A 114,198-nucleotide genomic window follows, 5' to 3' on the forward strand; every position below is an offset into this window, starting at 1 on the left:
GCAGCGCCGGCAGATGACCACCATCTTCGGCGAGAATATCCACAACATCGCCATCGAAGGCAACTTCGACGACTGCCAGGAAATGGTCAAGGCCAGCTTCGCCGACCAGGGCTTCCTCAAGGGCACCCGCCTGGTGGCGGTGAACTCGATCAACTGGGCGCGGATCATGGCCCAGATCGTCTACTACTTCCACGCGGCCCTGCAGCTGGGCGGCCCGGCGCGTTCGGTGGCGTTCTCGGTGCCGACCGGCAACTTCGGCGATATCTTCGCCGGTTACCTGGCCCGCAACATGGGCCTGCCGATCAACCAGTTGATCGTCGCCACCAACCGCAACGACATCCTGCACCGCTTCATGAGCGGCAACCAGTACGTCAAGGAAACCCTGCACGCGACCCTGTCGCCGTCGATGGACATCATGGTCTCGTCGAACTTCGAGCGCCTGCTGTTCGACCTGCACGGTCGCAACGGTGCCGCGCTGGCCGGGCTGATGGACTCCTTCAAGCAGGGTGGCGGTTTCAGCGTTGAACAGGAGCGCTGGACCGAAGCGCGCAAGCTGTTCGACTCCCTGGCCGTGGACGACGCCCAGACCTGCGAGACCATCGCCGAAGTCTTCGCCCAGACTGGCGAAGTGCTCGACCCGCACACCGCGATCGGCGTCAAGGCCGCCCGTGAGTGCCGTCGCAGCCTGGACATCCCGATGGTGGTGCTGGGCACCGCGCACCCGGTGAAATTCCCAGAAGCGGTGGAACAGGCCGGGATCGGCAAGGCCCTGGAATTGCCGGCGCACCTGTCCGATCTGTTCGAGCGCGAAGAGCGTTGCACCGTCCTGGCCAACGACCTGAAGGCCGTCCAGGCCTTCGTCAGCCAGCACGGCAATCGCGGCAAACCGCTCTGATCGACTGACATCGATCGTCAACAAGGCCCGTCTCTGACGGGCTTTGTCTTTTTATACAGGTTGTTTATCGCGGCGCGTCTTCCAAGGACAGAACTTAAGGCCAGAGCTCAAGGACAGAGCATCTAGAATAGGGCGGCGACGCGTCGAGGATCACCCACAGGATGCTTATGTTGCTGCGCCCGGTTTTGTGCACATTGATGGTTTTGGCGACGCTGGCCCTGGCCCCGTGCCTGATGGCGGCGCAGAACCTGCCCTTCAAGCTGGTGCCGGCCTTCGTCGAACTGGAGCCGCTCACCCTGGCCCCGGTCGAACGGCAATGGCTGGCGGGCCGTGGCACCTTGAAGGTGGGCATTTCGATCGATGACTACCAGCCGATCGACATCACGCGCGACCGCAATCGTTACCAGGGCATCAGCGCCGACTACCTGAGCCTGGTCGGCGAACGCCTGGGCATGCCCATGGAGGTGTTGGGGTTCTCCGAGCGCGAGCAAGCGGTCGAGGCGCTGCGCAATGGCACGATCGACATCCTCACCAGCGCCAACGGTTACGAGCGCGGGGTTGCCGGGCTGCACTTTTCCAGCGACTACATGCCCGACCGGGCGGTGGTGGTCGTACGCCGGGACGAGGCCCAGATCCCCGAGGACCTGGCCGGCAAGAAAGTGGTGCTGCTGGAAGGCTATGCGGACGCGAAGGTCGCCCACGCGGCTTATCCCCACAGCCAGATCATTCTCTCGCCCAATCTGTACAGCGGCCTGGAAGCGCTGAATCAGGGGGATGTCGATGCCTTTATCGGCAATGAAGTGATCGTCCGTGCCTACAAGGCGCTGCGTCCTTACCTGGGGTTGCAGGTCCGCACCGGCAGCCGGCTGCCGCCGATCGGCTTTGCCTTCGCCACACGCCAGAGCGACCCGTTGTTGAGCCGCCTGATCGAGCGAGCGCTGGAGAGCATCGACGATTCCACGGACCGGGAAATCCTGGCCCGCTGGACCACCGGGCTGGGCGCCAGCACCGGCGACGAGCGGATCAAGTTGAGCAAGGCGGAGCGTGCCTGGCTGCTTGAACATCAGCATGTGGTGGTGGCTTCCCAGCAGTACCCACCCTACGTGTTCAAGGACAAGGACGGCCAGTGGACCGGGCTGAACATCGACCTGCTCAACCGCATTTCGAGAATGACCGGCCTGCAGTTCATCCAGGAGGAAAGCTTTTCCACGACCCATACCCTGGACCTGCTGCTCAAGGGCCGGGCCCAGATGAACACCACCTTGTCGGCCAATGACGAGCGCTGCGGCTTCCTCGACTTCACCCACCCCTTTGGCGGTTCGGCCTGGGTGTTCGTGGTCCGCGCCGAGGACATCCAGCTCAACACCTTCAGCCAGTTGGCGGGCCGGGTGCTGGCGCTGCCGGCCAAGCATGCGCTGGAGGGCTACGTCCGGCAGAACTACCCGAAGGTCCGCCTGCGTTCGGTCGCTACCTACCAGGAGGCGCGGGCCCTGGTGGCCAATGGCGAGGCCGACGCGACCATCCAGAATGAAGTCGAGGTGCAGGGGTATCCGGCGAACGGGCTGCGCATCGGCCGCAGCGTCGAAGGCAAGTGGTCGGCCGACGAGTTGTCGGTGCGCCGGGACCAGCCCGAGCTGCTGAGCATTCTGAACAAGGCCCTGGAAGCCTTCCCGGTGGCCGAACTCAGTGCCATCCGCCTGAAGTGGCTGGGGGTGACGCCGGTGCCGGTACCCATGTGGCAGCGGGTGCCGGTGTGGATCTACTGGGTCACCTTCACCGCCATCCTGTTCGGCCTGCTGTCCCTGGCCTGGAACACCCGGCTCAAGGGGCAGATCCGCCAGCGCCTGCAAGCCGAGCAACGCCTCAACGACCAGGTGGCGTTCAAGCGCGCCTTGCTCGACGGTATCCCCAACCCGATCTTCGTCCGCGACCTGGCCGGGCGCCTGATCACCTGCAACAAAAGCTACGAAACCCAGACCGGCATGCGCCTGGAACAGATCAAGGGGCTGTGCCTGACCGAGCTGGATGTCTTGCCCGAGGCCACGGCCCGGCAGTTGCACCGCGAGTTCCTGGAGCAGCTGGAGTCCCAGGAGTCGGTGTTCGTCGACCGTCAGATCGAGTCCAGAAGGGGCCCGGTGCATGTCTATCAATGGACGGTGCCGTTCTACAGCGCCCAGGGTGAATTGCAGGGGTTGCTGGGGGGCTGGATCGATATCACCGAGCGCAAGCGCCTGGAGGAAGAGCTGCTGCAAGCGCGTCGCGCGGCGGATCAGGCGAACTACGCCAAGAGCGCCTTTCTCTCGACCATGAGCCACGAGATACGCACGCCGATGAACGCGATCATCGGTTTGCTGGAACTGGAAAAGGAACAGGCGCGCCTGCGCGGCATGCCGTTTTCCGATGCGCTGCGCGTGGCCTACCAATCGGCACAGGAGCTGGTCGGCCTGATGGGCGACAACCTCGATCTGGCCAAGATCGAGGCCGGGCACATGCAGCTGGCGCCGCAGACCGTGGCCCTGCGAGGCTTCTTCGAAGACATACAGCAATTGTTCGAGGTCACCGCGCGCAACAAGGGGCTGCACCTGACGCTGGCCTTCGACAAGGCGGCGGACGGCTTCTACTGGCTCGACCCGCTGCGCCTGCGCCAGGTGCTGCACAACCTGCTGAGCAATGCCCTGAAGTTCACCCAGGCCGGTGAGGTGCGGGTGTCCGTGGAGCGCCAGGCCGATGAACATGGCGCCGACCGTTTGTGCATCAGCGTGGCCGACACTGGGTCGGGCATCAGCCCCGAGAAGCAGGCGAGCCTGTTCGATCCGTTCATCCAGGCCCATCTGCAGACGACGCCGGAGCAGGGCGGCACCGGCCTAGGCCTGAGTATCTGCAAGCAACTGGTGGAGCTGATGGGCGGGCGCATTCTGCTGCAAAGCCAACCTGGCGCGGGAACCACCGTGACCCTTGAGCTTTACCCGGAACAGGTGGTCGAGGATTTCAGCCAGTCGCCCCAGGTGACCCGCGAGCGCCCGCAGAGCCGTCGCATGTCGGTGCTGGTGGTCGACGACGTACGCGCCAATCGCATGGTGCTCAGCCAGCAACTGATGTTCCTCGGGCACAAGGTGGTGGCGCTCGACAGCGCCGAGGCGGCGCTGGCGCGCTGGCAGGGCGAGGCGTTCGACCTGGTGATGACCGACTGCCACATGCCGGGCATGAGCGGTTATCAGCTGAGCGAAGCGATACGGCAGATCGAGGCCCGGGAAGGGCGTGACGCCTGCCCGCTGATCGGTTGCACGGCCAATGCCTTCGAGGATGAGCAGCAGCGCTGCGAGCAGGCCGGCATGGATGAACTGCTGGTCAAGCCGGTGACCCTGGACCGGCTGGCGCAGATGCTTGCGCGCTTCTTGCCGCCGCCGTCCTTCGACATCCAGACCCTGCGCACCATGACCCAGGCCGACGAGCCGATCCTGCAACGCATGCTGCGCGAGCTGTGGAGCAACCTGGGGCAGGAGCAGGCGGCCCTGGAATCGGCGGTGCTGGAGCAGGACTGGGCGCGTATCGGCGCGTCCACGCACCGCCTCAAAGGGGTGTGCTGCCTGATCGATGCGCTGCCGCTGGCCCAGGTCTGCATCGACCTGGAGGCCGTTGCCCGGGCCCGCTCGACGGCGGTGCTGGCGGAGCACTGGCTGCGCCTGAAGGAGGCCATCGGCTGCTTGCGCAGCGATATCGAGCCGCATCTGGGTAGCGATTAAGACTTGTCTTATGGGGCGGCCTGCCCGCTGCGATTAACGTACCGGCCCGCTGCGGATTCTCGCCGCTCTCGCCGTATCGGAGGTCGTTCCATGCACAGGTTGAAAGTGCTCGTTCTTGAAGACAATTCGTTCCAGTTGATGGCCCTGCACCAGATGCTCAACGCCAATGGCGTGTTCAACGTGTTGAATGCCGAAAGCGTTGCCGCCGCCCGGCAATCCCTGGACAGCAAGGGGCCGGTGGATATCGCCATCTGCGATCTGTACCTGGAGCAGGCCGATGGCCTGGAGCTGATTCGTTACCTGGCAGAGCAGCAACGGGCGAGGGCGCTGATCATTCTCAGCGACGCGCAAGCGGATGTCCGCGAAGGCGCCGCGGCCATGGCCCGGCAGCAGGGCCTGAATGTGCTGGGCTGCCTGCCCAAGCCGGCCTCGGTCACCCTGCTCAATGAACTGCTGGGCCTGTACCAGCAATGCTTCGAGCCTGGGCCGCAAGACTTGTCGCTGGCCCAGGTGCGCGAAACCCTGGCCCTGGATGTGTTCCAGCCGGAGGTGCCGACCGCCGAGGAAGGGCAGGCGGCGGTACTGCGCCATGGGGTCGCGCACTTCCAGCCGGTGGTCAGCCAGGACGGCGAGGTCCTGGGCGTCGAGGCGCTGGCGCGCTGGCAGCACCCGGAACACGGCTTGATGCTGCCTGCCGAGTTCCTGCCAGTGATCGAATTCGCCGGCCTGGAGGAAGCCTTCACCTGGCTCATGCTGGAGCAGGCCCTGCAATTGTCGGCCGGGGTGCGCCTGGTCATGGGCCGTTCGCTGGCGATCTCGGTGAATATCCCGGTGGGCATGCTGGAACTGCCGAACTTCGCGCGCCAGCTGGAAACCCTGCTACGGCGTTTTGAAGTGCCGGCACGCCTGCTGACCCTGGAAATCGTCGAGACCACCGAACTGGAAACCGATATCGCCCATGTGGAGGCCCTGCTGCGCCTGCGCATGATCGGCTGCAAGCTGTCGATTGGCGACTTCGGCACCGGCGGTACCAGCCTGCAGCGCCTGTTGGAATTGCCGTTCACCGAGCTGAAGATCCCGCCGGCCTTCGTCTGCGGGCTGGCTGGCGATGAGCGCAAGGCGGCCGTGGTGGCCGGCGCCATGAGCATGGCCCGGCGCATGTCGCTGGGCGTGGTGCTGGCGGGTATCGAGAGCGCCGCCGACTATCAGGCGGCCAAGAAGCTGGGGCAGGCGCGCCTGCAAGGCTGTTTCATCGCCGAGCCCATGAGCGCCGTCGCCGTGCGCCAGTGGATCGCCCGGCGCTTGCATGACGACCTCGACGAACAGGCCGGCTGAGCCGGGGCTCAGGCGAGCCCGTGTTCCTGCACGTAGATGTACAGCGCCGCGGCGCTGGACAGGCCGAGCTTGCGCATGGCGCTGACCTTCTGGGTGCTGACGGTCTTTTTGCTGCGGCTGAGCTTGGCGGCGATTTCCCCGACCGTCAGCCCGGCCGCCAGCAGGCGGATGACCTCGAGCTCGCGGGGCGACAGCTGTTCCCCGGACAACAAGCGATCCGGCCCGACCTCGCCCGCCAGGCTGAGAAGTTGCTGGATGGCCTGGGCGACAAACACCTTGTCGCGGCGCACATGGCTGATCGCCGCCGGCAGCTCGTCGGCCAGGCTGGCCTTGCTCAGCAGCCCCGAGACGCCCAGGTCGAGAATCGAACGGAACAGCCCGGCATTGTTGAGCATGGTCACCACCACGATCGGCAGCTGGGGATGATGCCGGCGCAATTGCTCGATCAGGCGCAGGCCATCGTTCTGCTGTTCGCCCGGCATCATGAAGTCGGTGACCAGTACGTCGCAGGGACAGCTTTGCAGCAGTTCGCCGAGGGCGGTCGGGGAGCTGGCTTCGCCGACGATCTCCAGGTGGTCGTCGCGCTCCAGGACGGCCCGCAGACCGATGAGGAAAATCGGGTGATCGTCGGCCAGGACGATCCGCAGTTTTTTATTGGACGTTTGATTCAAGACTCGCTCCGGTGAGAAGGCAGCATTTCGGACAGGCCCTGCAACCGGGCACCGCCATCGCTGCGCCGCCGGGCTTTGCCAACCGCTCGAGGAGAGGGCCCCCATGGCCACACCCCCACCTGCCAGAAAGACCTGCGCCAGGCCTGAAAATCCGCCTCGGGAGCAGGTCGCGATGCCGGTTCGGATCGACCCTCGGCGCTATTCCTGCCAACAGGCGGTATTGCGCTACAAGAAGGTCGAGGCGCTGATCGATCAGCCGGCTCCGTCGCGTTCGTTTCTGGTTTGAGTGCCGATTCTAGTCTGATCCGGGCTGTTTTTTATCTGTCATGTTTTGCGGGCATGCTGGATCGACTCAGGTCGGCAACCGCCAGCGGTTGCGAACTTTCTTCTCTGGGCGATGGTCACTTGAATGCCAGAAAGCTACCGGCATTGGTGTATTCGAGCCTTAATTCCAGCTATTGAGTGGTGATCGAGATGGAAAGTATCAGCCTATTGTTGGGTGAAGCTTTGAGCCCGTATCAGGTAACTCTGACCCCGCGCGCGCAGGGGGAATGCCTGGTGACCCTGAAGAATGCCTTGGGGGCCATCGTGGTCGAGCGCGAGTTCAGCCAGGCCCAGTTGACCGACAAGCGCCAGTTGACCGATGTCGTCGACGGTCTGCATCGCGACGTATTGATCGCCGAAGGCCGTCTGGAACCCTGTGTCATCGCGGCCTTGCGCAATGTGGCCCGGGAGAAGGCGTTCGACAGCGCACGCTGACTGGAATTTTCGGGAACCTTCGCAGCAAGCCATCAGTCAGACCCTTGGCAACAGGATCGAGCATTGTGCTCCGGTGCTTGTCGCCTGTTGCGCGGGTCTGGTTTCAGGCCACGTTTAACCCCGAGTCGTCTCCCCACTGCTCGGGGTTTCTTTTTGCCCGGATTTTTTATCGCTGCGGCGTGTCGCGGAAAAACGCCAGGGCATCGCTGCGGTATTGCTCGCGCTGCGACGGTTCCAGCCACTGGGCATAAAGCTCCAGCAAGGTGTGCGGGCGCAGTTCGAGCAGCGCCCGGTTGATGTGCTCCACCGCCTGCCGGCCCTGCGCTGTGTTCGAGCAGCCGACGTTCACTGACTGGTATCTGGGCATGCCCTGGATCGGGTAGAACTCCAGCTCATCGGGATCGATCCCTTGCTGTTGCGCCTGGAAACGGATTTCTGTCTGGTAACCGATCAAGGCTTTCAGGCGCCCGTGGCGTTGCATCTGCAGCAGGTTGCCGATGGCGCTGTTGCCGTAGTGGGCCATCAGCGCGCCGAGCGGAGCCTGTTGGAGCAGGCTGTCGATCGGTTCGCCATAACTGCGCTCGGCCACCACGCCCACATTGTGCAGGGGGCTGACCAGCAGTGCGCCCAGGTCGATCTGGCCGTCATGGATAAACGGCAGCAGGTCGGGACGGTCCTGGCGCCGTACCGCCAGGCCGTTGCTGAACATGCGAAAAGTGGTGATGGAAAACGCCAGCCATTGCGCCCGCTGCGGGGTGAACAGCAGCGCCGGATCGCAGACGAAGGGCAGTTCCCGGAGCATCTGCATGGCCCGGGCGCGGTTGACGTGCACGAACTGATGGTCGTACTCCGGCAGGCTGGCCATCAGCGCGGGCAGGGCCTGATCGATCACGCCCAGGCCTTTTTGCGGACCTTCGAAAATCGTCATCGGCGGCAGGTCGCGCAACACCCAGATCAGCGTGTCCCGGGCCTGGCTGGCCGGTGACCAGGCGCCGAGCGCCAGCAGCATCGACAACAGGCGTATGCCACGAATCATTCGCCTGCTACGGCATGGGGTCATCAGGCTGCTGATCCTTGTCGGTAAAAGGCATTGCTTTTCAAACTAGATCGCGCCGTTGTCACGCAGGCTTTTGATCTGCTGCTCGTCGTAGCCCAGGGCGCCCAGTACCTGGGCATTGTGTTCGCCGAGCGCGGGGCCGACCCATTCGGACGAGCCCGGGGTGTCCGAGAGTTTCGGCACGATGCCGGGCATCTTGAATGCCTTGCCGTCCGGCAGCTTGGCCTGGAGGAACATTTCCCGGGCGAGAAACTGCGGATCGCTGAACATGTCCTCGGCGCTGAAGATGCGGCTGGCAGGGACTTGTGCCTGGTTCAGCAATTCGAGCACGCGCTCCAGCGGCAGCGAGTTGACCCAGCGATCGATGACCCCGTACAGCTCGTCGCGCCGGCTGTCGCGGCCGTCGTTGCTGGCCAGGGCCGGGGCGTTGGCCAGGTCGTCGCGGCCGATCAGCAGCATGAAGCGCTTGAAGATCGCATCGCCGTTGGCGCCGATCTGCACATGCTTGCCATCGGCGCTGGTATGAATGGAGGAGGGCGTGATGCCGGGCATGATGTTGCCGGTGCGTTCGCGGATGAAGCCGAAGACATCGAACTCCGGGACCATGCTTTCCATCATGGCGAAGATCGCTTCGTACAACGCCACGTCCACCACCTGGCCCTGGCCGCCGTTGACCTCACGGTGCCGCAGGGCCATCAGCGCGCCGATCACGCCCCACAGGGCGGCAATCGAGTCGCCGATGGAAATGCCGGTGCGCACCGGCGGGCGGTCCTCGAAACCGGTGATGTAGCGCAGCCCGCCCATGGACTCGCCGACCGCGCCGAAACCGGGCTGGTCCTTCATCGGCCCGGTCTGGCCGAAGCCGGACAAGCGCACCATCACCAGCTTGGGATTGAGCGCATGCAGGGTGTCCCAGCCCAGGCCGAGCTTTTCCAGGACCCCGGGGCGAAAGTTCTCGATCAGGATGTCGGCCTCGGCCAACAGCTTCTTCAGCACCTCCAGGCCGTCCGGGTGCTTGAGGTTCAGGGTCAGGGACTTTTTGTTGCGCCCCTGGACGAACCACCACAAGGACGTGCCTTCATACAGCTTGCGCCACTTGCGCAGCGGGTCGCCGCCGTCCGGCGATTCGACCTTGATCACCTCGGCGCCGAATTCGGCGCAGATGCGCGAGGCGAACGGGCCGGCGATCAGGGTGCCGAGTTCGACGACTTTCAGGCCGGCAAGGGGTTTGGCGGTAAGCGGCATGGAAGATCCTTGTAGGACAAAGATTGGACGGTAGAGCCTTTTAACATAGCCCGGCGCTCCCTCGCCAAAGGATGATGGTGCGCGATTCGTGGATTGGCGCGTGCATCGGTTAGACTTGCCGCCTTTCCTCGTATCAAGAAGTCCCGTCCATGGCCCAGCCGTCTACCACCTACAAGTTTGAATTGAACCTGACTGACCTCGATCGCGGGGTGTACGAAAGCGTCAAGCAAACCATCGCCCGCCATCCGTCGGAAACCGAAGAGCGCATGACCGTGCGTCTGCTGGCCTACGCCCTTTGGTACAACGAACACCTGTCGTTCGGTCGTGGCCTGTCGGAAGTGGATGAGCCGGCCCTGTGGGAAAAAAGCCTGGACGACCGCGTGCTGCACTGGATCGAAGTCGGCCAGCCGGACGCCGAGCGCCTGACCTGGTGTTCGCGTCGTACCGAGCGCACCAGCTTGCTGGCCTACGGCAGCCTGCGTGTGTGGCAGACCCGCGTAGTGGACGCGGTGAAGAACCTGAAGAACCTCAATATCGCCGGCGTGCCCCAGGACGTCCTGGAAGTCCTGGCCAAGGACATGCCGCGCGTTATCAAGTGGGACGTGATGATCAGCGAAGGCACGATCTTCGTCACCGACGATCGCGGCCAGCACGAAGTCCAGCTGGAATGGTTGTTGGGCGAACGCTGAGTTCGCCACGCCGCGTTGTTTCGCCGTATCCCCCGTATCGAAGAGAAGCTTCTGTCACCCCATGCGTATCGAACCTCGTGAGTTGCCCGCCACCCTGCCGTTTCTCGGTGATCTGCCGCCGTTGCTGACCCGCCTGTACGCCGCCCGTGGCGTGCAGTCCGAGGCCGAGCTGGACAAGAGCCTGGCGCGGCTGATCCCGTTCCAGCAGCTCAAGGGCATCGAGGCGGCAGTCGACTTGCTGGTGACGGCGCTGGAGCAGCGCGAACGCATCCTGATCGTCGGCGACTTCGACGCCGACGGCGCTACCGCCAGTACCGTGGGGCTGCTCGGCCTGCGCCTGCTGGGCGCGGCCCATGTCGATTACCTGGTGCCGAACCGTTTCGAATATGGCTACGGCCTGACCCCGGAAATCGTCGCGGTGGCCCTGGAGCGCAAGCCGCAGTTGCTGATCACCGTGGACAACGGCATCTCCAGTGTCGAGGGCGTGGCGGCGGCCAAGGCGGCCGGGCTGAAAGTGCTGGTCACCGACCACCACTTGCCGGGCCACGAGTTGCCGGCGGCCGACGCTATCGTCAACCCGAACCAGCCCGGCTGCGAGTTCCCGAGCAAGGCGCTGGCCGGGGTCGGGGTGATCTTCTATGTGCTGATGGCGCTGCGCACCCGCCTGCGCAGCCTTGGCTGGTACGAAGCCAAGCCGCAACCGAATATCGGCGAGCTGTTGGATCTGGTGGCGCTGGGCAGCGTGGCCGACGTGGTGCCGCTGGACGCCAACAACCGCATCCTGGTGCACCAGGGGCTGGAGCGGATTCGCGCCGGGCGCGCGCGGCCGGGGATCAAGGCGATCCTCGAAGTGGCCAAGCGCGAGGCGTCGCGCATCACCTCCACCGACCTGGGCTTCATCCTTGGCCCACGGTTGAATGCCGCCGGCCGCCTGGACGATATGAGCCTGGGCATCGAATGCCTGCTCAGCCATGACATGGCCCTGGCGCGGGAAATGGCCAGCCAGCTGGACGAGTTGAACCAGGACCGCAAATCCATCGAGCAGGGCATGCAGCGCGAAGCCCTGGCCCAGCTCAAGGACTTGCCGGTGGAATCAATGCCGTTCGGCCTGTGTCTGTTCGAGCCCGACTGGCACCAGGGAGTGATCGGGATTCTCGCTTCGCGGCTGAAGGAGCGTTACCACCGGCCGACCATCGCCTTTGCCGACGCCGGCGAAGGCATGCTCAAGGGGTCGGCGCGTTCGGTGCCGGGCTTTCATATCCGCGACGCCCTGGACGCGGTGGCGGCCAAACATCCGGACCTGATCAGCAAGTTCGGCGGTCACGCCATGGCCGCCGGCCTGTCGCTGCCGGAGCAGAATTTCCCGGCCTTCGCCGAGGCCTTCGATGCCGAGGTGCGCCGCCAGCTGCGCGAGGAAGACCTGACCGGGCGCCTGCTGTCGGACGGCACCCTGGCGGTGGAAGAGTTCCACCTCGAACTGGCCCGTGCCCTGCGCCATGCCGGGCCCTGGGGCCAGCACTTTCCCGAGCCGCTGTTCCATGGCGTGTTCCAACTGGTGGAGCAGCGCGTCGTCGGCGAGCGCCACCTCAAGGTGGTGCTGCGCAGCGAATGCGGTTCGGTGAAACTCGACGGCATCGCCTTCGGCATCGACCGCGATATCTGGCCGAACCCGACCATCCGCTGGGTGGAGCTGGCCTACAAGCTGGACCTCAACGAGTTCCGCGGCCAGGAAACGGTGCAACTGATGATCGCCCATATCGAACCGCGCTGACCCGCGCGGACGCTTTCGCGGGCAAGCCTCGCTCCTACGAACGGTGGGCGCTGCTTCTGTAGGAGCCAGGCTTGCCGGCGAAGAGGACGCTGCGGTGTACCAGGCCGGGCACTGACAAAGTGCATCGGAACCCTGCTGGTCGCGCTGTTGTCGACTAGGCTCTAAACACTGCTTGATTGGCCTTGTGACGTTTTGTCCTTTTTCTCCCGCGGGGGCGGGCGCTGTTCCTTTCCAGTCACTCGTCGACTTTTCAAACAGAACCCTGGAGCCTGACCACTGATCGAGAGGTGCCCCATGAGTCTGCTGCTTGAGCCCTATACCCTTCGTCAATTGACCTTACTCAACCGCATCGCGGTATCGCCCATGTGCCAGTACTCCAGCGTAGATGGACTGGCCAATGACTGGCACCTGGTGCACCTCGGCAGTCGTGCCGTGGGCGGCGCCGGACTGATTTTCACCGAGGCCACGGCGGTCACCGCCGACGGGCGCATCACCGCCCAGGACCTCGGCCTGTGGAACGACGAACAGATTGCACCCTTGCAACGCATCACCCGGTTCATCACCGCCCAGGGCGCGGTTGCCGGCATCCAGCTGGCCCACGCCGGACGCAAGGCCAGCACCCATCGGCCCTGGCTGGGCAAGCACGGCAGCGTCAAGCCCGAGGAGGGCGGCTGGGTCCCGGTTGGCCCTTCGCCGATTGCCTTCGACCCGCAACACACGCCGCCGACCCAGCTCGACGAAGGGCAGATCGCCGCGATCGTCCAGGCCTTCGTCGATTCGGCCAAACGCGCCCTGGTCGCCGGTTTCAAGGTGGTCGAAGTGCATGCCGCCCATGGCTACCTGCTGCATCAATTCCTCTCGCCCCTGAGCAATCAGCGTCGCGACCAGTACGGTGGCTCCTTCGATAACCGCATTCGCCTGGTCCTGCAGGTGTGTGAGGCGGTGCGGGCGGTCTGGCCGGAAGAGTTGCCGCTGTTCGTCCGGGTGTCGGCCACCGACTGGGTGGAGGACGGCTGGAATCCGGACGAAACCGTCGAGCTGGCATGCCGCCTGAAAGCATTGGGTGTGGACCTGATCGATGTCTCGTCGGGCGGCACCGCGGTCAATGCCGAAATCCCCACCGGCCCGGGCTACCAGACCCGCTTCGCCGAACGGGTGCGCAAGGAGTCGGGGATCGCCACCGGCACCGTGGGCATGATCACCGAGCCGGCCCAGGCCGAGCATATTCTGCGCACCTGCCAGGCCGACATCATCTTCCTCGCCCGGGAGCTGCTGCGCGACCCGTACTGGCCGCTGCACGCCGACGACGACCTGAGCGGGCACAAGGCGATCTGGCCGGCGCAGTACCAGCGCGCGACCCATCGCGACCAGCCGATTCACGAGTCGGATCTGCGCGAGTGAGCTGCGCGGAGGCATAAAAAACCGGCCTGTGAGGGCCGGTTTTTTGTGCTGGCGGGCAACCTGTAGCCGCTGCCGCAGGCTGCGATCGACCGGGAACCGGTCGCAAATCGGGCGACGCGGATCGACTGAAGAGCCTGGGTCCGCTGCGCGGCCCATCGCAGCCTGCGGCAGCGGCTACAGATAGTGCTGCATCAGCTGTACTTGCGCTTGTCCGGTGCCGGCGGGAAGTACTGGTACAGCCAGGTTTCGCTCAGGGTGCGATCGTTGCTGCGGATGAACAGCCGCAGCTCCACCGGATCGACGCTGTCGTTGGTCGGGTACCAGTCGAAGAGCACGCGATAACCCTGGATCTCGTCCAGCTTCAGCACGTGGAAATCCTTGACCTGACCGTTCGACGCAGTGACCACGGGCTCGATGCCGGTGCCCTCCGGCAGCCGCTCCAGCCCGCCGCCGTTGAAGTCCACGGCGAAGCGCCGGGCCCAGACCGGCGGATAATGCTCGCCCGGCGCCCAGCCCTCGACGAAGCCGCCCATGCCCGAACGGGTGGCGTTGACCCGCGCCAGCGGCGTGCCCACCGGTGGCAGGGCGCTCCAGTACAGCTTGTAGCCGTAGTTCAGCGAATCCCCGGCGGCCAGCGGTGTTTTCGGGGTCCAGAAGGCCACGATATTGTCCAGGGTCTCGCCGGTGGTGGGGATCTCCAGCAGGTCGACCGAGCCTTCGCCCCAGGCGGTGGTCGGCTCGACCCACAGGCTCGGGCGCCGGCTGTACCAGTCCACGGTGTCCTGGTAGTTGGCGAACTCGTGGTCGGTCTGCACCAGGCCGAAACCCTTCGGGTCCTTGTCGGCGAAGGCGTTGAACTGCAGGGTCGCCGGGTTGTTCAGCGGACGGCAGATCCACTCGCCGTTGCCGCGCCACATGGCCAGGCGGTCCGAGTCGTGGATCTGCGGATGGATGGTGTCGCACATGCGCCGCTCATGGGTGCCGCAGCTGAACATGCTGGTCATCGGCGCGATGCCCAGTTGTTCGATGGCGGTGCGGGCGTTGACGTGCGCATCGACGTCCATCACCACGCGCTCGGCCTGGCAGTCGATGTCGAAGCGGTAGGCGCCGGTGGCGCTGGGCGAATCGAGCAGGGCATAGACCACGAAACGGGTGCTGTCCTTGTCCGGGGTCTCGAACCAGAACTGGGTGAAGTCGGGGAATTCTTCGCGCTTCTTGGCGTAGGTGTCGATCGCCAGGCCGCGGGCCGAGAGGCCGTACTGGCCGGTCTTGTCCACCGCGCGGAAATAACTGGCGCCGAGGAAGGACACCACATCGTGCCTGTCCAGCTCCGGGGCCTTGAACAGCTTGAAGCCGGCAAAACCCAGGTCGCCCTTGAGCTGCGGGGTGTCGACGCTGGTGTTCTGGTAGTTGAACAGCGACGGGCGGAAATGCACTTCCCGCGCCTGCCGGGTCTTGGCGTCGACGCTGTGCATGCGCACCGGCTGCTTGAAGCCCATGCCGACGTGGAAGAACTGCACGTCCAGCTGGCCGTTCAGCTCCTTCCACAGCGAGTGGTTGCCGTCGTACCGGATCGCGTTGAAGTTCTGCGGGGTCATGGTCGCCAGGGTCGGTGGCAGCACCTGCTTGGTGTCCACGTAGGGCTTGCCGGCCAACTGCTTGGCCCGGGCCTTGAGAATCTCGAAATCGAAGGCTTGCGCTTCGCCGTCGGCGGCGCCCGCCCAGGCCCGGGTGGCCAGCAGACCCGTGGCCGACAGGCCGGTGTAGGCGGCCAGCGCCATGGATGCTTTCAGAAGATGCCTGCGATGCATAAGTGAACCTTGTCAGGAGATCCCGAGCCTTTCCTGGCTGCGCTGGATTGGAAATGGAGGTTCGGTCATGCCTTCGGCCAAACACAACGGACTTTTAACAGCTGCCGGATAGAATAATCGGTTCGCCCGAGGCAAAAAATGCCCCGCGTGTATCGATACGTAAAACCACGGATGGCTTCAGGAAAACCAAGATGCTCAATGAACGCCCTTTGACCCCGCAAGACATCCCGCTGTTCAAACTGATTGACCGTGCAGAGCTGATCGAGGCGTTCTACCGCCTGCAGGACGGGCAACTGCTGGGTTATCCCCAGCGCGAGGTGGTGACCGGCTGGCCGCCCGGCGAAGCCGAGCATGACGCGCAGGTCTTGCAGGCGTGTGAACAGCGCGGCGGCTGGCTGTACGGGGTGTTCGACGAGCACCGGCTGGTGGCCGCCGCGGTGGTCGATTGCCTGGTGATCCACAACGCCGGCCTGCAGCTGCGGCAGTTGAAGTTCCTGCATGTCAGCCAGGCGTATCGCGGGCGCGGCCTGGGCCAGCGCTTGTTCGGCCTGGCCGCCGAGCAGGCACGGCGCATGGGCGGCGAGGGGCTGTATGTCTCGGCCACGCCGTCGCGCAATACCGTGGATTTCTATCGCCGCCTGGGCTGCGAGCTGTTACATGCGCCGGATCCGTGGTTGTTACGACTTGAACCGGAGGATATCCATCTGTGTTTGCGCTTTTCGTAGCCATTACCGAGAGATGTGGTTGGTGACGGAAGGCTTTATGGGACACAAATTAGCAGCGCTTTCAGTGCTTCTTAATTCAGTGCTTGAATAATATATGGCTCACAGAGTTTATGCTTGGATTAAGTTGGTGGTTTTAATGTGCCCGGTATTTTATACCGGGCATATATTGTCTGTGTTTTTATATGGTTTTTCTTATTCTTTTGCTTTGAGTTACCCATTTGATGAAGCGCTCTTGAAGTATCGCTAGTCGCCCTTTGTGACTTTGCAAATCGTTAGTGCTGCGATTTAAGTTGTCATACTCAACGAGTCGTCTGTCTAGGCCTTGGTCATTCCCGTGGTCTCTATTTTGGCTTCTCGCCTCTTCGAAACTTACTAAGAATTCACGTACTAAGTGGTAGTCTGTTTCTGGTAAATTTCTTATGAACCAGTAATAGACTGGCAGTATGCCTCCGTTCGCTAATAGCTTGTCTTTAGGAAGAAATATTTGTGACATGTCGTCAAGAACCTGAAATATACGACGCATTGATAGTTCGAGGGTGGCCTTTCCACGTTTTGCTGCATCTTTTGCAAATTCATCTAACGTTTTTTTCTTTGTTTCTACTAGGTCTTCACTGAATTCAAATATTAGTAGCTTTGCTGCTGCGTTTAAATCGGCGCCGCGTTTTACCGAAAAAGCAATGTTTGTGCTGAAAAAATCATGTTTAGTTATTTCTCGTATGACCTCAGGTGCCTTACCGACCATTGCATTACGAACTTCTGCGCCGGTGAGGGATTTGCTTCTATTTAGACGTACAAAAAGTTCATTGATCGGTGCGTCGGTGTTGGCGTATACACCGACTATCGTCAGCGGATAGGTCTCGAATATCTCGGCTATTTCTTGGTGGTTGTTTACTAGATCCTTATAGCCCAGTCCACCTAGTTTTAAGGAGGGATCTGCTAGGTAGACGAAGTCATCGTTTAGCGTGACTGTACCATCGAAGAAGTCGAATATGGCTTCAAATCGCTGTTTTCCATCAATGATTGCGTAAGGAAGCCTAATGCTATTTAGAGGAGAGTCGCTCCATGTATAGTCGGCCATATAGAGTTTTGGTACGTCGTATCCATTTAATATTGAATCAATCAAGTATGCTTTGTCGGTGTCAGACCAAAGTCGTCCTCGTCGTTGATAAGGCGGATCCATGTCAATTTTTCGGCGTCGACTTTTCCACCAAGTTAAAGGCTTTGGCTCTAATAATTGAACTTTGAACTGTGCTTTATGATCACGCATTTGTTTATACCTCGAATCCAAAATTTCTACGCATTTCAGCAGCAAGCCCATCTAAGTCTGGGTAAATTACTGACTCCGTTATGCCGTAGGAGAGAATCGACTTTCTCAATGCAGGGAGTAAAGATTTCTCTAATACTATTTTTTGTAAACAGTTGTTAGGGAAGTTCGATTGTTCGTATGCATCGTCCATTGATGATAGGTTTTGGCCGAATATAGTGAAAACACCTCGTTGGGCAACAATTCTTGGACTGTTGTGTGCTCCATATAATGCTACGGCATGGTTGTTCATGCCATTAAATGAAGGTGCTGGTTGATAACCTTTTATTTCAGGATCTTTTGTAACAAGAATTCCGCCATCAAAGCTCTGATGGTTTAGGGCGTGTTGGTTCCATTGGACCGGTTGTAATATCCATACAGCGGCATCTTCAGAAAATTTTAATGTGTCATTCTTGTGTACTGTGAAAGGGGCGGACATTACTGCAAAGTAGAAAGCTATGAATGGGTTTTCGCTCCAGTCCAGTAAACGTGTAGGAACTCTGTAGTGCTGCATGAAAAAGAGGGCGTCCCAGTCGTCAACAATGGATTTGTCAGAAAATGGGATGCTGCGTTGTCGGAAACGAATCATTGTGTCCCGTTCAAGTATTGCTATTTCTTGAGCAGTTTTCTTTTTCGTATGTCTATAGAGTCCAGGCAGTAATTTGTGTGATTTTTTTCCTACGCCTCTGAACCAAAGTGGATTGCCATCAGTGTTTAGTGCTTCAACTAGTTGTACGTATTCAGTGAATGTGTGTGGGAATAGCTCCGGGACACTTGGCATTAATGGTTCGCTCCTTGAGGTTTGAGTTTGATCTGGCAGTTTTTATTCTTGATGGGTCTTCATTTTTTAGACGCTTTATGTGTGTTTTGTTAAGTTTTTAAGAGTGCTAAAAATATTGTATTTTTTTCGTTTTGTAAAATGTTTTTTAAGGTGTTGTCTGAAATGTCATGCTAGGGAGTGTGCGTAATTCTGTGTTGACGAATTTTTGTTGTTTTTTGTTTTGCTGATTTTAATTTAGAGGATTAATAAGTTTTAATTTTGTGATTTTTGATAGTTTGTCCGTTCGTGAGCTTGATGGGCGTTTCAGGTAGGGGTTGTTTAGTTGTATGGTGTTGTTGGTGGGTTGATTGTTAAAAAAGAAAACTTTATCTTGATGGTGAAATTAAGCTTTGTGTTGTCATATTTATGTATGGTTTAGGGGGCAGGAGGTGAGGGGGGGAAGGTTATTTTATTTAAATAATGGATGATGTTGTGGCTTGTTTTTAAGCCCTCAGGGGAGGTCTTCATTACGTTCCTTGAATATGTATTCCGATTATCGTCGGCAAGCCCCACTTCTAAAAGTTAGGAGTGGGGCATTTTCTAGAATATTTTTTATTAATGCTTGAACATCACATGGCGCACGACGCTGTAGTCCTCCAGCCCGTACAGGGACATGTCCTTGCCGTAGCCGGAGAGCTTCTGCCCGCCGTGGGGCATTTCGCTGACCAGCATGAAGTGGGTATTGACCCAGGTGCAGCCGTATTGCAGGCGCGCCGAGAGGCGGTGGGCGCGGCCGACATCGGCGGTCCATACCGAGGACGCCAGGCCGTACTCCGAGTCGTTGGCCCAGCCTAGGACCTGGGCCTCGTCAGCGAAGCGGGTGACCGAGACCACCGGCCCGAACACTTCGCGGCGGACGATTTCGTCGTCTTGCCGGGCGTCGGCCAGCACCGTCGGTTCGAAGAAGAAGCCGTTGCCGTCCACCGCCTTGCCGCCGGTGACCAGGCGGATATGCGGCTGGGCGATGGCGCGCTCGACGAACCCGGCCACGCGGTCGCGGTGCTGGGCGCTGATCAGTGGGCCCAGTTCGGTATCCGGGTCGCCCTGCAGGCCGTATTTGATGCTGGCGACCGCCGCGCCGAGCTTCTCGACGAAGCGCTCATAGATACCCTCCTGGGCATAGATGCGGCAGGCAGCGGTGCAATCCTGGCCGGCGTTGTAGAAACCGAAGGTGCGGATGCCTTCCACGGCGGCGTCGATGTCGGCGTCGTCGAAGATGATCACCGGTGCCTTGCCGCCCAGTTCCATGTGCAGGCGTTTGACGCTGTCGGCGGTGCTGGAAATGATGTTCGAGCCGGTGGCGATGGAGCCGGTGAGCGACACCATGCGCACCTTCGGATGGGTCACCAGCGGTTGGCCCACGGTGGCGCCGCGGCCGAAGACCAGGTTGAGCACGCCAGCGGGAAAGATCGCCGCCGCCAGTTCGGCCAGGCGCAGGGCGGTCAGCGGGGTCTGCTCCGAGGGCTTGAGCACCACGGTGTTACCGGCGGCCAGGGCCGGGGCGATTTTCCAAGCGACCATCATCAGCGGGTAGTTCCACGGCGCGATGGAGGCGATCACTCCCACCGGGTCGCGACGGATCATCGAGGTGTGCCCCGGCAGGTATTCGCCGCCGGCCGAACCGCTGAGGCAACGGCTGGCGCCGGCGAAGAAACGGAACACGTCGGCAATCGCCGGGATCTCGTCGTTCAAGGCCGCGCTCAGCGGCTTGCCGCAGTTGTCCGACTCCAGCCGGGCCAGCTCCTCGCCATGGGCTTCGATGCTGTCGGCCAGCTTGAGCAACAGCAGCGAACGTTCTTTCGGCACGGTTTGCGACCAGCTCTCGAAGGCGCTGTCGGCGGCACGCACCGCGGCATCGACCTGGGCTTCGCTGGCCTCGTTGATTTCCACCAGCACCTTGCCCAGCGCAGGGTTGAATACCGCCTGGGCAGGGCCTTCGCCGCTGACCAGTTGGCCGTTGATCAAGAGTTTGGTTTGCATGGTCATGTCCTCTTCGAATCTATTGTTTTTCTATGGAAACGAGCCTCCGTAGGAGCGAGGCTTGCCCGCGAATTCGTGGTGTCTGCCAACGTCAATGTTGAAGGTGACGGCCTCTTCGTGGGCAAGCCTCGCTCCTACAGACCCGGGTTCCAAACCGGTTTTATTTGCCGCCGCTGCCCGCGACGCTTTCGCCGCCGCGGGTCAGGTAATAGGCGCCGAGGATCGGCAGCATGGTCACCAGCATCACCAGCATGGCGACGACGTTGGTCACCGGTACGTCCCGCGGCCGGCTGAGCTGGTTGAGCAGCCACAGCGGCAGGGTGCGTTCATGGCCGGCGGTGAAGGTGGTGACGATGATTTCGTCGAACGACAGGGCGAACGCCAGCATGCCGCCGGCCAGCAACGCCGAGCCGAGGTTCGGCAAGATGATGTAGCGGAAGGTCTGCCAGCCGTCGGCGCCCAGGTCCATCGAGGCTTCGATCAGGCTGTGGGAGGTACGGCGCAGGCGGGCGATCACGTTGTTGTAGACAATCACCACGCAGAAGGTCGCGTGGCCGACGATGATGGTGAACATCCCCGGTTCGATCCCCAATGTCTTGAAGGTCGCCAGCAGGGCGATGCCGGTGATGATCCCGGGCAGGGCGATGGGCAGGATCAGCATCAGCGAAATCCCCTGTTTGCCGAAGAAGTCCCGCCGGTACAACGCCGCCGAGGCCAGGGTGCCGAGGACCATGGCGATCAGGGTGGCGATGGCGGCGATCTGCAACGACAGCTTGATGGCCTCGAGTACGTCGGGGCGGGCGAAGGCCACGCTGAACCACTTCAGGGTGAAGCCCTGGGGCGGAAAGCTGAAGGCTGCGTCTTCGGTATTGAAGGCGTAGAGGAAGATGATCAGGATCGGGAAATGCAGGAACAGCAGCCCGCCCCACGCGGCAAGGCGCAGGCCCAACGAGGCTGGTTCTCCGTGCTTGGCTGAGTCAGAGCGCATCGAAGGCCCCCAGGCGTTTGACGATGGACAGGTAAATGGCGATCAGCACGATCGGCACCAGGGTGAAGGCGGCGGCCATCGGCATGTTGCCGATCGCCCCTTGCTGGGCGTAGACCATGCTGCCGACGAAGTAGCCGGGCGGGCCCACCAGCTGCGGCACGATAAAGTCGCCCAGGGTCAGGGAGAAGGTGAAGATCGAGCCGGCGGCGATGCCCGGCACCGACAGCGGCAGGATCACCTGCATGAAGGTCTGGCGCGGCTTGGCGCCGAGGTCGGCGGAGGCTTGCAGCAAGGACGGCGGCAGGCGTTCCAGGGAGGCCTGGATCGGCAGGATCATGAACGGCAGCCAGATGTAGACGAACACCATGAAGCGCCCCAGGTGTGAGGTTGACAGGGTGCTGCCGCCGACCCCGGGAATCCCGAGGATGAACTGCAGCAGCGGCTCCAGCCCCAGGTGCTGGACGAACCACTGGGCCACGCCGCCCTTGGCCAGCAGCAGGGTCCAGGCGTAGGCCTTGACGATGTAGCTGGCCCACATCGGCAGCATCACCGCGATGTAGAAGAACGCCTTGGTCTTGCCGCTGGTGTAGCGCGCCATGTAGTAGGCGATGGGGAAGGCGACCACGGCGCTGGCGAGCGATACGGCGATGGCCATGCTCAGGGTGCGCAGGATGATGTCGAAGTTCGACGGCTGGAACAGCGCGGCGAAATTGGCCAGGGTCAGGTCCGGGGTGACCGCCATGGTGAAGTCGTCGAAGGTGTAGAAGCCCTGCCAGAGCAGGATCAGCAAGGAGCCCAGGTAAATCGCGCCGAACCAGAGCAGCGGCGGTACCAGCAGCAGCGCCAGGTACAGGTTCGGCCGTCGGTACAGCAGGTTGGAAAAGCGCCGCAGCGGCGAGCCGCCGGGGCTTTGGGAAGTGATCGCCAGGGTGTTCATGTCACACCCCGCTCGCCAGGGTATCGGCCAGCGGGATCATCGCTGCGCGGGCCCAGCGCGCGCTGAGGCGTTGCCCGGTCTGGTGCTGGGCGCCGCTGTCCAGCCATTGGTCGTTGGCCCGGCTGATGCTGAGGGTCTGGCCGTTGTCCAGTTGCAGCTCGTAGCGGGTGGCGCTGCCCTGGTACTGGATATCGTGCAGCAGGCCGCTGACTTCAATCTCGTGGCTGGGCAGCGGGCCTTCGGCGAAACGCACATGTTCCGGGCGGATCGAGAAGGGCCGCTGGCTGCCGCTCAGGCGTTCGGCCAGCTCGCCGCGAATCACGTTGGAGGTGCCGACGAACTCGGCGACGAAGGTGGTGGCCGGTTTCATGTACAGGTTGCGCGGGCTGTCGACCTGCTCGATGCGGCCCTTGTTGAACACCGCCACGCGGTCGGACATCGACAGGGCTTCGGTCTGGTCGTGGGTGACGAAGATGAAGGTGATGCCGAGCTGGCGCTGCAGCTTCTTCAGTTCGCCTTGCATCTGTTCGCGCAGTTTCAGGTCCAGCGCCCCCAGGGGTTCGTCCAGCAGCAGGACCCGCGGCCGATTGACCAGCGCCCGGGCCAGGGCCACGCGCTGGCGCTGGCCGCCGGACAGCTGCACCGGCTTGCGCTCGCCGTAGCCTTGCAGGGCGACCATGGCCAGGGCCTCTTCGGCGCGCTTGAGGCGTTCGGCCTTGGCGACGCCTTTGACTTTCAGGCCGTAGGCCACGTTGTCGCGCACGTTCATATGGGGAAACAGCGCGTAATCCTGGAACACGGTGTTGACGTCGCGCTGATAGGGCGGCAACCCGGTGGCTTCGGCCCCGTGGATGTGGATCGAGCCGGCGCTCGGCTGTTCGAAACCGGCGATCAGGCGCAGGCAGGTGGTCTTGCCCGAGCCGGAAGGGCCGAGCATGGAAAAGAACTCGCCGTCCTGGATATCGATGGACACCCGGTCAACGGCCTTCACCTCGCCAAACTGCCGGGAAACGTTGGTGAACTGGACTGCAAGCGTCATGGTGCGGTGCTCCGGGAAAGCGCGGAATCAGGTTTGGCGAAGAGCGCAGGAACCTGTAGCCGCTGCCGAAGGCTGCGATCGACCCCGAAGGGGGCGCAGGATCTTGAGATCGCTGAAGGCCTTCGGCCTTATCGCAGCCTGCGGCAGCGGCTACAGGGAACTCACCTGCCGCCCATGATTGCGATGTAATCCTGGGTCCAGCGGCTGTACGGCACGAACTTGCCGCCCTCGGCCTGCGGGGTTTTCCAGAAGGCGATCTTGTCGAACTGGTCGAAGCCGTTGGTCTTGCAGCCCTCGGCGCCCAGCAGTTGGCTTTCCTGGCAGGCCGCCGGCACGGCTGGCAGCGAGCCGAACCAGGCAGCGACATCGCCCTGGACCTTCGGCGTGAGCGACCAGTCCATCCACTTGTAGGCACAGTTGGGATGCTTGGCCTCGCTGTGCAGCATGGTGGTGTCGGCCCAGCCGGTGGCCCCTTCCTTGGGAATGGTCGAGGCGATTGGCTGTTTCTCGTTGATCAGGCCGTTGACCTGATACGGCCAGGAGCTGGCGGCGACCACGCCTTCGTTCTTGAAGTCGCTCATCTGTACCGTGGTGTCGTGCCAGTAGCGGTGGATCAGCGGTTGCTGGGCGCGCAGCAGGTCGAGCACCGCCTTGTACTGGGCCTCGGTCAGTTCGTAGGGATTCTGGATCCCCAGTTCCGGTTTCGTGCTCTTGAGGTACAACGCGGCATCGGCGATGTAGATCGGCCCGTCATAGGCCTGCACGCGGCCCTTGTTGGGCTTGCCGTCCGGCAGGTTCTGCGCATCGAACAGCACGCTCCAGCTGGTCGGTGCCTGCTTGAAGACGGTGGTGTTGTACATCAGCACGTTCGGGCCCCACTGGTAGGGCGTGCCGTAGGTCTGCTTGTCGACCACGTACCAGGGCGCGTCCTTGAGGCGCGGGTCGAGGTTTTTCCAGTTGGGAATCAGCGCGGTGTTGATCGGCTGCACGCGCTTGCCGACGATCAGCCGCAGGGAGGCGTCGCCGGACGCGGTGACCAGGTCGTAGCCGCCCTTGGCCATCAGGCTGACCATCTCGTCGGAGGTGCCCGCGGTCTTGACGTTGACCTTGCAACCGGTCTCCTTCTCAAAGCCGGTGACCCAGTCGTAGTTCTTGTCGCTCTCGCCACGTTCGATGTAGCCGGGCCAGGCCACGATATCCAGCTGGCCTTCGCCGGCACCGACGGCCTTGAGCGGTTCGGCGGCCTGGAGGCTGGCGCTGGCCAGCAGGGCGGTGGTGATTGCACTGAGCAGTGCGGTCTTGTGCACGAACATGGGGAAACCCTCTTCTTCAAATTATGGTCGGGGCAGTTGTGAACGTGGTGGAGCGCGCCCTAAGGGCTTGTTATTAGCTTAGTGCCGTTATTCCAGGTCATTGCCGTGGCGGGCCATGATGTGCCGCACCACGCTGTAGTCCTGCAGCGAATCGCTGGACAGGTCCTTGCCGTAACCGGAGCGTTTCAAGCCGCCGTGGGGCATTTCGCTGGCCAGCATGAAATGGCTGTTGATCCAGGTGCAGCCATATTGCAGGCGGGCCGCCACCTGCATGGCCTTGTCCAGGTTCTGGGTCCAGACCGATGAGGCCAGGCCGTATTCCGAGTCGTTGGCCCAGTCCACTGCCTGCGCCAGCTCGTCGAAACGGGTGACGGTGACCACCGGGCCGAACACTTCGCGCTGGACGATTTCATCCTGCTGCCGACAGCCGGCCAGCAGGGTCGGCTGGTAATAGAAGCCGGCGCCCGAATGCACCGCCGCGCCGGTCACCCGTTCGATATGCGGTTGGCCCAGGGCGCGTTCGACGAAGCTGGCCACGCGGTCGCGCTGGCGAGTGCTGATCAGCGGGCCGATCTCGTTGTCGGTATCGCGCTTGCCGGCGAACCGCAGGCTGCTCACGGCGGCGCCCAGTTCGGCCACCAGACGGTCATGGATCCCGCCCTGGGCATAGATCCGGCAGGCCGCGGTGCAGTCCTGCCCGGCGTTGTAATAGCCGTAGTTGCGCACACCCTCGACCACGGCCTGCAGGTCGGCGTCGTTGCAGACGATCACCGGGGCCTTGCCGCCCAGTTCCAGGTGCGTGCGTTTCAGGGTTTTCGAGGCGGCCTGGAGGATCTTCTGCCCGGTGACGATATCGCCGGTCAGCGACACCATGCGTACCTTGGGGTGGCTGACCAGGTGGCTGCCCACGCCTTCGCCACCGCCGCAGACAATGTTCAGCACGCCGCGCGGCAGCAGTTCGGCCAGGGTCGGCGCCAGGGCCAGGATCGACAGCGGGGTATGCTCCGACGGCTTGAACACCAGGGTATTGCCGGCGGCCAGGGCCGGAGCGATCTTCCAGGCGGCCATCATGATCGGGTAGTTCCACGGCGCGATCGACGCCACCACGCCGATAGGGTCGCGCCGCACCATGCTGGTGTAGCCCGGCAGGTACTCGCCGGCGAGCTGGCCGGTCTGGCAGCGCACGGCGCCGGCAAAAAAACGGAACACGTCGACGGTGGCGCCCAGATCGTCCTGGCGCGCCAGGTGCAGCGGCTTGCCGCAGTTCAGCGATTCCAGGCGGGCCAGGTGGTCGGCCTGCTTTTCCACGGCATCGGCAATCGCCAGGAGGATGTTCGAGCGTTGCTGGGGCGTGGTGCGCGACCAGTCGGTAAAGGCGCGGTGGGCGGCGAGGATCGCGCCTTCCACCTGTTCGCTGCTGGCCTCGGCGATCCGGGTCAGCACTTCGCCGGTGGCCGGGTTGAGGATAGGTTCGACAAGCCCCTGGCCGGCGACCAATTCGCCATCGATCAACAAAGCGGTGGACAACGGAGTCTGCGCGCCAGCCATTTTCCGGGTTCTCTTTTCTTGTATGGCCATGGTGCTCTCCAGTGACGGAGGCCCGGCCCTCTCTGGACGGATGATCAGAGACTAGTGGCGGGGCCGGTACTCGACAAATACCAAATACTGAATGCAGCGTTCGATTAAATAGATGGCTTGCGCCCGCCGTGGGGCTGTTCACGAGCCACGGTCAGGAACGGGTCGACCGGCGCCGGGCGCGCCGTGCCCCGGCGCCATGCCAGGCCGACATCGAGGGTCTGGCTGAGGTCGGCGATGGGCCGGGCCTCGATGATGTCGCCCTCCAGCGACCAGGGGCGATAGGTCATGTCCGGCTGGATCGACACCCCAAGCCCGGCCGCCACCAGGCTGCGCACCGCTTCCGTGGAGGCGGTGCGCAAGGTGATGCGCGGTTGCAGGCCGGCGCCGGACCACAGGCGCTGGGCATTGCGGTCCATTTCATCGACGTTGAGCTGGATCAGCGGCTCGCGAGCGACATCCGCCAGGCTGATGCTGTCGTGTTCCAGCAGCGGGTGCTGGGCGGGCAGCCACAGGCGGTGGGGGGAGTGGGTCAGCACTTCGGTCTGCAGGGCGTGGCGGTCCTCGAGATTGGAGAGGATCAACACCCCGACGTCGATTTCGCCGCTGACCAGCAAGTGCTCGATGTAGGGGCGCTCATCCTCCATCACGCGGATTTCCACATTGGGGTAGGCGCGCTGGAAACGCGTGAGCAAGTCCGCCAGGTAGTAACCGGCGACCAGGCTGGTCACGCCGACGATCAACTGGCCGGCCACCTGGTCGGTGCTCTGTTGCAGGCTGCGCTTGGCATTGTCGACCGTGGCCAGGATCAGGTGCGCCTGGCGCAGGAACTGGTGGCCCTGGTGAGTCAGGGTCATGCCCTTGGCGTGGCGGTTGAACAGGCTGACGCCGATTTCCTGTTCGAGCTGCTGGATCGCCAGGGTCAGGGTCGACTGGGAAATGAACACCGCCTGGGCGGCGGACGAGATCGAGCCGGTCTCGGCCACGGCGATGAAGTGACGGATCTGGCGCAAGGTCATCATGGGCAATCACCGGTCAAGCGATTTTATCGATTTTTTCGAGTGTATATCTTTTTAATCGAAGGGCTGCCCAGGCATACGACCGAGCCTGGCGAAGCAACATCTGGAAGCACACTCGAGCCCAGGATCGGGGCACTTCGATCTAGGCTGGTGGCCTTATTGATTCGATCAACTCAAGTTGCTGGAGGTTTGGATGAACACCCGTGGATTGCTCGATCAACTGCTCAAGTCTGGCCAGGACCTGTTGCAGAACAAGACCGGGGCGCAGCAGAACAAGACATCCGCTGCCGACAAGGGCGCGCTGGGCGGGTTGCTCGGTGGCGGTTCGGGCGGGCTCGGCAGCCTGTTGTCCGGCGCTGGCGGCGGGGCGTTGGCGGCCGGCGCCATGGGCCTGCTGCTGGGCAATAAAAAAGCCCGCAAATTCGGCGGCAAGGCGTTGACCTATGGCGGTCTGGCGGCGTTGGGCGTGATCGCCTACAAGGCCTACGGCAACTGGCAGGCGCAGCAGGCCGGCGCGCCGAAAAGCGAGCCGCAGACCCTCGACCGCCTGCCCGCGCAACAGGTCGAACAACACAGCCAGGCGATCCTCAAGGCGCTGGTGGCCGCGGCCAAGGCCGATGGTCATATCGACGAGCGCGAGCGCGCCCTGATCGAAGGTGAGTTCACCCGGCTGGACAACGATCAGGAGCTGCAGCACTGGCTGCACGCCGAACTCAACAAACCCCTGGACCCGGCGGATGTGGCGCGTGCCGCCGGCAGCCCGGAAATGGCCGCCGAAATGTACGTCGCCAGCGTGATGCTGGTGGACGAGGAAAACTTCATGGAAAAGGCCTATCTGGATGAGTTGGCGCGTCAACTCAAGCTGGAGCCGGGGTTGAAACTCGAACTGGAAAAACAGGTGCGCCAGGCCAATCTTTGACGCCAGTCGGGCGTGCGCTGGAGAAAGCTTCGCACGCCCTCTTTGATGGCAGAAATGCCCTCTGCTTATGCCGGATCATCACTGGCGGCGCTCGAGTCATCTGGCGGAAAGTAGCCCTCCAGAGCGGACCCTGCCTTTCGCTCTGAGTGAGACGTGGTGCGCAATACGCTGATAAATGATGGCACGCCCTCGGCTATACTCCCCACCATTTGAATGGCCCCGAGGACTGACTGTGAAGAACTGGACGTTGCGCCAACGCATTTTGGCGAGCTTTGCGGTGATTATCACCATCATGCTGCTGATGGTCATAGCCTCGTACTCCCGTTTGTTGAAGATCGAGGCCGGCGAAGACCGCATGCGCTCCGATGCCATTCCCGGGGTCTATTTCAGTTCGATGGTCCGCGGCGCCTGGGTCGACAGCTACCTGCACACCCAGGAAATCATCGGCTTGAAGGAAGGCCAGGGCATCAGTTCCCAGGATGCGGCGGACTTCAAGAACTTCGAGCAGCGCCTGCAGCAACACCTGAGCAGCTATAAAAACACCATCACCACCCGCCAGGACCAGAGCGAATTCGAGGCGTTCGAGAAACAGCACCAGGAATTCATCAAGATCCAGGCCGCCGTCCTCGACCTGCATGTGCAAAACAAGGAAGACGAGGCGGTGCGCCTGTTCAATGAACAGCTGACCCCGACCTGGGTGGCTGGCCGGATAAAGCTCAACGACATCATCGACGAGAACAAAGGAGTCGCCGATTCGGCCGCCTCGCAGATCGACGATGCGGTGGCCGCGGCCAAAGTCACCATGGGCGTTTCCCTGCTGGTGGCGGTGCTGGCGGCGGGCCTGTGCGGCCTGTTGCTGATGCGCGCGATCATGGCGCCGATGAACCGTATCGTGAAAATCCTCGACGTCATGCGCACGGGCGATCTGACCAGCCGCCTGAACCTGGAGCGCAAGGACGAATTCGGCGCCGTGGAAACCGGCTTCAACGACATGATGACCGAGCTCAACTCCCTGGTGTCCCAGGCGCAGCGCTCCTCGGTCCAGGTCACCACCTCGGTCACCGAGATCGCCGCCACCTCCAAGCAGCAACAGGCGACCGCCACCGAGACCGCGGCGACCACCACCGAGATCGGCGCTACTTCCCGAGAGATCGCCGCGACTTCCCGGGACTTGGTGCGCACCATGACCGAAGTCTCCACCGCCGCCGACCAGGCGTCGGTGCTGGCCGGTTCCGGCCAGCAAGGCCTGGCGCGCATGGAAGAAACCATGCATTCGGTGATGGGCGCGGCCGACCTGGTCAACGCCAAGCTGGCGATCCTCAATGAGAAGGCCGGCAACATCAACCAGGTGGTGGTGACCATCGTCAAGGTCGCCGACCAGACCAACCTGCTGTCGCTCAACGCCGCGATCGAAGCCGAGAAAGCCGGCGAGTACGGGCGCGGCTTTTCCGTGGTGGCCACTGAAGTGCGGCGCCTGGCGGACCAGACCGCGGTCGCCACCTACGATATCGAGCAAATGGTCCGGGAGATCCAGTCGGCGGTATCGGCCGGGGTCATGGGCATGGACAAGTTCTCCGAAGAAGTGCGCCGCGGCATGGCCGAGGTGCAGCAGGTCGGCGAGCAGTTGTCGCAGATCATCCATCAGGTCCAGGCCCTGGCGCCGCGGGTGTTGATGGTCAACGAGGGTATGCAGGCCCAGGCCACCGGTGCCGAGCAGATCAACCACGCCCTGGTGCAACTGGGCGATGCCAGCAGCCAGACCGTCGAGTCGCTGCGCCAGGCCAGTTTCGCCATCGATGAACTGAGCCAGGTGGCGGTGGGGCTGCGCAGCGGCGTCTCGCGTTTCAAAGTCTGATGAACGAGCTCGCAGCGAAAGGCGGCGCAGGGACGGCGACGAAAGACGCGCTGTTCCTGGTGTTCCGCATCGGTACCGAACGTTACGCCTTGCAGGCCATCGAGGTGGTCGAGGTATTGCCGCGCCTGCAACTCAAGCCGATTCCCCGGGCGCCGTCCTGGGTGGCCGGGGTCTTCGCCCATCGCGGCGCGGTGGTGCCGGTGCTCGACCTGAGTGCCCTGACCTTTGGCGAGCCGGCGCAGGAGCGCACCAGCACCCGCCTGGTGCTGGTGCATTACCGCCCGCAGACGGCACAGCCCGCGCAGTTGCTGGGGCTGATCCTCGAGCAGGCCACTGACACCCTGCGTTGCAACCCGCAGGACTTCAAGGCCTACGGCCTGGATAACCGCAATGCGCCGTACCTGGGCCCGGTCTACGAAGACGCCCAGGGCCTGCTGCAATGGGTGCGTGTCGACGATCTGTTGGATGCCGAGGTGCGTGCGCTGCTGTTTCCCTCGCCGCCGCTGGATCCGGCGTTGCTCGGGGAGTCGTCATGAGCAGCGACCAGCGATTTTTCGATTTTCTCAAGGAGCGCATCGGCCTCGATGTGGCCTCGGTGGGCCCGGCGATCATCGAGCGCGCGGTGCGCCAGCGCAGCATCGCCCAGCAGGCGCCCAGCGCCGACCATTACTGGCAGACCCTGCAAGGCTCGCGGGATGAACAACAGGCCCTGATCGAAGCGGTGATCGTTCCGGAAACCTGGTTTTTCCGTTACCCGGAATCCTTTGCGACCCTGGCCAAACTCGCGCGCTCGCGGCTTGCCGAACTCAAGGGCATGCGCGCCTTGCGCATCCTCAGCCTGCCGTGTTCCACCGGCGAGGAGCCGTACTCGATTGCCATGGCCCTGTTCGATGCCGGGCTGGCCCCTCATCAGTTCAAGGTCGAAGGGTTCGATGTCAGCCCGCTATCGGTCGAGCGGGCCAGGCAGGCGGTGTATGGCAAGAACTCCTTTCGCGGCCAGCACAGCGATTTTCGCGAACGGCATTTCACCGCCGAAGATGAGCGCTACAGCCTCAGCGAGCGGGTGCGCGAGCAGGTGCGCCTGCAGGTCGGCAATCTGCTGGACCCGACCTTGCTGGCCAATGAGCCGCCCTACGATTTTGTCTTCTGTCGCAACCTGCTGATCTATTTCGATCAGCCGACCCAGCGTCAGGTGTTCGAAGTGCTCAAGCGCCTGACGCATGTCGACGGCGTGCTGTTCATCGGCCCGGCCGAAGGCAGCCTGTTGGGCCGCCTGGGTATGCGCTCGATCGGCATTGCCCAGTCCTTTGCCTTCAGCCGGCATAACGAACCCGAGCCCACGCCGGCACCGGCCTTCGTGCCGAGCGCATTGCCGGCGCGCCAGCCGGTGCGCGGCATCGCGCCGCCCGTGCGCAGCCGGCCGTTTTCCAGTGTGGTGGCGAGCCAGCGCCCCGCGCCGACCAGGCCGGCCAGCGATGCCACGACGTTGCTGGCGAGCATCGCGGCCCTGGCCAACGAAGGCAAAAGCGCCGAGGCCCGGGTGGCTTGCGAGCATTACCTGGACACCCACGAGCCGGTGGCGCAGGTGTTCTATTGGCTGGGGCTGCTCAGCGACGTGGCGGGCAGCGCCCTGGAAGCCCAGGGTTTCTATCGCAAGGCCCTGTACCTGGATCCGCAGCACGCCGAAGCGCTGGCGCACCTGGCCGCCTTGCTGGCTTCCCAGGGAGACGTTGCCGGTGCCCGTCGATTGCAGGAGCGCGCGGCCCGCAGCGGCCGTGCAGCAGACAGTGAGCGTAAATCATGAGCGGCTCTGTTTCGTTAAACGTGACCCACGAAGATGCGCAGGCTATCGACGATTGCTGGAACCGTATCGGTATCCACGGCGACAAGAGTTGCCCGTTGCTGGCCGGGCATGTGCATTGCCGCAATTGCTCGGTGTATTCCGCCGCGGCCACCCGCTTGCTCGACCGCTATGCGTTGCAGCAGGAGCGCCATGAGCAAGCGGTCGAGGCCGATACGGATGTCGTCACCCGTTCGTTATTGATGTTCCGCCTGGGCGAGGAATGGCTGGGCATTGCCACCCGTTGCCTGGTGGAAGTGGCGCCGCTGCAGCCGATCCATTCCTTGCCGCACCAGCGCTCGCGAGCCTTGCTGGGCGTGGCGAATGTGCGTGGTGCGCTGGTGGCGTGCCTGTCGTTGGTGGAGCTGCTGGGGCTGGACTCCACCAGCACGGTCGTGTCGGGGGCGCGGGTGATTCCGCGGATGCTGATCATCGCCGCCCAGGGCGGCCCGGTGGTGGTGCCGGTGGACGAGGTGGAGGGCATCCATGCCATCGACGAGCGTACCCTGGACGCCGCCGCGGTTTCCGGCCAGCAGGCCAGTGCCAAGTACACCCGTGGCGTCCTGCAATGGAAGGGCCGCAGCCTGCGTTGGCTGGATGAAGAGCAGTTGCTGTCCGCCGTGACCCGGAGCCTGACATGACCCCCGATCAAATGCGCGACGCCTCGCTACTCGAACTCTTCAGCCTGGAAGCCGAAGCCCAGACCCAGGTGCTCAGTGCCGGCCTGCTGGCGCTGGAGCGCAATCCGACCCAGGCCGACCAGCTGGAAGCCTGCATGCGCGCCGCCCACTCGCTCAAGGGCGCGGCGCGGATCGTCGGGGTCGACGCCGGGGTCAGCGTGGCCCATGTGATGGAAGATTGCCTGGTCAGCGCCCAGGAAGGGCGGCTGTACCTGCGTCCCGAACATATCGATGCGCTGCTGCAGGGCACCGATTTCCTGATGCGCATCGCCACGCCGGGCAGCGAGGTCAGTGAGCAGGACATTGCCGCCTACGTGGCGCTCATGGAGCAGTTGGTCAGCTCGCCGGGCGCGGCGCCTGCGGGCGTTGTCCTGCCCCGGATCGAGCCGCACCTGCCGCCCATGGCCGAGCTGCAAATGCAGGCTCCGCGGGTCGAACCCGAACCACAGGTCCCGCCGTTCGAGATGCCGCAGGAGGTATTGCAGGAAACGCTGCAAGAGACAGCCGCGGCGATTACGCACAAGGGCAAGAAGCTCGCCGAGGGGGGCGAACGGGTGTTGCGGGTCACGGCCGAACGCCTGAACAGCCTGCTCGACCTGTCGAGCAAGTCGCTGGTGGAAACCCAGCGCCTGAAGCCCTACCTGGCGGCTCTGCAGCGCCTCAAGCGCCTGCAGAGCAACGGCCTGCGCGCTTTGGAAAACCTCAATGGACATCTCAAGGAGCAGGTGCTGGGCCTGGAGGCCCTCGAAGCCCTGGAAGATGCGCGACGCCTGCTGGCGGAATCCCAGCAGGTGCTGACAGAGAAAACCGCCGAGCTGGATGAATTCGGCTGGCAGGCCAGCCAGCGCGCCCAGGTGCTCTACGACACCGCGCTGGCCTGTCGCATGCGGCCGTTCGCCGATGTGCTGGTGGGCCAGGTGCGGATGGTTCGCGACCTGGGGCGCAGCCTGGGCAAACAGGTTCGCCTGGAGGTCGAGGGCGAGAAGACCCAGGTCGATCGCGACGTGCTGGAAAAACTCGAGGCGCCGCTGACCCACCTGCTGCGCAACGCGGTCGATCACGGCATCGAAACGCCCGAACAGCGGTTGCTGGCGGGCAAGCCGGCCGAGGGCCTGATTCGCCTGCGCGCTTCCCACCAGGCCGGGCTGCTGGTGCTGGAACTGAGCGATGACGGTAATGGCGTCGACCTGGAACGGGTGCGCCAGAGCATCGTCGAGCGCCAGTTGTCCCCCGCCGAGACCGCTGCCCAGCTGAGCGAAGAAGAGCTGCTGACCTTCCTGTTCCTGCCGGGCTTCAGCCTGCGGGACAAGGTCACCGAGGTCTCCGGGCGCGGTGTCGGCCTGGACGCGGTGCAGCACATGGTGCGCCAGTTGCGTGGCGCGGTGCAGCTGGAGCAGGTGGCGGGGCAGGGCAGTCGTTTCCACCTCGAAGTGCCGCTGACCCTGTCGGTGGTGCGCAGCCTGGTGGTGGAGGTCGGCGAAGAGGCCTATGCCTTCCCGCTGGCGCATATCGAACGCATGTGCGATCTGGAGCCCGACGACATTGTCCAGCTGGAAGGACGCCAGCATTTCTGGCACGAAGGCCGCCACGTCGGCCTGGTCGCGGCCAGCCAGTTGCTGCAACGCCCGGCGGGGCAGAACAATGAATCCACGCTCAAGGTCGTGGTGATTCGCGAGCGCGACGCGGTCTACGGCGTGGCGGTCGAGCGTTTCATCGGCGAGCGGACCCTGGTGGTGCTGCCGCTGGACGACCGCCTGGGCAAGGTCCAGGACATTTCCGCCGGAGCCTTGCTCGATGACGGCTCGGTGGTGCTGATCGTCGACGTCGAGGACATGCTGCGTTCGGTGGACAAGCTGCTCAATACCGGCCGTCTGGAACGCATCGCCCGGCACAACCGCCATCAGGCCGAGACGGCGCGCAAGCGCATCCTGGTGGTCGACGACTCGCTCACCGTGCGTGAGCTGCAACGCAAGCTTTTGCTCAACCGTGGTTATGACGTAGCGGTCGCCGTCGACGGCATGGATGGCTGGAACGCCTTGCGTTCGGAAGACTTCGACCTGCTGATCACCGACATCGATATGCCCCGAATGGATGGGATTGAATTGGTCACACTCCTGCGCCGTGACAATCGCCTGCAGTCGTTGCCGGTGATGGTGGTTTCCTACAAGGATCGCGAAGAGGACCGGCGCCGTGGACTGGATGCCGGGGCCGACTATTATCTAGCCAAAGCCAGTTTCCATGATGACGCCCTGCTGGATGCGGTGGTGGAGCTGATTGGAGGAGCGCGGGCATGAAAATCGCGATCGTCAATGACATGCCCATGGCCGTGGAGGCCCTGCGCCGGGCCCTGGCCTTCGAACCCGCGCATGAAGTGGTGTGGGTCGCGACCAATGGCGCCGAGGCGGTTGAGTACTGCGCGCAGCTGACGCCCGACCTGATCCTGATGGACCTGATCATGCCGGTGATGGACGGCGTGGAGGCGACCCGCCGGATCATGGCCGAAACCCCTTGCGCTATCGTGATCGTCACGGTGGATCGCCAGCAGAACGTGCATCGGGTGTTCGAGGCCATGGGACATGGCGCGCTGGACGTGGTCGATACACCGGCCCTGGGGGCCGGCAATGCGCAGGAAGCGGCGGCGCCTTTACTGCGCAAGATCCTCAATATCGGCTGGCTGATCGGCCAGCAGCGCGGCAACCACGTGCGTTCGGCACCGGTGCCGATGCGCACCATGGCGCAACGCCAGGGCCTGGTGGCGATCGGCTCGTCCGCCGGTGGCCCGGCGGCGCTGGAAGTGTTGCTCAAGGGGCTGCCCGCCCATTTTCCGGCCGCCATCGTGCTGGTGCAGCACGTCGACCAGGTGTTTGCCGCAGGCATGGCCGAATGGCTGAGCAGCGCCTCCAGGCTCAAGGTGCGCCTGGCCCGCGAAGGTGAGCCACCGCAGAGCGGTACGGTACTGCTGGCCGGGACCAATCACCATATCCGGCTGTTGAAGAACGGCACCCTGGCCTACACCGCCGAGCCGGTAAACGAGATCTATCGGCCATCGATCGATGTGTTTTTTGAAAGTGTCGCCAGTTACTGGAATGGCGATGCGATCGGCGTACTGCTGACCGGCATGGGCCGCGATGGCGCCCAGGGCCTGAAACTGATGCGCGATCAGGGTTATCTGACCATCGCCCAGGACCAGGAGAGTAGTGCGGTGTATGGCATGCCCAAGGCGGCCGCTGCCATCGACGCTGCCGTAGAGATTCGCCCACTGGACAAGATCGCTCCACGATTGCTGGAGATATTTGCCAAATGACCGACAAACGCAGCTGTCCTGGCCAGGTAGCAACTCAGGTGACAACCCATGAATGATTTACAGCTCGACGATTTTAAAACCGATGAAAATGCTGCGATGGTGCTGCTGGTCGACGACCAGGCAATGATCGGTGAGGCTGTGCGGCGTGGGTTGGCGAATGAAGAAAACATCGACTTCCACTTTTGTGCCGACCCGCACCAGGCCATTGCCCAGGCGATCCGCATCAAGCCGACGGTGATCCTGCAGGACCTGGTGATGCCGGGCCTGGACGGGCTGACGTTGGTGCGCGAGTACCGCAACCACCCGGCGACCCAGAACATTCCGATCATCGTGCTTTCGACCAAGGAAGACCCGCTGATCAAGAGTGCGGCCTTCGCCGCCGGGGCCAACGATTACCTGGTCAAGCTGCCGGACAATATCGAACTGGTGGCGCGCATCCGTTACCACTCGCGCTCCTACATGACCCTGTTGCAGCGGGACGCGGCCTATCGCGCACTGCGGGTCAGCCAGCAGCAGCTGCTCGATACCAACCTGGTGCTGCAGCGCCTGATGAACTCCGATGGCCTGACCGGCCTGTCCAACCGCCGGCATTTCGACGAGTACCTGGAACTGGAGTGGCGCCGGGCAATGCGCGACCAGACCCAGTTGTCGCTGCTGATGATCGATGTCGATTACTTCAAGTCCTACAACGATAACTTCGGTCATCTGGAAGGCGATGAAGCCCTGCGCAAGGTGGCGACGGCAATCCGCGAAGCCAGCAGCCGACCGTCGGATCTGCCGGCGCGTTACGGCGGGGAGGAGTTTGCCCTGGTGCTGCCGAACACCTCGCCCGGCGGGGCGCGGCTGGTGGCCGAGAAACTGCGCCAGACCGTGGCCGCGCTGAAGATTCCGCATATCGCGCCGACCGAAGGGGCGAGCCTGACCATCAGCATCGGTCTGTCCACCATGACGCCGCAGCCGAGCACCAGTTGCCGGCAATTGATCTCGGCCGCCGACAAAGGCCTGTATCTGGCCAAGCACAATGGTCGCAATCAGGTGGGGATCGAGTGAAAAAAACCGCCACCGCGGGGGCCTAAAGCCGCCAGGCGGGCTGCCGCACCAGCTTGATTACGTTATACTCGCCGGCTTTCAAAAGTTCGCCAACGAGTGCTGCCTGCCATGGAAATCAACCCGATCCTTAACACTATCAAGGACCTGTCCGAGCGCTCCGAAACTATTCGGGGGTATCTTTGACTACGATCAAAAGCATGAGCGTCTGACCGAGGTCAACCGCGAGCTTGAAGATCCGAACGTCTGGAACAAGCCTGAATACGCCCAGGAACTGGGCCGCGAGCGCTCCGCGCTGGCACAGATCGTCGAGACCCTGGACGAGTTGTCCGGTGGCCTGGCCGATTGCCGCGATCTGCTGGAGATGGCCGTCGAAGAGAACGACGAAGGCGCGGTAGGCGATGTGGTCGCCGAACTGACCCGTCTCGACGAGGCCCTGGCCAAGCTGGAATTCCGTCGCATGTTCAGCGGCGAAATGGACATGAACAACGCCTACCTGGATATCCAGGCCGGCTCCGGCGGCACCGAAGCCCAGGACTGGGCCAACATCCTGCTGCGCATGTACCTGCGCTGGGCCTCCAAGCGTGGCTTCGACGCCACCATCATGGAACTGTCCGAAGGCGAAGTCGCCGGGATCAAGGGCGCCACCGTGCACATCAAGGGCGAGTACGCCTTTGGCTGGCTGCGCACCGAGATCGGCGTGCACCGCCTGGTACGCAAGAGCCCGTTCGACTCCGGCGCTCGCCGCCACACCTCGTTCTCGGCCGTATTCGTCTCGCCCGAAATCGACGACAAGGTGGAAATCGAGATCAACCCGGCGGACCTGCGCATCGACACCTATCGTTCCTCCGGTGCCGGTGGCCAGCACGTAAACACCACCGACTCGGCCGTGCGTATCACCCACGTACCGACCAACACCGTGGTCAGCTGCCAGAACGAACGTTCCCAGCACGCCAACAAGGACACCGCCATGAAGATGCTGCGGGCCAAGTTGTACGAGCAGGAAATGCAGAAGCGCAACGCCGCTTCCCAGGCGCTGGAAGACACCAAGTCCGACATCGGCTGGGGTCACCAGATCCGCTCCTACGTGCTCGATGCCTCGCGGATCAAGGATCTGCGTACCAACATCGAACGCAGTGACTGCGACAAGGTGCTCGACGGCGACATCGACGAATACCTGGTGGCCAGCCTGAAATCGGGGCTGTAAGCCGCGACACCCATGCCGCGGGCACGGCGCGCTTCTGTAGGAGCGAGGCTGGCCCGCGATCCCTTGCCACAGGCAAGGGGCAACGTACCTGTGATGGAAAATTTAAAGACATGAGCGACCTACAACTCGACCAGGCCCTGCAACAGGAAGAAAACACCCTGATCGCCCTGCGCAAGGAAAAGCTTGCTGCCGAGCGCGCCAAGGGCAATGCCTTCCCGAACGACTTCCGCCGCGACAACTACTGCAACGACCTGCAGAAGCAATACGCGGACAAGACCAAGGAAGAGCTGGCCGAGGCTGCAATCCCGGTCAAGGTTGCCGGTCGCATCATGCTCAACCGTGGCTCGTTCATGGTGATCCAGGACATGACCGGGCGGATCCAGGTCTACGTCAACCGCAAGACCCTGCCGGAAGAAACCCTGGACGCGGTCAAGACCTGGGACCTGGGCGACATCATCGCCGCCGAAGGCACCCTGGCCCGTTCCGGCAAGGGCGACCTGTACGTCGAGATGACCCAGGTACGCCTGCTGACCAAGTCGCTGCGTCCGCTGCCGGACAAGCACCACGGCCTGACCGACACCGAGCAGCGCTATCGCCAGCGCTACGTCGACCTGATCGTCAACGAAGACGTACGCGAAACCTTCCGCGTGCGTTCGCAAGTCATCGCCCATATCCGCAGCTTCCTGATGAAGCGTGATTTCCTGGAAGTGGAAACGCCGATGCTGCAGACCATTCCCGGCGGTGCGGCGGCCAAGCCGTTCGAGACCCACCACAACGCCCTGGACATGGAAATGTTCCTGCGTATCGCCCCGGAGCTGTATCTCAAGCGCCTGGTGGTCGGTGGCTTCGAGAAAGTGTTCGAGATCAACCGCAACTTCCGTAACGAAGGCGTTTCGACCCGGCACAACCCTGAATTCACCATGTTGGAGTTCTACCAGGCCTACGCCGACTACGAAGACAACATGGACCTGACCGAAGAACTGTTCCGCGAACTGGCGCAACTGGTCCTGGGCAGCACCGACGTGCCGTACGGCGACAAGGTGTTCCACTTCGGCGAGCCGTTCGCCCGCCTGTCGGTGTTCGACTCGATCCTCAAGTACAACCCCGAGCTGACCTTTGAGGACCTGAACGACATCGACAAGGCTCGCGCTATCGCCAAGAAGGCCGGTGCCAAGGTGCTCGGCTTCGAAGGCCTGGGCAAGCTGCAGGTGATGATTTTCGAAGAACTGGTCGAGCACAAGCTGGAGCAGCCGCACTTCATCACCCAGTACCCGTTCGAAGTCTCGCCGCTGGCCCGTCGCAACGACGAGAACCCGAACGTGACCGACCGTTTCGAGCTGTTCATCGGTGGCCGCGAAATCGCCAACGCCTACTCCGAGTTGAACGACGCGGAAGACCAGGCCGAGCGTTTCATGGCCCAGGTGGCCGACAAGGACGCCGGTGACGACGAAGCCATGCACTACGATGCCGACTTCGTTCGCGCCCTGGAGTACGGCATGCCGCCGACCGCCGGTGAAGGTATCGGCATCGACCGCCTGGTGATGCTGCTGACCAACTCCCCGTCGATCCGCGACGTGATCCTGTTCCCGCACATGCGGCCGCAAGCGTAAATATGTTGAATAAAAAGCCGCCGCTAACAGGCGGCTTTTTATTGTCTGTGTGGCACTGACGTACTGCTTTTTTCATTTTTTATGTGAGAGGAATACCTGTCGTGAACCGTGCAATTGCTCAAGAAGGTGCAGCTGGCATCGCCACTGCGGTCGCTGAAAGTGTTCAGTACCAGGGCCGCAAGGCCAGCCGACAGGGCAGTGAGCAACGTCGCCAGGATATTCTCGACGCGGCCATGCGCATCGTCGTGCGCGATGGCGTGCGCGCCGTGCGCCATCGCGCGGTCGCCGCCGAAGCCGGTGTGCCGCTGTCGGCCACCACCTACTACTTCAAGGATATCGATGACCTGCTCACCGATACCTTTGCCCAATACGTCGAGCGCAGCGCCGCCTTCATGGCCAAGCTGTGGGCCAACAACGAGGGTTTGCTGCGGGAGATGGTCGCCTATGGCGACGGCAGCCCGCAGTCCCGTGCGCAACTGGCCGATGACATTGCCCGCCTGACCGCCGATTACGTGCAGCGCCAACTGCACAACCGCCGCGAGCATCTGATGGCCGAGCAGGCGTTTCGCCAGGAAGCGCTGCTCAACCCGCGCCTGGCGTTGCTGGTGCGTTCCCACCAGCAGATCCTGCTGCAGGGCACCTGCCAGTTTTTCCAGGTATTGGGTTCCCGCGAGCCGCAACAGGATGCCAAAGTGTTGACGTCTATAATCGGACGGATGGAATATCAGGGCCTGCTCAACGGAGCAGAGCCTCTGGCCGACGAGGACATGCTGGGCATTCTGACCCGGTACATGCACCTGGTATTGGCCTCGGTGTGATCCGCCCGCCCGAACGCAGGCTGCGCTAGCGGCTACGGGTCGACTGCTGATAGGGAGTGTTGAATGAAAGCCTGGCGCGTTGTGATCGCCTTGTCGTTCCTGCTGCTCAGCGGCTGCCTGGTGTCCTTCAAGGAACCCTTGCCGGCCGACCAGGCTGCGCCCGCGGCGTTGCTCGGCAAATGGACCAGCAAGAATGCCTGGGGCGAACCGCTCACCCTGCAGATGAGCCGTATCGGCAACAACCGCTACAAGGCCGTCACTTCCGTCAAGGCCAAGCCGCAGCAGCACGATACTTACGAGTTCACCGTTTCCCGCCACGGCAGCCGCTGGTATCTCTCGGCGGCGGTGCCCCAGGCGTTCGGTGGGCACTTCACCATCGCCGGTTTCGAGTTGACCGACGAACACGAGCTGGTGCTCTACCAGCTCGATCTCGAGCAGATCAATCAGGCCCGCGGGCAGAACGCCCTGCGGGGCGAACCGTTCGACACCAAGGACGGCGAGGGCGTGCTGATCGACAGCGCGCTGCCACAGGTTTTCGCCTATCTGGACGATCCCGCCAACTCCGACGTGTTCGTCGAGGCGGCGCGCTTCCAGCGGGCAGGCAAGTAAACGCAGTACAGACGTTTTAATGGGAGTTTTGGGGTGGACGATTACCAGCAGACGATACGCACCTTGTCCGATCGCATTGTGCTGGCACAGACGCCGATCCGCGTACTGGATGCGGTGAAGTGGGATGACAACATCCGCAAAGGTTTCCTCAAGGCCAATGGCAAGGAAATGCCGGCGGTGGACCGCGCCTATTACGAAGGCCGGCCGCTGTCTTTCGACTCCAGCGCGGTGAAACTGGAGTTCCAGAACATCGAACGTGACATCACCCGGCAACTGGGCCAGTTCAACCCGGTGGGGCAGATCATGCGGCGCATGTGCAAGGAGTACCGCATGGTGGTGCGGATGCTCGAGGCCCGTGGCACCGAGGACTTCGGGCTGATTTCCCAGGAACTCTACGGCGCGGCCTCCGACGCCTTTCATGCCGGCGACCCGACCCTGGCCGACCTGGGCCTGATGCTCTCGGATTACCTGAACAACATCGACGGCCGTGGCGATCTCAAGGACGAACCCAAGACCCTGAGCGCCAAGGAAGCGGTGAACCTGCTGCAAAGCCGGCTGAACAAGGTGTTCGGCGAGGCCGAGGAAACCATCCGGGTCTTCGAGTCCGATGGCATAGTCGCGGACGCGGCGGCCGGCGCCGACTACATCAAGATCCGCGCCGACGCGCTGTTCAACGATCGCGATGTGCGCGCCCTGGAAGTCCACGAAGGCCTGGTCCACGTGGGCACAACCCTCAACGGCCTGAACCAGCCGATCTGCACCTTCCTGTCCAAGGGCCCGCCCTCGTCGACCGTGACCCAGGAAGGCCTGGCGATCCTGATGGAGATCATTACCTTCGCCTCCTACCCGAGCCGTCTGCGCAAGCTGACCAACCGCACTCGCGCCATTCACATGGTGGAGGAGGGCGCGGACTTCCTGCAGGTGTTCGAGTTCTTTCGCGAGCAGGGTTTCGAAATGGCCGAAAGTTATGGCAATGCCAGCCGGGTGTTCCGCGGTTCGGTGCCGACGGGCCTGCCATTCACCAAAGACTTGTCCTATCTCAAGGGCTTCATCATGGTTTACAACTACATTCAGTTGGCCGTGCGCAAGGGCAAGCTCGAGCAGATACCTTTGCTGTTCTGCGGCAAGACCACCCTGGAAGACATGCGGACCCTGCGCCAGTTGGTCGACGAAGGCCTGGTGGTGCCGCCCAAGTACCTGCCGGACCAGTTCCGCGACATGAACGCGCTGTCGGCCTGGATGTGCTTCTCCAACTTCCTCAATCACCTGAGCCTGGACCGGATCGAGGCGGATTACTCGAACATCCTGTAACCACCCCCTGTGTAGGAGCGAGCTTGCTCGCGATGGCGATGTGCCTGACACCACGTATCGCGAGCAAGCTCGCTCCTACAGGGGGCGTTTTTCACCCTCGGCATAAGGCTTCAAACGGATGCGAGTCCTCGGCATTGTCTGCCTGCTGCTGACCCTGAGCGGTTGCAGCTCGCTGCTGTTCTATCCCGAGCGGGGCCTGCCGTTCACCCCGGACAAGGCCCGGCTCGACTACCGCGACGTCACCCTGACCGCCGCCGACGGTACGCGCTTGCACGGCTGGTGGCTGCCGGCCAAGGCCGGGGTGCCGGTCAAGGGCACGGTGCTGCACCTGCACGGCAATGGCGGCAACCTGTCCGGGCACCTCGGTGGCAGCTGGTGGTTGCCGGAGCAGGGCTACCAGGTGCTGCTGGTGGACTACCGTGGCTACGGGGTGTCGCAAGGCAAACCGAGCCTGCCGGCGATCTACCAGGATGTCGACGCAGCCTTCCAGTGGCTGGACCGGGCGCCCGAGGTCCAGGGCAAGCCGCTGATCGTCCTGGGCCAGAGCCTGGGCGGCGCCCTGGCCATCCATTATCTGGTGGAGCAGCATCCGGAACGCCAGCGCCAGCTCAAGGCCATTGTCTTCGACGGGGTACCGGCCAGTTACCGCGAGGTGGGCCGTTTTGCCCTGAGCACGTCCTGGATGACCTGGCCGTTCCAGGTGCCGCTGTCGTGGCTGGTGCCCGATGGCGACAGTGCGATCAAGGCCATGGCGCGCCTGGATGGCGTGCCCAAGCTGATCTACCACAGCATCGACGATTCCCTCGTACCGCTTTCCAACGGCATCCGTCTGTATCAAGCTGCGCCCCCGCCCAGGGTGCTGCAACTGACCCGAGGCGGTCATGTGCAGACCTTCGCCGACCCGGTCTGGCGCCAGGTGATGTTGCGTTACCTTGAGGACCCGCAGCACTTCAACGGCCTGCGCCGCCTGGGCGAAATCCCCAATTACCCCACACCTTTGAATCCAGTCGTAGAACCTCCAGAGAGTCCGCAATGAGCGAAGAACGTAACGCCATCCCCCTGATCATCACCGGTATCTGCAGCATCATCGGCACCGTGGCGTGCCTGTGGTACTACGGCTACCTGCATTTCGCCAAGCCGGAGGATGCGTTGCTGCTCAACGATTTCACCATGCTCAAGACCGTGCCCGGCGAAGACTACAAGGTGTCCCTGGAGCCGGCGGCCGAGGTGGCGCAATGCATCGATGGCGTGCTGGTGCTGTTCGACACCGAGCAGAAGGGGCTGACGGGCGTGCTGATCAACAACAAGAAACGCGCCGTGCGCTGCATGGGCCAGGAAACCCCGAAGCTGGAGCAGTGACCGCTCGGCATGCCAGCGCAAGCCGCGATCCGGTTGCCGGATAAAAAAGCCCCGCCGATCAAGGCGGGGCTTTTTATTGGGTGTGCGGTTTATCGCGCGAGGCCGGGCTTAGTTGGCGCTGATGGCCGAACGTGGCGCGACCGGCTGGTTGTCGTTGGAAATGGTCACTTCCACGCGACGGTTCATGGCACGTCCGGAAACACTGCCGTTGTCGGCAACCGGATATTCCTTGCCATAACCCTGGGCGACGATGCGTGCCGGATCGACACCCATCTTGATCAGGGCGACCTGTACCGAAGTGGCGCGACGCTCGGACAGCGACTGGTTGTAGGCCGCGCTACCGGTGCTGTCGGTGTAGCCTTCGACTATCACTTTGCGGTCAGGGTTGTCGCGCAGGAACTGCGCCAGCTTGTTGATGTTGACCAGGCCGCTGGACTTCAGGTCGGCCTTGTTGGTGGCGAACAGCACGTCACCGAAGGTCACCAGCGTACCGCGGTCGGTCTGCTTGGCGTTGAGGCTCGATTGCAGTTGCTTGATCTGCGCGTCACGGGCATCCAGAAGCGCCTTGGCGCGCTGGTCGCCGGCGTCCTTGAGCTGGGTTTCCGCGGTGTGCAGGGCGATGGTCTGCTTGGCCACTTCAATCCGCTGGTTGGTCAGGTAGGCCAGTTGGTCGACCTTCTTTTCGTCCTCCTTGTTCAGGTAGGCCTTGTCGGCCTTGTCCAGCCATTCGCTGGCGTCCTTGGTCTCCAGGGCCGCCACCTTGGTGGCCTGCGGGTTGGCCTGCAGGGCCGAGTAGTTGGTTCGGGCGTTTTCCAGGTTGGCGTTAGGCGGGGTGGAGCATGCCGCCAGCGCTACGCTCAGGGCCAACAGGGCAGGGATCATCAGTTGTTTACGCATAATGGTTTCGTCCTTTTATCGATTGCGAATACGTGGGAATCGGCGCCCGCGGCTCATTGCACGCTGCGCATGCCTTCCTGACGTAGTTCCTGAACGCCTTTCTGAGAGTCCTTCAATGCCTGTTCGGCCTTGGCTGCCTGAGCCTTGCGCTCGGCGACGCGGGCGTCCCATTCGGCCTGCTCGGCCAGACGCCGGGCTTCGTCGTAGTTCTTGTCGTGCATGGCGAGCTCGGCTTGCTTGAGCTTGTCCTGAGCCGATTTCATTTCCACCGCGGCAAATTCGGTACCGCCTGCGCTGACTGCGCTGTTGACCGCAGATTGCGTCACCGCGTATTGCTCGCTTGGCGGATTACCGGCGCAACCGGCCAGGACCAGGCTGCTACCGAGAGCCAGCGCGGCCAGTTTCAGCCCGCGCAGAGAGGTTGACGAGGATTTGGCAGTGCTGATCTTCATGGTCTTCAACTCCATTGGATAACTCCTGAAAAACATCAAAATCCATCCCGGTTCCGACGCCGTAACGCTGAGTGACGACAAGGCTGGGGGCGTTGAAAATGAAACGGCCGTTCCAGTGATGGTTATTGGCTGTGACCCGAGGCTTTTTTGAATAGTTCAGAGAAGATGGCCTATCGCCCGGAAGTTTCCTGACTCTGTGGACAAGGCTCTAAATAAGGAACTTTTGCCGTGCGCAGGGGTACTCCTGACCCGATCCGGGGTCAGGAATAACGCTCTTATCGGTGAGAAATGCAGGCGTGGATCAGTGTTTCTGCTCGTCTGCCTGAGCCGACAGATCGTGCAGATAACGCCGCGACAGGGCGAGAAAACGCGGGGTAGGGCCGATGTCTTCGTAGAGTGGATCGCCTTCTTCGTCGGTGGCGACCACATGCTGGCCTTGGACATAAGGGAAGCTGGTTTCGAGTTCCTCCAGGGCGGCCCCGATCAGCTCGCCGAGCAGTTCCTCGGTCCGGCGTTTGGGGTACATCTCGGAAATTGCCGCCAGGCGTGCGGCGGCTTCGACATCCAGATAGATCGTGTAGCCGGTCTGGGTCAGGCGACCCTTGGCGTTTTCTTCCCAGTGTTGCGCGAGCTCACGGATTTTCATGGCAACCTCAATGAACACCTGCTTGTGGCAGGGCTTGGTGAGTGACCGGCCTGTGCCGGCGCTAAGCCGTTGTGCGGCTTACTCTTGAGACTAGCTCCATCGTGCAAGGTTTAAAGGCGCTTCGTCGTGCACCGGCGTTGCCCGCAGCCGTTCGCGTCAAGACCGCCCTTGCTAATAGCCATGTGCTGGCGGCACTCTTGGGGCTTACCAGGAGCCCCGAGTCCGCTGGAGAACAGGTAGATGACCGATATTGATGCGCGCTTGCGCGAAGATGTTCACCTGCTGGGTGAGCTGTTGGGCAACACCATTCGTGAACAGTATGGCGAGGGTTTCCTCGACAAGATCGAACAGATTCGCAAGGGTGCCAAGGCCGACCGACGCGGTTCGCTGGATGCCGAACTCAGCGCCAGCCTCAACCAGCTCAGCGAGGAAGAGCTGCTGCCGGTGGCGCGGGCGTTCAACCAGTTCCTCAACCTGGCCAACATCGCCGAGCAGTACCAGTTGATTCACCGTCGCGAGGAGTCGCAGCCGGCACCGTTCGAGTCGCGGGTGCTGCCGGAGCTGCTGGCGCGCCTGCGGGCCGAAGGCCATGGCGCCGAGGCGCTGGCCCGGCAGTTGGGACGGCTGGAGATCGAGCTGGTGCTGACCGCCCACCCCACCGAAGTCGCCCGCCGCACGCTGATCCAGAAATACGATGCTATCGCCGCGCAGTTGGCTGCCCAGGACCATCGCGACCTGACCTCGGCCGAGCGCGCGCAGATCCAGACACGCTTGCAGCGGCTGATCGCCGAGGCCTGGCATACCGAAGAAATCCGCCGTACCCGGCCGACCCCGGTGGACGAAGCCAAGTGGGGCTTCGCGGTGATCGAGCATTCGCTGTGGCAGGCCATCCCCAACTATTTGCGCAAGGCCGACCAGGCTTTGCACGCGGCCACCGGCATGCATTTGCCGCTGGAGGCGGCGCCGATCCGCTTCGCTTCGTGGATGGGCGGCGACCGTGACGGCAACCCCAATGTCACCGCGGCGGTGACCCGCGAGGTGCTGTTGCTGGCGCGCTGGATGGCCGCCGACCTGTACCTGCGCGATGTCGATCAACTGGCGGCCGACCTGTCCATGCAGCAAGCCAACGCGACATTGCGGGCACTGGCCGGCGACAGCGCCGAGCCGTATCGCGCGGTGCTCAAGCAATTGCGCGAGCGCCTGCGGGCCACCCGTAACTGGGCCCAGGCATCGTTGAGCGGTAGCGTGCCGGCGACTGCCCAGGTGCTGCAGAACAACCGCGAGCTGCTGGACCCGCTGGAGCTCTGCTACGAGTCCCTGCACGAATGCGGTATGGGCGTGATCGCCGACGGTCCGTTGCTCGACTGTCTGCGCCGCGCGGTGACCTTCGGCCTGTTCCTGGTGCGCCTGGATGTGCGCCAGGACTCCTCGCGGCACACCGCGGCCATGACCGAAATCACCGACTACCTGGGCCTGGGCCGCTACGGCGACTGGAGCGAGCAAGAGCGCATCGATTTCCTGATGCGCGAACTGGGCAGCCGTCGTCCGCTGTTGCCCGGTTATTTCAAGCCCTCGGCCGACACCGCCGAAGTGCTGGCGACCTGCCGGGAAATCGCCGCGGCCCCGGCGGCTTCGCTGGGTTCCTATGTGATCTCCATGGCCGGCGCGGCATCCGATGTGCTCGCCGTGCAACTGCTGCTCAAGGAAGCGGGCGTGCTGCGGCCGATGCGCGTGGTGCCGCTGTTCGAAACCCTGGCCGACCTGGACAACGCCGGCCCGGTGATTGAGCAGTTGCTGCTTCTGCCGGGCTATCGCTCGCGTCTGCAGGGGCCGCAGGAAGTGATGATCGGTTATTCCGACTCGGCCAAGGATGCCGGCACCACTGCTGCCGCCTGGGCGCAGTACCGGGCCCAGGAAAAACTGGTGGATATCTGCCGTGAGCAGCAGGTCGAGCTGCTGCTGTTCCATGGTCGCGGTGGCACCGTGGGGCGTGGCGGCGGCCCGGCCCACGCGGCGATCCTGTCGCAGCCGCCGGGTTCGGTGGCGGGGCGCTTCCGTACCACCGAGCAAGGGGAAATGATTCGTTTCAAATTCGGCCTGCCGGACATCGCCGAGCAGAACCTCAATCTCTACCTGGCGGCGGTGCTGGAAGCGACCTTGCTGCCGCCGCCCCTGCCGCAGCCAGCCTGGCGCGACCTGATGGACGAACTGGCCGACGATGGGGTGAAGGCCTATCGCGCGGTGGTGCGGGAGAACCCGCAGTTCGTCGAGTATTTCCGCCAGTCCACGCCGGAGCAGGAACTGGGGCGCCTGCCACTGGGCAGCCGGCCGGCCAAGCGGCGTGCCGGCGGCATCGAAAGCCTGCGGGCCATCCCGTGGATTTTCGGCTGGACCCAGACCCGCCTGATGTTGCCGGCCTGGCTGGGCTGGGAAACCGCCTTGAGCAAGGCCCTGGAGCGCGGGGAGGGCGAGTTGCTGGGGCAGATGCGCGAACAGTGGCCGTTTTTCCGCACGCGTATCGACATGCTGGAGATGGTGCTGGCCAAGGCCGACGCGGATATCGCCCGTTCCTACGACGAACGATTGGTCGAACCGGCGCTGCTGCCATTGGGTGCGCATTTACGCGACTTATTGTCGCAGGCGTGTTCGGTGGTCTTGGGGTTGACCGGTCAGTCGCAGTTACTGGCACATAGCCCCGACACCCTGGAGTTCATTCGCCTGCGCAATACCTACCTGGACCCGCTGCATCTATTGCAGGCCGAACTGCTGGCCCGTTCGCGACGCCAGGACGGCGCCCAGGACAGCCCGGTGGAACAGGCGCTGCTGGTGTCTGTGGCGGGGATTGCCGCCGGTTTGCGCAATACCGGCTAAGGTAATTGCCGGGGTTTTCAGTGGCTTGGCACGGTACTTCGAGCGCTGGCCCGAGAGGGCTGGCGACCGTCGCCAGGCGACACTTTGTTATGGGGTTGCGACCAGCAATACCCTGTCGCCAGGGCATAAAGGCAGCGGGTTGCTCCGACTTTCGGCTGCTTGTGTGCGCTGTGTCGGCTGTGTATCTTGATCAGCCTTTGGCCGTTTGGGCGGCCACTATCCCATTTCCGAGATTGGCCCCACGAGGCGAATCCGAGCGTTTCTAAATAAAAAATTGAGGAGCACATCGATGCGCGTAATTCTGCTGGGAGCTCCCGGGGCCGGTAAAGGTACTCAGGCAAAGTTCATCACCGAAAAGTTCGGCATTCCGCAAATCTCCACCGGCGACATGCTGCGCGCAGCGGTCAAGGCCGGCACCGAGCTGGGCCTGAAAGCCAAGAGCGTGATGGACGCCGGTGGTCTGGTCTCCGATGACCTGATCATCAACCTGGTCAAGGAACGCATCAGCCAGGCCGATTGCGCCAAGGGTTTCCTGTTCGACGGCTTCCCACGCACCATTCCTCAGGCCGAAGCGCTGGTCAAAGCCGGCGTCGAGCTGGACAACGTGGTCGAGATCGCCGTCGACGACGAAGAGATCGTCCAGCGTATCGCTGGCCGCCGTGTGCACGAAGCCTCGGGCCGCGTTTACCACACCGTCTACAATCCGCCGAAAATCGCCGGTAAAGACGACATCACCGGTGAAGACCTGGTCCAGCGTAAAGACGACACCGAAGAAACCGTGCGTCATCGCCTGTCGGTCTACCACTCCCAGACCAAGCCGCTGGTGGAGTTCTACCAGAGCCTGGCCGCCAGTCAGGGCAAGCCGAAGTACAGCCACATCGCGGGCGTCGGTTCGGTCGAGTCGATCACCGGCAAGGTGCTCGAAGCGCTGAGCTGATCAGTCGTACCGGCTTGATCTTCAACGGCCCGCTTGCGGGCCGCTGCTGTTTATAATGCGTCACTTTTTTCAACTCCCTCTGCCTTATGGAAACATCGATGAGCACCTTGCTGGCCCTGGACACCGCGACTGAAGCCTGCTCGGTTGCCTTGCTGCACGACGGCAAGGTGACGAGCCACTACGAGGTGATCCCGCGCCTGCATGCACAGAAGCTGCTGCCGATGATCCAGAAACTGCTGGCCGATGCCGGCACCAGCCTGCAGGCCGTCGATGCCATTGCCTTCGGTCGCGGGCCTGGGGCCTTTACCGGTGTGCGGATCGCCATCGGCGTGGTCCAGGGCCTGGCCTTCGCCCTGGAGCGCCCGGTGCTGCCGGTGTCGAACCTGGCGGTGCTGGCGCAGCGCGCATTGCGCGAACACGGCGCGACCCAGGTGGCCGCCGCCATCGATGCGCGAATGGATGAGGTCTACTGGGGCTGCTACCGCGAAGTGGCGGGCGAGATGCGCCTGGCAGGGGCCGAAGCGGTGTTGCCGCCGGAAGCCGCTGCGTTGCCGGCGGACGCCAGCGGCGACTGGTTCGGCGCGGGCACCGGCTGGGGCTACGCCGAGCGTATCGGGGTCAATCTCAGTGGCCAGGACGCGGGCATGCTGCCCCACGCCGAAGATTTGCTGACCCTGGCGCGCTTTGCCTGGGAACGCGGCGAGGCGATCCCGGCGGACGAGGCGCAACCGGTGTACCTACGGGACAAGGTGGCGACGCCAAAAGCGCGCTGACAGGCCGCTGCAGAGCTGTTCGCCATCACGAGTCCGCGTGGCGAGCGTGTCAATCGTCAGGTTTTCGTGCCAGTTTTCGGTGGCTTTTAAACCTTTTGCATTTTCTGTGTTCTAGTTATCACTCGGGCATTTGCGTAGTCGGCTAGGTGCCGCTAAATTGCCATCATCGATATCGAGCATGTGATTATGCGCATAGACGGCATTTCCTCTCAGTCCTACCCCATCAAGCGCAAGCCTCGCAAAGGCAGCGTGCTGCTGGACGACTCCCTCGAGGACGCAGATGCCGTCGAAGTCCAACCCGAGACTCCTGCCCAGGCGCGCTCCCAGGCTTCTGCCGAGCGCACCAGCAATCTTCCCGCCCGTCCACAGGACATGATCTTCCAGCGCGCCATGAAAAGAAGCGTCGCCAACGCTCTGGCCAGCTACCTGACCACCGCCGGTTTCGTCGATTGGGATATGGAAGTGGTGGGTCTCGACCTGCACATCTGATGTTGCTGCCTTATTACCTCGGTTGTCCTTCCTGGAGCGAAAACGCCTGGCGTGAGTACCTGTACCCGGAAAGCGCGCGGCCGACGGATTTTCTCGGCCTGTATTGCCAGGTCTTCAATGCCGTGGAAGGCAATACCACCTTCTATGCGCGCCCCGCCGAGGCCACGGTGCAGCGCTGGGCGCAGACCATGCCCGAACATTTCCGCTTCACCGCCAAATTTCCCGGCGACATCAGCCATGGCGGCGACCTGCGCGAACAATTGGGCGCGGCCGAGAGCTTCCTGCAGTTGCTCAGCCCGCTGGGCGAACGTGTTTCGCCGCTGTGGCTGCAACTGCCCGCGAGCTTCACACCGCAGCGCCTGGCGGAACTGGCGGGCTTTATCGACGGCCTGGAGCGGCCGTTGGCGGTGGAAGTCCGGCATCGGGATTTTTTCGCCAAGGGCGATGCCGAGCGCATGCTCAACCGCCTGCTGCTGGATCGTGGGGTAGAGCGCATCTGCCTCGACCCGCGCGCCTTGTTCAGTTGCACTTCCAGCGAGCCGTCGGTGCTCCATGCGCAATCGAAGAAACCCAAGGTACCGCCGCGCCCGGCCGCCTTCACCCAGTTTCCCCAGGTGCGCTTTATCGGTCATCCGGAGCTTGAGGCCAACGATCCGTTCCTGGTGCCCTGGATCGACAAGGTCGCCGGCTGGATCGAGGAAGGGCGAACCCCCTACATCTTCCTGCACACCGCCGATAACCGCCTGGCCGCCGAGCTGGCGCGGCGTTTCCATGCGCGCCTGATGGAGCGCCTGCCTGGATTGCCGGCCTTGCCTGAGCTATACAGAGAGCCCGCCGCGGAGCAACTCGGCTTGCTCTGAACGGGATCATTTCCCTGTCCAGGAGTCCGCCAATGGATGCGCAAACCCTTCGTGCCCAAACCTTCAAGGCCCTGCATGAGCGTGATCGGGCTTTCGTGATTCCCAACCCCTGGGACGCGGGCTCCGCCAAGATGCTGGCCAGCCTCGGCTTCGAGGCCCTGGCGACCACCAGCGCCGGTTTCGCTTTTTCCCTGGGGCGCCCCGACGCCGAAGGTGCCTTGTCCCTGGAGGACACCCTGGGCAACGTTCGCGCCATAGTCGGCGCCAGCAGCCTGCCGGTGGCGGTGGACCTGGAGAACGGTTTTTCCGACAGCCCCGAAGGCTGTGCCCGGACCCTGCGCCAAGCGGCCGCCTGCGGGGCGGTGGGCGGCTCCATCGAAGACGCCACGGGCCGGGCCGATGATCCGATCTATGACTTCAAGCTGGCGGTCGAGCGTATCGAGGCGTCGGTCGCCGCAGTGCGGCAATTGCCTTTTCCCTTTGTGCTCACGGCACGGGCGGAAAACCTGCTGCATGGCCGGCAGGACCTGCCGGACACCCTTCGCCGCCTGCAAGCCTATGCCGAGGCCGGCGCCGATGTGCTGTATGCGCCTGGGTTGCGCTCGGCGGAGGAAATCATCGCCGTGGTCCGCGCGGTGGCGCCCAAACCGGTCAACGTGCTGATGTCGGGCGGCCTGAAATTGACCCTGGCGCAGTTGAGCGAGCTGGGGGTGAAGCGGATCAGCGTCGGTTCGGCCCTGGCGCGGGCCGCCTATGGCGCCTTCTATCAGGCTGCGCAGGAAATCCGCGACCACGGCAGCTTCGACTTTGCCGACCAGGCTTTGCCGTTCGGGCAGATCAATCGGTTGTTCAAGGACTGAGCGGCCGGGGTGTCGCTAGGTGCCATTGCCGGTAGTGGATCTGTCGGTGAAACCGGCTTGAGGTCAGGCGGCGATCCGCAGGTTCTGCAGGATCAGCGGACGCGCCCAGCCGTTATCGAAATCGAACTGTTTCTGCTGCTCGATGAGTTCTTGCGGCGGGAAGGGCGGGAAGGGTTTGTCCAGCAGCTCCAGTTCGAGTTCGGCGATCGGCAGGTGCAACGGCCGCGGTTGCGGCGCCGGGCTCGGCTCGGGCAGGGGCTGGCCGGCATTGAGGACAATGGGGCGTACCCAGCCGCTTTCGAAGTCTTGCTGGTGTTGCTGGGCGGCGATTTCTTCCGGCGGGAACGGCGGAAACGGTTTGTCCAGCAGCTCGGTCTCGAACTCGGCGATCGGTAGGAACAACGGTTCCGGCGGGCGGATCTCGGTGTCCTGGACGTCGCAATGACGCTGGGTAACGATTTGCGCCAGCAGGTCGCTGCCGCCATGGGGTTCGGTCGGGCCGTCCACGGCCACCGGAGAATTGTCGTCAGTGACCTTCGCGCCATCGCCGCGTTGCTCGGCCAGCGCCTGGGCAAAAAAATCCTGCCACAGATGGCTGACGCCGCTCAGTGCCTGGGAATTTTTGAGGCCGTAATCGCCGTGGGGCGATATGACGCCAATGGATAGGCTTCGAATGTCTGACATTTCTCTCGGGTCGACGCTCAGCTCTGGCAAAATGCCGAATAGTTCTTTTATCGGCAGTTTTTGCCGATCATTAATTTTTTGAGCGTGTTTTCAGATGAGTGAGCAACCAGCGGCCTGCCGCATCAAAGTCGAGGCCTTGGCCGAGGCATTCCAGCCGCAGGCCGCGCATTGGGCCGAGCGACTGGGGCTGCCATTGCAGATCGACGAGGCGGAATTCGCCCTGCAGGTCGGCGAGCAGGGCTTGCAACTGCAGCAGCTCGGCGCCGATGCGCCAGGGCCGGTGCGGGTGGACTTTGTCGAGGGTGGCGCGGCTCACCGACGGCTGTATGGCGGCGGTAGTGGGCAGATGATCGCCAAGGCGGTGGGCATCGCCCAGGGTGTGCGTCCGCGGATCCTGGATGCCACGGCGGGGCTGGGCAAGGATGCGTTCGTCCTGGCCAGCCTCGGCTGCGAGATGAGCCTGATCGAACGCCAGCCCTTGATCGGCGCCTTGCTCGAAGACGGCCTGGTCCGGGCGGGAGAGGATTTCGAGGTGGCGCCGATCGTGGCCCGCATGCGCCTGCTCAAGGGCAACTCGATCGAAGTGATGCGCAACTGGGAGGGCGAGCCGCCCCAGGTGATCTACCTGGACCCGATGTTCCCGCATCGGGAAAAGACCGCGCTGGTGAAAAAGGAAATGCGCCTGTTCCGCCCGCTGGTCGGGGACGACCCGGACGCCCCGGCGCTGCTGGAGGCCGCCCTGGCCCTGGCCAGCCACCGGGTGGTGGTCAAGCGCCCGCGCAAGGCGCCGTGCATCGCAGGCCCCAAGCCGAGCCATGCGCTGGATGGCAAATCCAGCCGTTACGATATCTATCCGAAGAAGGCGCTCAAGGCCTGATCTTCATCGGTTTTTTCGCCAGCAAGCTCGCTCCTACAGGGACTGCGCATGACCTGTAGGACCGAGCTTGCTCGCGATAGGGTCTTCAGGCTCGATACGCCCGCATGAACAACCCCACCACTTCCCGCACATGCTCCTCGGCGGCTTCGTCGCTCAGCGGCGCGCCGCAGCCGTAGAGCAGGCGAAAGTTCGCCGCGCCCTTGAGCAGGCAGAAGAAATGCTCGGCGGCGTTACGCGGTTTGTCGATGCGCAGGGCGCCGCTCTGGTCGATCCTGGTCAACAGCCGTTCCATGCCTTGCAGCATGCGCTGCGGTCCGGCCTCGAAGAAGATCTGCGAGAGCTTCGGGTCCTGGCTGCCCAGGGCCATGATCAGGCGATGCAGGTTCAAGGATTCTTCGCTGTTGATCAGCAGGTGAAAGCCCCGGGCGATATTCAGCAGCACGTTTTCGATCGGCATGCCGGCGGGCAATTCGAAGAACAGCGTTGGCAACTGCTCCTCGCACTTGGCCATCACCGCGGCGGAAAACAGGGTCTCCTTGTCGTTGAAATGGCTGTACACCGTCAGTTTGGAAACACCCGCTTCGCCAGCCACCGCGTCCATGCTGGTATTGGCGTAGCCGTTGCTCAGAAACAGCGTTTTCGCGGCTTCGAGAATGGCCTGGCGTTTTGCCAGGTCCTTGGGGCGGCCGGGGCCGTTTGAGGTAGAAAGATTGTCGGACATTCTTCGCTTTAATACTGGACTGGTGAGTTTGCTATTAATAACATACCCACCAGTATAATTATTCGAAGCACCCTTAGCGAAAGGTCCCTCACCATGTTCCGCTATGCCTTATCCCTCGCGTTGCCAGTCAGCCTGGCCGTTCTGCTGTCCGCGTGCGGCCATGAAGAAACCGCGCAAACCACCGTCCGCCCGGCCATGGTGGTGCAGCCAGAGCCCGCGGCGCAGGCCATGGACAGCTACCCTGGCGAGGTCCGGGCGCGTTACGAACCGGACCTGGCGTTCCGGATCGGGGGCAAGGTCAGCCGACGACTGGTCGATGAGGGGCAGCGGGTAAAGGCTGATCAGCCATTGGCCGAGCTCGATCCGCAGGATGTGCGGCTGCAACTGGAAGCCACTCGGGCCCAGGTGGCGGCGGCCGAAGCCAACCTGAACCTGGTGCGCTCCGAGCGTGACCGCTACAAGACCCTGATGGATCGGCAACTGGTCAGCCGTTCCCAGTACGACAACGCCGAGAATCTATATCGCTCCGGCCTGGCCCGGCTCAAGCAGATCAAGGCCGAGTTCGACGTGGCCAGCAACCAGGCCGGTTACGCCGTGCTGCGCGCGCCCCAGGACGGCGTCGTGGCCCGGCGTACGGTCGAGGTCGGCCAGGTGGTTGCCGCCGGCCAGACCGTTTTTACCCTGGCCACCGACGGCGAGCGGGAAGTGCTGATCAGCCTGCCGGAGCAGGGTTTCGGCCGTTTCCGCATCGGCCAGCCGGTGTCGGTGGAGCTGTGGAGCCAGCCCGACCAGCGCTTCGCCGGGCAGATCCGCGAGCTGTCGCCGGCCGCCGACCCACGATCCCGTACCTTCGCCGCCCGCATTGCCTTTACCGCCGGCAAGGTCCCGGCCGAACTGGGGCAGAGTGCCCGAGTGTTCATTCAGACAGCGGGCAGTGTGCCGCTGTCGGTGCCGCTGTCGGCGGTGACCGCGGAAAACGGTGCCGCCTATGTCTGGCGGGTAGACGCCAACAACACCCTGAAAAAGACCCCGGTGCGTCTCGGCGCCTTTGGCGAGAAGAGCGTACCGGTACTCGAAGGCCTCGGAGTCAGCGACTGGGTGGTGGCGGCGGGTGTGCATGTGCTCCATGAGGGGCAGCAGGTGCGCCCGGTGGATCGCTCCAACCGCGTAGTCAATCTGGCGGCCAAGGAGTAATCCCCGATGGGTTTCAATCTTTCCGAATGGGCGTTGCGCAACCGCCAGATCGTGCTGTTCCTGATGCTGTTGCTGGCCATAGTCGGGGCGTTGTCCTACACCAAGCTGGGCCAGAGCGAAGATCCGCCCTTCACCTTCAAGGCCATGGTGATCCGCACCAGCTGGCCGGGCGCCACGGCCCAGGAGGTTTCCCGGCAGGTCACCGAACGTATTGAAAAGAAGCTGATGGAAACCGGCGAGTACGAGCGTATCGTCTCGTTTTCCCGCCCGGGTGAATCCCAGGTGACCTTCATGGCGCGCGACTCGATGCACTCGGCGCAGATCCCCGAGCTCTGGTATCAGGTGCGCAAGAAGATCAGCGATATCCGGTATACCTTGCCGCCAGGTATCCAGGGCCCGTTCTTCAACGACGAGTTTGGTGACACCTTCGGCAATATCTATGCACTGACCGGCGACGGTTTCGACTACGCGGTGCTCAAGGATTACTCCGATCGCATCCAGATCCAGCTGCAGCGGGTCAAGGACGTGGGCAAGGTCGAGCTGCTGGGCCTGCAGGACGAGAAGGTCTGGATCGAGCTGTCGAACGTCAAGCTGGCGACCTTGGGTCTGCCCCTGGCGGCGGTGCAGCAGGCTCTGGAAGAACAGAACGCGGTGTCCACCGCCGGTTTCTTCGAGACCAGCAGCGAACGCCTGCAATTGCGGGTGTCCGGTAATTTCCAGAGCGTCGAGCAGATCAGCAGTTTCCCGATCCGGGTGGCCGACCGTACCTTCCGCATCGGCGATGTGGCGGACGTGCGTCGCGGATTCAACGATCCACCGGCACCGCGCATGCGCTTCATGGGGCAGGATGCGATCGGCCTGGCGGTGGCGATGAAGGACGGCGGCGACATCCTGGTGCTGGGCAAGGCGCTGGAACTGGAGTTCGCCCGGATTCAGAAAAACCTTCCCGCCGGCATGGAGCTGCGCAAGGTCTCTGACCAGCCGGCCGCGGTGAAGACCGGCGTCGGCGAGTTCGTCCGGGTGCTGGTGGAAGCCCTGGCGATCGTGCTGCTGGTGAGTTTCTTTTCCCTGGGTGTGCGTACCGGCATGGTGGTGGCCCTGTCGATCCCGCTGGTGCTGGCGATGACCTTCGCCACCATGTATTACCTGGGGATCGGCCTGCACAAGATCTCCCTCGGCGCGTTGGTGCTGGCCCTGGGCTTGCTGGTGGACGACGCGATCATTGCGGTGGAGATGATGGCGATCAAGATGGAGCAGGGCTATGACCGGCTCAAGGCTGCCAGCTACGCCTGGACCAGTACCGCGTTCCCGATGCTCACCGGTACCCTGATCACCGCCGCCGGCTTCCTGCCGATCGCCACGGCGCAGTCCGGCACCGGCGAATACACCCGCTCCATCTTCCAGGTGGTGACCATCGCCCTGCTGGCCTCATGGATCGCCGCGGTGGTGTTCGTGCCCTACCTGGGCGAGAAGCTGCTGCCGGACCTGGCCAAGCTGCATGCGGCCAAGCACGGCGGCGCCGACGGCCAGCCCGATCCGTACGGCACACCGTTCTATCAGCGGGTGCGGCGGATGGTGGAGTGGTGCGTGCGCCGGCGCAAGACCGTGATCGCCCTGACCGTGCTGTTGTTCATCGCCTCGGTGATGCTGTTCCGCTTCGTGCCGCAGCAGTTCTTCCCGGCTTCCGGGCGCCTGGAACTGATGGTCGACCTGAAACTGGCCGAGGGCGCGTCCCTGAGCAACACCGCCGATCAGGTCAAGCGCCTGGAGGCCATGCTCAAGGATCATGCCGGCATCGATAACTACGTGGCCTACGTCGGTATCGGTTCGCCGCGTTTCTACCTGCCCCTGGACCAGCAACTGCCGGCGGCGAGCTTTGCCCAGTTCGTGGTGTTGGCCAAGACCATAGAGGAACGTGAAAGCCTGCGCAGCTGGCTGATCGAAACCCTCGACGAGCAGTTCCCGGCCCTGCGCTCGCGAGTTACCCGCTTGGAAAACGGCCCGCCCGTGGGCTATCCGGTGCAGTTCCGCGTCACCGGCGAGCACATCGAAGAGGTGCGGGCCCTGGCGCGCAAGGTGGCGGCCAAGGTGCGCGAGAACCCCCATGTGACCAACGTGCACCTGGATTGGGAAGAACCGAGCAAGGTGGTCTACCTCAATATCGATCAGGACCGTGCGCGGGCCCTGGGCGTGAGCACGGCCAACCTGGCGAAGTTCCTGCAAAGCTCGCTGACCGGCTCCAGCGTCAGCCAGTACCGCGAAGACAACGAGTTGATCGAGATCCTGCTGCGTGGGACCTTGCGTGAACGCACCGAGCTGTCGCTGCTGTCGAGCCTGGCGGTGCCCACCGACAACGGCAAGAGCGTGGCGCTGTCGCAGGTCGCGACCCTGGAGTACGGCTTCGAGGAAGGCATCATCTGGCACCGCAACCGCCTGCCGAACGTCACCGTGCGCGCCGATATCTATGGCAAGGAACAGCCGGCGACCCTGGTGCAGCAGATCCTGCCGACCCTGGAACCGATCCGCGCCGAACTGCCGGACGGTTACCTGCTGGACGTCGGCGGCACCGTGGAAGACTCGGCGCGCGGGCAGAACTCGGTGAAGGCCGGCGTGCCGCTGTTCATCGTGGTGGTGCTGACCCTGCTGATGCTGCAACTGCGCAGCTTCTCGCGCACGGCGATGGTGTTCCTCACCGCGCCGCTGGGGTTGATCGGCGTGACCCTGTTCCTGATGGTGTTTCGCCAGCCGTTCGGCTTTGTGGCCATGCTCGGGACCATCGCGCTGTCGGGGATGATCATGCGCAATTCGGTGATCCTGGTGGATCAGATCGAGCAGGACATCGCCGCCGGGCTCACGCCGTGGCAGGCGATCATCGAGGCGACGGTCAGGCGTTTCCGGCCGATCGTGCTGACCGCGCTGGCGGCGGTGCTGGCGATGATCCCGCTGTCACGCAGCGTGTTCTTCGGGCCGATGGCGGTGGCGATCATGGGCGGGCTGATTGTCGCGACGGCGCTGACCCTGCTGTTCTTGCCGGCGTTGTACGCGGCGTGGTTCCGGGTCAGGAAAACCTGATTCGCCTGTAGGAGCGAGGCTTGCCCGCGATTTAGACGCCGCGGTGTGCCTGACACACCGCGGCGTCTAGATCGCGAGCAATCGAGCGTCGAGCGGCCGCTCCTACAGGTAGGGGTTACAGGCTACCGAATACCTTCTTCGCCAGGCTGGTGGCCGCTGCCGCCGGGTTCTCGCGAATGGTCGCTTCCTGTTTGCCGATCATCTCGAACAGGCCGTTGAGCGCCTGTTCGGTCACGTAGCTTTCGATATTCGCGTTCTTCGCATCCAGCACGCCGAAGGTGGCGGCCTGGCCGGCGAAGGCGTTGTACTGCTTGGCCAGGCCCACCTGGTCGGTGGCCTGTTTGACGATCGGCAGGAACTTCACGCGGATCTGTTCGCGGCTGGTCTTGCTCAGGTATTGGGTGGCGGAATCCTTGCCACCGCTGAGAATGCCCTTGGCGTCCTCCACGCTCATCTTCTTCACGGCATCCACCAGCAGCGCCTGGGCCTGCGGCACGGCGGCCTCGGCGGCCTTGTTCATGCTGGTCTCGAGTTCCTCGACCTGGGCGCCCATGCCGAACTGCTTCATTTTCTTCGCCACTTTGCCGAGGTTGCCCGGCAGTTCGATGCGCACATCCGGGTTGTTGCTGAAACCGCCGGCGGTGCCCAGTTGTTTGACCGCGACCTGGGCTCCCTGGGTCAGGGCATCCTTGAGGCCGCCGGTGGCGTCTTGCTGCGACAGGTCGCCGAGGGACAGCGCCAGGGCACTGGCACAGATCAGCAGGCCGGCGCACAGGCTGGTGAAGCGAAGGGAAGAACGGAGCATGGCAGCTTCCTTGTTCGAGAGAAGGGATTAGCGAACCGCGTCGACGCGGATTTTCAGCGGTTGCGGATCGCTGCCGTCGAGTTTCACCCCGTTGTGCTCGGTGGTGACGAACAGCAGTTTGCCAGCCACTTCGATCCGCGCGCTGACCGAATAACGGTGCCCGGGTTTGACCTGGGCCGGGTCGTAGCTGAGGTGGAAGGGCAGCGGCACCTGGCCTTTGACCGGGCCTTTCTGTTCGGCCAGCAGCACCGCGGGGGCGTCGGCCAGCGACACGTCCTGCAGGCTGACGCTCAGGGTGGCGGCTGGCGGCAGGGCGATGCGTTGCAGGTAGAAGACTTCGCCATCGAGGCTGGCTTTGCTGGCAGGTTGCATGCTGTTACAGGCCCCGAGCAGGGTGGCAAGGGCGAGCAGGGTGAGCTTTTTCATGATGGATCTCCGTATCGGGGGGCGCCAGAAACCGCCTGGCGCCGATAAGAATCTAGTCGCTTTGCTGCGGTGCGGCGACCTGCTCGGCGGCATCTTCGCTGCGATGCAGGGCCACCTGGCGGATCGACAGGCGAATCTCCGCCGGCAGCACGCGCTTGGCCGCGCCCTCGGCCAGTTCGCCGAGCAGTTCGTGGTAGCTCAGCTTGCCGGCCTCGTCGCGGCGCAGCACGTCCTGCTCCAGCAAGGTCTGGATGAAGTGGCGGAACAGGCTCTTGTCGAAGAACTCCGGGGCATTCAGGCCATGCAGGATCGACAGGCGCTGGGCCATGACCGTGCACAGGTCTTCCAGCTCTTCGGCGCTGATGCTGCGCTGGCCGCTGTTGAGCAGCAGCGAGATGGCCATGTAGAAGCGCTGCAGGGTCTGGGCGATGCTCTTGGACAGCAGGGTCAGCAGCACGAAATGCCGCGAGCTTGGGGCCGGACGCAGGTACAGCTCCTTCTCGAAGCGCAGCAGGCCTTGCTCGACGAAGGCCTCCAGCCATTGGTCGATCACCCCGTCCAGCTCGTCCAGGGACCAACGGATGAACAGCTCCGACTGCAGGTAGGGGTACAGCGCCCGGGTGTAGCGCAGGATCTGTTCGCGGCTCATGCGCGACGAGCTCTGGAAGAAGCTCGCCAGCAACGCCGGCAGGGCGAAGATGTGCAGCACGTTGTTGCGGTAGTAGGTCATCAGGACGGCGTTCTGCTCGTCCAGGTAGAGGATTTTGCCCAGGGCATCGCTCTGCTCGGACAGCAGGTCCATGTCCTTCACATGCTCGATCAAGGCCCGGCCATCGCCTTCCGGCAGGGTGGTGTGGGGCGAGTAGGGGACTTTGCGCAGCAGCGCCAGGTACAGGTCCAGGACCCGGGCCATGGCGCGGTCGTCGAGGGCCAGGCGGCTGGTGGACAGCAGCGCCAGGGCCACCAGGTTGACCGGATTGATCGCCGCCGCCTCGTTCAAGTGCTGGGCGACTTTTTCACCCAGGCGGTTGGTGGTTTCGTTGAGCCAGGCCGGCTTGAACTGCGGGCCCAGCTCCTGGGCGCGCCAGCCCGGCTGTTCCTGGTCGAGGAACTCGGCCAGCTTGATCGGCTCGCCGAAGTTCACCGCCACCTGGCCGAAACGCTGCTTGAGGGCGCCGATGACCTTGAAGATGTCGAAGATCGACTCTTTCTTCTTGCTCGCGCCGCGCAGCTCGCCCAGGTAGGTGCGGCCTTCCAGCACGCGCTCGTAGCCGATGTACACCGGGACGAAGACGATCGGCATGCGCGAGGAGCGCAGGAAGCTGCGCAGGGTGATGGCCAGCATCCCGGTTTTCGGTTGCAGCATGCGCCCGGTGCGCGAACGCCCGCCCTCGACGAAGTACTCCACCGGGAAACCCTTGGTGAACAGGGTATGCAGGTATTCGTTGAACACCGAGGTGTAGAGCGGGTTGCCCTTGAAGGTGCGGCGCATGAAGAACGCTCCACCCCTGCGCAGCAGGCTGCCGATCACCGGCATGTTCAGGTTGATCCCGGCGGCGATGTGCGGCGGGGTCAGGCCGTTGCGGAACAGCAGGTAGGACAGCAGCAGGTAGTCGATGTGGCTGCGGTGGCAGGGCACGTAGATCACTTCGTGGCCCGGGGCGACTTTCTGCACGCTTTCGATGTGGTTGACCTTGATCCCGTCGTAGATCTTGTTCCAGAACCAGCTCAGCACCACTTCGAGGAAGCGGATCGCGGTGAAGGTGTAGTCCGAGGCGATCTCGTTGCCATAACGCAGGGCCACGGCCTTGGCCTTTTCCGGGGAGATCTTTTCCCGTTCGGCTTCGTCGAGGATCGCCTGCTTGACCAGTGGCTGGTTCAGCAGGCCCTTGACCAGGTTGCGCCGGTGGGAAATGTCCGGGCCGATCACCGCGGCCTTCAGGTTGCGAAAGTGCACCCGCAGGATGCGCTGGGCCATGCGCACGGTGCGCTCGTGGCCCTTGTTGTGCTCGATCAGTTCGCGCAGGTGGATCGGCGCGGAGAATTGCACCCGGGTCTTGCGGCCCAGGATCATGATGCTCAGCAGCCGGCGCAGACGCCCGGTGACTGCCCAGCTGTCGGCGAACAGCAGTTTCCACGGGCTTGATTCGCTGTCGGGCGACTGGCCCCAGAACACGCTGACCGGAATGATCTGCGCGTCTTCGGCGGCATTCTGGCTCAGGGCGCTGACCAGGCGGGTCAGGGTTGGTGGCGCGCCGCGCTTGTCCTGGCGACCGAGCCAGTCCGGGGCCGGGGTCAGGTAGAAGAACGCGGCGGGTTCCAGGAGGTTACCCACCGAGACCGGCAGCACCGGGCGCGGCAACCCGGCCTTGGTGCACTCGGCATCGACCACGGCAAGGTCGGTGAGCGAAGGGTTTTGCAGGACGTAGAACACCGGACGACTGCGGTCGAGGTTGAGGGTGAAGGACGACTGGTTGATCGTCTCCGAGCGAACCCAGAGGTACAACAGTCGGCGCAAGGTGCCAAACACAAGACGGCGGAACGGGGAGCGGGTCATACGGCTTCTGCTTTAGTGGAAAAAACCGAGCAGTTGCTCGGGGCGGCTAGTGTGCCGGATTCACCGAAAATCGGCAAAAAAGCGGCAAACAAGATTGAGTTGAGAGTTTTTCTGCCTGTCATATACTCGCCCGACTGACGCCTGGGCATGCGGGGCCCATCAATAGAAACCCAGGTCCAGGCGAAAGTTCTCACGGCTTCGTTTCAGTAAGCCGACTGATAATAAAAAGACGGAGGATGGATTGATGGCAACTCGCGAGACCGGCAGCGTGAAGTGGTTCAACGACGCCAAGGGTTACGGCTTCATTCAGCGTGAAGGTGGTGCCGATGTATTTGTCCACTACCGTGCTATTCGTGGTGAAGGCCACCGCTCGCTGACCGAAGGGCAGCAGGTTGAATACGCCGTGGTAGAGGGGCAGAAGGGTTTGCAGGCAGAGGATGTAGTCGGCTTGTAAGCGCTGTGCCTTGTAGGAGCGAAGCGTGCTCGCGATAACGCTATCGCGAGCACGCTTCGCTCCTACAGTAATCAGAGTCAGGCGGTACGCCAGGTAATCTCTTCTTCCCCGTCGGCGCTGATGCGAATCCAGCGGTCGGCCGATTCCTCACCTTCTTCCTCGACCCAGCTGCCCGGTGCGCAGCGCACTTCGACGTTCAGCGCGGCGAAGGCGGCGCGGGCGCAGGCGATGTCGTCGTCCCACGGCGTCTGGTCGCTTTCCAGGTACAGGCTGTTCCATTTGCCCACGGCTTTCGGCAGCCAGGTCACTGGCACGCTGCCCGCCTTGCATTTGTAGGTCTGGCCTTTCTGCACCCAGTCGCTGCACGGGCCCAGGGCCGCGCCGAGCCAGGCGGCGATGGCCTTGTGGTCGACGTCGGCGTCTTTCAGGTAAATCTCGATATCCGGTTGGCGCATGGATGTCCTCACTGCGGGTCTGAAAAATCCATTCGCGGATTTATTCGGCCTCGAGTCGCTGCTCGAGGCCGTGGATTAATGGGTTATTGCAGCACGAAGTAATCGTAGCGCATCGACACGCTGACCTCGAAGGGCTCGGCCTGCTCGATCACGCTGGCCCGGCGTTCGGCACTGGCGCGCCAGCCGTGGGGCGTCATGGCCAGCAGGTTGGCGCGATCCTGCGGATTGCTCAGCGTCAGCTTGAAGTCCAGGGTTTCACTGTGTTGCAGCGCCATGCCCGCGGGCACCAGCGCCAGGTGTTTGTCGTCGGTGTATTCGCGGACCTCGTCGTACAGGCGCTCGCGCAATTCCATCAGGTGGCCGCTGGTCGGTCCGACCTTCATCAGTCCGCCGCCAGGGCTGAGCAGGCGCTTGGCTTCCTGCCAGTCCAGCGGGCTGAAGACACTGGCGAGGAACTGGCAACTGGCATCGGCCAGGGGCACCCGGGCCATGCTGGCGATCAACCAGGTCAACTGCGGGGCACGGCGGCAGGCGCGCTTGACCGCTTCCCGGGAGATGTCCAGGGCATAACCGTCCGCCTGGGGCAGGGCTTCGGCGATCTGTGCGGTGTAGTAACCCTCGCCGCAACCGATATCGACCCAGCGCTGCGGGGCGCGCTCGGCGGCCAGTTCGGCCAGGCGCCTGGCCACCGGGGCGTAATGGCCGGCATTGAGAAAGTCGCGGCGGGCTTCGACCATGGCCTGGTTGTCGCCCGGGTCGCGGCTGTTCTTGTGCTGCACCGGCAGCAGGTTCAGGTAACCCTGGCGGGCGCGGTCGAAGCGGTGCCCGGCCGGGCACACGACACCGTTGTCGACGGCGCTCAGGGGCGCCGCGCAGATAGGGCAGGCAAGCATCAGGCGAGCAACTTGATCAGGGTCTGGTAGTAGATTTCGGTCAGCACGTCGAGGTCGCTGGCCAGTACGCGCTCGTTGACCTGGTGGATGGTGGCGTTGACCGGGCCCAGCTCGACCACCTGGGTGCCGAGGGTGGCGATGAAGCGCCCGTCGGAGGTGCCGCCGCTGGTGGAGGCCTTGGTCTCGCGGCCGGTGACGTCCTTGATGCTGGCCGACACCGCGTCGAGCAGGGCGCCCGGCTCGGTGAGGAACGGCAGGCCCGACAACGCCCACTCCACATGCCAGTCCAGGCCGTGCTTGTCGAGGATGGTGGCCACGCGCTGTTGCAGGCCTTCGACCGTGGATTCGGTGGAGAAGCGGAAGTTGAACACCGCCACCAGCTCGCCAGGGATCACGTTGGTCGCGCCGGTGCCGGAATTCAGGTTGGAAATCTGGAAGCTGGTGGGCGGGAAGAAGGCATTGCCGTCGTCCCAATGTTCCGCGGCCAGTTCGGCCAGGGCCGGGGCGGCCAGGTGGATCGGATTCTTGGCCAGGTGCGGGTAGGCCACGTGGCCCTGCACGCCGCGCACCGTGAGTTTGGCGCCGAGGGAGCCGCGACGGCCGTTCTTGACCACGTCACCGACCAGGCTAGTGCTCGACGGCTCGCCGACGATGCACCAGTCCAGGCGCTCCTTGCGCGCCGCCAAGCGCTCGACCACCGCCTTGGTGCCGTGGTGGGCCGGGCCTTCTTCGTCGCTGGTGATCAGGAAGGCCACCGAGCCTTTGTGGTCCGGGTAGTCGGCGACAAAACGCTCGGCCGCCACCAGCATCGCCGCGAGGCTGCCTTTCATGTCCGCCGCGCCGCGCCCGCAGAGCATGCCATGCTCGTCGATCAACGCGTCGAACGGGTCGTTCTGCCAGGCCTGCACCGGGCCGGTGGGCACCACATCGGTATGGCCGGCGAAACACAGCACCGGGCCTTCGTGCTTGCCGTGGCTGGCCCAGAAGTTATCCACATCCTCGATGCGCATCGGCTCCAGCTTGAAGCCAGCATCGCCCAGGCGCTGCATCATCAGCTTCTGGCAGTCGGCGTCGACCGGCGTCACCGACGGGCGGCGGATCAGGTCACAGGCGAGTTGCAGGGTCGGCGAAAGGTCGGCGTGGGCCGTCATGGGGAAACTCCGGTGCAAGGCGTTATAGGTAGGAGCGAGGCTTGCCCGCGGTGGAAAACCTGAGGTGTCTCAGGCAAACCGCGTCGTGGCTATCGCGGGCAAGCCTCGCTCCTACGGTAATGGGGCAAGGCGCGCAAAATGGCGGATATCTTAAAGCAAAACGGCGGCCAGAGGCCGCCGTTTAGTGCTTTGCCGCGATTTATGCAGCCGCCACCTGTGCGCTTTCGGCAAGCGGTTTTGGCAGCGACGACAGGAAGGCCATGACCAGTGCTGCCACATACGGAAGCGACTGCACCAGCAGCATGGTCACCCAGAAGCGCATGTCGTTGCTCGGCAGGCCGCCCTGCACCAGGTAGATGCCCAGCGCCGCGCCCCACAACAGCAGCATGATGAACAGCTCTTCCCGGGCTTCCGAGATCGCCACCCAGAAGCCGTGGTTGTCGGCATTCTTCGGCGTGCGGAAGAACGGAATGCTGCTGGTGAAGAAGCCGTACAGCACCGCCTTGGCGATGGTGTGGGACAACGCCAGGCCCGCCACGGCCGCGCAGAACGCGTCCTTGAGGTTGACCCCGACCGCCCGGCGGTAGAGGAAGATGATCTTGCCGACCTTGAACACGAACAGTGCCAGGGGCGGGATCGCGAAGATCAGCAACGGCGGATCGACGCGCTGCGGCACGATGATCATCGCCGCCGACCAGAGCAGGGCGCCGAGGGTGAAGAAGATGTTCATGCCGTCCGCCACCCACGGCAGCCAGCCCGCGAGGAAGTGGTAGCGCTGGCCACGGGTCAGCTCGGTGTCCTTGCCGCGCAGCAGGCTGGCGGTATGGCGCTTGATGATCTGGATCGCCCCATAGGCCCAGCGGAAACGCTGTTTCTTGAAGTCGATGAAGGTATCCGGCATCAGGCCCTTGCCGTAGCTGGTGTGGTAATACGCCGCCGACAGGCCTTTCTCGAACACCCGCAGGCCCAGCTCGGCGTCTTCGCAGATGCACCAGTCGGCCCAGCCCAGTTCTTCCAGGACCGAACGGCGGGTCATGGTCATGGTGCCGTGCTGGATGATCGCGTCACGGTCGTTGCGGGTGACCATGCCGATATGGAAGAAGCCTTTGTATTCCGCGTAGCAGAGCTTCTTGAAGGTGCTTTCGTTCTGATCGCGGTAATCCTGCGGCGATTGCACCACGGCGATTTTCGGGTCGGCGAAGTGCGGCACCATGTGCTTGAGCCAGTTGCGATCGACGCAGTAGTCCGAGTCAATCACCGCGATCACTTCGGCATCCTTGGCGGTGTGCGGGATCAGGTAGTTCAGCGCGCCGCCCTTGAAACCGGCCAGGGGCGCGACGTGGAAGAACTTGAAACGCGGGCCGAGGGTTTCGCAATAGGCCTGCACCGGTTCCCAGACCGCCGGGTCCTTGGTGTTGTTGTCGATGATCAGGACTTCGAAGTCCGGATAGTCGAGGTTGGCCAGGGCATTGAGGGTCTGTTTGACCATTTCCGGCGGCTCGTTGTAGCACGGCACATGGATCGAGACTTTCGGCCGGTAGTTGGAGTCGCCTTCGACCGGCAGGAACTCGCGCCGGCGCTTGTGCACCCAGACCGCCTCGGCCAGTTCATGGGCCTCGGTGAGCAACACGATGAACACCCCGAGCGCACCCAGGGCGAGCAGGAAGCCCACCGTCAGGCTGAACCAGGTGCTGTATTGCTGGCTGTAGTCGTAGCCGATCCACACCAGCACCGAGCCGCAGAGGAAGGCGATGAAGGTCAGGAAGGTCCGCCCGCGCTGGCGCAGGGCCGAGCCGTCGATCATCAGCAGGGTCAGGGACAGCAGCGCCAGGACCACCGAGCCGATGGCCAGCACGCGCCATTGCGGGATCGCCACCACCGGGCCTTCGAAGTTGAATTTCTGCTGGCGCGCGGCGTTGAACACGCCCCAGTAGGCGCCTACCGAACCTTCGTCGCTGGCCTTCCACGGCTGGTCGAAGGCTTCGATCACGAAGTAGTTGTAGCCCTGGCGGTTGAGCTTGTTGACCAGGTTACGCAGGTAGATCGCCTGGTCCGCCGGGCTGGCGTCGGCGCCACCACGCATGCGGCCGTTGCTCGGCCAGCCCACCTCGGACAGCAGCAGCGGTTTTTTCGGGAACATTTGTTTCAGGTCGCGGGCGCGGTCGAGGACGAACTGCCCGGCCTTGTCCATCGGGACGAATTCCCAGTAGGGCAGGACGTGCGCGGCGATCAGGTCGACGTGCTGGGCCAGTTCCGGGTGTTCTTTCCAGACGTGCCACTGTTCGGAGGTGGTGACCGGCACCTTGACCGCGGCCCGTACACGATCGAGCAGGACGCTCAACTGGTCGGCGGTGATTTCCTTGCGGAAGATCGCTTCGTTACCGACCACCACGCGCACCACACTGCGCGAGGTGTTGGCGATGTCGATGGCGCGGGTGATTTCACGCTCGTTGCGCTCCAGGTCCGGGCTGATCCAGATCCCGAGGGTCACGCGCAGGCCGAACTCTTCCGCCAGCTTGGGGATGTTCTCCAGCGTGCCGTCGACCGAGTAGGTCCGAATGTTGTCGGTCAGCTTGCTCATGATCTCCAGGTCACGACGCATCTCGTCGTCGGTCGGGAACTGGTCTTTCTGCGGGAACTGACCCAGCTGGAAAGGCGAGTAGGAAAAGCCGGAGATTTGTGCAGGCCAATTGGGGGCGGAAACCGGGCGGTTGACCAGTGCCCAGAAGCCGGTGAACAGGGCGGCGATTGCCAGAACCACCACCAGGTTGAGTCCAAATTTACGCGATGACATAGCTATTTCGGGTTCCAAAGGGTGTGGAACGGGGGAACGGTCGGCATGCGCCAAGCGGCGCGCATCCTACACTGGCCTTCGACTGAGCGTACAGCGCACAGGGGAAAGCCGCAGGTTGGGCAATCCAACTCGATTTAAGTTCTCGGCGACGAAATTTTCAGATTGTTCCCTCATTAAAGCAGCCCCGACTGCCATTCATAGGGCAAAGATGCTCTTGACGGACATCGGCCCTATAATGCGCGCCGGTTTTTGGGGTAATGGTCATGAGTACAGAAGATCCGCGGTTTGCTGGCGTCGCCCGGTTGTATGGCATCGAGGGGCTGGAACGCTTGCGCGCCGCCCATGTGGCGATCGTCGGGGTCGGCGGGGTCGGCTCCTGGGCGGCGGAAGCCATAGCCCGTTGTGGCGTGGGCGAGATCTCGCTGTTCGACCTGGACGACGTCTGCGTCAGCAACAGCAATCGGCAACTGCACGCCCTCGACAGCACGGTCGGCAAAGCCAAGGTCGAGGTCATGGCCGAGCGCCTGCGCGGGATCAATCCGGCCTGCACCGTGCATGCGGTGGCGGACTTCGTCACCCGCGAGACCATGGCCGAATACATCACGCCGAACATCGACTGCGTGATCGACTGCATCGACAGCGTCAACGCCAAGGCGGCGCTGATCGCCTGGTGCAAACGGCGCAAGATCCAGATCATCACCACCGGCGGCGCGGGCGGGCAGATCGACCCGACGCTGATCCAGGTCTGCGACCTGAACCGTACCTTCAACGACCCGCTGGCCTCGAAAGTGCGTTCGACCCTGCGGCGCGACTATGGGTTTTCCCGCACCGTGACCCGTCACTACAGCGTGCCTTGCGTGTTTTCCACCGAGCAGCTGCGCTACCCGAAACCGGACGGCAGCATCTGCCTGCAGAAGAGCTTTGTCGGCGATGGCGTGAAACTCGACTGCGCCGGCGGTTTTGGCGCGGTGATGATGGTCACCGCGACCTTCGGCATGGTCGCGGCGACCAAGGCGGTGGACAAGCTGGTGGCTGGCGTGCGGCGCCCGGCGGACAGAGTCAAACCCATCTGACGCAATAGATTCCTGTAGCCGCTGCCGCAGGCTGCGATAAGGCCCGAAGGGGCTTCCGGGGGCCTCAAGAGCACGTCTCCTGCGGAGCCGATCGCAGCCTGCGGCAGCGGCTACAGAGATTCGGGTCGGGTAGATCGCGATTGGATCAGTAGTTGCCAGCCAGCTCGCGCATCCGCTGCAATACCGCGTTCAGCCCATTGCTGCGCGACGGCGACAACTGGCGCGACAGGCCCAGTTGATTGAACCAGTCCGGCAAGTCCACCCGTTGCAGTTCCTCGGCGGGCAAGCCGTTGACCCGCGCCAGCAGCAGGGCCACCAGGCCACGGATCAGGCGTGCATCGCTGCTGGCGGCGAACTGCCAGTGACCGTCCTGCAAGGTGCCCACCAGCCAGACCTGGCTTTCACAGCCATGCACCCGATTGGCCTCGACCTTGTCGGCGTCGCTCAGCGGTGCCAGGCGTTCGCCCCATTGCATCAGCAAGCGTGCGCGCTGTTCCCAACCGGGAGCGCCCTGAAAGCTGTCGAGGGCGGCCAGGGCCTCGGCGGGCAGGCTCATCGCAACAGCTCCAGGGCCTGATCGAGGGCCTCGAAAAAGCGCTCCAGGTCCTCGGAGTCGTTGTACAGCGCCAGGGATGCGCGGGTCGCCCCGGCCAGACCGAAGCTTTTCAGCAGCGGCATGGCGCAGTGATGCCCGGCGCGCACGGCGATGCCCTGTTCGGTCAGCAGGTGAGCCAGGTCGGCGTTGTGCACGCCATCGACCACGAAGCTGACCAGCGCCAGTTGCGGCTTGCCCAGCAGGCGCAGGCCTTTGCGGGCCAGCAGGCCGTGCAGCAGGTAGTCGTGCAGCGCGGCTTCATGGGCGCTGACGGCGTCCTGGTCGAGACCGCTGAGGTAATCCAGGGTCGCGCCCAGGCCGATCACGCTGGCGATCGGCGGCGTACCGGCTTCGAAACCCAGCGGGGCGGGGCGGAAGCTGGCGTGCTGGTATTCGGCCTGCTGGACCATCTCGCCACCAAACTGCCAGTGACGCAGGCTTTGCAGCGCCTCGGTGCGCCCGTACAGCACGCCGACGCCGTCCGGGCCGTAGAGCTTGTGGCTGGAGAACACATAGAAATCGCAGCCCAGCGCCTGCACATCGTGGCGGCCGTGGACCACGCCCTGGGCGCCGTCGACCACGGTCAGGGCGGCGTGCGCCTTGGCCAGGGCCAGCAACTGCGGCAGGGGCTGCCAGGCACCGAGCACGTTGGACAGCTGGCTGACGGCCAGCAGCCGGGTGCGCGGGCCGATCAGGCGTGCCGCGGCGTCGAGATCGATCAGGCCGTCGTCGTCCAGCGGCAGAACCACCAGGTTGAGGCCGCGACGGTGCGCCAGTTGCTGCCAGGGCAGCAGGTTGGCGTGATGCTCCAGGGCGCTGATGACGATTTCGTCGCCCGGGTTGAATTGATGTTCCAGGCCATAGGCCAGGAGGTTCAGCGCGGAGGTCGCGCCGTGGGTAAAGATGATCTGCCCGCTGTCACCGCTGTTCAGCCACTGCGCCACCTTGTGCCGGCTGTTCTCGAACGCCTGGGTGGCGTGAGCGCCGGGCAGGTGCTGCGCGCGATGCACATTGGCCGCGCCATTGGCGTAGTAGTGCGCCAGGGCATCCAGCAGGGCTTGGGGTTTTTGCGTGGTGGCGGCGTTGTCCAGGTAGGTCTGGTCCTGCCGTTGCAGGGCGGCGATGGCCGGGAAGTCGGCACGCCAGGGAGAAGGAATCATCATGCTATCGGGCCCTGGTGAACATGGGCGGGTATACGCCGGACCTGTAACCGGTAGGAGCGAGGCTGCCCGCCAAGGGGCCCTTGAGGCAGCCCAAAGCTTCGCGGGCCAGCCTCGCTCCTGCAGGTATAGGTGCGTGACGCTTAGTTGTGAGCGTGCAGCGCTGCGTTCAGTTCGATGGCCGATTTGTGGGTCTTGCACTCCACGGCACCGGTCTCCGAATTGCGACGGAACAGCAGGTCAGGCTGGCCGGCCAGCTCACGGGCCTTGACTACCTTGACCAGCTGGTTGTTCTCGTCCAGCAGCGCCACCTTGGTCCCGGCGGTCACGTACAGGCCCGATTCCACGGTATTGCGGTCGCCCAGCGGGATACCGATACCGGCGTTGGCGCCGATCAGGCAGCCTTCGCCGACCTTGATCACGATATTGCCGCCGCCCGACAGGGTGCCCATGGTCGAGCAACCGCCGCCCAAGTCCGAACCCTTGCCGACGAATACACCAGCGGACACCCGGCCTTCGATCATGCCCGGGCCTTCGGTGCCGGCGTTGAAGTTGACGAAACCTTCGTGCATCACGGTGGTGCCTTCGCCCACGTAGGCGCCCAGGCGGATACGCGCGGCGTCAGCGATGCGCACGCCGGCCGGTACCACGTAGTCGGTCATTTTCGGGAACTTGTCCACCGAGAACACTTCCAGCAGCTCGCCACGCAGGCGGGCTTCCAGTTGACGCTCGGCCAGCTCGCCGAGGTCCACCGCGCCCTGGTTGGTCCAGGCCACGTTCGGCAGCAGCGGGAAGATCCCGGCCAGGTTCAGGCCGTGCGGCTTGACCAGGCGGTGGGACAGCAGGTGCAGCTTCAGGTAGGCCTCCGGGGTGGAGGTCAACTGGGCATCTTCGGCCAGCAGGGTGGCGACCAGCGGCTTGTGGCTCTCGGCCAGGCGGGTCAGCAGCGCGGCCTGGGTGGCGTCGATGCTTTTCAGGGCGTCGGCCAGTTCTGCAGCCTGGGTGGTGGTGAAGGTGATGGCCTGGTTGCCTTCGCTGTAACCCAGCACCGGGGCGATGGCGGCAACGATTTCCGCGGACGGCTTGAGCAGGGGCGCGGCGTAAAACACTTCCAGCCACGCGCCTTGACGGTTTTGAGTGCCGACACCAAAGGCCAGGCTGAACAGGGTAGTGGACATGCTGTTACCTCTTACAAAATTGAGCGGGCAGGCGTTATTTGATTTCTGCCGCGTAGATATCGGGCTTGAAGCCAATCAGGGTTCGGTCGCCGAGATCGAGCACCGGGCGCTTGATCATCGAGGGTTGCGCGAGCATCAATTCGATCGCTTTCGCCTGGTCGAGATCGGCTTTGCGTTCGTCGTCGAGTTTGCGAAAGGTCGTGCCCGCACGGTTCAGCACCACCTGCCAGCTGTGCTCGTTGCACCACTGGGCCAGGTGTTCGCGGTCGATTCCGGCCGCTTTGTAGTCATGGAAGTCATAGCTGACAGCGTGTTCATCGAGCCAGGTGCGCGCCTTTTTCATGGTGTCGCAGGCTTTGATGCCGAAAAGGTGCAACGTTTTGCTTGAAGCGGTCAAGGAATTGCCCCCTTTTGAGATGCTGGAGTTAAAGGTCACGGATTATGCCATGCCCGCGCCGGTTCGGCGTCGGCGAAGGCCCGGCTTTGTAGCTTTGTGTGACAGCGGCATGGGCCGCTTGCGACTTTTGTGCAGCGGCGAGGCCCCAGCTTAAGCGGCTAATATGGCACTTCGACGGTAACCTGTTGCCTGAAGTCCGCTGCTGATCGATTGGGAAAACCGCTTTATGCAAACCGCTTATACCGTCCTTATCCTGCTGATGCTGGTGAGTCTCTCGCGGTTGGTCGGACGGGTGATTCCGTTGCCGTTGCCGCTGCTGCAGATCGCCGCCGGGGCTTTGCTGGCCTGGCCCACCCTGGGGCTGCACGTGGCCCTGGACCCGGAATTGTTTCTGTTTCTGTTCCTGCCGCCGCTGCTGTTCTCCGATGGCTGGCGCATGCCCAAGCGCGAGCTGTGGCGCCTGCGCGGGCCGATCCTGACCCTGGCCGTGGGCCTGGTGCTGTTCACCGTGGTGGGGGCCGGTTATTTCATTCACTGGTTGCTGCCGACCATTCCCTTGCCGGTCGCCTTCGCCCTCGCGGCTGTCTTGTCGCCGACCGACGCCGTGGCGGTCTCGGCGATTTCCCAGAACCGCCTGCCGACGCCCTTGATGCACATGCTGCAGGGGGAGGCGCTGATGAACGACGCCTCCGGCCTGGTGACCTTCAAGTTCGCCCTGGCGGCGGCCGTGACCGGGGTGTTTTCCCTGGCCAATGCCAGCCTGACTTTTGTCCTGGTGGCCGTCGGCGGCCTGGCGGTTGGCGTGGCCCTGAGCTGGCTGGTGGGGCGCTTGCGAGCCTGGATGATCGCCCGCGGCTGGGACGACCCGGCGACCCATGTGGTGTTCATGCTGTTGCTGCCGTTCGCCGCCTACGTGCTGGCCGAGCGCCTGGGAGCCTCGGGCATCCTCTCGGCGGTGGCGGCGGGGATGATGCAGAGCTGGCTCGATCTGTTGCCCCGGCAGACCAGCACGCGCTTGCTCAACCGCAGCGTCTGGTCGCTGCTGGAGTTCGCCTTCAACGGCCTGATCTTTCTGCTGTTGGGCCTGCAACTGCCGGACATCATCAAGGCCGTGGTCAGCCACGAAACCACCTTGTGGCCGACCCTGTTCTATCGCTGCCTGGATGTGGGAGCGATCTTCCTGGTATTGCTGGTACTGCGGTTCATCTGGGTGCAAAGCATCTGGCGCCTGTCCGGCCTGTTGCGCCGCTGGCGTGGCAAGGGCGAACTGACCCTGGTGCCGACCGCGCGCTCCTGCTGGTTGCTGACGGTGGGCGGGGTACGCGGGGCGGTGACCCTGGCGGGCGTCATGTCGGTGCCGCTGTTGCTGGGAGCGGGCGAGGCTTTTCCCGAGCGCGACCTGCTGATCTTCATTGCCGCCGGGGTGATCCTGTTGTCGCTGGTGGCCGCCTGTATCGCCTTGCCGCTGTTACTGCGGGGCATCCAGAAGAGTCCTGACGAGAAGCGGCATGCCGAAGTGCGTGACGCCTGGCGCAAAACCGCCGAGGCGGCGATCCATGCCCTGGAGGCCGAGGAAGTGGCCGATGGGGCCAGCTCGCCGGATGCGGCCCAGGCGGCGCTGGCCACCGAACTCAAGGGGCGGCTGATGTCGGAGTATCGCCATCAACTGGAGGTGTTCAACGATTCCGCCGAAGCCCAGGCGCTGGCGTTTCAGATGGACTTGCTGGAGCGCAAATTGCGTTTGAAGGCGCTGCGGGCGCAGCGGCTGGAGTTGTATCGGTTGAGCCGCCAGCACCAGATCGGCGACGACGTATTGCGCGAGGTATTGGGCGAGCTGGACCTCAGCGAGGCCAATCTGGGGCAGGTGAAATAACGTCGGTCTGCTTGTAGGAGCGAAGCTTGCTCGCGATGAACGATAACGCGGTGTATCAGTTGTACGGCGTCGTTTCTATCGCGGGCAAGCCTCGCTCCTACAGGGGGGAGTTATTGACGGCGCAACACGAAATCGCGGATCCGCTCGGCGGCTTCCACGCATTCGGCCAATGGCGCCACCAGGGCCATACGCACCCGACCGGCTCCCGGGTTGCTGCCGTCGACGTCGCGCGACAGGTAGGAGCCCGGCACTACGGTCACATGTTCCTGTTCGTACAGGTCGCGGCAGAACGCTGTGTCGTCGCCCGCCACGTTCGGCCACAGGTAGAAGCTGCCGTCCGGGCGCTGCACGTCGAGTACCGGCGCCAGGATCTCCAGCACCGCATCGAACTTCTCGCGATACAGCGCGCGGTTGGCGCGCACATGCACTTCGTCGTTCCAGGCGGCGATGCTGGCCAGCTGGGTCTGAACCGGCATGGCGCAGCCATGGTAGGTGCGGTACAGCAGGAAGCCCTTGAGGATCTCGGCGTCGCCGGCGACGAAGCCGGAGCGCAGGCCCGGCAGGTTGGAGCGCTTGGACAGGCTGTGGAACACCACGCAACGCTTGAAGTCCTGGCGTCCCAGCTCGGCGCAGGCACTGAGCAGGCCGGGTGGCGGGGTCTGCTCGTCGAAGTACAGCTCGCTGTAGCACTCGTCGGCGGCGATCACGAAATCGTACTGGTCGGCCAGGGCGATGAGTTTCTTCAGGGTTTCGATCGGGATCAGTGCGCCGGTCGGGTTGCCCGGCGAGCACAGGAACAGGATCTGGCAACGCTGCCAGATCTCGGCCGGTACCGCGTCGAAGTCCGGATTGAAGCCGTTTTCATCGAGGCACGGCAGGTAGTGCGGCTTGGCGCCGGCGAGGAAGGCCGCGCCTTCGTAGATCTGATAGAAGGGGTTCGGGCTGACCACCAGCGCGTCGTCGCCACGGTTGACCACAGTCTGGGTGAAGGCGAACAGCGCCTCGCGGGTGCCGTTGACCGGCAGCACATTGCGCGCCGGGTCGATCCAGCCGTCGGGCACGCCAAAACGCCGTTCGCACCAGCTGGCGATGGCTTCGCGCAGGGCTGGAAGCCCCAGGGTCGTCGGATACACGGCCATCTGGTCGAGGTTATTGGCCAGGGCCTCGGCGACAAAGCTCGGCGAGCGGTGCTTGGGTTCGCCGATGGACAGCGCGATTGGGCGCTTGGCCGGGTTGGGCTGGACGCCGCCGAGCAGGGCGCGGAGTTTCTCGAACGGGTAGGGCTGCAGCTGGTTCAGAGCGTTGTTCATCGGTGCGGTGTCTCACTCAAAGCGGGTCGTGGCGCGTGGTCAGAAGCTCAGGCGCGTCAAGGCGGTAGGCGGTTCGTGGCTGACGCTCAGCTGTTCGACGATGGCGTCCTGCAGTCGGCTGCACAGCTGGGGATCGGACAGTTGCTGGTTGTGCGCGTCGGTAATGAAGAACACGTCTTCCACGCGCTCGCCCAGGGTGGCGATCTTGGCGTTTTGCAGCGACAGGTCGAACTCCAGGAAGATCTTGCCGATACGCGCCAGCAGGCCGGGGCGATCGGGAGCGCTCAGTTCGAGCACGGTGACCGGGCGCTGGGCATCGTTGTGGATAGTCACTTGCGGCGGGAACGCGAAGTGCTTGAGCTGACGCGGTACTCGACGCTGGATGATGGTCGGGTAGTCGTCAGGATTGCGCAGGGCCTCGGTAAGGCCGTCGCGGATCTGTTTGACGCGTTGCGGGTTGTTGCCGATCGAGCCGCCGTCATTGTCGAGCACGATATAGGTGTCGAGGGTGAACTGGCTGCTCGAGGTGATAATCCGGGCGTCATGGATGTTCAGGTTCAACTGGTCCATCGCGGCCACGGTCACGGCGAAGAAGTCGTGCTGGTCCGGGGCGTAGATGAAGATCTGCGTGCCACCCTCGAATTCGCGCTGGGTGGTTTCCTTGATCAGCACCAGCGGGCCGCCGTCGGCCGGCTGCTGGAGGATCGCATCGCTGTGCCAGGCCACATCGCCGGCGGTGTGGCGCAGGAAGTAGTCGTCACCCAGTTGCGCCCAGAGCTGCTCGACGTCGTCCGGGTCGGTGCCGGCGCGGACCAGAATGTCCAGGGCCGCGCTTTGTGTCTGGCGGATCTGCTCTTCGCGGTCCACCGGGTTTTCCAGGCCGCGGCGCAGGGCGCGCTTGGTCTCGGTGTAGAGCTGGCGCAACAGGCTGGCGCGCCATGAGTTCCACAGTGTCGGGTTGGTCGCGTTGATGTCGGAAACCGTCAGCACGTAGAGATAGTCCAGGTGGGTCTGGTCGACCACGACCTGGGCGAAGTCATGGATGACTTGCGGGTCGGACAGGTCCTTGCGCTGGGCGGTGGTCGACATCACCAGATGGTTCTGCACCAGCCAGACGATCAGGCGCGTGTCCCACAGCGGCAACTGGTGGCGGATGCAGAAGGCTTCCGCGTCCACGGCGCCGATATCCGAGTGGTCACCGTGCCGGCCCTTGCCGATGTCGTGGTAGAGCCCGGCCAGGTAGATCAACTCGGGCTTGGGCAGCTTGGCCATGAGCTTGCTGGCCAGCGGGAATTTCTCCGAAACCTGGGTGTACTGCAGTTTGCGCAGGTGTTTGATCAGGTTCAGGGTGTGGGCGTCGACCGTATAGATGTGGAACAGGTCATGCTGCATCTGCCCGACGATATGGCCGAACTCCGGCAGATAACGCCCGAGAATGCCGTAGCGATTCATCCGCCGCAGGTTGCGGTGGATGCCGATCTCGCACTTGAACAGCTCGATGAACAGGCTGGTATTGCGAATGTCGTGGCGGAAATCGTCGTCGATCAGGTGGCGATTTTCGCGCAACAGGCGAATGGTGTCGGCGCGTACGCCCTTGATCTCCGGGTGCTGGGCCATGAGCACGAAGATTTCCAGCATGGCGAACGGCGTGCGGCGGAACACGTTGGCGTTGATCGCCTCGATGTAGCCGTCGTGCAGCTGGAAGCGCGAGTTGATCGGCTGCGGCGGCGCTTCGTCTTCCGGGGCGAGGATGACTTCCTCGAAATGCTGGATGATCAGGTCGCTGAGCTGGGCGATGCTCATCACCACCCGGTAGTACTGCTGCATGAAGCTTTCGATGGCCTGCTTGGCATCGTTGCCCTCGAACCCCAGCAGCTTGGCGATCGAGCGCTGGTGGTCGAACAGCAGGCGGTCTTCGGCACGCCCGGCGAGCATGTGCAGGGCGTAGCGGACTTTCCACAGGAACTCCTGGGACGAAGCCAGCAGCGCGTTCTCGCTTTCCACCAGGAAACCTTCGCCGGCCAGGGCCCGCAGGTTCAGCGTGCCGTACTGGCGACGGGCGACCCAGAGGATGGTCTGGATGTCACGCAGACCGCCGGGCGAGCCTTTGACGTTGGGTTCCAGGTTGTATTCGGTGTCGTTGTACTTGTGGTGCCGGGCTTTCTGTTCGGCGCGCTTGGCCAGGAAGAAGTCCTTGCTCGGCCACATATGCGCCGTGCTGGTGACGTCGAGCATGCGCTGGCGCAGGCGTTCGGGGCCGCAGATGGTGCGGCTTTCCATCAGGTTGGTAACCACCGTCAGGTCGGCGCGGGCCTCTTCGGCGCATTCCTCCACCGAGCGTACGCTTTGCCCGACTTCCAGGCCGATGTCCCAGAGCAGGGTCAGGAAGCGTTCGATGGAGTCGCGGAAAATTTCGTGGTCGGCGCTGTCCAGCAGGATCAGCAGGTCGATGTCGGAGTAGGGGTGCAGCTCGCCGCGACCGTAGCCGCCGACCGCCACCAGGGCGATGTCGGCGTCGTCGCTCCAGTCGAACTGGTCCCAGGCCTTTTGCAGGATGTTATCGACGAACCAGGCGCGGTCCTCGATGAGCCGGCGGATATCCCGTCCGCTGCGAAAGCGCTCGTCGAGCACTTCACGTGCCTGACGAATGGCTTTCTTGAAGGCAGCGATAGGGCTTGCCTTCAGGGCCAGTTCCGCCTGGAACTGGCCGCGGTCGAACAATTCGGGATCCACCTGCGGCATTGATTGGCTTTCCTTTCTATCTATAGGTCAGGGCGCAGCTGCGTGGATCAGGCCGAGACGCGCGCGATGGTGTCATCGCTGCGCAGGGTGAAGATCTCGTAGCCGGTCTCGGTCACCAGCAGGGTGTGTTCCCACTGCGCGGAGAGCTTGCGGTCCTTGGTGATCGCGGTCCAGCCGTCGCCCAGCACCTTGGTGTCGGCCTTGCCCTGGTTGATCATCGGCTCGATAGTGAAGGTCATGCCGGCTTTCAGTTCCATGCCGGTGCCGGCGCGGCCGTAGTGCAGGATCTGCGGCTCTTCGTGGAACACCTTGCCGATACCGTGGCCGCAGAACTCGCGCACCACCGAGAAACCGTTCTTTTCAGCGTGTTTCTGGATGACTTCGCCGATGTCGCCCAGGCGGCAGCCCGGCTTGACCAGTTCGATGGCCTTGTACATGCATTCCTGGGTGATCTGCGACAGGCGCTCGGCCCAGACCGGCACGGTGCCGACGTGGAACATGCGGCTGGTATCGCCGTGGTAGCCATCCTTGATGACGGTGACATCGATGTTCAGGGTGTCGCCATCCTTCAGCGGCTTCTCGTTCGGGATGCCGTGGCACACCACGTGGTTGATCGAGGTGCAGATGGACTTGGGGAAACCCTTGTAATTCAACGGCGCGGGAATCGCATGCTGCACATTGACGATGTAGTCGTGGCAGATGCGGTCCAGCTCTTCGGTGGTCACGCCGGGTTTGACATGCTCGGCAATCATTTCCAGCACTTCGGCGGCCAGTTTGCCGGCGACACGCATTTTTGCGATGTCCTCGGGAGTTTTGAGGGTGACGGTCATACAGGCTCTCTTGACGCTCAGTGGCGCGGATAAACACGGAATGGCTTGAAAACGGTGCATCGAAGGCTGAACCCGCTGTGGGGTCGCCGCGCTTTCAAAAGCCTCAAAGGTGCGATTCTAACAGAGCCCCGGGGCAAATCTGAGGCTCTGTGCGTCGCTTCTTTCTATAACAGTGGAGCATTCTGGCCCGATTCCAAGGGGGGAGCAAAAAAGCCCTCCGGGGGAAATGAGAATCCGGGTTCCGTTTTTACCCTTCTTGTGGTATAAAATGCGCCGCTTTCCGGGGATGCCCTGAAAAGCCTAAACCCACACACGTGTCGACACGATGACCTGGGTGCCCTCAGCACAAGCTGTTGGTTGGTCATTGGGATACGTGGAGGCCTAACCCGACTTATTAAGGAACTATCATGTCCCAAGTCAACATGCGCGATATGCTGAAGGCCGGTGTGCACTTCGGTCACCAAACCCGTTACTGGAATCCGAAAATGGGCAAGTACATTTTCGGCGCGCGTAACAAGATTCACATCATCAACCTTGAAAAAACCCTGCCAATGTTCAACGAAGCTCTGACTTTCGTAGAGCGTCTGGCCCAGGGCAAAAACAAGATTCTGTTCGTCGGCACCAAGCGTTCCGCTGGCAAGATCGTTGCTGAAGAAGCAGCACGTTGCGGTTCGCCGTACGTCGATCACCGCTGGTTGGGCGGCATGCTGACCAACTACAAGACCATCCGTGCTTCCATCAAGCGTCTGCGTGACCTGGAAGTTCAGTCGGAAGACGGCACCTTCGCCAAGCTGACCAAGAAAGAGGCGCTGATGCGCACTCGCGATCTGGAAAAGCTGGATCGTAGCCTGGGTGGTATCAAGGACATGGGCGGTCTGCCTGACGCATTGTTCGTGATCGACGTTGACCACGAGCGCATCGCGATCACCGAAGCCAACAAGCTGGGCATCCCGGTCATCGGCGTTGTCGATACCAACAGCAGCCCGGAAGGCGTTGACTACATCATCCCAGGCAACGATGACGCCATTCGCGCCATCCAGCTGTACATGGGTTCGATGGCTGATGCCGTGATCCGTGGCCGCAACAACGTTGCTGGCGGCACCGAAGTATTCGCTGAAGACGCTCCAGCGCCGGCAGCTGAAGCCTGAGTAACTGACGCTTAGCGTTTACTCAGTACGCAAAAAGGGGGCTAGGCCCCCTTTTTGCCACCTCGGAAATCATTTACCGATGGCGCCCCTGCAGTTCTTGTCATGTGTGGCGGCTATCAAGGGTTTTCGAGAGCGCAGCTCAAGAATTGATCGCCCGTTGAGTCGGGTGGAATGGTTGAAAACCTATCCAAGAGGAATTTGAAAATGGCAGAGATTACTGCAGCGTTGGTTAAAGAACTGCGCGAGCGTACCGGCGAAGGCATGATGGACTGCAAGAAAGCCTTGACCAAGGCTGGCGGCGACATCGAGAAAGCCATTGATGACATGCGCGCTTCGGGCGCCATCAAGGCTGCCAAGAAAGCAGGCAACATCGCTGCTGAAGGCGCCATCGCCATCAAGGACGACGGTAAAGCCGCCGTTCTGCTGGAAGTCAACTCGCAGACCGACTTCCTGGCTCTGCAGGACGACTTCAAGGCATTCGTTGCTGCCAGCGTCGAAAAAGCTTTCGCTGACAAGCTGACCGATGCCGCTCCGCTGATCGAAGCTCAAGAAGCCGATCGTCTGGTCCTGGTTGGCAAGACTGGCGAGAACGTCAACATCCGTCGTCTGGCTCGCGTTGAAGGTGACGTGGTCGGTACTTACCTGCACGGTAACAAGATCGGTGTTGCGGTTGTCCTGAAAGGCGGTTCCGTGGAGCTGGCCAAGGACATCGCCATGCACGTGGCTGCAAGCAACCCTGAGTTCCTGCTGCCATCGCAAGTTTCCGCTGAAGCCATCGAGCGCGAAAAAGCCGTGTTCCTGCAGCTGAACGAAGACAAGATGAAAGGCAAGCCAGCCGAAATCGTTGAAAAAATGATCGGTGGCCGTATCAGCAAGTTCCTGGCCGAAGCCAGCCTGGTTGAGCAAGCTTTCGTCAAGGATCCAGAAGTCACCGTAGGTGCCCTGGCCAAGAAAGGCGGCGCAGAAATCGTTTCGTTCACCCGCTTCGCGGTAGGTGAAGGCATCGAGAAGAAAGAAGACAACTTCGCTGAAGAAGTTGCCGCACAACTGGCTGCTGCCAAGCAACAGTAAGACGGTTTTTCAACTGTCGCCCGAAAGAGGCTGCCCGCTCACGCGCGCAGCCTCTTTTCAAATGGGGTAACCAATTTATTGGGTTGCCTTCGGAACCGGTTTACAAAGTCGTGTTCTGATGGCGCTGTGACAGCGTCAAGCTAGAGTGAACGCAGGCTGCAAACAGCTTGCAGAGAATTTTAAAATACGCCGCAGGAGAGATTCGCAATGGCTCAGCAGGGCAGTGGTTATCAAGCTCGCTATAAACGCATTCTACTCAAGCTTAGCGGCGAGGCCCTGATGGGCTCGGAAGAGTTCGGGATCGACCCTAAGGTGCTCGATCGCATGGCGCTGGAAGTCGGCCAGCTGGTGGGCATCGGTGTTCAGGTCGGCCTGGTCATCGGTGGTGGCAACCTGTTCCGTGGCGCGGCGCTCAGCGCGGCAGGCATGGATCGGGTAACAGGCGACCACATGGGCATGCTGGCCACTGTGATGAACGGCCTGGCCATGCGCGACGCGCTGGAACGTGCGAATATCTCGGCGATCGTCATGTCGGCCATTTCCATGGTGGGTGTGACCGATCACTATGACCGTCGCAAGGCGATGCGCCATCTGAACTCCAAGGAAGTGGTGATCTTCGCTGCCGGTACCGGCAACCCGTTCTTCACGACCGACTCCGCAGCATGCTTGCGGGCGATCGAGATCGATGCCGACGTAGTGCTCAAGGCAACCAAGGTTGACGGTGTGTACACCGCAGACCCATTCAAAGACCCGCATGCCGAGAAGTTCGATCATCTGACCTACGATGAAGTGCTGGATCGCAAGCTGGGTGTCATGGATCTGACGGCGATCTGCCTGTGCCGCGACCATAAGATGCCGTTGCGCGTATTTAACATGAACAAGCCCGGCGCCCTGCTGAACATCGTGCATGGCGGCGCTGAAGGTACCCTGATCGAGGAAGGCGAACAATGATCAACGAAATCAAGAAAGACGCTCAAGAGCGCATGAAGAAGTCCCTGGAGTCGCTGGCTCACGCGTTTGGCCAGATCCGTACCGGCAAGGCGCACCCGAGCATCCTGGGTAGCGTGATGGTGCCTTACTATGGCACTGACACCCCATTGAGCGGTGTGGCCAACGTTACTGTGAAAGACTCTCAGACCCTGCAGGTAGTGCCATTCGAGCGCAACATGCTTGGGGCAATCGACAAGGCCATCGGCAGTGCTGGCCTGAACCTCAATCCGACCAATCTTGGCGAGCTGCTGCTGATCAAAATGGCGCCGCTGACTGAGGAAACCCGCAAAGGCTTCACCAAGCAGGCGCGTGCTGCTGCTGAAGATGCCCGTGTCGCTGTGCGCAATATTCGTCGCGATGCCTTGGGCGATCTGAAGAAGCTGTCCAAGGACAAGGAAATCAGTGAAGACGAAGAGCGTCGCGCCGGAGCTGAGATCGACAAGCTGATCAAAGAGTTCGAGGCTCAGATTGCTAAGGCAACTGACGAAAAAGAAAAGGACCTGATGGCCGTATAAGGGTCGGGCTTTAAATGGACAAGACCAAGCAGAGTGCGCCGTCCTCGGTGCCGCGCCATGTCGCGATCATCATGGATGGCAACAATCGCTGGGCGAAAAAACGCTTCATGCCCGGCGTCGCCGGGCACAAGGCGGGTGTGGATGCCGTGCGGGCAGTGATCGAGGTCTGTGCCGAGGCCAAGGTCGAGGTGCTGACCCTGTTTGCCTTCTCCAGTGAGAACTGGCAGCGGCCGGCCGATGAGGTCAGTGCCTTGATGGACCTGTTCTTCAAAGCATTGCGCCGCGAGGCCAAGCGCCTCAACGAAAACAACATCAGCCTGCGCATCATTGGTGATCGTTCGCGTTTCCATCCTGAGTTGCAGGCGGCAATGCGCGAGGCGGAGGCAATGACTGCGGGTAGTGACCGCTTCATTCTGCAGATCGCTGCCAACTATGGCGGTCAGTGGGATATCGCCCAGGCCGCTCAGCGCCTGGCGCGGGAAGTTCAGGCGGGGCATCTGCGTCCTGAGGACATTACCCCTGAGTTGTTGCAAACCTGCCTGGCGACTGGCGACCTGCCGTTGCCGGACCTGTGCATCCGTACGGGTGGCGAGCACCGCATCAGCAATTTCCTGCTCTGGCAGCTGGCTTATGCCGAGCTGTACTTCTCCGACCTGTTCTGGCCGGACTTCAAACACGATGCCATGCGCGCTGCGCTGGCCGATTACGCTTCTCGCCAGCGCCGCTTCGGTAAAACGAGCGAGCAGGTCGAGGCTGGAGCCCGGGTTTAATGCTCAAACAACGAATCATCACGGCACTGATCCTGCTGCCGATCGCCTTGTGCGGTTTTTTCCTGCTCGAAGGTTCCGCCTTCGCCCTGTTTATCGGGCTGGTGGTGACCCTTGGGGCCTGGGAGTGGGCGCGTCTGGCAGGCTTCGAGGCTCAGCCGACCCGTATTGCCTATGCAGTAGTGGTCGCTGCGCTATTGTTCCTGATGCAGTTGCTGCCGGGTATCGCGCCTTGGGTGCTAGGTGCAGCGGTGCTCTGGTGGGGGCTGGCAACTTTCCTGGTGCTCACCTACCCACGCACCAGCGAGCATTGGGCCGGTGCCGCGGCCAAGCTGGTGATCGGTCTGCTGATTCTGCTGCCGGCCTGGCAAGGCCTGGTCTTCATCAAGCAGCAGCCTTTGGGCAACTGGTTGATCATGGCGGTGATGGTGCTGGTCTGGGGCGCTGATATCGGTGCCTACTTCTCCGGCAAGGCGTTCGGCAAGCGCAAGCTGGCGCCGCAGGTCAGCCCGGGCAAGAGCTGGGAGGGAGTGTACGGCGGCCTGTTACTGAGCCTGATGATCACTGCGGTGGTCGGCCTGGTTGCGGGCTGGTCCGTCGGGCAGATCATTCTAGGCTTGCTCGGAGCGGCTATCGTGGTGTTCATCTCGGTGGTCGGCGACCTGACCGAAAGCATGTTCAAGCGCCAGGCCGGGATCAAGGACAGCAGTAACCTGCTGCCTGGGCATGGCGGCGTGCTCGATCGTATCGACAGCCTGACCGCGGCCATTCCGGTATTCGCCGTGCTGTTGTGGATGGCTGCATTGTGAGTCGCCCACAGCAGATTACGGTTCTCGGAGCCACCGGCTCTATCGGCCTCAGTACGCTGGATGTCATTGCCCGTCATCCCGAGCGTTATCAGGTCTTCGCCTTGAGCGGTTTCAGTCGTCTGGCTGAGTTGCTGGCGCTGTGCATCCGTCACGCTCCCCGTTTTGCCGTCGTCCCGCATATCGCTGCCGCGCGCAGCTTGCAGGAGGACTTGCGCAATGCCGGTTCGCGCACCCGTGTACTGGTGGGCGAAGAGGGGTTGTGTGAGGTGGCGTCCGACCCTGAAGTCGATGCGGTCATGGCGGCTATCGTCGGTGCTGCGGGCTTGCGTCCGACCCTGGCTGCCGTCGAGGCCGGCAAGAAAATTCTCCTGGCCAATAAAGAAGCACTGGTCATGTCCGGCGCACTGTTTATGCAGGCGGTGGGCAAGAGCGGTTCGGTGTTGCTGCCTATCGACAGTGAACACAACGCCATCTTCCAGTGCATGCCCGCGGACTTTTCCCGTGGGTTGAGCAATGTGGGAGTGCGGCGTATTTTGCTGACCGCATCCGGTGGCCCGTTCCGCCAAACTCCGCTGGCCGAACTGGAGCAGGTAACGCCCGAGCAGGCGTGTGCCCACCCCAACTGGTCCATGGGGCGCAAGATTTCCGTCGATTCGGCCAGCATGATGAACAAAGGCCTCGAGTTGATCGAGGCGTGCTGGTTGTTTGATGCCAAGCCTGCCCAGGTCGAAGTGGTGATTCATCCACAAAGCGTGATTCATTCGCTGGTCGACTACGTGGACGGTTCGGTGTTGGCCCAGTTGGGCAACCCGGATATGCGCACGCCGATCGCCAACGCCCTGGCTTGGCCGGAGCGGATCGACTCCGGCGTGCCGCCTCTGGATCTGTTCGCCGTGGCGCGCCTGGATTTCCAGGCACCTGATGAACAGCGGTTCCCTTGCTTGCGTTTGGCGCGCCAGGCCGCGGAAGCTGGCAACAGCGCTCCGGCCATGTTGAACGCGGCCAACGAGGTGGCTGTTGCCGCGTTTCTCGAACGGCGCATCCGCTACCCCGAGATCGCGAGTATCATCGAAGAAGTTTTAAGCCTCGAGCCGGTTGTTGCAGTCGATGAACTGAGCGCCGTGTTCGCGGCGGACGCCAAAGCCCGTGCCCTGGCTGAGCAGTGGCTGGGTCGCAACGGCCGGTAAGGATTGCGACAAGCCTGAGCGTATCGGCACTGGATAGGATTGCGGAGAAAGTAGATGAGCGCGCTCTATATGATTGTCGGCACCCTGATCGCCCTGGGTGTGCTGGTCACCTTCCATGAATTCGGTCACTTCTGGGTGGCGCGTCGTTGCGGCGTCAAGGTTCTGCGTTTCTCCGTGGGCTTCGGCATGCCGCTGCTGCGTTGGCATGACCGGCAGGGTACCGAGTTCGTGATTGCCGCCATCCCGCTGGGCGGCTACGTAAAGATGCTCGACGAGCGCGAAGGTGAAGTGCCTGTCGATCAGCTTGATCAGTCGTTCAATCGCAAGTCGGTGCGCCAGCGTATCGCCATCGTTGCCGCCGGTCCTGTCGCCAACTTCCTGCTGGCGCTGGTGTTCTTCTGGGGGCTGGCGATGCTCGGTAGCGAGCAGGTGCGTCCGGTCATCGGCAGCGTCGAGGCTGGAAGCATTGCCGCCAAGGCCGGCCTGAGTTCCGGTCAGGAAATTGTTGCAATCGATGGCGAACCCACCTTGGGGTGGTCGGCGGTCAACTTGCAGCTGGTTCGGCGTCTGGGCGAAAGCGGCACCTTGCAGTTGTTGGTTCGCGAGCAGGGTTCGACTGCCGATTCGCCCCGCGAGCTGGTGCTCGACAATTGGCTCAAGGGGACCGATGAGCCGGATCCTATTCGTTCCCTGGGGATTCGCCCCTGGCGTCCGGAGCTCGCCCCCGTTCTGGCCGAGCTCGACCCGAAAGGCCCGGCCCAGGCGGCTGGCCTGAAAGCCGGCGATCGCTTGCTGGCGCTGGATGGTCAGCCGCTGACCGATTGGCAACAGGTCGTCGACTGGGTGCGTGTACGTCCTGATACCAAAATTGTGCTGCGCGTCGAGCGTGATGGTGCTCAAATCGACGTCCCGGTGACCTTGGCCGCGCGCGGTAAAGAGAAAGTTGCCAGTGGTTATCTGGGGGCTGGGGTGAAGGCAGTCGATTGGCCGCCGGAAATGCTTCGCGAGGTCAGTTATGGCCCGCTGGCTGCGATTGGCGAAGGTGCCCGGCGTACTTGGACCATGAGCGTGCTGACCCTCGATTCACTGAAGAAAATGTTGTTCGGCGAGCTCTCGGTAAAAAACTTGAGTGGACCGATAACCATTGCTAAAGTGGCGGGCGCTTCTGCCCAGTCGGGCGTTGCTGATTTCTTGAATTTCCTTGCTTATCTGAGTATTAGCCTAGGGGTTCTGAACTTGCTGCCCATTCCTGTACTGGATGGGGGGCATCTGTTGTTTTATCTGATCGAGTGGGCGCGTGGTCGTCCCTTGTCGGATCGGGTGCAAGGTTGGGGGATACAGATCGGTATCAGCTTGGTGGTCGGGGTGATGTTGCTTGCCTTGGTCAACGATCTGGGTCGTCTGTAACGCTTCGCTGAATTGCGAATCTGCCGCATTTTGCGGCAGTTTCTTTATTGCCAGTTGGAATAAGAAAGGACTTCATGAAACGTCTGCTGCTAACTGCGGTTCTCTCCGTATTGATGATCGCCGAAGTTCACGCCGAGTCCTTCACTATCTCCGATATCCGCGTCAACGGCCTCCAGCGGGTCTCCGCGGGTAGCGTCTTTGGGGCCTTGCCGCTGAACGTCGGTGAGCAGGCGGACGATCGTCGCCTGGTGGAATCCACTCGTGCGCTGTTCAAAACCGGCTTCTTTCAAGATATCCAGCTGGGCCGCGATGGCAATGTCCTGGTCATCACGGTAGTCGAGCGTCCATCCGTCGCCAGTATCGAAATCGAAGGCAACAAGGCGATTTCCACTGAAGACTTGATGAAAGGCCTCAAGCAATCCGGTCTCGCGGAAGGCGAAATCTTCCAGCGTGCGACCCTTGAAGGTGTGCGTAACGAACTGCAGCGCCAGTATGTAGCCCAGGGCCGCTACTCGGCCACCGTCGATACCGAAGTGGTTCCGCAGCCGCGCAACCGTGTGGCGTTGAAGGTCAACATCAACGAAGGCACCGTCGCTGCCATCCAGCACATCAACGTCGTGGGCAACACCGTGTTCCCGGACGAAGACCTGGTCGAACTGTTCGAACTCAAAACCACCAACTGGCTGTCGTTCTTCAAGAACGACGACAAGTATGCGCGTGAAAAACTCTCCGGTGACCTGGAGCGCCTGCGTTCCTACTACCTGGATCGTGGCTATATCAACATGGATATCGCTTCGACCCAGGTATCGATCACCCCGGACAAGAAACACGTCTATATCACTGTGAACGTCAACGAAGGCGAGAAGTACAGCGTTCGTGACGTGAAGCTCAGCGGTGACCTGAAAGTGCCTGAAGACCAGGTCAAGTCGCTGCTGCTGGTCGAGAAGGGCCAGGTGTTCTCGCGCAAATTGATGACCACCACTTCCGAGCTGATCACCCGCCGCCTGGGCAACGAGGGTTATACCTTCGCCAACGTCAACGGTGTTCCGCAGCCTCACGACGAAGATCACACGGTCGATATCACGTTCGTGGTTGATCCGGGCAAGCGTGCCTATGTGAACCGCATCAACTTCCGCGGCAACACCAAGTCCGAGGACGAAGTGCTGCGTCGCGAAATGCGTCAGATGGAAGGTGGCTGGGCTTCGACTTACCTGATCGACCAGTCCAAGACCCGTCTGGAGCGTCTGGGCTTCTTCAAGGAAGTCAACGTAGAAACCCCGGCCGTGCCAGGTGTCGATGACCAGGTAGACGTCAACTACGCAGTAGAAGAGCAGGCTTCCGGTTCGATCACTGCCAGCGTCGGTTTCGCCCAGAGCGCCGGTCTGATCCTCGGTGGTTCGATCACCCAGAACAACTTCCTGGGTACCGGTAACAAGGTCAGCATCGGCCTGACTCGCAGCGAATACCAGAGCCGTTACAACTTCGGCTATGTCGACCCCTACTGGACCGCCGATGGTGTGAGCCTGGGTTATAACGCGTTCTATCGCACCACTGACTACGACGACCTCGATGTCGACGTGGCGAGCTATGCGGTAGACAGCCTGGGTGCCGGCGTCAGCGTTGGCTACCCGATCAGCGAGACTTCGCGTCTGACCTTCGGCCTGACCGCGCAACAAGACAAGATCAAGACCGGTCGCTATACCGTCGATGAAATCTTCGACTTCGTGAACCGTGAAGGCGATAACTACCTGAACTTCAAGGCTTCGGCCGGCTGGTCCGAGTCGACCCTGAACAAAGGTGTCCTGGCGACCCGTGGTCATTCCCAGAGCCTGGTGCTGGAAGCCACCACCCCAGGTAGCGACCTGTCGTTCTTCAAGCTCGACTACCGCGGCCAGTTGTTCCAGCCGCTGACCGACACCTACACCATGCGCCTGCACACCGAACTGGGTTATGGCGACGGTTATGGTTCGACCGACGGCTTGCCGTTCTATGAAAACTACTATGCTGGTGGTTTCAACTCGGTTCGTGGTTTCAAGGACAGCACCTTGGGTCCTCGCAGTACTCCGAGTCGTGGTGTACTTGCCACAGGCAACGCCGGTACCTCGCTTGACCCGGACCAGGATGCCCTGCCATTCGGTGGCAACGTTCTGATCCAGGGTGGTGTCGAGGTGTTGTTCCCGATGCCGTTCGTCAAGGATCAGCGTTCGCTGCGGACTTCCGTGTTCTGGGATGTGGGTAACGTATTCGACTCCAAGTGCGAGAAGACCACCAACACCAACGGCACACCGTCCAATACACAGTGTAACGACATCAGCCTGAGCAATCTGGCCAGTTCCGTGGGTGTCGGCGTGACATGGGTAACCGCTCTGGGCCCGCTGAGTTTCGCTCTGGCGATGCCGATCAAGAAACCTGACGACGCTGAAACCCAGGTGTTCCAATTCTCCCTCGGTCAGACTTTCTAAGAGTCCGACCCAAGATAACGACAATGGATTTTGTAGGAGTGCATCGTGCGTAAGTTGACTCAATTGGTTCTCCTGGCGACTGTCCTGGTAGCAGGCCCGGCCTTCGCCGACATGAAAATCGCCGTGCTGAACTATCAGATGGCACTGCTGGAATCCGATGCTGCGAAGAAATACGCAGTGGATGCCGAGAAGAAGTTCGGCCCGCAGTTGAACAAGCTGAAAACCCTGGAAAGCAGTGCCAAGGGTATTCAGGATCGTCTGGTTGCCGGTGGCGACAAGATGCAGCAAGGCGAGCGTGAGCGTCTGGAGCTCGAATTCAAGCAGAAAGCCCGTGACTTCCAGTTCCAGTCCAAGGAACTGAACGAAGCCAAGGCCGTTGCCGATCGTGAAATGCTCAAGCAACTGAAGCCGAAACTCGACAGCGCCGTGGAAGAAGTCATCAAGAAAGGTGGTTTTGACCTGGTGTTCGAGCGTGGCGCAGTGATTGATGTCAAACCTCAGTACGACATCACTCGCCAGGTTATCGAGCGCATGAATCAGCTGAAGTAACCCATGACAGCGACTATAAAGCTCGGCCAGCTGGCCGAGTTCCTCGGAGCCACCCTGCGTGGCTCCGCAGAGAAAGAAATCACTGGGCTAGCCACCTTGCAGGAGGCTGGCCCAGCTCAGTTGAGCTTTTTGGCAAATCCCCAATACCGTAAGTATCTGGCTGACAGCCAGGCGGGCGCCGTGCTGCTGAAGGCGGCGGATGCCGAAGGTTATGCCGGTGATGCCCTGGTCGTGGCCGATCCCTACCTGTCGTACGCACGCATTTCCCACCTGTTCGATCCCAAGCCCAAGGCGCCGGTCGGTATTCATCCGACTGCAGTCATTGCCGAGGATGCTGTGGTTGACGCAACGGCTAGTGTTGGCGCGTTTGCGGTCGTCGAGAGCGGCGCGCAAATCGCTGCGGGTGTCACGATCGGTGCTCATTGTTTTATCGGTGCTCGTTGCCAGATCGGCGAGGGCGGCTGGCTGGCTCCGCGCGTGACGCTTTATCACGATGTGCGTATCGGCAAGCGTGTGGTCATTCAGTCTGGTGCGGTACTGGGCGGCGAAGGTTTCGGTTTCGCCAACGAGAAGGGCATCTGGCAGAAGATCGCGCAGATTGGCGGTGTCACCATTGGCGATGATGTCGAGATCGGCGTGAATACCGCTATCGATCGCGGAGCGCTGGCCGATACCGTCATTGGTAATGGCGTGAAGCTGGATAACCAGATTCAGATCGCCCACAACGTCCAGGTCGGTGATCACACCGCCATGGCAGCCTGCGTCGGTATTTCCGGCAGCACCCGGATCGGCAAGCACTGCATGCTCGCCGGCGGTGTCGGGCTGGTTGGCCACATCGATATTTGCGACAACGTTTTCCTGACCGGGATGACCATGGTGACCCACTCGATTACCGAGCCGGGTGCCTACTCTTCCGGTACAGCCATGCAGCCTGCTGCCGAGTGGCGCAAAAGCGCGGCACGCATCCGTCAGCTCGATGATCTCGCGCGACGCCTGCGGCAACTGGAAAAGCGCGTTGGGGAAGTGACCCCCGACGGTAAAGCTTCATCAGATGGCTGATACCATTTCCATATCAAGTGTGCACAGCCGTTAGACTGCCTCCTTGATTTGCTAGAGGAGTGTGCGTTAGTCGCACGCTCCCAATCTTTACTACAGGCTTCCCCCCGAAATGATGGACATCAACGAGATTCGCGAATACCTGCCTCACCGTTACCCGTTCCTGTTGGTGGACCGGGTAGTGGATCTGGATGTTGAGGGCAAGTGCATTCGTGCCTACAAGAATGTCAGCATCAACGAACCTTTCTTCAATGGTCATTTCCCCGCGCATCCAATCATGCCGGGCGTGCTGATCATCGAAGCCATGGCTCAGGCTGCGGGCATTCTTGGTTTCAAGATGCTGGACGTGAAGCCGGCCGATGGCACCCTCTATTACTTCGTCGGTTCCGACAAGCTGCGCTTCCGTCAGCCGGTGCTGCCGGGTGACCAGTTGATCCTGGAAGCCAAGTTCATCAGCTGCAAGCGCCAGATCTGGAAATTCGAATGCCAGGCTTCGGTCGACGGCAAGCCAGTCTGCTCCGCTGAAATCATCTGTGCGGAACGCAAACTATGAGTTTGATTGACCCTCGCGCAATCATCGATCCGACGGCCATTCTGGCCGACGACGTTGAGGTTGGCCCGTGGTCGATCGTTGGCGCCGGTGTGGAAATCGGCGAGGGTACGGTGATCGGGCCTCATGTAGTTCTCAAAGGCCCGACCCGGATCGGTAAGCACAATCGTATCTACCAGTTCTCCTCGGTAGGCGAAGACACTCCCGATCTGAAGTACAAAGGCGAGGAAACCCGCCTGGTGATTGGTGACCACAACGTCATTCGTGAAGGCGTGACCATTCATCGCGGCACTGTCCAGGATCGTTCCGAGACTACTCTCGGCGATCACAACCTGGTCATGGCGTACGCCCATATCGGTCACGACAGCGTGATCGGCAACCATTGCATCCTGGTCAACAATACGGCGTTGGCTGGCCATGTGCATGTGGACGACTGGGCGATCCTGTCCGGCTTCACCCTGGTTCACCAATACTGCCATATCGGCGCCCACAGCTTTTCCGGCATGGGTACGGCGATCGGCAAGGATGTTCCGGCTTTTGTCACAGTGTTCGGTAACCCGGCCGAGGCACGCAGCATGAACTTCGAGGGCATGCGTCGTCGTGGTTTCAGCGAAGACGCGATTCACGCCCTGCGTCGAGCCTATAAAGTGGTGTATCGCCAAGGCTTGACCGTCGATCAGGCGCTCGTCGAGTTGGCAGAAGCTGCTGCACAATTTCCCGAAGTCGCGGTATTTCGTGACTCGATTCAGTCTTCGACCCGCGGCATCACCCGTTAATCATGAGCAAACTGCGTATTGCGCTGGTGGCTGGCGAAGCTTCCGGCGACATTCTTGGCGCCGGTTTGATGCGCGCGCTCAAGGCCCAGCATCCCGCCGTTGAATTCATCGGTGTCGGAGGCCCGCTGATGCAGGCCGAAGGGCTGACCTCTTACTTCCCGATGGAGCGCCTGGCGGTCATGGGGCTGGTGGAAGTCCTGGGACGCTTGCGCGAACTGCTGGCCCGGCGCAAGAAACTGGTTCAGACCCTGATCGCCGAGAAGCCGGACGTGTTTATCGGCATCGATGCCCCCGATTTCAACCTCAACATCGAACTCAAGTTGCGTCAGGCCGGCATCAAGACCGTGCACTACGTCAGCCCCTCGGTCTGGGCGTGGCGACAAAAGCGCGTGCTGAAGATCCGCGAAGGTTGCGACCTGATGCTGACGCTGTTCCCGTTCGAAGCCAGATTCTATGAAGAGAAGGGCGTGCCGGTGCGGTTCGTCGGGCACTCCCTGGCTGACGCCATTCCGCTGGAGGCTGACCGGGCCGCGGCTCGCACTGAGCTGGGCTTGCCCGAGGGCCCGCTGGTGGCCCTGATGCCGGGCAGCCGTGGCGGTGAAGTCGGGCGCCTGGGAGCCTTGTTTCTCGACGCGGCACAGCGCTTGCGCGCTTTGCGTCCAGGGGTGCGTTTCGTCATGCCCTGCGCGAGCCCCGAGCGATGCACTCAGTTGGAAGAGCTGCTGGCCGGTCGCGACCTGCCGCTGACCCTGCTCAACGGCCAGTCGCATCAGGCGCTGGCGGCTTGCGACGCGGTATTGATCGCTTCCGGCACCGCGACCCTTGAGGCGCTGCTGTATAAGCGCCCAATGGTCGTCGCCTATCGCCTGGCACCGCTGACCTTCTGGATTCTCAAGCGCATGGTCAAGAGCCCTTATATTTCCCTGCCGAACCTGCTGGCCCAACGCCTGCTGGTTCCCGAGTTGCTGCAGGACGACGCCACTGCAGAGGCCCTGGCCCAGACCCTGTCGCCCTTGATCGAAGACGGCCAGGAGCAGACCCGCGGGTTTGACGAGATCCATCGTACCTTGCGCCGGGATGCCTCCAACCAGGCGGCTGACGCGGTGTTGAACCTGATTGGCAAACCGGCATGAGTAACGAAAAGATGCAGATGGGACTGGATTTCTCGCTGGTGGCCGATGCCGAAGACCTGGTGGCCGGTGTCGACGAAGTAGGGCGCGGCCCCTTGTGCGGCGCGGTGGTCACGGCTGCGGTCATCCTCGATCCGAGTCGGCCGATTCTCGGCCTGAACGACTCGAAGAAACTCACCGAGGCCCGTCGCGAAAAGCTTTACGACGAAATTTGTGAGAAAGCCCTGAGCTGGTGCATTGCCCGCGCCGAAGTCGAGGAAATCGACGAGTTGAATATCCTGCATGCCACCATGCTGGCCATGCAGCGCGCGGTAGAAGGGCTGAGCGTGACCCCGAAACTGGCGATGATCGACGGTAACCGTTGCCCGAAACTGTCGATGCCTGCCGAAGCCGTGGTCCAGGGCGATAGCAAGGTGCCTGCGATCGCCGCGGCGTCGATTCTGGCCAAGGTCAGCCGGGATCGCGAGATGGCGGCGTTCGAGCTGATCTACCCCGGTTATGGCATCGGCGGACACAAGGGCTATCCGACGCCCGTTCATCTGGAAGCGCTGGCCCGCCTGGGGCCGACGCCGATTCACCGGCGCTCGTTCGCGCCGGTACGCCAAGCCTACGAAGCCCGTGAGAACGTGGGCGAGATTCAGTCCTGAGGCTGATGTTTTAGCGAAGGCCCGGTACAATCCGGGCCTTGTTGTTTTTGCGCTCATTACAGGATCACTATGCCGGCTTCATTCGTTCATCTACGCCTGCACACTGAATATTCCCTGGTTGACGGTCTGGTGCGGATCAAACCGCTGGTCAAGACGTTGGCCGGCATGGGCATGCCCGCCGTGGCGGTTACCGACCAGAACAACATGTGTTCCCTGGTCAAGTTCTACAAGGCGGCCATGGGCACCGGGATCAAGCCGATCTGTGGCGCCGACTTGTGGCTGTCGAACAAGGATCCCGAGAATCCACTGAGCCGCATCAGCTTGCTGGTGATGAATGCCGTGGGCTATCGCAACCTGACCGAGCTGATTTCCCGCGGCTTCATCGATGGCCAGCGTAATGGCCAGATCATCATCGAGCGCGAGTGGGTGGCCGAGGCCGCCGAAGGTCTGATCATGCTCTCGGCCGCGAAAGAGGGTGAGATCGGTATTGCCCTGCTCGCTGGTGACCTGCAAGAAGCGCAAACCCTGGCGCGCGAGTGGATGGCGGTGTTCCCGGATCGTTTCTATCTGGAAGTGCAGCGTACCAACCGTCCCAACGACGAAGAGCAGTTGCACGCGGCGGTGGCCCTGGCGGACAAGATCGGCGCGCCGCTGGTGGCAACCAACGATGTGCGGTTCATCAAGCGCGAAGACTTCGAGGCCCATGAAACCCGGGTCTGCATCGGTGAAGGCCGCGCCCTCGACGACCCGCGCCGTTCGAAGAACTACAGCGACCAACAGTACCTGAAAAGCGCCGAGGAAATGGCCGAACTGTTCAGCGACCTGCCCGAGGCCCTGGAAAACACGGTCGAGATCGCCAAGCGCTGCAATATCGAAGTGAAGCTGGGCAAGCACTTCTTGCCTGACTATCCGATTCCCGATGGCATGACCATCGATGAGTATTTCCGCAAGGTCTCGTTCGACGGGCTGGAAGAGCGCCTCAGTGTGCTGCTGCCCAAGGACACTACCGAAGACTATGAAGCCAAGCGCCAGGTGTATGTCGACCGGCTGAACTTCGAGCTGGATATCATCATCCAGATGGGGTTCCCCGGTTACTTCCTGATCGTTATGGACTTTATCCAGTGGGCCAAGAGCAACGGTGTGCCGGTAGGTCCCGGCCGGGGGTCGGGTGCCGGTTCCCTGGTGGCCTACGTGCAGAAGATCACCGACCTCGACCCGCTGGCCTACGACCTGCTGTTCGAACGCTTCCTCAACCCGGAACGGGTTTCCATGCCCGACTTCGACGTCGACTTCTGCATGGACGGTCGTGACCGGGTCATCGACTATGTGGCCGAGAAATATGGCCGCAACGCGGTAAGCCAGATCATCACCTTCGGTTCCATGGCCGCCAAGGCGGTGGTGCGGGACGTGGCGCGGGTGCAGGGCAAGTCTTACGGCCTGGCTGATCGTTTGTCGAAGATGATTCCCTTCGAAGTCGGCATGACCCTGGAAAAAGCCTACGAACAGGAAGAAATCCTGCGTGACTTCATCAAGGTCGATGAAGAAGCGGCGGAAATCTGGGAAATGGCGCGCAAGCTCGAGGGCGTGGTGCGTAACGTCGGCAAGCACGCCGGTGGTGTGGTTATTGCGCCGACCAAGCTGACCGACTTCTCGCCGATCTACTGCGACGAAGCCGGTGATGGCCTGGTAACCCAGTTCGACAAGGACGACGTTGAGGCCGCCGGCCTGGTGAAGTTCGACTTCCTCGGCCTGCGGACCCTGACCATCATCAAGTGGGCGATGGAGACCATCAACCGCGAGCAGGTCAAAAAGAACCTGCCCGATGTCAACATCGACTTCATCCCGCTGGACGACAAGAAGACTTACGAGCTGTTGCAGAAGGCCGAGACCACTGCGGTGTTCCAGCTCGAATCCCGAGGCATGAAAGAGCTGATCAAAAAGCTCAAGCCCGACTGTCTGGAAGACCTGATCGCACTGGTAGCGCTGTTCCGTCCTGGTCCGTTGCAATCGGGCATGGTGGACGACTTCATCAACCGTAAGCACGGTCGCGCCGAACTGGCCTATCCGCATCCGGACTACCAGTACGAGGGCCTGCGGCCGGTACTGGCGCCGACCTACGGCATCATCCTGTATCAGGAACAGGTGATGCAGATTGCCCAGGTGATGGCGGGCTACACCCTTGGCGGGGCCGACATGCTGCGTCGTGCCATGGGTAAGAAAAAACCCGAGGAGATGGCCAAGCAACGCGGCGGCTTCATCGAAGGTTGCGCCAACAACAATATCGATGCCGACCTGGCGGGCAACATCTTCGACCTGGTGGAAAAGTTCGCCGGCTACGGTTTCAACAAGTCCCACTCGGCCGCCTACGGCCTGGTGTCCTACCAGACTGCGTGGCTCAAGACGCATCACCCGGCGCCTTTCATGGCCGCGGTACTGTCCGCGGATATGCACAACACCGACAAGGTGGTGGTGCTGATCGAAGAAGTGCGCAGCATGAAGCTGCGCCTCGATGCTCCGGATGTGAACAGTTCCGACTTCAAGTTCACCGTTAATAACGACGGCCGCATCGTCTATGGCCTGGGAGCGATCAAGGGCGTGGGCGAGGGGCCGGTGGAGGCGATCGTCGAGGCTCGTGCCGAAGGTGGTCCGTTCAAGGATCTGTTCGACTTCTGCAGCCGGGTCGACCTCAAGCGCATCAACAAGCGTACCCTCGATGCGTTGATCCGCAGTGGTGCCCTGGACCGCCTGGGGCCCTACTTCCACGACGAAATCAAGGCCTACCAGGCCAACATCGACCGCAACCGCGCGGTGCTGTTGTCGGCCCTGGAGGAAGCAGTCAAGGCGGCCGAGCAGACCGCGCGTACCGCCGACAGTGGCCACGCCGACCTGTTCGGCGGGGTCTTCGTCGAAGAAGATGCGGACGTCTACGCCAATCATCGCAAGGCCAAGGAACTGACCCTCAAGGAGCGCCTGAAAGGGGAGAAAGATACCCTTGGCCTGTACCTGACCGGGCACCCGATCGACGAATACGAAGGTGAGATCCGCCGTTTCGCCCGCCAGCGCATCGTCGACCTGAAGCCGGCGCGCGATACCCAGACCGTCGCGGGCATGATCATTGCCCTGCGGGTCATGAAGAACAAGAAGGGCGACAAGATGGGGTTCATTACCCTTGACGATCGTTCGGGGCGGATCGAGGCTTCGCTGTTCGCCGAGGCCTTCCATTCGGCCCAGTCCCTGCTGCAGACCGACGCGATGGTGGTGGTCGAGGGCGAGGTCAGCAACGACGACTTCTCCGGCGGCCTGCGCCTGCGGGTCAAGCGGGTGATGAGCATGGAAGATGCGCGCACCAATTTGGCGGAAAGCCTGCGCCTGAAGGTGCACACCGAAGCCCTCAAGGGCGATCAGCTACGCTGGCTGGGGGAGTTGTGCAAACGCCATCGCGGCGCTTGCCCGATCTCCATGGAGTACACCAAGGAGGACGCCAAGGCCTTGCTGCAGTTCGGCGAAGCCTGGCGGATCGATCCGGCGGATGCCTTGATTCAAGCCCTGCGTGACCAGTTCGGGCGAGACAACGTCTTCCTCCAATACCGTTGACGGTCTGGCGCCATAAAAGTGCGCCGATCTCGACCCGAATTTTTAATCTCGACCTGAACGCGCCTCTCCCTTAAGGTAGGGTGCGAATAGACAACCGGCCGGCCCAAGCTCTCTTGGACGTCGACCCAAGACGGACGCCTATGAACCCGAATTTTCTTGATTTCGAACAGCCGATCGCCGACCTGCAAGCCAAGATCGAAGAGTTGCGCTTGGTCGGTAATGACAATTCGCTGAATATCGGCGATGAGATCTCCCGCCTGCAAGACAAGAGCAGCACACTGACCGAGGACATCTTCGGCAAGCTGACCAGCTGGCAGATCGCACGCCTGGCGCGTCACCCGCGTCGTCCGTACACCCTGGACTACATCGAGCACATCTTCACCGAGTTCGACGAACTGCATGGCGATCGCCACTTCTCCGACGACGCTGCGATCGTCGGCGGCGTTGCCCGTCTGGACGACCAGCCGGTCATGATCATCGGTCACCAGAAAGGCCGTGAAGTGCGCGAGAAGGTCCGTCGCAACTTCGGTATGCCGCGTCCTGAAGGCTATCGCAAGGCCTGCCGCCTGATGGAAATGGCCGAGCGCTTCAAGATGCCGATCCTGACCTTCATCGACACCCCGGGCGCCTACCCGGGCATCGACGCCGAAGAGCGCAACCAGAGCGAGGCCATTGCCTGGAACCTGCGGGTCATGGCGCGCCTGAAAACCCCCATCATCGCCACCGTGATCGGTGAAGGTGGTTCTGGCGGTGCGCTGGCCATTGGTGTCTGCGATCAGCTGAACATGCTGCAGTACTCCACTTACGCGGTGATCTCGCCGGAAGGCTGCGCCTCGATCCTGTGGAAAACCGCCGAGAAAGCGCCGGATGCCGCCGAAGCCATGGGCATCACCGCCGAGCGCCTGAAAGGCCTGGGCATTGTCGACAAGGTCATTGGCGAGCCACTGGGTGGCGCGCACCGTGATCCGGCCGCCGCTGCCGCGCTGATCCGCACCGAGCTGACTTCCCAGCTGGCGATGCTCAAGAAGATGGATAACGACACCCTGCTGGCGCGTCGTTACGATCGCCTGATGAGCTACGGTCTCTGATAGATCGACGCTCCTTGTAGGGGCGGGCTTGCTCGCGAAATGGGCGCCTCGGCCATTCAGGTCGAGGCTTTTCAGGCACTGCGAGCACGCTCGGTCTCTACTCAGGATCCGCTCCATTCATGAGCCCATTCGATACAGCCCTCACGCAAAAACTGTTGCAACGCCTCCTGCCCTGGCTGGATCGATCGGCCTGGCGCATCGCATTCTCTGGTGGCCTCGATTCCACCGTCCTGCTGCACCTGCTGGCCCAACTCAGGCAGCGACACAGTCTTCCCCCTTTGACCGCCATACACGTGCATCACGGCCTCCAGACTGCGGCTGACGCCTGGCCGGAGCATTGCCGGGCCCAGTGCGAGGCATTGGCTGTGCCGTTGCAGGTAGTGGCGGTGCAGGTGCAACCAGGAGCCAGTCTCGAGCGCGCGGCGCGGGAAGCGCGTTATGCCGTGTTCGAAGAGATAACCGGCAGCAATGAGTTGCTGCTGACGGCCCAGCACCGCGACGATCAGGCGGAAACCCTGTTGTTCCGACTGCTGCGTGGGGCCGGAGTCAGGGGGCTGTCGGCCATGCCGGCGTCGCGTGCGTTGGGGAAGGGGCATTTGCTGCGGCCTTTGCTCGACGTCTCCCGCGACGAACTGGAGCGCTACGCTCGGGATCACCAGTTGCACTGGATCGACGACCCCTCCAACCAGGACCGGCAGTTCTCCCGCAATTACCTGCGCCATCAGGTATTCCCGTTGCTGACCGCCCGCTGGCCACAAGCTGCCAGCAGCATGGCGCGTAGCGCGGCGCATTTGCGCGAGACGCGGGAGTTGCTGGATGAGCTGGCCATTATCGATCTGCAAGAGGCGGTCAAGGGCGTTGAGTTCGAATGGCTGAGGTTGCCGTCCCTGGCGCTGGCGCCTTTGCTCGGCTTGTCGCAGGCGCGTCAACGCAATGCCCTGAGTCACTGGCTGAGCCGCTTCACGCCACTGCCGGACAGCGATCACTGGGCGGGCTGGCAGACGCTGCGCGATGCCGCGGGCGACAGCCGTCCGGTATGGCGGCTGGGGCAGGGCGAGTTGCAGCGGGCGGCAGGGCGCGTCTGGTGGTTGTCGGATAGCTGGCTGCAACCGGTACTGTCTGCACCGAGTTGGGTCGATACCGCTGCGCCTCTGTCGTTGCCGGGTAATGGTCAACTGCAACTCATCGGTGGCGCGCCGCAAGGACCTTTGCAAGTGCGTTACCGTCAGGGGGGCGAGGTGATGCAATTGCCAGGACGCGGCCACCGCGACCTCAAGCGCCTGCTCAACGAGGCAGGTCTGCCAGCCTTCGTCCGTGGCAGATTGCCGCTGCTGTATCGAGGCGAAGAATTGCTCGCGGTGGCGAACCTGCCAGGTCTTGACGCAAATGCCCATGAAGGTTGGCAATTGCATTGGCAGCCGCCTTCGAGCGATCAAGGTTTGAGCTGAAAGTCCCTTTCCGGTAGACTACGCTCCCTTCTTGATACAACTTCTGTGGATTCGCCTGAATTGCAGGAGTTGCCGATTACCAAGCAGTCTTTGCTGGGCGATTCCAAAAAATGTGTAGCGAGCAACGTACCGGTGTTTTCTCTTCCGGTCTGTCCCAACGCGGCGGTTTTTTTGAAAGGTGCACTGTGATTAATGCAGGTGATCGGGGGCTTCGGCCTTCCTTCGCTTTCCCCGGCGGCTCGGACCGCTTTAACGCAGACTTCTAGGGTTTTTCATGACGCGCTACATATTCGTCACGGGCGGTGTTGTTTCTTCATTGGGGAAAGGCATTGCCTCGGCTTCATTGGCGGCCATCCTGGAGGCGCGGGGACTTAAGGTCACCATGCTCAAGCTGGACCCGTACATCAACGTCGACCCGGGCACCATGAGCCCGTTCCAGCACGGTGAAGTGTTCGTCACCCACGACGGCGCCGAGACCGACCTGGACCTGGGCCACTACGAGCGGTTCATCCGCACGACCATGACCCAGAACAACAACTTCACCACCGGTCGCGTCTACGAGCACGTGCTGCGCAAAGAGCGCCGTGGTGACTATCTGGGCGCCACCATCCAGGTGATTCCGCACATCACCGACGAGATCAAGCGCCGCATCATCAAGGGCGCCGGCGATGCCGACGTGGCCCTGGTAGAGATCGGCGGCACCGTGGGCGACATCGAGTCGCAACCGTTCCTCGAGGCCATCCGCCAGCTGCGTGTCGAAGTCGGTTCCAAGCGCGCGATGCTGATGCACCTGACCCTGGTTCCGTACATCGCCACCGCTGGCGAGACCAAGACCAAGCCAACCCAACACTCGGTGAAAGAGCTGCGTTCCATCGGCCTGCAGCCTGACGTGCTGATCTGCCGCTCCGACCATCCGGTGGATGTGTCCTCGCGTCGCAAGATCGCGCTGTTCACCAACGTTGAAGAGCGCGCGGTAATCTCCCTGGAAGACGTCGACACCATCTACAAGATCCCGGCTGTGCTGCACGCCCAGGGTCTGGACGATTTCGTCGTCGAGCGTTTCGGCCTGCAATGCAACGGTGCCGATCTGTCCGAGTGGGAAAAGGTGGTCGACGCCAAGCTCAACCCCGAGCACGAAGTCACCATCGCCATGGTCGGCAAGTACATGGAGCTGCTGGACGCCTACAAGTCGCTGATCGAAGCGATGAGTCACGCCGGCATCACCAACCGCACCAAGGTCAACCTGCGTTATATCGATTCCGAAGACATCGAGAACCAGGGCACCGCGCTGCTTGAAGGCGTCGATGCGATCCTGGTGCCAGGCGGCTTCGGTCTGCGTGGCGTGGAAGGCAAGATCACCGCCGTCCAGTACGCTCGCGAAAACAAAGTGCCGTACCTGGGTATCTGCCTGGGCATGCAAGTGGCCGTGATCGAGTTCGCTCGTAATGTCATGGGCTGGAAAGACGCCAACTCCACCGAGTTCGATCGCGCCAGCGGTCACCCGGTCGTCGGCCTGATCACCGAGTGGGCTGATGCCACCGGTGCCGTCGAAACCCGTACCGAAGCCTCCGACCTGGGCGGCACCATGCGTCTTGGCGCTCAGGAATGCCTGCTCGAAGCTGGCTCCAAGGTGCACGATTGCTACGCCAAGGACGTGATCGTCGAGCGTCACCGTCATCGCTACGAAGTGAACAACAACCTGCTGCCGCAGCTGATCGACGCCGGTCTGAAGATTTCCGGTCGTTCCGGCGATGGCGCGCTGGTTGAAGTGGTCGAGGCGCAGGATCATCCATGGTTCGTCGCCTGCCAGTTCCACCCTGAGTTCACCTCGACCCCACGTGACGGCCATCCGCTGTTCAGTGGCTTCGTCAAGGCGGCTTTGGCTCAACACCAGAAGAAGGCGTAACCCCGATGGCACAGAAGATCATCCGCGTCGGCGACATCGAGATTGCCAACGACAAGCCCATGGTGCTGTTCGGCGGCATGAACGTGCTGGAAAGCCGTGACATGGCCATGCAGGTCTGCGAAGAGTACGTGAAGGTCACCGAAAAGCTCGGTATCCCTTACGTGTTCAAGGCCAGTTTCGACAAGGCCAACCGGTCTTCTGTGACCTCTTATCGTGGTCCTGGCCTGGAAGAGGGCATGCGCATCTTCCAGGACATCAAGCAAGCCTTCGGCGTGCCGATTATCACCGACGTCCACGAGCCGCACCAGGCCGCGGTCGTCGCCGAGGTCTGCGACATCATTCAGCTGCCGGCCTTCCTGTCGCGCCAGACCGACCTGGTGGTCGCGATGGCCAAGACCGGTGCGGTGATCAACATCAAGAAAGCCCAGTTCCTTGCGCCCCAGGAAATGAAACACATCCTGAGCAAATGCGAGGAAGCGGGTAACGATCAGTTGATCCTCTGCGAGCGTGGTTCGAGCTTCGGCTACAACAACCTGGTGGTGGACATGCTCGGCTTCGGCATCATGAAGCAGTTCGAATACCCGGTGTTCTTCGATGTGACCCACGCGCTGCAAATGCCCGGCGGTCGCGCCGATTCGGCTGGCGGCCGCCGCGCCCAGGTCACCGACCTGGCCAAGGCCGGCATGAGCCAGTCCCTGGCCGGCCTGTTCCTGGAAGCCCACCCGGACCCGGACAACGCCAAATGCGACGGTCCATGCGCCCTGCGCCTGGACAAGCTCGAACCTTTCCTGGCCCAGCTCAAGGCCCTGGACGAACTGGTTAAGAGTTTTCCGACGGTAGAGACCGCGTAAAACCGATTTCTCCGGTAAAGTACCGCACGATTAATTGCTCAGGCCCACGGGCCTGAGCCTTATCGTCCGCAAGTCTGCCCCCTGTTCCCTGCTTGCCGACGGTAAAGAGATTCCCTTCAGCTGCGTCGTTTTCGTCAACTTTGGAGTGTTTACAACAATGGCAAAAATCGTCGACATCAAAGGTCGTGAAGTTCTCGACTCCCGTGGCAACCCCACCGTCGAAGCGGACGTGCTTCTCGATAACGGCATCATCGGCAGCGCCTGCGCGCCGTCCGGTGCCTCCACCGGCTCGCGTGAAGCGCTGGAGCTGCGTGATGGCGACAAGAGCCGTTACCTGGGCAAGGGCGTACTGAAGGCCGTAGCCAACATCAATGGTCCGATCCGTGACCTGCTGCTGGGTAAAGACCCAAGCGACCAGAAATCCCTCGATCAGGCGATGATCAAGCTGGACGGTACCGACAACAAGGCCACCCTGGGCGCCAACGCGATCCTCGCCGTTTCCCTGGCCGCGGCCAAGGCAGCAGCACAGGACCAGGACCTGCCGCTGTATGCGCACATCGCCAACCTGAACGGTACCCCGGGTGTCTACTCGATGCCGGTGCCGATGATGAACATCATCAACGGTGGCGAGCACGCCGATAACAACGTCGACATCCAGGAATTCATGGTGCAGCCGGTGGGCGCCAAGTCCTTCTCCGAAGGCCTGCGCATGGGCACCGAGATTTTCCATCACCTCAAGGCCGTGCTGAAAGCCCGTGGCCTGAGCACCGCCGTGGGTGATGAAGGTGGTTTCGCGCCGAACCTGGCTTCCAACGAAGACGCTCTGAAAGTGATCTCCGAAGCCGTGGCCAACGCCGGTTACAAGCTGGGCACCGACGTGACCCTGGCTCTGGACTGCGCAGCCAGCGAGTTCTTCGAAGACGGCAAGTACAACCTGTCCGGCGAAGGCCAGGTGTTCACCGCTGAAGGTTTCGCCGACTACCTGAAAGGCCTGACCGAGCGTTACCCGATCATCTCTATTGAAGACGGTCTGGACGAGTCCGACTGGGCTGGCTGGAAGATCCTCACCGACAAGATCGGCGAGAAGACCCAACTGGTGGGCGACGACCTGTTCGTGACCAACACCAAGATCCTGAAAGAAGGCATCGACAAGAAGATCGCCAACTCGATCCTGATCAAGTTCAACCAGATCGGCACCCTGACCGAAACCCTGGAAGCCATCCAGATGGCCAAGGCTGCCGGTTACACCGCAGTGATTTCGCACCGTTCCGGCGAAACCGAAGACTCGACCATTGCCGACCTGGCCGTGGGCACCTCGGCTGGCCAGATCAAGACCGGTTCGCTGTGCCGTTCCGACCGCGTGTCCAAGTACAACCAATTGCTGCGTATCGAAGAGCAATTGAATGGCAAAGCCAAGTACAACGGCCGCAGCGAGTTTCGCGGTTAAGCGGTAGATGGTACAAAGACACCGGATTGGGTCAGAAAAATCGCATCAGCGAGATTTTTGCCACTAATCTGATGCCTTAAGAGCACAAGCCTGGTTCTTCCAGGCTTCGTGCTGTCAGTAGGTTCGAAGTTGTTGGCATGGCTGTCTTTTTTCACTGGATACCCGATATTCGATGCGCAGTCCCAATTGGTTGTTCCTCGTCTTGCTCTTGCTGCTGGCTGGTCTGCAGTACCGCCTCTGGGTGGGGAATGGCAGCTTGGCGCAGGTAACCGACCTGACTCAGCAAATTGCCGATCAGCGCGCTGAAAACGAGCGCTTGCTGGAGCGCAATCGTGTACTCGACGCGGAAGTCATGGAATTGAAGAAAGGCATGGAGACCGTGGAAGAGCGGGCTCGTCATGAACTGGGCATGGTCAAGGAGGGCGAAACCCTCTACCAGTTGGCCCAATGATCCAGTCGTTACTGGCCTTCTGGGCCGTGATTCCTGCCGCGGGCGTCGGTGCCCGCATGGCCGCGGACCGTCCCAAGCAATACTTGCAACTGGGCGGGCGCACTATTCTCGAACACAGCCTCGGCTGTTTCCTCGACCATCCTTGCCTGAAGGGGCTGGTGGTCAGCCTGGCGCTTGATGATCCTTACTGGCCGACCCTGGCCTGTGCCCACGACCCAAGGATCCAGCGGGTCGAAGGTGGTGCGGAGCGTTCCGGATCGGTCCTCAATGCCTTGCTCCATCTGCATGCCCAGGGCGCTGCGGATGAAGACTGGGTGCTGGTTCACGATGCCGCACGGCCGAACCTGTCCCGTGATGACCTGGACAAGCTGCTGAGCGAACTGGCGGATGACCCGGTGGGCGGCCTGCTTGCGGTGCCGGCCCGTGACACCCTGAAGCGGATCGACAAGCACGGACGAGTGCAGGAAACCGTGGACCGCAGCCTGATCTGGCAAGCCTATACGCCGCAGATGTTCCGTCTTGGCGCCTTGCATCGCGCCTTGGCCGACAGCCTGGTGGCGGATGTGGCGATTACCGATGAAGCGTCGGCGATGGAATGGGCCGGCCAGGCGCCACGCCTGATCGAAGGGCGTTCGGACAACCTCAAGGTGACCCGTCCGGAAGACCTGGAGTGGCTGCGCCAGCGTTGGGCCAATCGCCGCTGAGCGTCGCTTTTCGCGGGCCCCTGTAGCCGCTGCCGCAGGCTGCGAACGGCCCGGAACGGGACGCGTTTTTTGTAGTCGTCATGTACTTCAAGCCGATCGACCGCGTTGTCCGCTATGACGGGTATTGCGTAGCCGATCGCAGCCTGCCGCAGCGGCTACGGATCAATCCTTGTACTCCGGCCGTTTGGCCAACCCCTCCTTGAGATAGTCCACCAGCTTGCGCACCTTGGGCGACAGATGCCGTTGTTGCGGATACAGCGCCCACACCGCGGTATTCGGCGGCTGATGCGCCTCGAGCAGGGAAATCAGGCTGCCCTGATGCAAATGCTCCAGCACGTAATAATCCGGTAGCTGGCAGAGGCCAACCCCCTGTAGCGCTGCATCCAGCACGGCCTGCCCGCTGTTGCAGCGCCAGTTGCCTTGCACCCGCTGGGAGAACTCGCGGCCGTCCTGCTCCAGCTGCCAGATGTCCGAGCTGCCGATCAGGCAGTTGTGGCGACTCAATTCCGACAGGCTGTGGGGGCGGCCGTAGCGTTCCAGGTAGGACGGCGAGGCGCAGAGGTACATGCGGCGTGGCGCCAGGCGGGTCGCCACCAGTCGTGAGTCCTGCAGGCGACCGAGGCGAATCGCCAGGTCCAGGCCCTCGTGCACCAGGTCCAGGGGCCGGTTGCTCAGTTCGATATCCACCCGCAGTTGCGGATAAAGCCCCATGAAACTGGTGACCAGCGGCACGATAAACCGCTCGCCGTAAGCCACCGCACAGGTCATGCGCAGCATGCCCTTGGGCTCGCTGGTCAGGTCGCCGACGGCGCGCAACGCCTCTTCGCGCCCGTCCTGCAGGCGCTGGCAATGCTGCAAGAAAGTCTGCCCGGCCTCGGTCAGGGTCACTCGGCGGGTACTGCGATACAGCAGGCGGGTCTGCAGCCGTTCTTCCAGGCGGACGATCTGCCGGCTGATATGGGAAGACGACACCCCGAGGCGCTCCGCGGCGGCGGTGAACTGGCTGCACTCGGCCACGGCGACGAATTCGTCGATGCCTTCCCAGCGGTTCTCGTTCATGGTGATTATCCCTGTACAGCAATAATGTTTTGCTTTTGTCCGGATTATTCATCGTCAGGCGCTGTTTTACACTCCCTGTCTCGTTTTTATTCGCTGGAGACCCAGGATGATCAAGTCGCGCGCTGCCGTTGCCTTCGAGGCCAAGAAACCCCTTGAGATCGTTGAAGTCGATGTCGCCATGCCCAAGGCCGGCGAAGTGTTGTTGCGGGTCGTCGCTTCCGGCGTGTGCCACACCGACGCCTACACCCTGTCCGGGGCCGACCCGGAAGGTATCTTCCCGTCGATCCTCGGTCACGAAGGCGGCGCCGTGGTCGAGGCCATCGGCGAGGGCGTGACCTCGGTGGCCGTGGGCGATCATGTGATCCCGCTGTACACCCCGGAATGCGGCAAGTGCAAATTCTGCCTGTCGGGCAAGACCAACCTGTGCCAGGCGATCCGTGCCACCCAGGGCAAGGGCCTGATGCCGGACGGCACCACCCGTTTCTCCTATAAAGGCCAGCCGATTTTCCACTACATGGGCACCTCGACCTTTTCCGAGTACACCGTGTTGCCGGAAATCTCGGTGGCCAAGATCCCTAAAGAAGCGCCTCTGGAAAAAGTCTGCCTGCTGGGTTGCGGCGTCACCACCGGGATCGGTGCGGTGATCAATACCGCCAAGGTCAAGGCCGGCGACACCGTGGCGATCTTCGGCCTGGGCGGCATCGGCCTGTCGGCGGTGATCGGTGCCGTGAAAGCCAAGGCTGGCCGGATCATCGCCATCGACATCAACCCGGCCAAGTTCGAGATCGCCAAGCAGTTGGGTGCCACCGATTGCGTGAACCCGAAAGACTTCGACCGGCCGATCCAGGAGGTCATCGTCGACATGACCGACGGCGGCGTGGACTTCTCCTTCGAATGCATCGGCAACGTGCAACTGATGCGTGCCGCACTGGAGTGCTGCCACAAGGGCTGGGGCGAGTCGGTGATCATCGGCGTGGCCGGTGCCGGCCAGGAAATCTCCACCCGTCCGTTCCAGCTGGTTACCGGTCGCGTCTGGCGCGGTTCGGCGTTCGGTGGCGTGCGTGGCCGCTCCGAGTTGCCAAGCTATGTGGAAATGGCCCAGAGCGGCGAAATCCCGTTGGATACCTTCATCACCCACACCATGGGGCTGGAGGACATCAACAAGGCCTTCGACCTGATGCATGAAGGCAAGAGCATCCGTACCGTCATTCATTTCTAAGGAGCAGTGGCAAGCTGCAAGCCGGAAGCTGCAAGAGCGATCACCGCCAACTTGCAGCTTGAAGCTTGAAGCCTGCGGCTGAAATGCCCATGAGTCTGGAAAACCTGTCCTGCCAGAAAAGCTTCGGCGGCTGGCACAAACGCTACAAGCATCATTCCGAGGTGCTGGGCTGCGACATGGTGTTCGCCGTGTACCTGCCGCCGCAGGCGGAGCAGGGCGGCAAGCTGCCGGTGCTGTACTGGTTGTCCGGCCTGACCTGCACCGACGAGAACTTTATGCAAAAGGCCGGTGCCCAGCGTCTGGCCGCCGAGCTGGGGTTGATCATTGTCGCGCCGGATACCAGCCCGCGTGGCCCTGGCGTGCCGGGCGACCCGGATGGCGCCTGGGACTTCGGCCTGGGGGCCGGGTTCTATCTGAATGCCACCCAGCAGCCCTGGGCTGAGCATTACCGCATGCATGACTATGTGGTGCAGGAGTTGCCGGCATTGGTCGAGGCGCATTTCCCGGCCTCGGACAAGCGCGGCATCAGCGGGCACTCCATGGGCGGCCACGGTGCTCTGGTCTGCGCGTTGCGCAATCCGGGGCGCTACCAGTCGGTGTCGGCCTTCGCACCGATCAGCAACCCGATGGATTGCCCATGGGGGCAGAAAGCCTTTTCCCGTTACCTGGGCGAAGAGCGCTCCCGTTGGCGCGAATGGGATGCCAGCGTGCTGATCCAGGAAACCAGTGAAAAGCTGCCGTTGCTGGTGGACCAGGGCGATCGTGACGATTTCCTGGCCAATCAGCTCAAGCCCGAAGTGCTGCAACAGGCGGCGAAAGCCGCCGGTCATCCACTGACGTTGCGACTGCAACCCGGCTACGACCACAGCTATTTCTTCATCGCCAGCTTCATCGGCGACCACCTGCAGCATCATGCGCGCGCTCTGAGCGGCTAATGTCCGCCAAAGCAGGTAGAATCACGCCCTGACTCAATCAGGGCGTTTTTTTATGCGTATTGGCCACGGCTACGATGTGCACCGTTTCGCTGAAGGCGATTTCATCACTCTGGGCGGCGTGCGTATTGCACACAGCTTCGGGCTGCTCGCCCACTCCGACGGCGACGTGCTGTTGCATGCTCTGAGCGATGCCTTGCTGGGTGCTGCCGCACTGGGCGACATCGGCAAACATTTCCCGGACACCGATCCGCAGTTCAAGGGCGCCGACAGCCGCGCGCTGTTGCGTCATGTCGTCGCACTGATCCATGCCAAGGGCTGGAAGGTCGGCAACGTCGATAACACCATCGTGGCCCAGGCGCCGAAGATGGCTCCCCATATTGAAACGATGCGCGCGCTGATTGCCGCGGATCTGCAAGTCGAGTTGGATCAAGTGAACGTCAAGGCCACCACCACCGAAAAGCTCGGCTTCGTCGGGCGCGAAGAAGGCATCGCCGTGCATTCCGTTGCCTTGTTGCTGCGCGCATGAACGAACTGCAACTGTTGGGCCCGCGGGCCTATGGTGAAGCCCTGGGTAGTGCGGTATTGAAGGCCACGGCCGAAGACTTCCAGGTCGACGAAGTCCTGGACATTCCCCTGACCGGCGAAGGCGAACACCTGTGGTTGTGGGTGGAAAAGCGCGGCCTGAACACCGAAGAAGCGGCGCGGCGGATTGCCAAGGCCGCGGGTGTGCCGTTGCGCACCGTCAGCTATGCCGGCTTGAAGGATCGCCAGGCGCTGACCCGGCAGTGGTTCAGCATCCAACTGCCTGGCAAGGCGGATCCCGATCTGTCGGCGGCTGAAAACGACACGCTGAAGATCCTCAAGCTGACCCGCCACAAGCGCAAGCTGCAACGCGGCGCCCATGCGGCCAACGGCTTTACCCTGCGCCTGACCGAATTGAAGGCAGACAAGGCGGGGATCGAGGAGCGCCTGCAATCGATCGTCAAACACGGCATCCCCAATTATTTCGGCGCCCAGCGTTTTGGTCATAACGGCGGTAACCTGGTCGATGCCCGCGATTGGGCCGCCCGCAAGGCCTTGCCGGAGCAGCGCAATGTACGTTCGCGGCTGCTTTCCACCGCGCGCAGCTATCTGTTCAACCGGGTGCTGGCGGCGCGCGTGGCCGATGGCAGCTGGCAACGGGCCCAGGTCGGCGACCTGCTGGCCTTCACCGACAGCCGCAGTTTTTTCCCGGCCGGCGAAGCCGAATGCAGCGATCCGCGCCTGGCCATCCTCGACTTGCACCCGACCGGTCCGCAGTGGGGCGAAGGCGAATCGCCTGCCGCCGGGGCGACCCAGCTGCTGGAACAGCAGGTGGCTGCCGACGAAGCGGATCTGCGCGATTGGTTGATTAAAGCCGGAATGAGCCACGAACGTCGCATCCTGCGGCTGCCCATTGGCGGGTTGACGTGGCATTATCCCGAGCCTGACATTCTGCAACTGGAATTCGTCCTGCCGGCCGGATGCTTCGCCACCGTATTGGTGCGTGAACTCGTCGATCTGGTGCCGGTGGGGCAGACGGACAGCCCATGCGTATTCTGATTTCTAACGACGATGGTGTAACAGCACCCGGTCTCGCCGCGCTTCATGCTGCGCTGGCGGATTACGCCGAGTGCGTGGTGATCGCCCCGGACCAGGACAAAAGCGGCGCCAGCAGCTCGCTGACGCTGGACCGGCCGTTGCACCCGCACACCTTGAGTAACGGTTTCATCAGTATCAATGGCACCCCCACCGATTGCGTGCACCTGGGCCTCAACGGGCTGCTGGAACGCGATCCGGACATGGTCGTGTCCGGAATCAACCTCGGGGCGAACCTGGGTGACGACGTGCTGTATTCCGGCACCGTCGCCGCAGCCCTGGAAGGGCGTTTCCTGAACCTGCCGGCGTTTGCCTTTTCGTTTGTTTCGCGTCAGGTGGATAACCTGCCGACGGCTGCCTATTTCGCCCGCAAACTGGTCGAGGCCCACGGGCAGCTGGATCTGCCACCACGTACCGTGCTGAACGTGAACATCCCCAATCTGCCCCTTGATCATATTCGCGGCATTCAACTGACCCGCCTGGGCCATCGCGCCCGGGCGGCGGCGCCGATGAAGACGGTCGACCCGCGCGGCAAGGCCGGTTATTGGATCGCCGCAGCAGGGGGCGCCGAGGACGGTGGCCCGGGTACGGACTTCCACGCCATCATGCAGGGCTATGTCTCGATCACGCCGTTGCAGCTCGATCGCACCTTCAATGATGCCTTCAGAAGTCTTGATGGCTGGCTGGAGGGGCTGCGCTGATGGCTCGCGAACAGGACGATTTGTTGCGTCGCGGTATCGGGATGACTTCCCAGCGTACCCGCGAACGCCTGATCCAGCGTCTTTACGATGAAGGCCTGTCCAACGCCCAGGTACTGGAAGTCATTCGGCGTACACCGCGGCATCTGTTCGTCGACGAGGCCCTGGCGCATCGCGCCTATGAAGACACGGCCCTGCCGATCGGGCACAACCAGACGATCTCGCAGCCTTATATGGTGGCGCGCATGAGCGAGCTGCTGCTGGCGGCTGGCCCGTTGGACAAGGTGCTGGAGATCGGCACCGGGTCGGGTTACCAGACAGCGGTATTGTCGCAACTGGTGGAGCGGGTGTTCTCGGTCGAGCGCATCAAGGTGTTGCAGGATCGGGCCAAGGAGCGTCTGGTCGAGCTGAACCTGCGCAACGTGGTATTCCGCTGGGGCGACGGCTGGGAAGGCTGGCCGGCGCTGGCGCCGTACAACGGGATCATCGTGACGGCGGTCGCCACCGACATCCCCCAGGCCCTGCTGGACCAATTGGCGCCCGGTGGCCGGATGGTGATTCCAGTCGGTGCCGGCGAAGTGCAGCAACTGATGCTGGTCATTCGTGAGGAGCAGGGGTTTTCACGGCAGGTTCTCGGCTCGGTTCGCTTCGTTCCCTTGCTCAACGGGCCATTGGCCTGAGCATTTGTTTGGAACGGGTGAATTCTGCTTGATCGGCTTGGTCTTACAGCTTGATCAATCGGTTAAGTAACCTTGAACCCTGATCGATATGCTGGTGCCTGCCGATTTCGCTTTGCCGGGAATAAAGCGTGGGTGGCCGGTTATACTTGCGACATTTCATGCCTGAGCCAGGCACTAATTATCTTCAACCACCACAAAGGGAGCGGCGGGTGAGTCTCACAGTCATTGCGCAGCGTATGGGTACAACAAGCTTTCAGCGACTGGTGATTGGCCTTGTCTTGAGTTCTCTGTTGGTCGGCTGTTCGAGCAATAAGTCGAGCAGCGCCCGGGTCGTCGATCGCACCAGCGCGGTACCGCAGCGCCCGACGGTGACCACGGGGCAATACACGGTTCGTCGCGGCGACACCCTGTTCTCCATCGCCTTCCGTTATGGCTGGGACTACAAGGCCCTGGCCGCGCGCAACAATATTGCCGAGCCGTACACCATTCACCCGGGGCAGACCATCCGCTTCGACGGCCGCTCGGGTTCGGCCCCGACAGCCGTGGTTACAAAGTCGGCTTCCAGTGCATCTTCTTCAAGTAAAACCACGGTAATTCGTCGTCCGGCAGGGGCCGCGCCAACGATTGCGAGCCAGCCCGCGCCGGCTCCATTACCGCCTGCAGGCCCCGCGCCAAAGGGCTGGGGCTGGCCTGCGAACGGTATTCTGATTGGAAAATTCTCTTCAAACGGTAGTTTGAATAAAGGCATTGATATCGCCGGGGATTTGGGACAGCCTGTTTTAGCTGCGTCTGATGGGACGGTGGTTTACGCCGGGAGTGGCTTAAGGGGCTACGGCGAACTGGTCATCATCAAACACAGCGATACCTACGTCAGTGCTTACGGCCACAGCCGTAGGCTGTTGGTTCGGGAGGGGCAGCAGGTCAAAGTCGGACAGACAATTGCCGAAATGGGATCAACTGGTACAGACCGGGTGAAACTGCACTTTGAGATTCGCCGACAAGGTAAACCTGTAGATCCGCTGCAATTCCTGCCACGTCGTTGATCCGTTACCAAGCCTGTTCCGTCACGTAGAGGGAACAGGTTCCAGCGTTGCCAAGGATAAAGGCGTCGCTTGAGCCTGAGGTCGAACTCACCAAAGGACTATAACAATGGCTCTCAGTAAAGAAGTGCCGGAGTTTGACATCGACGATGAAGTTCTCCTTATGGAGACGGATATCGCCACTGATTCGATGTCGAATGAGGGATCTGCTGTACCTTCAGTTCGTGCCAAATCCAAACACTCCGCTTCATTGAAACAACACAAATACATTGATTACACGCGAGCGCTCGACGCGACGCAGCTGTATCTCAATGAAATCGGCTTTTCCCCATTGCTCTCTCCGGAAGAAGAAGTTCATTTTGCGCGTCTGTCGCAAAGTGGCGATCCGGCCGGGCGCAAGCGCATGATTGAAAGCAACCTGCGTCTGGTGGTGAAAATCGCCCGGCGTTATGTCAATCGTGGGCTTTCGCTGCTGGACCTGATCGAAGAGGGCAACCTCGGTCTGATCCGGGCGGTGGAGAAGTTCGATCCGGAGCGCGGTTTCCGCTTCTCGACCTATGCCACCTGGTGGATCCGTCAAACCATCGAACGGGCAATCATGAACCAGACCCGGACTATCCGGCTGCCGATTCATGTGGTCAAAGAGCTCAACGTCTACCTGCGGGCAGCACGGGAGCTGACACAGAAACTCGACCATGAACCCTCCCCTGAAGAAATCGCCAACCTGCTGGAGAAA

At 62.3% G+C, this 114,198-nt stretch carries 100 protein-coding genes (2 of these 100 cut by a window edge); 67 read left to right on the plus strand and 33 right to left on the minus strand.

Annotation, left to right across the window (positions count from 1 at the left end):
- From thrC to AC07PQ_RS10340, 3 genes are all read left to right on the plus strand, one after another.
- Positions 1-895: the 3' portion of a threonine synthase gene (thrC, locus tag AC07PQ_RS10330; protein ID WP_053259750.1), read on the plus strand. The gene continues 515 nt to the left of window position 1, outside the view; 895 of the gene's 1,410 nt are visible here — the last part of the coding sequence; its start codon lies off the left edge, out of view; its stop codon occupies positions 893-895.
- A 167-nt stretch (positions 896-1,062) separates the two neighbouring features.
- Positions 1,063-4,638, plus strand: coding sequence for an ATP-binding protein (locus tag AC07PQ_RS10335; RefSeq protein WP_493185558.1), 3,576 nt, complete (start codon positions 1,063-1,065; stop codon positions 4,636-4,638).
- 90 nt (positions 4,639-4,728) lie between these two features.
- Positions 4,729-5,973: an EAL domain-containing response regulator gene (locus tag AC07PQ_RS10340; RefSeq protein WP_493185451.1), complete on the plus strand. Its 1,245-nt coding sequence runs from the start codon at positions 4,729-4,731 to the stop codon at positions 5,971-5,973.
- 8 nt (positions 5,974-5,981) lie between these two features.
- Here AC07PQ_RS10340 and AC07PQ_RS10345 read toward each other — a convergent pair whose 3' ends face one another.
- A complete protein-coding gene (locus AC07PQ_RS10345; RefSeq protein ID WP_493185452.1) occupies positions 5,982-6,644 on the minus strand; it encodes a response regulator in 663 nt (220 codons plus the stop codon).
- 103 nt (positions 6,645-6,747) lie between these two features.
- Here AC07PQ_RS10345 and AC07PQ_RS10350 point away from each other — a divergent pair, with 103 nt between their 5' ends.
- Both AC07PQ_RS10350 and AC07PQ_RS10355 read left to right on the plus strand, forming a co-directional pair.
- On the plus strand, positions 6,748-6,930 hold the full coding sequence (locus AC07PQ_RS10350; RefSeq protein ID WP_124298080.1) for a hypothetical protein: 183 nt from the start codon (positions 6,748-6,750) through the stop codon (positions 6,928-6,930).
- 188 nt (positions 6,931-7,118) lie between these two features.
- On the plus strand, positions 7,119-7,403 hold the full coding sequence (locus AC07PQ_RS10355; protein ID WP_007923026.1) for a DUF3509 domain-containing protein: 285 nt from the start codon (positions 7,119-7,121) through the stop codon (positions 7,401-7,403).
- Between the two features lie 166 nt (positions 7,404-7,569).
- Here the strand turns inward: AC07PQ_RS10355 and AC07PQ_RS10360 are convergent, their stop codons facing one another.
- Both AC07PQ_RS10360 and AC07PQ_RS10365 read right to left on the minus strand, forming a co-directional pair.
- Positions 7,570-8,439: a TIGR02285 family protein gene (locus AC07PQ_RS10360; RefSeq protein ID WP_493185453.1), complete on the minus strand. Its 870-nt coding sequence runs from the start codon at positions 8,437-8,439 to the stop codon at positions 7,570-7,572.
- A gap of 66 nt (positions 8,440-8,505) precedes the next feature.
- Positions 8,506-9,705, minus strand: coding sequence for a CaiB/BaiF CoA transferase family protein (locus AC07PQ_RS10365; RefSeq protein ID WP_493185454.1), 1,200 nt, complete (start codon positions 9,703-9,705; stop codon positions 8,506-8,508).
- Between the two features lie 149 nt (positions 9,706-9,854).
- On the opposite strand from AC07PQ_RS10365, the gene AC07PQ_RS10370 reads away from it, so the two are divergent.
- The 3 genes from AC07PQ_RS10370 (at position 9,855) to AC07PQ_RS10380 (ending at position 13,566) form a co-directional block, all read left to right on the plus strand.
- Positions 9,855-10,394, plus strand: coding sequence for a YaeQ family protein (locus AC07PQ_RS10370; protein ID WP_007923023.1), 540 nt, complete (start codon positions 9,855-9,857; stop codon positions 10,392-10,394).
- A gap of 61 nt (positions 10,395-10,455) precedes the next feature.
- A complete protein-coding gene (gene recJ / locus AC07PQ_RS10375; RefSeq protein WP_007923022.1) occupies positions 10,456-12,165 on the plus strand; it encodes a single-stranded-DNA-specific exonuclease RecJ in 1,710 nt (569 codons plus the stop codon).
- A 294-nt stretch (positions 12,166-12,459) separates the two neighbouring features.
- Positions 12,460-13,566, plus strand: a complete 1,107-nt coding sequence (locus tag AC07PQ_RS10380) for an NADH:flavin oxidoreductase/NADH oxidase (RefSeq protein WP_009042333.1) — start codon at positions 12,460-12,462, stop codon at positions 13,564-13,566.
- A gap of 191 nt (positions 13,567-13,757) precedes the next feature.
- Here AC07PQ_RS10380 and AC07PQ_RS10385 read toward each other — a convergent pair whose 3' ends face one another.
- Positions 13,758-15,377, minus strand: coding sequence for a glucan biosynthesis protein D (locus tag AC07PQ_RS10385; RefSeq protein ID WP_492569360.1), 1,620 nt, complete (start codon positions 15,375-15,377; stop codon positions 13,758-13,760).
- A gap of 191 nt (positions 15,378-15,568) precedes the next feature.
- Here AC07PQ_RS10385 and AC07PQ_RS10390 point away from each other — a divergent pair, with 191 nt between their 5' ends.
- A complete protein-coding gene (locus AC07PQ_RS10390) occupies positions 15,569-16,102 on the plus strand; it encodes a GNAT family N-acetyltransferase (protein WP_493185455.1) in 534 nt (177 codons plus the stop codon).
- 178 nt (positions 16,103-16,280) lie between these two features.
- On the opposite strand, the gene AC07PQ_RS10395 is transcribed toward AC07PQ_RS10390, so the two are convergent.
- From AC07PQ_RS10395 to AC07PQ_RS10435, 9 genes are all read right to left on the minus strand, one after another.
- Positions 16,281-17,369, minus strand: a complete 1,089-nt coding sequence (locus AC07PQ_RS10395) for a DUF262 domain-containing protein (RefSeq protein ID WP_493185456.1) — start codon at positions 17,367-17,369, stop codon at positions 16,281-16,283.
- A 4-nt stretch (positions 17,370-17,373) separates the two neighbouring features.
- On the minus strand, positions 17,374-18,186 hold the full coding sequence (locus tag AC07PQ_RS10400) for an FRG domain-containing protein (RefSeq protein ID WP_493185457.1): 813 nt from the start codon (positions 18,184-18,186) through the stop codon (positions 17,374-17,376).
- A 594-nt stretch (positions 18,187-18,780) separates the two neighbouring features.
- Complete coding sequence (locus tag AC07PQ_RS10405; protein WP_493185458.1) at positions 18,781-20,205, minus strand: gamma-aminobutyraldehyde dehydrogenase; 1,425 nt, start codon at positions 20,203-20,205, stop codon at positions 18,781-18,783.
- Positions 20,206-20,365: 160 nt separating this feature from the next.
- Positions 20,366-21,193 (minus strand): ABC transporter permease, encoded by an 828-nt coding sequence (locus AC07PQ_RS10410; RefSeq protein ID WP_007928000.1) that lies wholly within the window; start codon positions 21,191-21,193, stop codon positions 20,366-20,368.
- Complete coding sequence (locus AC07PQ_RS10415; RefSeq protein ID WP_007927996.1) at positions 21,183-22,130, minus strand: ABC transporter permease; 948 nt, start codon at positions 22,128-22,130, stop codon at positions 21,183-21,185. Before AC07PQ_RS10415 ends, AC07PQ_RS10410 begins: the two co-directional genes overlap by 11 nt.
- Position 22,131: 1 nt before the next feature.
- Complete coding sequence (locus tag AC07PQ_RS10420) at positions 22,132-23,169, minus strand: ABC transporter ATP-binding protein (protein ID WP_053259762.1); 1,038 nt, start codon at positions 23,167-23,169, stop codon at positions 22,132-22,134.
- A gap of 161 nt (positions 23,170-23,330) precedes the next feature.
- Positions 23,331-24,482 carry a putative ABC transporter substrate-binding protein YdcS gene (ydcS, locus tag AC07PQ_RS10425; RefSeq protein WP_007927994.1) on the minus strand — a complete coding sequence of 384 codons (1,152 nt, stop codon included), beginning with the start codon at positions 24,480-24,482 and terminating at the stop codon, positions 23,331-23,333.
- Positions 24,483-24,569: 87 nt separating this feature from the next.
- The gene (locus AC07PQ_RS10430) at positions 24,570-26,060 is read right to left on the minus strand and encodes a gamma-aminobutyraldehyde dehydrogenase (RefSeq protein WP_493185459.1); all 1,491 of its coding nucleotides are present in this window, start codon (positions 26,058-26,060) and stop codon (positions 24,570-24,572) included.
- A gap of 104 nt (positions 26,061-26,164) precedes the next feature.
- A complete protein-coding gene (locus AC07PQ_RS10435) occupies positions 26,165-27,079 on the minus strand; it encodes a LysR family transcriptional regulator (RefSeq protein ID WP_493185460.1) in 915 nt (304 codons plus the stop codon).
- Between the two features lie 190 nt (positions 27,080-27,269).
- Between AC07PQ_RS10435 and AC07PQ_RS10440 the strand changes: the two genes are divergently transcribed.
- From AC07PQ_RS10440 to AC07PQ_RS10510, 15 genes are all read left to right on the plus strand, one after another.
- Positions 27,270-27,995: a tellurite resistance TerB family protein gene (locus tag AC07PQ_RS10440; RefSeq protein ID WP_493185461.1), complete on the plus strand. Its 726-nt coding sequence runs from the start codon at positions 27,270-27,272 to the stop codon at positions 27,993-27,995.
- Between the two features lie 232 nt (positions 27,996-28,227).
- Positions 28,228-29,850: a methyl-accepting chemotaxis protein gene (locus AC07PQ_RS10445; protein ID WP_007927988.1), complete on the plus strand. Its 1,623-nt coding sequence runs from the start codon at positions 28,228-28,230 to the stop codon at positions 29,848-29,850.
- Positions 29,850-30,386 (plus strand): chemotaxis protein CheW, encoded by a 537-nt coding sequence (locus tag AC07PQ_RS10450; RefSeq protein WP_007927986.1) that lies wholly within the window; start codon positions 29,850-29,852, stop codon positions 30,384-30,386. The genes AC07PQ_RS10445 and AC07PQ_RS10450 overlap by 1 nt, the downstream gene beginning before the upstream one ends.
- Positions 30,383-31,654, plus strand: a complete 1,272-nt coding sequence (locus AC07PQ_RS10455; RefSeq protein ID WP_007927983.1) for a CheR family methyltransferase — start codon at positions 30,383-30,385, stop codon at positions 31,652-31,654. Before AC07PQ_RS10450 ends, AC07PQ_RS10455 begins: the two co-directional genes overlap by 4 nt.
- Positions 31,651-32,331 (plus strand): chemotaxis protein CheW, encoded by a 681-nt coding sequence (locus AC07PQ_RS10460; protein WP_101336940.1) that lies wholly within the window; start codon positions 31,651-31,653, stop codon positions 32,329-32,331. The genes AC07PQ_RS10455 and AC07PQ_RS10460 overlap by 4 nt, the downstream gene beginning before the upstream one ends.
- Positions 32,328-34,664 (plus strand): hybrid sensor histidine kinase/response regulator, encoded by a 2,337-nt coding sequence (locus tag AC07PQ_RS10465; RefSeq protein WP_007927980.1) that lies wholly within the window; start codon positions 32,328-32,330, stop codon positions 34,662-34,664. The genes AC07PQ_RS10460 and AC07PQ_RS10465 overlap by 4 nt, the downstream gene beginning before the upstream one ends.
- On the plus strand, positions 34,661-35,674 hold the full coding sequence (locus tag AC07PQ_RS10470) for a chemotaxis response regulator protein-glutamate methylesterase (RefSeq protein WP_493185462.1): 1,014 nt from the start codon (positions 34,661-34,663) through the stop codon (positions 35,672-35,674). The genes AC07PQ_RS10465 and AC07PQ_RS10470 overlap by 4 nt, the downstream gene beginning before the upstream one ends.
- A 48-nt stretch (positions 35,675-35,722) precedes the next feature.
- On the plus strand, positions 35,723-36,724 hold the full coding sequence (locus AC07PQ_RS10475) for a response regulator (RefSeq protein WP_007927977.1): 1,002 nt from the start codon (positions 35,723-35,725) through the stop codon (positions 36,722-36,724).
- A gap of 108 nt (positions 36,725-36,832) precedes the next feature.
- Positions 36,833-37,928, plus strand: a protein-coding gene (prfB, locus tag AC07PQ_RS10480; RefSeq protein WP_097136878.1) for a peptide chain release factor 2 whose coding sequence is annotated in 2 segments (ribosomal slippage) — positions 36,833-36,904 and positions 36,906-37,928 — 1,095 coding nt in all. Because the reading frame shifts where the segments join, the coding sequence is not laid out codon by codon here.
- A gap of 110 nt (positions 37,929-38,038) precedes the next feature.
- On the plus strand, positions 38,039-39,538 hold the full coding sequence (lysS, locus tag AC07PQ_RS10485; RefSeq protein ID WP_007927975.1) for a lysine--tRNA ligase: 1,500 nt from the start codon (positions 38,039-38,041) through the stop codon (positions 39,536-39,538).
- Positions 39,539-39,639: 101 nt separating this feature from the next.
- Positions 39,640-40,356, plus strand: coding sequence for a TetR/AcrR family transcriptional regulator (locus AC07PQ_RS10490; RefSeq protein ID WP_007927974.1), 717 nt, complete (start codon positions 39,640-39,642; stop codon positions 40,354-40,356).
- Between the two features lie 63 nt (positions 40,357-40,419).
- Complete coding sequence (locus tag AC07PQ_RS10495) at positions 40,420-40,965, plus strand: hypothetical protein (protein WP_007927972.1); 546 nt, start codon at positions 40,420-40,422, stop codon at positions 40,963-40,965.
- 33 nt (positions 40,966-40,998) lie between these two features.
- The gene (locus tag AC07PQ_RS10500; protein ID WP_007927969.1) at positions 40,999-42,276 is read left to right on the plus strand and encodes a flavohemoglobin expression-modulating QEGLA motif protein; all 1,278 of its coding nucleotides are present in this window, start codon (positions 40,999-41,001) and stop codon (positions 42,274-42,276) included.
- 118 nt (positions 42,277-42,394) lie between these two features.
- On the plus strand, positions 42,395-43,312 hold the full coding sequence (locus tag AC07PQ_RS10505; RefSeq protein ID WP_101336942.1) for an alpha/beta hydrolase: 918 nt from the start codon (positions 42,395-42,397) through the stop codon (positions 43,310-43,312).
- Positions 43,309-43,635, plus strand: coding sequence for a PA3694 family proteiin (locus tag AC07PQ_RS10510; RefSeq protein ID WP_007927965.1), 327 nt, complete (start codon positions 43,309-43,311; stop codon positions 43,633-43,635). The genes AC07PQ_RS10505 and AC07PQ_RS10510 overlap by 4 nt, the downstream gene beginning before the upstream one ends.
- A 108-nt stretch (positions 43,636-43,743) precedes the next feature.
- Here the strand turns inward: AC07PQ_RS10510 and lptF are convergent, their stop codons facing one another.
- The 3 genes from lptF to AC07PQ_RS10525 all read right to left on the minus strand — a co-directional run bounded on the left by lptF (position 43,744) and on the right by AC07PQ_RS10525 (position 45,630).
- Positions 43,744-44,532, minus strand: a complete 789-nt coding sequence (lptF, locus tag AC07PQ_RS10515; RefSeq protein WP_493185463.1) for a lipotoxin F family OmpA-related lipoprotein LptF — start codon at positions 44,530-44,532, stop codon at positions 43,744-43,746.
- Between the two features lie 53 nt (positions 44,533-44,585).
- Positions 44,586-44,999 carry a DUF4398 domain-containing protein gene (locus AC07PQ_RS10520; protein ID WP_007927961.1) on the minus strand — a complete coding sequence of 138 codons (414 nt, stop codon included), beginning with the start codon at positions 44,997-44,999 and terminating at the stop codon, positions 44,586-44,588.
- A 286-nt stretch (positions 45,000-45,285) separates the two neighbouring features.
- A complete protein-coding gene (locus tag AC07PQ_RS10525) occupies positions 45,286-45,630 on the minus strand; it encodes a hypothetical protein (protein ID WP_007927959.1) in 345 nt (114 codons plus the stop codon).
- A gap of 240 nt (positions 45,631-45,870) precedes the next feature.
- On the opposite strand from AC07PQ_RS10525, the gene ppc reads away from it, so the two are divergent.
- The 6 genes from ppc to AC07PQ_RS10555 all read left to right on the plus strand — a co-directional run bounded on the left by ppc (position 45,871) and on the right by AC07PQ_RS10555 (position 52,420).
- Positions 45,871-48,501, plus strand: a complete 2,631-nt coding sequence (ppc, locus tag AC07PQ_RS10530; RefSeq protein ID WP_007927957.1) for a phosphoenolpyruvate carboxylase — start codon at positions 45,871-45,873, stop codon at positions 48,499-48,501.
- 289 nt (positions 48,502-48,790) lie between these two features.
- Positions 48,791-49,438 (plus strand): adenylate kinase, encoded by a 648-nt coding sequence (adk, locus tag AC07PQ_RS10535; RefSeq protein WP_007927955.1) that lies wholly within the window; start codon positions 48,791-48,793, stop codon positions 49,436-49,438.
- Positions 49,439-49,536: 98 nt separating this feature from the next.
- Complete coding sequence (gene tsaB, locus AC07PQ_RS10540; protein ID WP_007927952.1) at positions 49,537-50,211, plus strand: tRNA (adenosine(37)-N6)-threonylcarbamoyltransferase complex dimerization subunit type 1 TsaB; 675 nt, start codon at positions 49,537-49,539, stop codon at positions 50,209-50,211.
- A 186-nt stretch (positions 50,212-50,397) separates the two neighbouring features.
- Positions 50,398-50,700 carry a hypothetical protein gene (locus tag AC07PQ_RS10545; RefSeq protein WP_007927950.1) on the plus strand — a complete coding sequence of 101 codons (303 nt, stop codon included), beginning with the start codon at positions 50,398-50,400 and terminating at the stop codon, positions 50,698-50,700.
- Positions 50,700-51,560, plus strand: a complete 861-nt coding sequence (locus tag AC07PQ_RS10550; RefSeq protein WP_009042363.1) for a DUF72 domain-containing protein — start codon at positions 50,700-50,702, stop codon at positions 51,558-51,560. Before AC07PQ_RS10545 ends, AC07PQ_RS10550 begins: the two co-directional genes overlap by 1 nt.
- Before the next feature lie 32 nt (positions 51,561-51,592).
- On the plus strand, positions 51,593-52,420 hold the full coding sequence (locus tag AC07PQ_RS10555; protein ID WP_493185464.1) for an isocitrate lyase/PEP mutase family protein: 828 nt from the start codon (positions 51,593-51,595) through the stop codon (positions 52,418-52,420).
- A gap of 63 nt (positions 52,421-52,483) precedes the next feature.
- On the opposite strand, the gene AC07PQ_RS10560 is transcribed toward AC07PQ_RS10555, so the two are convergent.
- Positions 52,484-53,104: an energy transducer TonB gene (locus AC07PQ_RS10560; protein ID WP_493185465.1), complete on the minus strand. Its 621-nt coding sequence runs from the start codon at positions 53,102-53,104 to the stop codon at positions 52,484-52,486.
- A gap of 94 nt (positions 53,105-53,198) precedes the next feature.
- On the opposite strand from AC07PQ_RS10560, the gene AC07PQ_RS10565 reads away from it, so the two are divergent.
- On the plus strand, positions 53,199-53,981 hold the full coding sequence (locus tag AC07PQ_RS10565) for a class I SAM-dependent methyltransferase (RefSeq protein ID WP_493185466.1): 783 nt from the start codon (positions 53,199-53,201) through the stop codon (positions 53,979-53,981).
- Between the two features lie 85 nt (positions 53,982-54,066).
- Here AC07PQ_RS10565 and AC07PQ_RS10570 read toward each other — a convergent pair whose 3' ends face one another.
- The gene (locus AC07PQ_RS10570) at positions 54,067-54,702 is read right to left on the minus strand and encodes a TetR/AcrR family transcriptional regulator (protein WP_007927932.1); all 636 of its coding nucleotides are present in this window, start codon (positions 54,700-54,702) and stop codon (positions 54,067-54,069) included.
- A 93-nt stretch (positions 54,703-54,795) separates the two neighbouring features.
- On the opposite strand from AC07PQ_RS10570, the gene AC07PQ_RS10575 reads away from it, so the two are divergent.
- Together AC07PQ_RS10575 and AC07PQ_RS10580 are read left to right on the plus strand one after the other, a co-directional pair.
- Positions 54,796-55,896, plus strand: a complete 1,101-nt coding sequence (locus AC07PQ_RS10575; RefSeq protein WP_007927931.1) for an efflux RND transporter periplasmic adaptor subunit — start codon at positions 54,796-54,798, stop codon at positions 55,894-55,896.
- Positions 55,897-55,902: 6 nt separating this feature from the next.
- Positions 55,903-58,968: an efflux RND transporter permease subunit gene (locus AC07PQ_RS10580; protein ID WP_493185467.1), complete on the plus strand. Its 3,066-nt coding sequence runs from the start codon at positions 55,903-55,905 to the stop codon at positions 58,966-58,968.
- A 115-nt stretch (positions 58,969-59,083) separates the two neighbouring features.
- Here AC07PQ_RS10580 and AC07PQ_RS10585 read toward each other — a convergent pair whose 3' ends face one another.
- Genes AC07PQ_RS10585 through plsB form a run of 3 tightly spaced genes read right to left on the minus strand, consistent with a single transcriptional unit; the run spans position 59,084 to position 62,756 of the window.
- Positions 59,084-59,773 carry a DUF4197 domain-containing protein gene (locus tag AC07PQ_RS10585; RefSeq protein ID WP_007927927.1) on the minus strand — a complete coding sequence of 230 codons (690 nt, stop codon included), beginning with the start codon at positions 59,771-59,773 and terminating at the stop codon, positions 59,084-59,086.
- Positions 59,774-59,800: 27 nt separating this feature from the next.
- Positions 59,801-60,199, minus strand: a complete 399-nt coding sequence (locus tag AC07PQ_RS10590; RefSeq protein WP_007927926.1) for a YbaY family lipoprotein — start codon at positions 60,197-60,199, stop codon at positions 59,801-59,803.
- A gap of 52 nt (positions 60,200-60,251) precedes the next feature.
- Positions 60,252-62,756 (minus strand): glycerol-3-phosphate 1-O-acyltransferase PlsB, encoded by a 2,505-nt coding sequence (gene plsB, locus AC07PQ_RS10595; protein ID WP_007927924.1) that lies wholly within the window; start codon positions 62,754-62,756, stop codon positions 60,252-60,254.
- 244 nt (positions 62,757-63,000) lie between these two features.
- Here plsB and AC07PQ_RS10600 point away from each other — a divergent pair, with 244 nt between their 5' ends.
- A complete protein-coding gene (locus AC07PQ_RS10600; RefSeq protein ID WP_007927922.1) occupies positions 63,001-63,210 on the plus strand; it encodes a cold-shock protein in 210 nt (69 codons plus the stop codon).
- Positions 63,211-63,287: 77 nt separating this feature from the next.
- On the opposite strand, the gene AC07PQ_RS10605 is transcribed toward AC07PQ_RS10600, so the two are convergent.
- The 4 genes from AC07PQ_RS10605 to AC07PQ_RS10620 form a co-directional block, all read right to left on the minus strand.
- Positions 63,288-63,665 carry a hypothetical protein gene (locus AC07PQ_RS10605; RefSeq protein ID WP_007927921.1) on the minus strand — a complete coding sequence of 126 codons (378 nt, stop codon included), beginning with the start codon at positions 63,663-63,665 and terminating at the stop codon, positions 63,288-63,290.
- Positions 63,666-63,748: 83 nt separating this feature from the next.
- Positions 63,749-64,558 (minus strand): putative RNA methyltransferase, encoded by an 810-nt coding sequence (locus tag AC07PQ_RS10610; protein WP_007927919.1) that lies wholly within the window; start codon positions 64,556-64,558, stop codon positions 63,749-63,751.
- On the minus strand, positions 64,558-65,709 hold the full coding sequence (dapE, locus tag AC07PQ_RS10615) for a succinyl-diaminopimelate desuccinylase (protein WP_053259788.1): 1,152 nt from the start codon (positions 65,707-65,709) through the stop codon (positions 64,558-64,560). Before dapE ends, AC07PQ_RS10610 begins: the two co-directional genes overlap by 1 nt.
- A 199-nt stretch (positions 65,710-65,908) precedes the next feature.
- Positions 65,909-68,503 carry a glycosyltransferase gene (locus AC07PQ_RS10620; protein ID WP_493185468.1) on the minus strand — a complete coding sequence of 865 codons (2,595 nt, stop codon included), beginning with the start codon at positions 68,501-68,503 and terminating at the stop codon, positions 65,909-65,911.
- 263 nt (positions 68,504-68,766) lie between these two features.
- On the opposite strand from AC07PQ_RS10620, the gene tcdA reads away from it, so the two are divergent.
- A complete protein-coding gene (gene tcdA, locus AC07PQ_RS10625; protein ID WP_009042375.1) occupies positions 68,767-69,576 on the plus strand; it encodes a tRNA cyclic N6-threonylcarbamoyladenosine(37) synthase TcdA in 810 nt (269 codons plus the stop codon).
- Positions 69,577-69,721: 145 nt separating this feature from the next.
- On the opposite strand, the gene AC07PQ_RS10630 is transcribed toward tcdA, so the two are convergent.
- The 4 genes from AC07PQ_RS10630 to AC07PQ_RS10645 all read right to left on the minus strand — a co-directional run bounded on the left by AC07PQ_RS10630 (position 69,722) and on the right by AC07PQ_RS10645 (position 72,852).
- Positions 69,722-70,132: a SufE family protein gene (locus AC07PQ_RS10630; RefSeq protein WP_493185469.1), complete on the minus strand. Its 411-nt coding sequence runs from the start codon at positions 70,130-70,132 to the stop codon at positions 69,722-69,724.
- Positions 70,129-71,334: an aminotransferase class V-fold PLP-dependent enzyme gene (locus tag AC07PQ_RS10635; RefSeq protein WP_493185470.1), complete on the minus strand. Its 1,206-nt coding sequence runs from the start codon at positions 71,332-71,334 to the stop codon at positions 70,129-70,131. Before AC07PQ_RS10635 ends, AC07PQ_RS10630 begins: the two co-directional genes overlap by 4 nt.
- A 140-nt stretch (positions 71,335-71,474) precedes the next feature.
- Positions 71,475-72,509 carry a 2,3,4,5-tetrahydropyridine-2,6-dicarboxylate N-succinyltransferase gene (gene dapD, locus AC07PQ_RS10640; RefSeq protein ID WP_007924084.1) on the minus strand — a complete coding sequence of 345 codons (1,035 nt, stop codon included), beginning with the start codon at positions 72,507-72,509 and terminating at the stop codon, positions 71,475-71,477.
- A gap of 34 nt (positions 72,510-72,543) precedes the next feature.
- A complete protein-coding gene (locus AC07PQ_RS10645) occupies positions 72,544-72,852 on the minus strand; it encodes an arsenate reductase (RefSeq protein WP_493185559.1) in 309 nt (102 codons plus the stop codon).
- A gap of 280 nt (positions 72,853-73,132) precedes the next feature.
- On the opposite strand from AC07PQ_RS10645, the gene AC07PQ_RS10650 reads away from it, so the two are divergent.
- Complete coding sequence (locus AC07PQ_RS10650; protein WP_087091377.1) at positions 73,133-74,779, plus strand: Na+/H+ antiporter; 1,647 nt, start codon at positions 73,133-73,135, stop codon at positions 74,777-74,779.
- Positions 74,780-74,889: 110 nt separating this feature from the next.
- Here the strand turns inward: AC07PQ_RS10650 and dapC are convergent, their stop codons facing one another.
- The 3 genes from dapC to map are packed head-to-tail and all read right to left on the minus strand — an operon-like array spanning position 74,890 to position 79,661.
- Positions 74,890-76,089, minus strand: coding sequence for a succinyldiaminopimelate transaminase (gene dapC, locus AC07PQ_RS10655; protein ID WP_101336958.1), 1,200 nt, complete (start codon positions 76,087-76,089; stop codon positions 74,890-74,892).
- A 39-nt stretch (positions 76,090-76,128) separates the two neighbouring features.
- Positions 76,129-78,831 carry a [protein-PII] uridylyltransferase gene (locus AC07PQ_RS10660; RefSeq protein WP_493185471.1) on the minus strand — a complete coding sequence of 901 codons (2,703 nt, stop codon included), beginning with the start codon at positions 78,829-78,831 and terminating at the stop codon, positions 76,129-76,131.
- A 47-nt stretch (positions 78,832-78,878) separates the two neighbouring features.
- Positions 78,879-79,661, minus strand: a complete 783-nt coding sequence (map, locus tag AC07PQ_RS10665) for a type I methionyl aminopeptidase (RefSeq protein WP_009042382.1) — start codon at positions 79,659-79,661, stop codon at positions 78,879-78,881.
- Positions 79,662-80,068: 407 nt separating this feature from the next.
- On the opposite strand from map, the gene rpsB reads away from it, so the two are divergent.
- The 23 genes from rpsB to ispD all read left to right on the plus strand — a co-directional run bounded on the left by rpsB (position 80,069) and on the right by ispD (position 106,214).
- Positions 80,069-80,809, plus strand: coding sequence for a 30S ribosomal protein S2 (gene rpsB, locus AC07PQ_RS10670; RefSeq protein WP_007924078.1), 741 nt, complete (start codon positions 80,069-80,071; stop codon positions 80,807-80,809).
- A 204-nt stretch (positions 80,810-81,013) separates the two neighbouring features.
- Complete coding sequence (tsf, locus tag AC07PQ_RS10675) at positions 81,014-81,880, plus strand: translation elongation factor Ts (protein WP_007924077.1); 867 nt, start codon at positions 81,014-81,016, stop codon at positions 81,878-81,880.
- A 207-nt stretch (positions 81,881-82,087) separates the two neighbouring features.
- Entirely contained in the window at positions 82,088-82,831 is a 744-nt protein-coding gene (pyrH, locus tag AC07PQ_RS10680) for a UMP kinase (protein WP_007924076.1), read from the plus strand.
- Positions 82,828-83,385, plus strand: a complete 558-nt coding sequence (frr, locus tag AC07PQ_RS10685) for a ribosome recycling factor (protein WP_007924074.1) — start codon at positions 82,828-82,830, stop codon at positions 83,383-83,385. The genes pyrH and frr overlap by 4 nt, the downstream gene beginning before the upstream one ends.
- Before the next feature lie 14 nt (positions 83,386-83,399).
- Positions 83,400-84,155 carry a polyprenyl diphosphate synthase gene (gene uppS, locus AC07PQ_RS10690; protein ID WP_007924072.1) on the plus strand — a complete coding sequence of 252 codons (756 nt, stop codon included), beginning with the start codon at positions 83,400-83,402 and terminating at the stop codon, positions 84,153-84,155.
- Positions 84,155-84,961 carry a phosphatidate cytidylyltransferase gene (locus AC07PQ_RS10695; protein ID WP_493185472.1) on the plus strand — a complete coding sequence of 269 codons (807 nt, stop codon included), beginning with the start codon at positions 84,155-84,157 and terminating at the stop codon, positions 84,959-84,961. Before uppS ends, AC07PQ_RS10695 begins: the two co-directional genes overlap by 1 nt.
- Complete coding sequence (ispC, locus tag AC07PQ_RS10700) at positions 84,958-86,148, plus strand: 1-deoxy-D-xylulose-5-phosphate reductoisomerase (RefSeq protein WP_277587969.1); 1,191 nt, start codon at positions 84,958-84,960, stop codon at positions 86,146-86,148. The genes AC07PQ_RS10695 and ispC overlap by 4 nt, the downstream gene beginning before the upstream one ends.
- Before the next feature lie 54 nt (positions 86,149-86,202).
- Positions 86,203-87,555, plus strand: a complete 1,353-nt coding sequence (gene rseP, locus AC07PQ_RS10705; protein ID WP_493185473.1) for a sigma E protease regulator RseP — start codon at positions 86,203-86,205, stop codon at positions 87,553-87,555.
- A gap of 74 nt (positions 87,556-87,629) precedes the next feature.
- Complete coding sequence (bamA, locus tag AC07PQ_RS10710; protein ID WP_493185474.1) at positions 87,630-90,017, plus strand: outer membrane protein assembly factor BamA; 2,388 nt, start codon at positions 87,630-87,632, stop codon at positions 90,015-90,017.
- A gap of 45 nt (positions 90,018-90,062) precedes the next feature.
- Positions 90,063-90,566, plus strand: coding sequence for an OmpH/Skp family outer membrane protein (locus tag AC07PQ_RS10715; RefSeq protein ID WP_007924063.1), 504 nt, complete (start codon positions 90,063-90,065; stop codon positions 90,564-90,566).
- Between the two features lie 3 nt (positions 90,567-90,569).
- Entirely contained in the window at positions 90,570-91,625 is a 1,056-nt protein-coding gene (lpxD, locus tag AC07PQ_RS10720) for a UDP-3-O-(3-hydroxymyristoyl)glucosamine N-acyltransferase (RefSeq protein WP_007924061.1), read from the plus strand.
- Between the two features lie 109 nt (positions 91,626-91,734).
- A complete protein-coding gene (fabZ, locus tag AC07PQ_RS10725) occupies positions 91,735-92,175 on the plus strand; it encodes a 3-hydroxyacyl-ACP dehydratase FabZ (RefSeq protein WP_007924058.1) in 441 nt (146 codons plus the stop codon).
- Positions 92,172-92,948 (plus strand): acyl-ACP--UDP-N-acetylglucosamine O-acyltransferase, encoded by a 777-nt coding sequence (gene lpxA / locus AC07PQ_RS10730; RefSeq protein WP_007924057.1) that lies wholly within the window; start codon positions 92,172-92,174, stop codon positions 92,946-92,948. Before fabZ ends, lpxA begins: the two co-directional genes overlap by 4 nt.
- 2 nt (positions 92,949-92,950) lie before the next feature.
- On the plus strand, positions 92,951-94,081 hold the full coding sequence (gene lpxB / locus AC07PQ_RS10735) for a lipid-A-disaccharide synthase (RefSeq protein WP_493185475.1): 1,131 nt from the start codon (positions 92,951-92,953) through the stop codon (positions 94,079-94,081).
- Between the two features lie 11 nt (positions 94,082-94,092).
- Complete coding sequence (gene rnhB / locus AC07PQ_RS10740; RefSeq protein ID WP_007924054.1) at positions 94,093-94,725, plus strand: ribonuclease HII; 633 nt, start codon at positions 94,093-94,095, stop codon at positions 94,723-94,725.
- A 69-nt stretch (positions 94,726-94,794) separates the two neighbouring features.
- Positions 94,795-98,319 carry a DNA polymerase III subunit alpha gene (gene dnaE, locus AC07PQ_RS10745; protein WP_053259801.1) on the plus strand — a complete coding sequence of 1,175 codons (3,525 nt, stop codon included), beginning with the start codon at positions 94,795-94,797 and terminating at the stop codon, positions 98,317-98,319.
- Positions 98,320-98,459: 140 nt separating this feature from the next.
- A complete protein-coding gene (locus AC07PQ_RS10750) occupies positions 98,460-99,407 on the plus strand; it encodes an acetyl-CoA carboxylase carboxyltransferase subunit alpha (RefSeq protein WP_007924049.1) in 948 nt (315 codons plus the stop codon).
- Between the two features lie 119 nt (positions 99,408-99,526).
- Positions 99,527-100,855, plus strand: coding sequence for a tRNA lysidine(34) synthetase TilS (gene tilS, locus AC07PQ_RS10755; RefSeq protein ID WP_493185476.1), 1,329 nt, complete (start codon positions 99,527-99,529; stop codon positions 100,853-100,855).
- Between the two features lie 274 nt (positions 100,856-101,129).
- Positions 101,130-102,761 (plus strand): CTP synthase, encoded by a 1,632-nt coding sequence (gene pyrG / locus AC07PQ_RS10760; RefSeq protein ID WP_007924045.1) that lies wholly within the window; start codon positions 101,130-101,132, stop codon positions 102,759-102,761.
- A 5-nt stretch (positions 102,762-102,766) separates the two neighbouring features.
- Positions 102,767-103,612: a 3-deoxy-8-phosphooctulonate synthase gene (kdsA, locus tag AC07PQ_RS10765; RefSeq protein ID WP_007924043.1), complete on the plus strand. Its 846-nt coding sequence runs from the start codon at positions 102,767-102,769 to the stop codon at positions 103,610-103,612.
- Between the two features lie 157 nt (positions 103,613-103,769).
- Positions 103,770-105,059: a phosphopyruvate hydratase gene (gene eno / locus AC07PQ_RS10770; protein WP_007924041.1), complete on the plus strand. Its 1,290-nt coding sequence runs from the start codon at positions 103,770-103,772 to the stop codon at positions 105,057-105,059.
- A 172-nt stretch (positions 105,060-105,231) separates the two neighbouring features.
- Complete coding sequence (gene ftsB, locus AC07PQ_RS10775; RefSeq protein ID WP_007924039.1) at positions 105,232-105,510, plus strand: cell division protein FtsB; 279 nt, start codon at positions 105,232-105,234, stop codon at positions 105,508-105,510.
- Complete coding sequence (ispD, locus tag AC07PQ_RS10780; protein ID WP_493185477.1) at positions 105,507-106,214, plus strand: 2-C-methyl-D-erythritol 4-phosphate cytidylyltransferase; 708 nt, start codon at positions 105,507-105,509, stop codon at positions 106,212-106,214. Before ftsB ends, ispD begins: the two co-directional genes overlap by 4 nt.
- A 162-nt stretch (positions 106,215-106,376) precedes the next feature.
- Here ispD and AC07PQ_RS10785 read toward each other — a convergent pair whose 3' ends face one another.
- Entirely contained in the window at positions 106,377-107,273 is an 897-nt protein-coding gene (locus tag AC07PQ_RS10785) for a LysR substrate-binding domain-containing protein (protein ID WP_007924036.1), read from the minus strand.
- 106 nt (positions 107,274-107,379) lie between these two features.
- Here AC07PQ_RS10785 and AC07PQ_RS10790 point away from each other — a divergent pair, with 106 nt between their 5' ends.
- From AC07PQ_RS10790 to rpoS, 8 genes are all read left to right on the plus strand, one after another.
- Positions 107,380-108,492: an S-(hydroxymethyl)glutathione dehydrogenase/class III alcohol dehydrogenase gene (locus tag AC07PQ_RS10790; protein WP_007924035.1), complete on the plus strand. Its 1,113-nt coding sequence runs from the start codon at positions 107,380-107,382 to the stop codon at positions 108,490-108,492.
- A gap of 83 nt (positions 108,493-108,575) precedes the next feature.
- Positions 108,576-109,427, plus strand: coding sequence for an S-formylglutathione hydrolase (fghA, locus tag AC07PQ_RS10795; protein ID WP_493185478.1), 852 nt, complete (start codon positions 108,576-108,578; stop codon positions 109,425-109,427).
- 52 nt (positions 109,428-109,479) lie between these two features.
- Complete coding sequence (gene ispF, locus AC07PQ_RS10800) at positions 109,480-109,953, plus strand: 2-C-methyl-D-erythritol 2,4-cyclodiphosphate synthase (protein WP_007924033.1); 474 nt, start codon at positions 109,480-109,482, stop codon at positions 109,951-109,953.
- Positions 109,950-111,008 carry a tRNA pseudouridine(13) synthase TruD gene (gene truD / locus AC07PQ_RS10805; RefSeq protein WP_007924031.1) on the plus strand — a complete coding sequence of 353 codons (1,059 nt, stop codon included), beginning with the start codon at positions 109,950-109,952 and terminating at the stop codon, positions 111,006-111,008. The genes ispF and truD overlap by 4 nt, the downstream gene beginning before the upstream one ends.
- Positions 110,996-111,745, plus strand: coding sequence for a 5'/3'-nucleotidase SurE (surE, locus tag AC07PQ_RS10810; protein ID WP_493185479.1), 750 nt, complete (start codon positions 110,996-110,998; stop codon positions 111,743-111,745). Before truD ends, surE begins: the two co-directional genes overlap by 13 nt.
- Before the next feature lie 41 nt (positions 111,746-111,786).
- Positions 111,787-112,422, plus strand: a complete 636-nt coding sequence (locus AC07PQ_RS10815; RefSeq protein WP_172963011.1) for a protein-L-isoaspartate(D-aspartate) O-methyltransferase — start codon at positions 111,787-111,789, stop codon at positions 112,420-112,422.
- A gap of 209 nt (positions 112,423-112,631) precedes the next feature.
- Positions 112,632-113,465: a peptidoglycan DD-metalloendopeptidase family protein gene (locus AC07PQ_RS10820; protein ID WP_007924027.1), complete on the plus strand. Its 834-nt coding sequence runs from the start codon at positions 112,632-112,634 to the stop codon at positions 113,463-113,465.
- A gap of 106 nt (positions 113,466-113,571) precedes the next feature.
- Positions 113,572-114,198 carry the 5' portion of an RNA polymerase sigma factor RpoS gene (gene rpoS / locus AC07PQ_RS10825; protein ID WP_007924026.1) on the plus strand. It continues 378 nt past the right edge of the window, so the window shows 627 of its 1,005 coding nt (coding positions 1-627); it begins with the start codon at positions 113,572-113,574; the stop codon falls past the right edge of the window.

The organism is Pseudomonas sp. GW821-FHT09E12 (assembly GCF_059416085.1).

Excerpts from the sequence above, each read along its gene's own strand:
- AC07PQ_RS10555 (WP_493185464.1), top strand. The coding sequence starts at position 51,593 with ATGGATGCGCAAACCCTTCGTGCCCAAACCTTCAAGGCCCTGCATGAG.
- rnhB (WP_007924054.1), top strand. The coding sequence starts at position 94,093 with ATGCAGATGGGACTGGATTTCTCGCTGGTGGCCGATGCCGAAGACCTG.
- dapD (WP_007924084.1), bottom strand. The coding sequence starts at position 72,509 with ATGTCCACTACCCTGTTCAGCCTGGCCTTTGGTGTCGGCACTCAAAAC.
- AC07PQ_RS10660 (WP_493185471.1), bottom strand. The coding sequence starts at position 78,831 with ATGCCGCAGGTGGATCCCGAATTGTTCGACCGCGGCCAGTTCCAGGCG.
- AC07PQ_RS10365 (WP_493185454.1), bottom strand. The coding sequence starts at position 9,705 with ATGCCGCTTACCGCCAAACCCCTTGCCGGCCTGAAAGTCGTCGAACTC.
- map (WP_009042382.1), bottom strand. The coding sequence starts at position 79,661 with ATGACCGTCACCCTCAAAACTCCCGAGGACATCGCAAAAATGCGTGTC.
- AC07PQ_RS10560 (WP_493185465.1), bottom strand. The coding sequence starts at position 53,104 with ATGTCAGACATTCGAAGCCTATCCATTGGCGTCATATCGCCCCACGGC.
- ispF (WP_007924033.1), top strand. The coding sequence starts at position 109,480 with ATGCGTATTGGCCACGGCTACGATGTGCACCGTTTCGCTGAAGGCGAT.
- AC07PQ_RS10650 (WP_087091377.1), top strand. The coding sequence starts at position 73,133 with ATGCAAACCGCTTATACCGTCCTTATCCTGCTGATGCTGGTGAGTCTC.
- AC07PQ_RS10400 (WP_493185457.1), bottom strand. The coding sequence starts at position 18,186 with ATGCCAAGTGTCCCGGAGCTATTCCCACACACATTCACTGAATACGTA.
- plsB (WP_007927924.1), bottom strand. The coding sequence starts at position 62,756 with ATGACCCGCTCCCCGTTCCGCCGTCTTGTGTTTGGCACCTTGCGCCGA.
- AC07PQ_RS10405 (WP_493185458.1), bottom strand. The coding sequence starts at position 20,205 with ATGCAAACCAAACTCTTGATCAACGGCCAACTGGTCAGCGGCGAAGGC.
- tcdA (WP_009042375.1), top strand. The coding sequence starts at position 68,767 with ATGAGTACAGAAGATCCGCGGTTTGCTGGCGTCGCCCGGTTGTATGGC.
- AC07PQ_RS10465 (WP_007927980.1), top strand. The coding sequence starts at position 32,328 with ATGACCCCCGATCAAATGCGCGACGCCTCGCTACTCGAACTCTTCAGC.
- AC07PQ_RS10435 (WP_493185460.1), bottom strand. The coding sequence starts at position 27,079 with ATGATGACCTTGCGCCAGATCCGTCACTTCATCGCCGTGGCCGAGACC.
- dnaE (WP_053259801.1), top strand. The coding sequence starts at position 94,795 with ATGCCGGCTTCATTCGTTCATCTACGCCTGCACACTGAATATTCCCTG.
- recJ (WP_007923022.1), top strand. The coding sequence starts at position 10,456 with ATGCGTATCGAACCTCGTGAGTTGCCCGCCACCCTGCCGTTTCTCGGT.
- tilS (WP_493185476.1), top strand. The coding sequence starts at position 99,527 with ATGAGCCCATTCGATACAGCCCTCACGCAAAAACTGTTGCAACGCCTC.
- AC07PQ_RS10635 (WP_493185470.1), bottom strand. The coding sequence starts at position 71,334 with ATGATGATTCCTTCTCCCTGGCGTGCCGACTTCCCGGCCATCGCCGCC.
- ppc (WP_007927957.1), top strand. The coding sequence starts at position 45,871 with ATGACCGATATTGATGCGCGCTTGCGCGAAGATGTTCACCTGCTGGGT.
- rpsB (WP_007924078.1), top strand. The coding sequence starts at position 80,069 with ATGTCCCAAGTCAACATGCGCGATATGCTGAAGGCCGGTGTGCACTTC.
- AC07PQ_RS10620 (WP_493185468.1), bottom strand. The coding sequence starts at position 68,503 with ATGTCATCGCGTAAATTTGGACTCAACCTGGTGGTGGTTCTGGCAATC.
- AC07PQ_RS10630 (WP_493185469.1), bottom strand. The coding sequence starts at position 70,132 with ATGAGCCTGCCCGCCGAGGCCCTGGCCGCCCTCGACAGCTTTCAGGGC.
- uppS (WP_007924072.1), top strand. The coding sequence starts at position 83,400 with ATGGACAAGACCAAGCAGAGTGCGCCGTCCTCGGTGCCGCGCCATGTC.
- AC07PQ_RS10525 (WP_007927959.1), bottom strand. The coding sequence starts at position 45,630 with ATGAAAATCCGTGAGCTCGCGCAACACTGGGAAGAAAACGCCAAGGGT.
- pyrH (WP_007924076.1), top strand. The coding sequence starts at position 82,088 with ATGGCTCAGCAGGGCAGTGGTTATCAAGCTCGCTATAAACGCATTCTA.
- AC07PQ_RS10785 (WP_007924036.1), bottom strand. The coding sequence starts at position 107,273 with ATGAACGAGAACCGCTGGGAAGGCATCGACGAATTCGTCGCCGTGGCC.
- AC07PQ_RS10570 (WP_007927932.1), bottom strand. The coding sequence starts at position 54,702 with ATGTCCGACAATCTTTCTACCTCAAACGGCCCCGGCCGCCCCAAGGAC.
- AC07PQ_RS10575 (WP_007927931.1), top strand. The coding sequence starts at position 54,796 with ATGTTCCGCTATGCCTTATCCCTCGCGTTGCCAGTCAGCCTGGCCGTT.
- lptF (WP_493185463.1), bottom strand. The coding sequence starts at position 44,532 with ATGCGTAAACAACTGATGATCCCTGCCCTGTTGGCCCTGAGCGTAGCG.
- ydcS (WP_007927994.1), bottom strand. The coding sequence starts at position 24,482 with ATGTTCGTGCACAAGACCGCACTGCTCAGTGCAATCACCACCGCCCTG.
- AC07PQ_RS10605 (WP_007927921.1), bottom strand. The coding sequence starts at position 63,665 with ATGCGCCAACCGGATATCGAGATTTACCTGAAAGACGCCGACGTCGAC.
- fghA (WP_493185478.1), top strand. The coding sequence starts at position 108,576 with ATGCCCATGAGTCTGGAAAACCTGTCCTGCCAGAAAAGCTTCGGCGGC.
- AC07PQ_RS10580 (WP_493185467.1), top strand. The coding sequence starts at position 55,903 with ATGGGTTTCAATCTTTCCGAATGGGCGTTGCGCAACCGCCAGATCGTG.
- AC07PQ_RS10450 (WP_007927986.1), top strand. The coding sequence starts at position 29,850 with ATGAACGAGCTCGCAGCGAAAGGCGGCGCAGGGACGGCGACGAAAGAC.
- AC07PQ_RS10495 (WP_007927972.1), top strand. The coding sequence starts at position 40,420 with ATGAAAGCCTGGCGCGTTGTGATCGCCTTGTCGTTCCTGCTGCTCAGC.
- AC07PQ_RS10380 (WP_009042333.1), top strand. The coding sequence starts at position 12,460 with ATGAGTCTGCTGCTTGAGCCCTATACCCTTCGTCAATTGACCTTACTC.
- lpxA (WP_007924057.1), top strand. The coding sequence starts at position 92,172 with ATGAGTTTGATTGACCCTCGCGCAATCATCGATCCGACGGCCATTCTG.
- AC07PQ_RS10360 (WP_493185453.1), bottom strand. The coding sequence starts at position 8,439 with ATGATTCGTGGCATACGCCTGTTGTCGATGCTGCTGGCGCTCGGCGCC.
- AC07PQ_RS10695 (WP_493185472.1), top strand. The coding sequence starts at position 84,155 with ATGCTCAAACAACGAATCATCACGGCACTGATCCTGCTGCCGATCGCC.
- AC07PQ_RS10510 (WP_007927965.1), top strand. The coding sequence starts at position 43,309 with ATGAGCGAAGAACGTAACGCCATCCCCCTGATCATCACCGGTATCTGC.
- AC07PQ_RS10355 (WP_007923026.1), top strand. The coding sequence starts at position 7,119 with ATGGAAAGTATCAGCCTATTGTTGGGTGAAGCTTTGAGCCCGTATCAG.
- AC07PQ_RS10340 (WP_493185451.1), top strand. The coding sequence starts at position 4,729 with ATGCACAGGTTGAAAGTGCTCGTTCTTGAAGACAATTCGTTCCAGTTG.
- AC07PQ_RS10550 (WP_009042363.1), top strand. The coding sequence starts at position 50,700 with ATGTTGCTGCCTTATTACCTCGGTTGTCCTTCCTGGAGCGAAAACGCC.
- AC07PQ_RS10610 (WP_007927919.1), bottom strand. The coding sequence starts at position 64,558 with ATGCTTGCCTGCCCTATCTGCGCGGCGCCCCTGAGCGCCGTCGACAAC.
- AC07PQ_RS10545 (WP_007927950.1), top strand. The coding sequence starts at position 50,398 with ATGCGCATAGACGGCATTTCCTCTCAGTCCTACCCCATCAAGCGCAAG.
- AC07PQ_RS10790 (WP_007924035.1), top strand. The coding sequence starts at position 107,380 with ATGATCAAGTCGCGCGCTGCCGTTGCCTTCGAGGCCAAGAAACCCCTT.
- AC07PQ_RS10350 (WP_124298080.1), top strand. The coding sequence starts at position 6,748 with ATGGCCACACCCCCACCTGCCAGAAAGACCTGCGCCAGGCCTGAAAAT.
- AC07PQ_RS10430 (WP_493185459.1), bottom strand. The coding sequence starts at position 26,060 with ATGGCCATACAAGAAAAGAGAACCCGGAAAATGGCTGGCGCGCAGACT.
- kdsA (WP_007924043.1), top strand. The coding sequence starts at position 102,767 with ATGGCACAGAAGATCATCCGCGTCGGCGACATCGAGATTGCCAACGAC.
- pyrG (WP_007924045.1), top strand. The coding sequence starts at position 101,130 with ATGACGCGCTACATATTCGTCACGGGCGGTGTTGTTTCTTCATTGGGG.
- AC07PQ_RS10590 (WP_007927926.1), bottom strand. The coding sequence starts at position 60,199 with ATGAAAAAGCTCACCCTGCTCGCCCTTGCCACCCTGCTCGGGGCCTGT.
- ftsB (WP_007924039.1), top strand. The coding sequence starts at position 105,232 with ATGCGCAGTCCCAATTGGTTGTTCCTCGTCTTGCTCTTGCTGCTGGCT.
- AC07PQ_RS10470 (WP_493185462.1), top strand. The coding sequence starts at position 34,661 with ATGAAAATCGCGATCGTCAATGACATGCCCATGGCCGTGGAGGCCCTG.
- AC07PQ_RS10370 (WP_007923023.1), top strand. The coding sequence starts at position 9,855 with ATGGCCCAGCCGTCTACCACCTACAAGTTTGAATTGAACCTGACTGAC.
- AC07PQ_RS10415 (WP_007927996.1), bottom strand. The coding sequence starts at position 22,130 with ATGAACACCCTGGCGATCACTTCCCAAAGCCCCGGCGGCTCGCCGCTG.
- AC07PQ_RS10645 (WP_493185559.1), bottom strand. The coding sequence starts at position 72,852 with ATGAAAAAGGCGCGCACCTGGCTCGATGAACACGCTGTCAGCTATGAC.
- AC07PQ_RS10395 (WP_493185456.1), bottom strand. The coding sequence starts at position 17,369 with ATGCGTGATCATAAAGCACAGTTCAAAGTTCAATTATTAGAGCCAAAG.
- AC07PQ_RS10585 (WP_007927927.1), bottom strand. The coding sequence starts at position 59,773 with ATGCTCCGTTCTTCCCTTCGCTTCACCAGCCTGTGCGCCGGCCTGCTG.
- rseP (WP_493185473.1), top strand. The coding sequence starts at position 86,203 with ATGAGCGCGCTCTATATGATTGTCGGCACCCTGATCGCCCTGGGTGTG.
- dapC (WP_101336958.1), bottom strand. The coding sequence starts at position 76,089 with ATGAACAACGCTCTGAACCAGCTGCAGCCCTACCCGTTCGAGAAACTC.
- AC07PQ_RS10750 (WP_007924049.1), top strand. The coding sequence starts at position 98,460 with ATGAACCCGAATTTTCTTGATTTCGAACAGCCGATCGCCGACCTGCAA.
- AC07PQ_RS10475 (WP_007927977.1), top strand. The coding sequence starts at position 35,723 with ATGAATGATTTACAGCTCGACGATTTTAAAACCGATGAAAATGCTGCG.
- eno (WP_007924041.1), top strand. The coding sequence starts at position 103,770 with ATGGCAAAAATCGTCGACATCAAAGGTCGTGAAGTTCTCGACTCCCGT.
- AC07PQ_RS10390 (WP_493185455.1), top strand. The coding sequence starts at position 15,569 with ATGCTCAATGAACGCCCTTTGACCCCGCAAGACATCCCGCTGTTCAAA.
- AC07PQ_RS10815 (WP_172963011.1), top strand. The coding sequence starts at position 111,787 with ATGACTTCCCAGCGTACCCGCGAACGCCTGATCCAGCGTCTTTACGAT.
- AC07PQ_RS10600 (WP_007927922.1), top strand. The coding sequence starts at position 63,001 with ATGGCAACTCGCGAGACCGGCAGCGTGAAGTGGTTCAACGACGCCAAG.
- lpxB (WP_493185475.1), top strand. The coding sequence starts at position 92,951 with ATGAGCAAACTGCGTATTGCGCTGGTGGCTGGCGAAGCTTCCGGCGAC.
- AC07PQ_RS10440 (WP_493185461.1), top strand. The coding sequence starts at position 27,270 with ATGAACACCCGTGGATTGCTCGATCAACTGCTCAAGTCTGGCCAGGAC.
- frr (WP_007924074.1), top strand. The coding sequence starts at position 82,828 with ATGATCAACGAAATCAAGAAAGACGCTCAAGAGCGCATGAAGAAGTCC.
- ispD (WP_493185477.1), top strand. The coding sequence starts at position 105,507 with ATGATCCAGTCGTTACTGGCCTTCTGGGCCGTGATTCCTGCCGCGGGC.
- AC07PQ_RS10455 (WP_007927983.1), top strand. The coding sequence starts at position 30,383 with ATGAGCAGCGACCAGCGATTTTTCGATTTTCTCAAGGAGCGCATCGGC.
- AC07PQ_RS10565 (WP_493185466.1), top strand. The coding sequence starts at position 53,199 with ATGAGTGAGCAACCAGCGGCCTGCCGCATCAAAGTCGAGGCCTTGGCC.
- AC07PQ_RS10460 (WP_101336940.1), top strand. The coding sequence starts at position 31,651 with ATGAGCGGCTCTGTTTCGTTAAACGTGACCCACGAAGATGCGCAGGCT.
- AC07PQ_RS10335 (WP_493185558.1), top strand. The coding sequence starts at position 1,063 with ATGTTGCTGCGCCCGGTTTTGTGCACATTGATGGTTTTGGCGACGCTG.
- surE (WP_493185479.1), top strand. The coding sequence starts at position 110,996 with ATGCGTATTCTGATTTCTAACGACGATGGTGTAACAGCACCCGGTCTC.
- lysS (WP_007927975.1), top strand. The coding sequence starts at position 38,039 with ATGAGCGACCTACAACTCGACCAGGCCCTGCAACAGGAAGAAAACACC.
- AC07PQ_RS10385 (WP_492569360.1), bottom strand. The coding sequence starts at position 15,377 with ATGCATCGCAGGCATCTTCTGAAAGCATCCATGGCGCTGGCCGCCTAC.
- truD (WP_007924031.1), top strand. The coding sequence starts at position 109,950 with ATGAACGAACTGCAACTGTTGGGCCCGCGGGCCTATGGTGAAGCCCTG.
- tsf (WP_007924077.1), top strand. The coding sequence starts at position 81,014 with ATGGCAGAGATTACTGCAGCGTTGGTTAAAGAACTGCGCGAGCGTACC.
- tsaB (WP_007927952.1), top strand. The coding sequence starts at position 49,537 with ATGAGCACCTTGCTGGCCCTGGACACCGCGACTGAAGCCTGCTCGGTT.
- adk (WP_007927955.1), top strand. The coding sequence starts at position 48,791 with ATGCGCGTAATTCTGCTGGGAGCTCCCGGGGCCGGTAAAGGTACTCAG.
- lpxD (WP_007924061.1), top strand. The coding sequence starts at position 90,570 with ATGACAGCGACTATAAAGCTCGGCCAGCTGGCCGAGTTCCTCGGAGCC.
- AC07PQ_RS10520 (WP_007927961.1), bottom strand. The coding sequence starts at position 44,999 with ATGGAGTTGAAGACCATGAAGATCAGCACTGCCAAATCCTCGTCAACC.
- AC07PQ_RS10420 (WP_053259762.1), bottom strand. The coding sequence starts at position 23,169 with ATGACGCTTGCAGTCCAGTTCACCAACGTTTCCCGGCAGTTTGGCGAG.
- bamA (WP_493185474.1), top strand. The coding sequence starts at position 87,630 with ATGAAACGTCTGCTGCTAACTGCGGTTCTCTCCGTATTGATGATCGCC.
- AC07PQ_RS10505 (WP_101336942.1), top strand. The coding sequence starts at position 42,395 with ATGCGAGTCCTCGGCATTGTCTGCCTGCTGCTGACCCTGAGCGGTTGC.
- dapE (WP_053259788.1), bottom strand. The coding sequence starts at position 65,709 with ATGACGGCCCACGCCGACCTTTCGCCGACCCTGCAACTCGCCTGTGAC.
- AC07PQ_RS10410 (WP_007928000.1), bottom strand. The coding sequence starts at position 21,193 with ATGCGCTCTGACTCAGCCAAGCACGGAGAACCAGCCTCGTTGGGCCTG.
- fabZ (WP_007924058.1), top strand. The coding sequence starts at position 91,735 with ATGATGGACATCAACGAGATTCGCGAATACCTGCCTCACCGTTACCCG.